The organism is Massilia sp. P1_C10, assembly GCF_056406475.1.
Genome location: NZ_JBFUAC010000009.1, coordinates 1 through 115,343 on the forward strand (window position 1 = coordinate 1; position 115,343 = coordinate 115,343).

A 115,343-nucleotide genomic window follows, 5' to 3' on the forward strand; every position below is an offset into this window, starting at 1 on the left:
GTCGCGCAAGGGCAACTGCCATGACAATGCAGTGATGGAGAACTTCTTTGGCATCCTCAAAAGCGAGATGTTTCATCGAACGAAATTCAGCAGCGTCGACCAGTTACAGCTCGCGATCACAAGCTACATCGAATACTATAATTGCAAGCGCATTAAATCGAGGCTGAAGGGCCTGAGTCCTGTGAAGTACAGGATTCGGTACGCGATCAGCTAGTTATCCTCGCTGTCCAACATTTGGGTGGCACTTCAAACCTGACCCCTTCTCCGTTTACGGGCGCCAGCAAAGGCCGGGGTCAGGTCCTGCGGACCTGACCCCATTTTCAGCTACACGATCTCTCACGTTATCGATTTTCTTCCACCCATCGCTTGATCGAATCGGCGGCTCCGTAGCGCATGTCATCGATCTTCCAGCATCCGGATTCCTTTATAAGGATGATGCGCGTCCGGCGCTGTTCGGTCGGTTCACTGGGATCGACCGAAAACCGGAATGTGTAGACGACCTCCGCTCGAGCGCCTTCTAGACCGGTCATTGCGAATGTCATTGGCGCACGCGCTTCCCCTTCCTGCGAGTTGGTCCAGAGGTCTCCTTTGCAGATCGCGCAAGGTTCGTCGGCTCGTTTCGCGCGTGCCGCATCGCGCCGGATCGATTCCCGCAAGTCTGCGGCGAGAAAACGATTCGCATCGGGCGTGTCGAGAGGCGGCCGGTTCTTCCACACCCAGCGGGCCACCGCGGTTGGCGACTGGCCGACGCATCCGGAAGGCGGGGAGGGGGCGGCACCGGCGCCCGCTGGCAAAGTTGCTACTGCCAGTAGAAGCCTTAAGCCACGCCGCTTATTCGACCACATAGTAGTTCCGGCCATCAGTCGCAGAGAACTGTCCTGCGACTTCGCCAGCCTAGGGGAGAAGCTAATTGATTGAGATGATGCCTCGCAATGTCCTTTACGGTGCCATCGCCAGCATCAATAGTACTTTGCGCACCGATGCGCGCACGGCCAGGAATTCGTCGCGCCGCGCATGTTTGTTCAGCCGGAACAGCATCAGCCCTTCGACCTGCGCCACCATCAGGATCGCGCGCTGCATGGTCTCGTCGTCGGAGATATCGGTGTTCAACGGGCGGATCAGGTTGAAGATCGCCTTGCGCTCGCGCGCCAGCATGCGGTCCATCAGCTTCGACGCAAACGGATTGCGCGACGCCAGCGCCCAGATTTCGAAGAAGATCGCGTGCGTCACCGGGTCGGTAATCTCTTCGAGGAACATGTCGATCGTCGACAGGAACTGCTCGACCCGCGTGGCGCTGTCCATCTCCGCCGAAATGCCGTCCATCTTGGCCTGGAATACGTCCATCGTGTACAGCAGCAGCGCTTCGATCAGCACGTCCTTGCTCTGGTAGTAGTGCTGCACGTTCGACAGGCTCATGCCCACTTCGGCCGCCACGCGCCGCATCGAAAGGCCGGCGTAGCCGTCCGCCGCCAGCAGCGCGCGCGCCGCATGCAGGATCTCGTGCGCGCGCCCCAGCCCTTTTTCGGTGGTGACCGAAGTCTTGGCTTTCGGGACGCTGGCGAGAGTCGATGGCATGATGTGATTATCGCATGAGCTGTACGGACTAGTACGACTGACCTATAATTGGCCGTCAACCTTCAAGGAGCGGGAATGAGGAAAGTATTCGTCACGGGCGTGGGCATGATCCCGTTCGCCAAGCCGGGCGCCAGCGCGCCCTACGACCAGATGGGCGCGATGGCCGCGCGCCAGGCGCTCGACGACGCCGGCGTTCCCTACGAGGACATCGAGCAGGCCTACGCCGGCTACGTCTACGGCGACTCGACCAGCGGCCAGAAGGCGCTGTACCAGGTCGGCATGACCGGCATCCCCATCATCAACGTCAACAACAACTGCTCGACCGGTTCGACCGCGCTGTTCCTGGCGCGCCAGGCGATTGCCAGCGGCGCCGCGGAATGCGTGCTGGTGCTCGGCTTCGAGCAAATGAGCCCGGGCGCGCTGGCCTCCGTGTTCGCCGACCGTCCAAGTCCGTTCGATCCATTCGACGCCGTCACCGACAAACTGGTCGGCAAGCCGGAGATCCCGCTGGCGCTGCGCTACTTCGGCGGCGCCGGCCTGGCCCACATGGAAAAATACGGGACGCCGCTGTCGGCCTTCGCCGAGATCCGCGCCAAGGCCAGCCGCCACGCCGTGAACAATCCGCTGGCCCTGTTCCGCAAGGAAGTCACGACTCAGGATGTGCTGGACGCCCCGATGATCTGGCCCGGCGTGATGACGCGCCTGATGGCCTGCGCGCCGACCTGCGGCGCGGCCGCCGCGGTGCTGGTGTCGGAAGACTTCGCGCGCAAGCGCGGCCTGCGCACCGACGTCTACATCGCCGGCCAGGCCATGACCACCGACCGACCCGGCACCTTCGACAGCAACGACATGATGCGCGTGGTCGGCTACGATATGAGCCGCGAGGCGGCAGCCAAGGTTTACGCCGAAGCCGGCGTAGGCCCGGAAGACCTCGACGTCGTCGAGCTGCACGACTGCTTCGCCCACAACGAGTTGATCACCTACGAAGCCCTGGGCCTGTGCCCCGAAGGGGGCGCCGACAAATTCATCCGCGAGGGCGACAACACCTACGGCGGCAAGGTGGTGACCAATCCGTCCGGCGGCCTGCTGTCGAAAGGCCACCCGCTCGGCGCCACCGGATTGGCGCAGTGCTACGAGCTGACCCACCAGCTGCGCGGCGACGCGGCGGCGCGCCAGGTCCACGGCGCCCGCGTCGCGCTGCAGCACAACCTGGGCCTCGGCGGCGCCTGTGTCGTGACGATGTACCGGGCCGCATGATGGAACTGACCTCACCCTGGATGACGCCGGAGCTGGAGGGCTTTCGCGACGCCGTGCGGCGCTTCGTCGACAGCGAGATCGTCCCGAACCAGGAGCGCTACCGCAAGCAGCAGCACGTCGACCGCGAGCTGTGGCGCAAGGGCGGCGCGATGGGCATCCTGCTGGCCGACATCCCCGACGAATACGGCGGCTCGGGCGGCAGCTTCGCCCACCAGTGCGTGGTGTTCGAGGAGCTGGCCTACGCCGGCGACATGGCGTTCGGCATCCACGTGCACGCGATCGTCGCCCACTACATCCTGAACCAGGGCACCGAGGCGCAGAAACGCAAGTACCTCCCGCTGCTTGCCACCGGGGAGATGGTCGGCGCCATCGCGATGTCGGAACCGGGCGCCGGCTCCGACCTGAAAGGCATCCGCACCACCGCCGTGGCGGGGCCGGACGGCTATCGGGTCAACGGCTCGAAGACCTTTATCTCGAACGGCTACCTGGCCGACCTGATCCTGGTCGTGGTCAAGACCGATCCCGCGGCCGGCGCGCGCGGCGTGTCGCTGCTGCTGCTCGAGACCAAGGACAATCCCGGCTTCCGGGTCGGCCGCATCCTCGAAAAAGTCGGCCAGAAGGGCCAGGACACCTGCGAGCTGTTCTTCGACGACGCCCACGCGCCGCTGGAGAATGTGCTGGGCGGCGTGGAAGGGCAGGGCTTTGCGCAGCTGATGACCGAGCTGCCTTATGAGCGCACCATTCTCGGCGTCTCCGGCGTGGCCGCGATCGAGCGCGCGCTGCAGCTGACCATCGAGCACACGCGCGAGCGCAAGGCTTTCGGCCAGGCGCTGATCGAAATGCAGAACACCCGTTTCGTGCTGGCCGAGATCAAGACCGAGGCGACCATCGCGCGCATCTTCATCGACCGCTGCATCGACGACATGATCGCCGGCCGCATGGACGCGGTGCAGGCGTCGATGGCGAAGTACTGGATCTCCGACCTGCAGTGCAAGGTGATCGACCAGTGCGTGCAGCTGTTCGGCGGCTACGGCTACATGCTCGAATACCCGATCGCCCAGATGTACGTGGACGCGCGCGTGCAGCGCATCTACGGCGGCGCCAACGAGATCATGAAAGAAATCATCGCCCGTTCACTGTAAGGAGAGCAGCAGATGGCTGGACCGCTGGCAGGAGTTCGCGTGGTCGAAATGGTGGGGCTCGGCCCATGCCCGTTCGCCGCCATGATGTTGGCCGACATGGGCGCGGAAGTGATCCGCATCGACAGGAAAAGCGCGTCCGGCGCCGCCAACCCGTTCCCGATGCTGGGCACGAAGTTCGACGTGATGGCGCGCGGGCGCCGCTCGCTGGCGCTGGACCTCAAGCAGCCGGCGGCCAAAGAGGTGGTGTTGGCGCTGCTGGACCAGGCCGACGTGGTGATCGAGGGCTTCCGGCCCGGCGTGATGGAGCGGCTCGGATTCGGGCCCGAAGCCTGCCATGCGCGCAACCCGAAGCTGGTGTACGGCCGCGTGACCGGCTGGGGCCAGCAAGGCCCGCTGGCGCAGTCGGCAGGCCATGACCTCAATTACATCGCGCTGACCGGCATGCTGCATGCCATGGGCCGCGCCGATACGCCGCCGGCGCCGCCATTGAACCTGGTGGGCGACTTCGGCGGCGGCGGCATGATGCTGGCGTTCGGCGTGGTGTGCGCGGTGCTGGAAGCGCGCGCCTCCGGCAAGGGCCAGGTGGTGGACGCGGCGATGACCGACGGCGCCGCGCTGCTGGGCGCAATGATGTACGGGATGCGCGCCTTAGGCCAGTGGAACGATGCGCGAGAATCGAACCTGCTCGATGGCGGCGCGCCGTTCTACGACAGCTACGCCTGCGCCGACGGCAAGTTCATCACCATCGCTTCGCTCGAGCCGCAGTTCTACGCCTTGCTGCTCGAGCTCACCGGCGCCGGACAGGGGCCGCAGATGGACCACGCGGCATGGCCGGAAATGAAACGCCGTTTCGAAATTCTGTTCCGCACCCGCAGCCGCGACGACTGGTGCGCGCTGCTCGAGGGGACCGACGTGTGCTTCGCGCCGGTGCTGGACATGACGGAGGCGCCGGCGCATCCGCACAACCAGGCGCGCGGCACATTCATCGAGGTCGACGGCGTGGTGCAGCCGGCGCCGGCGCCGCGCTTCTCGCGCACCGCGCCGCGGGTCGACAATGCCGCCTCGAAGCCGGGCGCCGACAGCGCCGCCATCCTCGCCGACTGGGGCTGGGCGCCCGACGCCATCGCGGCGCTACAGGACGCGCATGTGATCTGAGGCGGTAGTAAGATGACATGACTTTACCCGCTTAGGAGTCGCGATGGAACACCTGCTGCATCCCGCCGATGTGACGATGGAAGCCGAAGCCTTGCCCGGCCGCGACCTGTTCGTGGTCGCCAAGTGCATGGTGCCGACCGACGCCTGGCTGCTGCAGGGCTGCCTGGTGGCCGGCGGCGTGCCCGCGGTGGTGGCCGACGCCAACCACGTGCAGGCCGACCTGCTGATCGCGCCGGCGCTGGGCGGCGTGCGCATCCTGACGCCCGCGAGCTACCTGGTGCAAGCCGGACAAATCATCGCCGCCTACGAGCGCGGCGAATACGCGCTGGACGACGACGCCGACGTGGGGGAGCCGATTTGAGCGGCGCCGCGCTCGCCGCCAAGCAGGACGAGCTGCGCGACTCGAAGCGGCTGGCGCTGATGTTCTTCGTGGGCGCCGGCGTCCTGTTCGTCATCACCCTGTTCCTGCGGCCGGTATGGTGGGTCGAGCTGCTCAAGGCGTTTTCCGAAGCGGCGATGGTGGGCGCGCTGGCCGACTGGTTCGCCGTCGCCGCCCTGTTCAAGCGCATTCCTATTCCGCTGGTGTCGCGCCACACCGAGATCATCCCCAAGAACAAGGACAAGATCGCCGACAACCTGGCGGTGTTCGTGCGCGACAAATTCCTCGACACCGAATCGGTGGTCGCGCTGATCCGGCGCCACGACCCGGCGCGGACGGTTGCGAACTGGCTGCTGAAACCCGAGAACTCGCGCCAGCTGGGCGACTACCTGGTCAAGCTGGCGGCCGGGGTGCTCGACTTCATCGAGGACGCGCCGGTCCAGAAATTCATCAGCAAGGCGGTGCACACCCTGATCGGCAGCGTCGACCTGTCGCAGTCGGCCGGGACCATCCTCGAATCGATGACGCAGAACGGGCGCCATCAGCAGCTGCTCGACGAAGGCATCAACCAGCTGGCCAAACTGCTGCACAACGAGGACACCCAGGCCTTCATCGCGCAGGGCATCGTCGACTGGCTGAAGGAAGAATATTCGATGTTCGAAAAGGTGATCCCGAAGGAGGCGATCGGCCGCAAGGGCGCCGACATCGCGGTGCGGCTGGCGGCCGGCATCCTGGCGCGCATCGACGCCGACCCCGAACACCCGATCCGCAAGAACTTCGACGCGTTCACCGCGGACTTCGTCGCGCGCCTGAAGCACGATCCGGATTTCCAGCAGAAGGGCGAGGAGATCAAGCAGTACCTGATCGGCGACGAGACCCTCAACGCCTACCTGAAAACGCTGTGGGACGACCTGAAGGCGTGGCTGAAGAAGGACCTGCACAGCGACGACTCGGTGCTGCACAAGCGCGTGGTGGCCACCGGCGCCTGGATCGGCAAGACGCTGGCCGAGGATGCGCGCCTGCGCCAGTCGCTCAACGACCACCTGGAATCGGCCGCGCGCAGCGCCGCGCCGGAGTTCGCGCAGTTCCTCACCAAGCATATCTCGGACACGGTGAAGAACTGGGACAGCCGCGAAATGTCGCAGCAGATCGAGCTCAATATCGGCAAGGACCTGCAGTTCATCCGCATCAACGGCACCATCGTGGGCGGCCTGATCGGCGTGGCGCTGTATGTACTGTCGCACGTGCCGGCCTGGCTCGGCCTGGCCGGATAGGGCGCGCACTGTTACAAAGCGTGCACTTGTTGGCCCTCGTTTCCGTTAATATCCCCAATATATTGCCCAACTATAATAGTTTGCGGCTTCGGGAGGATGTTTGGGGGCAGAGGTCATCGCGCGGGGTTGGATATCCACCAGGGTCTGGCGATTGCTCGTCTGCGTCCTGGTGGCGCTGACCTCCGTGCTGATGGTTAGCGAGTTCAGCCATGCCGTCAAGCCGCTGCTGATCGACGGCCAGCAGGGCAGCCTGGGCGTGACCCTGGCCGACACGATCGGCAACACGGCCGATGGCCAGGGCACCTATCGCCTGCGCATCCGGTCGGCCGAACCAGGCCTGCCGATGGCGATGGCGGGCGGACGGCCCGGCGACTATCTGACGTTCGACGATTACGAGAATCGCTGGCGCAAGTTCATGCCCGGCGAGCGGGTCGGGGTGACCTTGTCCCAGGGAGGGCAGGAGCGCCGCTTGTCCCTGCTGGCCGTGCCCGAGCCGGTCAGCAACGGCGATTACTTCGATTACGGCGGCCGCTTCTTCATGTCGATTCCCGCGCTGCTGTTCGCCTTGATGGTCGCGTTCAGACGCGACGGGCCGGCCTACCGCGCGCTGTCGATCACTTTCGTCACGCTCAGCCTGATCTACTTCCACAACTTCAATTATTCGCCTGCCGGCCCCACGCTGGAATTGAGCAAGTTCGTCAATATCGCCAGCTATAACCTGATCTGGTATGGCTGCGTGGTGTTCGCGCTGCAGTTCCAGCCCTATCCGCCGGGCCCGGTGCGCAACGCGCTGCGGCGGCTGTTTCCGTGGTACCGGGCGCTGGTGGCAGGTACCACGGCGTATGCGATCGGCTTCGCACTCGGACGCGAAACGCCGTGGCTGTGGCTGCCCGCCCTGATGATCGTGGTGTTCGGCCTCGCGCTGGTGTTCGTCAGCCTGGCCGACGGCTGGCGCCATACCGGCGGCGAAGTGCGCCAGCGCCATTTGTGGCTGCTGATGTCGTTCGCGGTGGGAGCGGTGCCGGGCTTCCTCAACATGGTGCCGGCGTTCGACGCCACCGTGCTGGGCGACCTGCGCGTCACGGTGGTGATGTACTTCGTCGGACAATTCCTGATGTTCGGCGGGCTCGCCTACGCGGTACTGCGCTACCGGGTGTTCGATTTTGATTTTGCCGCCAGTCGCGCGCTGGTGTTTGCGGTCGCCAGCGTGCTGCTGCTGTGCTTGTTCGGCATGGTCGAATGGATCTATTCGAGCGTGCTGCCGGGCGACGGCGGCGTGCGGCGCGCGGTGGAAAAGAGCAGTCTGGTAGTCGACGCGATCGTGATCGCGCTGGTCGCGTACGCCGTGCGCAAGGTGCATCGCCGGCTCGCGCTGTGGGTGCAGCGCTTCCTGTTCGGCAGCGGGCCCATGGCGCGACCTGCGCAGACCGATGCGCCGGAGGGCGGCCGGCCGCTGCCGGAAGGGGACGCGCCCGCGACCGGCGCGGCGCCGGCCGAGGCCTAGCCGCCGCGCCGATCCGCCGGTCCCGGTGTGGCGCGAACGCCTACCAAAAAAACAAATCAATTGACAAAAAACCGAGCCAGCAGCACTATCGGCGGTGAAGGTGTGGGAACGATTCCAATTTGGAGACAATGGGCCATCTCACTAGACTTTCTAACAACAATTGAACCTACTTATCAAAAGGAAGGCTGCACTACATGAACAAGCCAGCGACCACGCATTCTCCCCAGCCCGCACTCGTATTCCAGCGTTTTCCGATCACCCCGATTGCCGCGGCCTGCACCCTGCTGCTGATCTCCGGGGCCGCCTATGCGCAGGAAGTCGCCACCAGCAACGTGGTGGTGGTGTCGGGTATTCGCCGCGGGATTGAAAGCGCGATCGCGGCCAAGAAAAATTCCGACCAGATCATCGAAGCGGTGTCGGCCGAGGACATCGGCAAGCTGCCCGACGCCAGTATCGCCGACTCGATCGCCCGCCTGCCGGGCCTGACGGCGGTACGCGTCGACGGCCGCGCCTCCGGCATCTCGATCCGCGGCCTGGGCGGCGATTTCTCCGGCTCGACCATCAACGGCCGCGAAGTGGTCAGCTCCGGCGACGGCCGCGCCGCCGAGTACGACCAGTACCCGTCCGAACTGGTGAACCAGGTGCTGGTCTACAAGACCCCCGACGCCGCGCTGGTCGGCCAGGGCCTGTCCGGCACGATCGACATCCGTCCGGCCATGCCGCTCGACTTCCAGACGCGCCAGATTTACCTCAATGCGCGCGGCGAGAAAAACTCCTACGGCAAACTGAACTCCAACGGCAAGGGCGCCCTGGGCAACCGCGTCAGCGCCGCCTACATCGACCAGTTCCTCGACCGCACGGTCGGCTTCTCGCTCGGCTTCGCCCACCTCGATTCGCCAGGCCAGGCGAAGAATTACGAGTCGTGGACCTATGGCGACTACGTCGGTCAATGGGGCGCCGGCGCCACCGGCATCCCGGCCGGCGCGGTTGCCTCGCAAGGCTTCACCGCCAGTAACGTGTCGAGCAAGCAGGTGCGCGATGGCCTGATGAGCGTGATCGAGTACCGTCCGAACAAGACCTTCCGCACCGCGGTCGACCTGTACTATTCGAAGTTCACCCAGGACCGCGTGACGAACCAGTGGACCGGCGACCTCGGCCTGTGGTCCGACCCCGCCTCGGCCTATTCGAACGTCAAGACCCAGAGCGTCCATGGCAACACCGTGGTGGCCAGCGGCACCGTGGCCAACGGCACCAACATCATCGACGACAAGAACTTCAACCGCACCGACGATATCCGTTCGGCCGGCTGGAAGAGCGAGCTCAAGCTCGACGACAAGTGGACCGCCACCATGGACGTCGGCCTGTCCAAGGCCAAGCGCCACGAGAGCCTGATCGAGTCGATCGCCACCGGGCCGCGCGGCGCCGCGACCTTCATGTTCAGCGGCCTGGACAGCAATTCCAATCCGGGCTGGTCGACCAACCAGGACCTGAGCAATCCGGCGGTCATGCGGCTGACCAACAACCCGTCGTGGGCGCAGCTGGTCACGCCGAACTACACCGATGAGCTCAAGTCGCTGCGCCTCGGCGGGGAGCGCAGCCTGGACGGCATGTTCAGCAAGCTCAGCTTCGGCATGAATTACACCAAGCGCGACAAGGTGGTCAACAATTCCGAGTACCAGCTGACGCTGGCGCAGGACAATATGCCGATCCCCGCGGCTGCCCTGCGCGGCACCACCAACCTGAACATGGGCAACATCAACGCGAATATCCTGGCGTGGGACGTGCCGAGCATCCTCGGGCTGTATACCCAGACCGCCAAGAATCCGTGGAACGCCCAGTCCCAGAAGTATTCGATCCACGAAAAGATCAGCACCGCTTACGCCAAGCTGAACATCGATACCGACGTGGGCAGCGTTCCAGTGCGCGGCAACGTCGGCGTGCAGGCGGTCCACACCGATCAGCTCTCGAATGGCTTTGCCTGGAACGACGGCGGCGGTTCGCCGGGCGCGCCGGGCGCCGGCTCGGTGATACCGGTCACCGGCGGCTCGACCTACACCGACTACCTGCCGAGCCTGAACCTGAATTTTGAAATCGTGCCGGATCTGATCGCCCGCTTCGGCATGGCCAAGGCAATGGCCCGCCCGCGGATGGATGACATGCGTGCCGGCGCCGACCAGCCGAAGCTGACCGCCATCGCCCTGGGCTCGAACATCGGCACCTGGTCGGCCGGCGCCGGCGGCAAGCCGGACCTGCAGCCGTGGCGCGCCCAGTCGGTCGACTTCTCGCTGGAGAAATACTTCGGCAAGAAGAGCTACCTGGCCGCCGCCCTGTTCTACAAGAAGCTCCAGAGCTTTATCTACAACCAGACGGTGACGCGCGACTTCACCGGTTTCCCGAACTACTCGGGCCTGACCCCGGGCTGCAGCGTGGCGAACAAGGACTGCAATCCGAACCTCGGCACCATCTCGGCCATGGCGAACGGCGAGGGCGGCAAGGTATGGGGCGCGGAGCTGAGCGCATCGCTCGACGGTTCGCTGCTGACGCCGATGCTGAGCAATTTCGGCGTGACCGCCACCTTGTCGGGCACCAAGAACAGCCTGCCGCTCGACAACAACGGCCAGAAGATCAACCTGGACGGCTTCTCCGGCGTGGTCAACGGCGTGACGGCCTATTACGAGAATGCCGGCTTCTCCACCCGGATCAGCCGCCGCTACCGTTCCGCTTTCACCTCGACCACCCGCAGCATAATCCTGGGAACGGAGTCGTCTTCGCACATCGAGGCCGAAGCCGTGGTCGATTTCCAGATCGGCTACTCGTTCGAGACGGGGCAGTACAAGGGCTTGTCGCTGCTGCTGCAGGTCAACAACCTGACCGATACGCCGTATGTGCAGACCAAGGGACCCGAGGTCGGCGGCAACGGCACCGGCCAGCTGCCGTGGAAGTACAACACCTACGGCAAGCAGATCCTGCTGGGCGCCACCTACAAGTTCTGATCGTGGCTTGACGCGAGCCCCTGCCGATATACTGGCAGGGGCTTTTTTTTTACTTTGTTGGGCAGGAACGCAGATGCAAAATAATCACATCCGGGATATCGTCATCGTCGGCGGCGGCACCGCGGGCTGGATGACGGCGGCCGCCATGGTGCGCATCCTCAAGGGCGACTACCGCATCCGGCTGGTCGAATCGGACGACATCGGCATCATCGGCGTCGGCGAGGCCAGCATCCCGCACATCGCCACCTTCAATTCGATCCTGCGCATCGACGAGGACGAATTCCTGCGCGCGACCCAGGGCACGTTCAAGCTGGGCATCGAGTTCGTCAACTGGGGCGGCATCGGCGACCGCTACGTACACGGCTTCGGCAAGCTGGGGCCTCAGCTCGACGGCCTGCCGTTCCACCATTTCTGGCTGCGCCAGTTCCAGGACGGGAAGGCCGCCCCGCTGGAAAAATATTCGATCAACACGGCGGCGGCGCAGCAGGCGAAGTTCATGAAGGCGCCGTCCGACATGCCAGGCTCGCCGCTGAGCGAGATCGTCCCGGCCTACCATTTCGACGCCAGCCTGTATTCGCGCTTCCTGCGCGGACTGGCCGAGAAGGACGGCGTGGTGCGCACCGAAGGCAAGGTCGCGCAGGTGATCCAGCGTCCCGAGGACGGCTTCATCGAGGCGGTGGTGATGGAAAGCGGCGAGAAGATCGGCGGCGACCTGTTCGTCGACTGCTCCGGCCTGCGCGGCCTGCTGATCGAGCAGACCCTCAAGGCCGGCTACCAGGACTGGTCGCACTGGATGCCGTGCGACCGCGCGATCGCGGTGCCATGCAGCTCGGTCGAGCCCTTGATTCCGATGACGCGCGCGACCGCCCATTCGGCCGGCTGGCAGTGGCGCATCCCGCTGCAGCACCGGATCGGCAATGGCCACGTCTACTCCAGCCGCTTCATGGAGTCCGACGAAGCCGCTTCCATCCTCCTGAATAACCTGGACGGCAAGCAGCTGGCCGACCCGCGCCACATCTCCTACGTGCCGGGACGGCGCAACAAGGTCTGGGTCAAGAACTGCGTGGCCATCGGATTGGCCGCGGGCTTCTTCGAGCCGATCGAGTCGACGAACATCCACCTGATCCAGACCGGCATCCTGCGCATGCTGACGATGTTCCCGCGCGCCGGCTTCGACGAGGCCGACATCGCGGAAGCGAACGCGCAGGCGCAGACCGAGTACGAACGCATCCGCGACTTCATCATCCTGCATTACAAGGCCACCGAGCGCGACGACTCGCCGTTCTGGAACTACTGCCGCACCATGGCCATCCCGGACAGCCTGCAGCACAAGATGGACCTGTACCGCAGCAATGGCCGCCTGTCGCGCGCCGAACTGGACCTGTTCGGCGAAGTGAGCTGGCTGCAGGTGATGCACGGCCAGCGCATCCGCGCGAGAAGCCATCATCCGTTCGCCGACGTGCGTCCCGCCAGCGAAGTCGCCGAGTTCCTCGGCAATGTCGAAACGGTGGTGCGGAAGTGCGTCGACTTCATGCCGACCCACGCTGACTTCATCCGCAAGTATTGCGCCGCTTCCTGAACACATAAAAAGAAAGACCTCGCATGAGTATCGAAATCCGCGGGCTGTTGCGCATTGCAGCGGCCTGCTTCATGACTGCCGCCTTCGCCGGCGCAGCCCAAGGCGCACCAGGGCCCGCCGTCGCCGCCGTCGATGCGGTCATCCCGCAACCGTCCCAGTCCAAAGCCGGCCAGGGCGTGTTTGTCCTCACCCCCGACACGCCGGTGATCGGCCGCGGCGCGGCTGCCGCGACGGCGGCGCAGCTGGCGTCATCGCTTCATTTGCCGAACGGCGCCGGCAAGGGCCGCGAGATCGTGCTCGAGATGGTGCCGTCCGCGCCGAAGGAAGGCTACACGCTGTCGCTGACGCCGGAACGGATCCGCATCCAGGCGGCCGACAGCGCGGGGCTGTTCTACGGGGCCCAGAGCCTGCGCCAGCTGGTCGTCGCCGCCCGCGGCGCGCCGCTGCCGGCGCTGGAGATCAGCGATGCGCCGCGCTTCGCCTGGCGCGGCCTGCTGGTCGACGTGGCCAACCATTTCTTCCCCAAGTCGGCGCTGATGTCGATCATGGACCAGATGGCCTACTACAAACTCAATGTGCTGCACCTGCACCTGACCGACAACGCCGGCTGGCGCATCGCCATTCCGGCCTATCCGAAACTGACGGACGACCAGAACGGCGAGTTCTATTCCGAGGCAGATGTCAGGGAGCTGGTCGCCTACGCAGCGGCGCGTCATATCACGGTCGTGCCGACCGTCGAGATGCCGAGCCATGCCGGCCGGTCGGCGCGCGCCTATCCGCAGTTCTTCGATGGCGGCAACAGCATCAACCCGGCCAATCCCGAGACGTACGGCTTCGTCGAAGCGGTGTTCAAGGAAGTGGCCCGCCTGTTCCCGTCGCCGCAGCTGCACTTCGGCGGCGACGAGCTGGCGTTGGGCAGCAACTGGGGCACCCGGCCCGACATCCAGGCGCTGCGCCAGAAACTGGGCGGCAAGGACATTCGCGCGGTCGAGGGGCACTTCGACCGCCGGGTGACGGAGATCATCCGCGGCATCGGCCGCCAGCCGATGGCTTGGGACGAGGCGTTCAGCGCCGGCGTCGATCGCAGCGCGGTGATCCAATGGTGGCGCAAGGACCATCCGGAGGCGCGCGACCTGGCCGTCAAGGCCGGATACGACGTGGTGCTGTCGCCGGTGGACCAGGTCTACTTCGATTATCCGCAAGGACTCGGCGAGCCGGGCGCGCCGTGGGAGGGCAACGATAACGGCCCGACGTCGATGGCCAAGGTGCTGGCGTGGGAGCCGATTCCGGCGAGTTATTCCGCAGCGGCACGCTCGCGCGTGCGGGGCATCGAAGCCTGCCTCTGGACGGGATTCATCCGCACCGAGAGCTTCCTGCAGTTCATGCTGTATCCGCGCATGATGGCGTTCGCCGAAGTGGCGTGGTCGCCGGCGGCCAGGCGCGACCTGCAAAAGTTCGAAGCGCGCCTGAAGCCGCAGATCGAATTGCTCGACGCCGCCGGCATCAACTCGCGGCACGGCCCGGACGACGCGTCGAAGTACATGACACACTGAGCGAACCCGGCGCGGTTCGCAGGAATAGGGTCAGGTCCGGCGGACCTGACCCCTGGCTTAATGCGTCATGTATTTGACCGCGTCTTCGGGGCCGCCGCGCACGCTGCGCCCTAACGCCCGCCAGCGCGCCACATGCGGCGCCACCCGCGCGGCGAATGCCGCCGGCATGGAGTTGGGCTTCTGGCGCCACGCCACCTCGGCCACCGCGGCCAGCCGCGGATACAGCATGAATTCGAAGTACGCTTCGCTGCGCACCAGCTCCGTCCACAACGCCGCCTCCACGCCCAGGATGCGGCTCTGCGCCTCGGCCGGGAGGCCGGCCGGCATCGGCTCCCAGGCGACGATCTTCTCCACCGACATCGGGCCGCCTTCATTGCCGCCCCACGGCGCGCCCGGCTCGCCGAGGGCCTGCGGATAATCGAGGTACATGGTGTCGGCCGGCGACAGCACCACCGACTGCCCCTGGGCCAGCGCGGTGCGCATGACCTCCGGTTTGTCCATGCGCCACCACTGCACCAGCGTGTCGGCGTTCAGCCCCGCCGAGATGATCTCGTCCCAGCCCATTGGCGTGCGCCCGTGCTTGCGGATCAGCTGCACGACGCGGCGCGCGAATTCGGCTTCGACCGGTTTGAAATTCGGCTTGTCGGATGCGGGATCCAGCGCGCGCGCCATCGCCACCACCGCCGGCCTCCGGCTCCAGCCGGTCTCGCTGGCGTCGACCTCGTCGCCGCCGAAGTGGATGTAGCGGCCGGGGAACAGCTGCGCCACTTCGGCCAGCACGGTATCGATGAATCGATACGTGCCGGGATGCGCCGGGTTGAAGGTGTGGGCGCCGTCGAAGAACTCGGGATAGGCGCGCGCCGCGGCGCCGGCGTGGCCAGGCATCTCGATCTCCGGCACGATCTCGATCTGGCGCTCGGCCGCGTAGCGCACGATGGCGCGGATGTCGGCGGCCGTGTAGAACCGCGCCGGACCGCGCGGATTGCTCATGTCGCCGCGCGCGCCGATCGTCGTCAGCTTCGGATAGGAGCGGATTGCGACGCGCCAGCCGTTGTCGTCGGTGAGGTGCAGATGCAGGACGTTGAGCTTGTACGCGGCCATGCTGTCGATGACGCGCTTGATCGTCGCCACGCCGAAGAAGTGGCGCGCCACGTCCAGCGTCAGGCCGCGCCACGCGAAGCGGGGGGCGTCGGCGATATCCAGCGCCGCAACGGCGTTCCCGGTTCGCTTCGCCGCATCGCCGGCAGGCAGCATCTGCAGCAGGGTCTGCGCACCGTTGAAGGCGCCCGCCGCATCGGCCGCGGAGATCGTGATCGCCGATTCGCGCACCTGCAATCGGTAGGCGCCCGCGACCGCGCCCGGTATGGGTTCGAGCTTGAAGCGAATCTCGCGGCCGCCGTGCGCCGCATTCTCGCGCAGGTTCAGCGTGGCGGCCAGCAGGTGGGCCGGCTGCGCCAGCGAGGCGGGCGCGGCGACGCTGACGCTGCGGTCAAGCACGAACGGTGGTTCTGGCGCCAGCGTCAGCGACTGCGGTTGCGGCACCAGCTGGGCCGGCGGCACCCCCTGCGCGGAGGCTGACAAGCCAAACGCCAGGTAGAGGAGGAACGCGCTAGCGATTTGTCGAGTCATTTAATTTGGTGGAGAAGAACAGCATCTGGTATTTGATGGCGTTGGCCCAGTAGTCCCAGCTATGGCCGCCGGGGCGCTCGGTGTAGTCGTGCGGGATCTTCAGTTCGAGCATGCGCTGGTGCAGCGCGCGGTTGCCGGGTGCGAAGAAATCGTCCCCGCCGCAATCGATCGCCACGTCGATGCCGCCATCGGCAATGCGGTGCACGTTGTTGATGATCGCCACACTGCTCCAGTAAGCGGCATTGTTGACCGGGTCGCCGAAGGCCCCTGCGAGGTTCCAGTTCTTTGGGAAAGGACGCGGATCGACACCGCCGCTGATGCTGCCGGCCGCGCCGAACGTGGACGGATGGTTGAGCGCGATGTGGAGCGCGCCGAAGCCGCCCATGCTCAGGCCCGTGATCGCGCGCGCGTTCCTCTGCGCCACTGTGCGGAAGCGCTGATCGATGAACGTCACGACTTCCTCGCCGATGTAGGTCTCGTATTTGTCCGTGGGTGACACCGGGCTGTCCACATACCACTTGTCGTAACCGCCGTCGGGCATGACGACGATCAGGCCGTAAGTGTCGGCCAGCTTGCCGATGCTCGTCTTCGACGCCCAGTCGGCATCGCTGCCGCCATGACCGTGCAGCAGGTAGACCGTCGGGAAGCGGCTCGCGTCCTTGCCGTAACCGTCGGGAAGGATCACGGTGGCGCGCGGCGCCTTCTGCATCGACGGGCTGGGAATCGCCAACGCGACCGTCTCGAATGCCCATGCCGGCGCCAGCATGGCGAGCGCGCAGGCCAGAAGTCCTGCTTTGAAAATGGACATCTTCACACTCCTTTTTCGCGCGCCGCGCCGAACGACGGATCGCTGCGGCTCGGCAGGCCATCGTCGAGATGGCCGCACAGGCGCCGGTAGAACACTGAATCCTGGTCCACCGCCACCTCGAGGTCGTACCAGCCGTGGCTTGCCGCGACCGGCCATGGCAGCGTCATTTGCTGGCCCGCGTCCACCTTCAAGGCGAGCGTGCCGGCGCCATAGGCTCCGTCCTTCAGGGTGAACGTGCAGTCGCGCGCGAAGCGATTCGCCAGCACCAGCACGACCTCTTTGCGCGCCGCATCGTGGCGCAGGGCGACTTCCGCATTGCTGTCGGCGCTGCCGCGGAAAACGCGGACGAAGCCGTTCGGACCGTATGCGCGCAAATCGTATTGCCGGTCCGCGAATCCGCGCAGCGGCCACGATTCCGTGAAGGCGTCGCCGGGCGGCAGCGTGTAGTACCAGGGACCGTTGTTGTGCCGCAGCGAATACACGGTGAAGACGGCGCCCGCCTTGCCATTGTTGGCGAAAGCGATCGTGAAAGCGTCGTTCTTGCGCGCGCCGTCGGCGGCCAGCCGGTAAGGAAGGGCGCGGGCGGGACGCGTCGCCGCGCTCTCCGCCGCAGGCAGGCTCTGATTGACCGGCAGCGGCACGACCTTGCGGTTGCGGCACAGGACGTCGGCCCGGTCGAGGTAGGTGCGGTGACCGGTGGCCAGCAGGCTGTCGGGGCGTTGCGCGTCCAGTTTCGCGAAGTCGAACATCGACGTCAGGTCGCCGCAGACGGCGCGGCGCCACGGCGAGATGTTCGGCTCTGCCACGCCGAAGCGCTTTTCGAGGAAGCGCAGGATCGAGGTGTGGTCGAACACTTCGGAACACACCCAGCCGCCGCGGGTCCACGGCGACACCACCAGCAGCGGCACGCGCGGGCCGAGGCCGACCGGCTCGCCACCGGAGACTTCGCCGTCGGTCGGCACGCCGCTGTAGCCGTCGCTGCGCGAGGCCGGCGGCACCGGCGGCGGCACATGGTCGAAGAAGCCGCCTTCCTCGTCGTAGCAGATGATGAAAGCGGTCTTCGCCCACACGGCCGGATTGGCGGTCAGCGCGTCGAGGATGCGCGCGACCAGCGATTCGCCGTAGCCCGGCGGATTGACGTCGGGGTGCTCGCAGAACTTCGCCGGCGAGACGATCCACGATACCGCCGGCAAGGCGCCGTTGCGCACGTCCAGCGCGATCTGGTCGACCAGCGCCTGCGCATCGGGCGGGTTGGGGTTCACGGCCTGTCCGGCGGAGGTTTCGCCGGCCCAGGCGCGGCCACGCCGGTAGCGGTCGCGCTGCGCCGGATCGTTCAGGTCCAGGTTGCGAAACTGCGGGAAGTAGGCCAGCGCGTTGCAGCCGTAGTTATCGTATTCCTGGTACACCTTCCAGCTGATTTGCTTCGCGCTCAGGCGCTCGGCGTAAGTGGTCCAGGTGTAGGGCGAGACCCAGCCAGCCTTGTCCAGCGCCATCGGCGCCGTGTAATTGAGGTCGTCGACGTTCTCCAGCGCCTGGAAGCCGTCCTGGTTCACCGACAGGCCGTTGGTGCCGCTGAACAGGTACATCCGGTTCGGATTGGTCGGCCCGAACAGCGACGCGTGATAGGCGTCGCCGATGGTGAAGGCGTCGGCCAGCGCGTAATAGAACGGGATGTCCTGGCGCGTCAGGTAGCCCATCGAGGTGTGCTGCTTGTGGTGGACCCAGGCGTCGTGAAACGCCCAGGCGCGCTGGCTGCCTTTCCACACGTGCGGCAAATCGGTCTCTACGCATTGCGTGCGGTTTTCCGATTCGTCGCCGCCGCGCAGGGCGAACGGCAGCACGTGGCGGTAGTCGTCGGCGGGCTGGTACCACACGGGCTTGCCGTTGCGCAGGGTGATGGGACGCGGATCGCCGAAGCCGCGCACGCCGTTGAGGGTGCCGAAGTAGTGGTCGAACGAGCGATTCTCCTGCATCAGGATGACAACGTGCTCGACGTCGGCGATGGTGCCGGTGACCCGTGCGGCGGGTATCGACAGCGCGCGCGCGATGCTCGCCGGGATGGCGGAGACGGCCGCCGCGGCGGCGCCCATGCGCAGGAAACGCCGACGCGGTCCCGACGTCATGGCTTCTTCAGCGCCGGAGTGATGACGATATTGCGATACGTGACCACGCCGTCCTCGCTGCCCTGCAGGACCAGCGGACCGTCCGCGCCTTCGCGGCTATCGAGCGCGCCGCCGGTGATGCCCGGGATTTCCTTCCGGTCGATCACCACCTTGCCATCGAGGGCGACCGTGACGTAGCGGCCGACCAGCGTGATGTCGTAGCTGTGCCAGACGCCTGGCTTGCGCGGCGCGGCGACCGTGGGCGCCAGGTAGCCGTAGATGCCGGCGGTGCGCATGTTGGGCGCCTCGGGCTTCAGGTCGTTCTCGATCTGCAGTTCGTAGCGGCCGCGCAGGTACACGCCGCTGTTGGCGCCGGGCGCGCAGTTGAATTCCAGGTGCAGCTTGAAGTCGCCGAATTCGGCGACGCTGCGCAGGTCGGTGCCGGCGCCGGGACTGACCAGCGTGCCGTCGGCGACGCGCCACGGCTTGGCGGCCGCGTCGAGAGGCTTCCATGCGCTCAGGTCATTCAGCGGCACCGGCGCGCCCCACTGCGGCGCCTTCGCGGCGGGTAGCGCAGGCGCGCGCTCGGCGCGCCAGGTCCACGCGGCGCCGTCCGGCCCCCTCGTGGTTCCGTGCAGCTCGGCGCCGGCGCGCACGGCGTCGAACACCATGTCGTCGGGGCGTCCTTCTTCTTCCTTCGGCGAGACGAAGCGCAGGTGGCCGCCGACGATGCCGGCCTTCGGCAGCCAGCGCGCATGGCCCCAGCGCCCCACCATGCGCACGCGCACGCGGCCCTTTTCTTCACGCACGTCGATCCAGGACGAATACGCGCGCTCCGGCGTTTGCAGCGTGACGTCCCAGCGGCCGAGGTAGGGCTGTGAAGGCGTGGCGGCGCACAATTGCAGCGGCGCTACGGAAAGCGTAGCAAGCGCCAGCAGGCGCCAGTTCATCATGCCCACGATGCTTCTCCCTTTTTGTAAGGGACGACGCCCTTGTATTTTCCCGGGACGGGCCGGTAGCGCAACACGCGAGTGGCGCCAGGTTCGGAGGTGAAAAAGCCAAGCAGCGTCAGTTGCTTCATCAGCGTGAAGTAATGCGGCGTGGCCTGGTTCGGTTCCTTCGCGTGCTTCCTCGCCTGCAGGTCGATGTCGATCAGCAGCGACTGCCGCTGCGCCGGCGACGCGTGCAGGAAGTCGGCGCCAGACTTCGCGCGGATCAGCCCATCGAGCGTGGCTATGCCTTGCTTCAGGATGAGCAGGTGCCCGGGCTCGTAGCAGGCCGCCGAATAACGAGCGATGAAGGCGCCGACGGCGGCATCCTTGGCGCCGGGCGTCCGGGTGCGCGGGATGATGGTCTCCGAAATCTCGTCGAACATGGCGTGATCGCGCGCCGAGAATGGCGAGCGGACGGCTGGCTTGGCGAGCGCGCCCTCCATGCCGATCAGCGCGCAGCCGGTGGAAGCGGCAATGGCCTTGAGCAGGTCGCGACGGTTCATTTCTTTAACTCCCTGACCGCATGGTCGACGGCGCGCGCGGTGAGCGCCATGTACAGGATCGACGGGCTCTGGTTGCCGGTGCTGGTCATGCAGGCGCCGTCGGTGACGTACACGTTCTTGCACAAGTGGAGCTGATTGTGTTCGTTCAGCAGCGAGGTCTTCGGATCCTTGCCCATGCGGACGCCGCCCATCTCATGGATGTCGAGGCCCGGCGCCTGGTGGTTGTCGGTGGCCTGGATGTTCTTGAAGCCGGCCGCCTCCATCATCTTGCGTCCCTCGGTGAGGAAGTCCTTGACCATCCGGTCGTCGTTGTCGTCGTAGCCGACAGACGTCACCAGCAGCGGTATCCCCCACTGGTCGGTCTTGTCGGTGCTGAGGCGGACATGGTTGCTTTTCTTCGGGATGGTCTCGCCCTGCATGTACATGTAGGCGTTCCACTTGCCGGGCTTGCCCATCGCCTCCTTGAATGCGGGGCCGACGCCCGGATCGATGCCGGGATCGTCCCAGCCCGGGCGGCCGGCGCCGGAGAAGATCACGTAGCCGCCGACGAAATCGGTGTCCTGCTTGTTTACGTTGCGGAAGTTCGGGATGATGCATTCGGCCGGCTTGCGCACTTCGTAGTAGCTGTCCTCGAAGCCGTCGATCTCGCCGCTCATGCCGGCACGGTAGTTGTGGAAGCCGATGTGGGTGCCGAGCAGGCCGTTGTCGTTGCCGAGGCCATTCGGGAAGCGCTTCGACTTCGAATTGAGCAGGATCAGGTTGGTGTTCAGCGCCGAGGCGTTGACGAAAATGATCTTCGCCTTGAACACGTGCGTCTCTTTGGTTTTCGCGTCGATCACCTTGACGCCGGTGGCCACGCCAAGCTTCTCGTCGTAGATGACCGAATGGACGACCGAGTGCGGGCGCATGGTCAGGTTGCCGGTGCGCGCGGCCCAGGGCAGGGTGCCGCTGTTGGCGCTGAAGTAGCCGCCGAACGGGCAGCCGCGCATGCACAGGTTGCGGTTCTGGCACTGGCCGCGGCCTTGTTCGAGGTGCAGCGCGGTCGGGTCGGTCAACTGCGCCCAGCGGCCCGAGACGTAGTGGCGCCCGAACTTCTCTGCGATCACCGTGCGCAGGTGCTGCTCGACGCTATTGAGTTCGTACGCCGGCAGGAATTCGCCATCCGGCATGCTGGGAATGCCTTCCTTGCTGCCGCAGACGCCGACGAACTTCTCGACATGGCTGTACCAGGGCGCGATGTCCTGGTACGAGATCGGCCAGGCGATGCCGTAGCCGTAGCGCTCCGGCGCGGTGAAATCGGTTTCGGCCCAGCGCGCGCAGGCGCGGCCCCAGGTCAGCGACTTGCCGCCGACCTGGTAGCCGCGGATCCACTGGAACGGTTTCTCCTGCACGTAGGGGTGGTCCGCGTCCTTGACGAAGAAGTGCGCGGTGGTCGCGTCGTAGCCGGCGGCCTTCGAGATGAGCGGATTCTCGGCGGCCTGCTGGCGGCTGATGGCGCCGCGCAGCGGGAAGTCCCAGCTCGGGTTGCTCATGGTCGGATAATCCGTGATGTGCTTGACGTCGCGCCCGCGTTCGAGCACCAGGGTCTTCATGCCCTTGTCGCACAGTTCCTTTGCCGCCCAGCCGCCGCTGATGCCGCTGCCGATGACGATTGCATCGTATTCCGTATTGATCTTCATTTTCCGAGCGCTTTCGACAGTGGCAGGTTGCGCGATGAGCCGCCGATGTAGACGACGCGGCCGTTGCGCGCGTCGCGCCACGCCTGGTCGCGCTCCGACCAGTAGCGCATGCGCTCCGGCGGGATGTGCAGTTCGACGCGGCGCTGCTCGCCCGCAGCCAGGGTGATGCGGTCGAACGAGGCGAGGGCGCGCTTGGCGAACGCCGCGCCGCCTGGTGCCGGACGCGGCGCGCCAACGTAGGCCTGGACCACTTCGTCGCCGTCGCGGGCGCCGATATTCTTGATCATCACGCTGGCGTCCACGCCGCCATCGGCCGCCGGCGCGAGCTTGAGGTCGGAGTAGCTGAAGCTGGTGTACGACAGGCCGTGGCCGAACGGGAACAGCGGCGCGATGTTTTTCTGGTCGTACCAGCGGTAGCCGACGAAGATGCCTTCGGCGTAGACGGTCTTCCCTTTTACGCCCTTCGACGAACGCTCCGGATGCGCCGGATCGTTGGCCGGTCCGTCGGAGATGCGCCGCGGCCAGGTGATCGGCAGGCGGCCGGCCGGATTGGCGCGGCCCGTCAGCAGGTTGGCCGCGGCCCAGCCGCCTTCGTCGCCGGTGTACCACATCTCCATCACGGCGCGCACCTTGCCCAGCCACGGCATCGCGACCGCCTGGCCGGTGTTCAGGATGACGATGGTGTTTTTGTTGACGGCGGCCACCGCTTCGATCAGGCGGTCCTGCTCGCCCGGCAGGCCGAACGACGGCCGGTTGCGGCTCCATGCGAACACCACCGCGGTTTTTGCGTTGCGCGCGGCGTCGACGGCGGCGTCGAACGCCGCCTTCCTCATCTGCGGCGTCACCCACGCCAGGCGCACCTGGACCGGCACGCTGCTGCTGTCGGCGGTCGCTTCGACCTGGATCTTGTGCGCGCCGGCCTTCAGCTTGACCAGGCGGCGCACGTTGTCGAGTCCATCGGTGGTCGGCACCACGTTGTCGCGGTTGGCGAACACGATGTCGCCGTGGCCGCCCCACCAGCCCATGTTGCCGACCTTGCGGCCGTCGATCATGAAGCGGCCGGTGGCGCCGATCAGCTGCAGGTCGATGTCGTAGTCGCCGTCGGCGTCCACCGCCAGCGTGCCTTCCCACTTGGCGTTGGCGCCGGCCGGCAGCGGCTGGCCGGAGCGCAGCGTGTTGTCGATGTCGGCGGCCGGCGCGCCATCGCGGGTCAGGCCGCTGAAGGCCGCTTTCGGGATCGGCGCGCCGGTCATGTCGGCGCCGACGGCCAGGCGCATGCCAGGGCTGGCGGTCATGGTGCGCAGGGCGTGATACGCGCCGACCTGGCGCTCGGCGCGGCCGAACGATTGTTCCTCGCCCGCGACGATGGCGAAGGTCTGCTGCGCGCCGGGGCCGATCAGGGCCAGCGAATCGAGGTCCGCGGGCCTGAGCGGCAGCACGCCGTCGTTCTTGAGCAGGACCGCGCCGCGTTCGGCCAGCCGCTGCACGGCGCGCGCGTTGTCGTCGATCGGCTGCGCCTTGATCGCGTGGCTCGGGGCCCGGTCCAGCCAGCCGAAGGCTTCCATCTGGCCGAGGATGCGGCCTGCGGCGCGATCCAGATCCGCGTCGGCGACGCTGCCCCTGGCGAACGCTTCGGCCAGGCTCTTCGACACGCCCGCCGGTTCCGGCTGCGGCGTTTCAGGGCGAGGGCGAGTGATGTACTTCTGTTCTTCCGGTACGCCGGCGGCCAGCGTTTCCAGCAGGTCGGCCTTGTCGTCGGCCGTCATGGCCGGCGCCGGCGCCTCCTTCGTCACGGCGAAAAACGCGCCGGGACCGATGCCCGGCTGCTCCATGTCCAGGCCATTGACGAGGAATTCGGCGCCGTGGGTCGCGCCCCAGTCGGAAGTGATGAAGCCCTTGAAGCCGGACTCCTTGCGCAGGATGCCGTTGAGGATGGAGCGGTTGCCGCAGGCGTGCACGCCGTTGACGCGGTTGTACGAGCACATGACCGAGGCGACGCCGGCCTGGGCGACGTCGCGGAACGGCGCCACGTAAATTTCGCGCAGCGCCTGGCCGCCGATCTTCACGTCGGCCGACGCGCCGTCATAGCCGACGAAGTGCTTGGCCTGCGCCATCACGTTCTGCGCCTGCGCGCCGCGCACGAAGCGCGCGCCCAGCGTGCCGGTCAGGACCGGATCTTCGCCGAAGGTGTTGTAGGCGCGCTCGAAGGTCGGGTCGCGGTAGATGTTGATGAAGGGCTGGAGGATGACGTCGACGCCGAGCGCGCGCGCGTCGCGGCCGATGATCGCGCCGGTCGCTTCCGCGTCCGCCGGGCTGAAGGTCGCCGCCATCGACAGCGTGGACGGCATGCCGGTCGAGGCGTGGCGCACCAGAACGCCGGGCGGGCCGTCGGCGAAGCGCAGGTCGGGGATGCCAAGGCGCTTCACCCCGGCGGTCCATCCGGCCTGGCCCAGGGTGGCGTCGGCCGGTTCCTGGGCGCCGCGAATCACGGCCATCTTTTCGGCGCGCGACATCTGCGACAGCAGGCGCTGCACGCGCGCGCTGGTCGGCTCGGCGGCATGGAGGCCGGCGGTCAGCAGCAGGCCGGCGAGGATGGTGAGTTTCGGTACAGTGGACGGCACGGCAACCTCTTTGTTCTAGTTGTTCGGATCAGCGCTGGTAGACGCGCACGTAGTCGACTTCCATCGTGGCCGGGAAGATCCTGTCGTCCACCGGGCCGCCCATCATGCCGCCGATCGCCAGGTTGAGGATCAGGTATTGCGGATCGCTGAACGGCCATTTGTGGTGGTCGCCGTCTTTCGGATTGGCGAACTGCAGGTAGTTCTTGTCGTCGACGCCGATGAAGATATGGTCGGCGTCCCACGTCAGCTGGTAGTTGTGAAAGGCGTCGCACACACTCTCGACCCGCGTCGGCGCGGAGATCTGGGTGTTGTTCGGCCAGTTGAAGGCGCCCGTGTGCAGGCTGGCGAGGACCTCGCCCTTCTTCATGCCGGAGTGTTCCATGATGTCGATCTCGCCGTGCTCGGGCCAGCCGGCGCCGGTGCCGAGCATCCAGATCGCCGGCCAGGTGCCCGGGCCGCACGGCAGCTTGGCGCGCACCTCGACGAAGCCATAGGTGAATTCGAATTTGCCCTTGGTGTACAGGCGCCCCGACGTGTAGGCCTGGCCGCCGAAGTCGGCCTCGCCGGCCAGCTTCTCCTTGCGCGCGGTGATCAGGAGTTTGCCGTTCGCGACGCGGGTGTTTTCAAGCCGGCCCTTGGCGTAGTACTGCAGTTCCTTGTTGTGCCAGCCCTTCTTGTTCATGCCGATGTCGTAGTCCCACTTCGCCGCGTCGGGCAGGCCGGGCTGGTCGAATTCGTCGGCCCATGCGAGCTTATAGCCGGCCGGCTTGCCGCCGGGCGGCATCGGCGCGGCGGGCGCGGCGCCGGCGCTGAAGGCGGCCAGCGCGCAGAGGGCGAAGAGGATGCGCTTGGTGTGGACGTTCACTGAGTCTCCTGTGGCTTATTCTGGAATCGTTTCCATTTTTCCCGAATATATCATTCCTGGACGCCGCTGGCGATCAATTTTCAGGTGGCGACAGCCAGACTCGACAGCATACTCGGCAAGCCTCGCCAAACCCCGTAAAATGGCGCACCCGCAGGGCCGGGCGCGGCCGGTAAATCGTTGACACTCAAAAACGATGGGTGTTATATTCAGGCAATTGCGATGGGAACGTTTCCAATTTGGAATTGGCGATGCGCCTGTCAGCAAGCGGACCCCAGATCCGCACTCAAGGAGATCAGATGGTCACAGCACACAAGCTGGCGCTCGCAATGGCGCTGGCGTTCGGCGCCGGCAGCGCGGCACACGCGGGCGGCCCCAGGGCCGAAGTCATCCACTGGTGGACCTCGGGCGGCGAATCGGCCGCAGTCAGGAAGGTGGCCGACGCCTATCGCGCCGCCGGCGGGGTCTGGGTGGACACCCCGATCGCGGGCAGTGAGCAGGCGCGCGCCGTGGCGATCAACCGGGTGGTCGGCGGCAAGCCGCCCACCGCCGCGCAGTTCAACACCTCCAAGCAGTTCCTCGACGTGATCGAAGAGGGCATGCTGAATAACGTCGACGACGTGGCCAAGGCGCAGAACTGGGACGCCACCTTGCCGGAACCGATCCGCAGCGTCATCAAGGTCAAGGGCCACTACTACGCGGTGCCGATCGATATCCACATGCCGACCTGGATCTGGTACTCGAAGGCCGCATTCAAGAAGGCCGGCATCGCCAGGGAGCCGGCCACGATGGACGAACTGTTCGCCGCGCTCGACAAGCTGAAGGCGGCCGGCGTGATCCCGCTGGCGCACGGCGGCCAGTCGTGGCAGGAAAACATCGTGTTCATGGCGGTGCTGGCGAACGTCGGCGGCAAGGACCTGTACCTGTCGGTGTTCCGCGACCGCGATCCGAAGGCGATCAATTCCGAGGCTTTCAAAAAGGTGCTGGTTGCGTTCAAGCGCCTGCACTCCTATGTCGACGCCGGTTCGCCGGGCCGCAACTGGAACGACGCGACCGCGATGCTCATCTCCGGCAAGGCCGGCGTGCAGATCATGGGCGACTGGGCCAAGGGCGAATTCGGCGCCGCGCACCAGACTGCCGGCAAGGAGTACGGCTGCATTCCCGGCTTCGGTCCGAAGTCGCCGTACCTGATCCAGGGCGACGCCTTCATCTTCCCGAAGACCAGCGACCCCGAAGCGCTCAAGGCGCAAAAGCTGCTGGCAAACGTGATGGTCGCGCCGGCCACTCAGGTCGAATTCAACCGCCTCAAAGGCTCGGTGCCGATTCGCGGCGACGTCGACGCTTCCAAAATGGACGTCTGCGCGCAGGCCGGCCTGGCGATCATGAAGGACCGCACGCGCCACGTCGGCAACGGCGAGGTGTACCTGACGCCGGCCCAGAACGGCGACCTGGTCGACGTGCTGACCGCATTCTGGAACACCAATATGCCGGTCGAAAAGGCGCAGCAGCGCATCGCCGCGGCGCTGAAGAACTAGCCTGATGCGCGCTTCGCATCGACTTCGCGGCATCGTCCCCTTCGCCGCGCTGCTGCCGATGGCGCTGACGGTGATCGTCGGCTACCTCGGCTCGGTGCTGTGGTCGCTGCGCATTTCCTTCACCAGTTCGCGCAGCTTCCCGTCCGATCATTTCGTCGGCCTGATGCAGTACGCGCGCCTGTTCGACAACGAGCGCTGGATGCTGTCGCTGCATAACCTGGCCATCTACGGCGTGCTGTTCGTCGGCGCATGCATGCTGATCGGCTTCCTGCTGGCGGTGTTCATCGACCAGAACGTCACCGGCGAGGGCGTGCTGCGCACCGTCTTCCTGTATCCCTACGCGATGTCGTTCGTCGCCACCGGCCTGGTCTGGCAGTGGATGCTGACGCCAGGCGGCGGCATCGGCAAGGTGCTCGCGCAGCTGGGATTTTCCGGCGACTTCGACTGGATCATCGACCAGGACATGGTGATCTACACGATCGTCATCGCCACCGTGTGGCAGGCGTCCGGCCTGGTGATGGCGATGATGCTGGCCGGCCTGCGCGGCATCGACGGCGACATCTGGAAGGCCGCGCGCCTGGACGGCATCCCGGCCTGGCGCGTCTACACCTCGATCGTGCTGCCGATGATGGGGCCGACCATCGCCACCGTGTTCCTGCTGCTGTCGACCGCGGTCGTCAAGCTGTTCGACGCGGTGGTGGCGATGACCCAGGGCGGCCCCGGCACGGCCAGCGAAGTGCCGGCCAAGTTCATCATGGATAACCTGTTCGGGCGCGCCAACATCGGCCTGGCCTCGGCCGGCGCCGTGATGCTGCTGGTGCCGGTGCTGGCGGTGCTGGCGCCTTACGCCTACGCGCGCAGCCGCAAGGACCGCGCATGAGCCGCCGCGCATTCACGCCGGCGCGCATCGGCATCTACGTATTCCTGCTGACCGCGGCGCTGTTCTTCCTGCTGCCGCTGTACGTCATGCTGGTCACCTCGGTCAAGCCGATGGACGAGATCGGACTCGGCAACATCTTCGCGCTTCCTGTCAAAATGACGCTGGCGCCGTGGAGCGAAGCCTGGAGCGGCGCGTGCACCGGCGAGTCCTGCGAGGGCATCCGCGCCGGCTTCTGGAATTCGGTGGCGATCACGGTGCCGAGCACGATCCTGCCGATGCTGGTCGGCGCGCTCAATGGCTACGCGCTGTCGTTCTGGAAGCCGCGCGGCTCTTCGCTGCTGTTCGGCGCGCTGATGCTGGGCGCCTTCATTCCCGGCCAGGTGATGATGTACCCGCTGGTGCGCATGGCCGCCGGCCTCGGGATCTTCGGCTCGCTGCCGGGCGTCGTGCTGGTCCACCTGGTCTTCGGCATGCCGTTCATGACGCTGTTGTTCCGCAATTACTACGCGGCGATCCCGCAGGAGCTGTTCCACGCCGCGCGCATCGACGGCGGCGGCTTCTGGCGCATCTTCGCGCAGCTGATGCTGCCGATGTCGCTGCCGATCATCGTCGTCGCCGCGATCATCCAGGTCACCGGCGTGTGGAACGACTACATCCTCGGGCTGGTGTTCGCCGGGCGCGATTTCATGCCGATGACGGTGCAGCTCAATAACGTGATCAACACGACCACCGGCACGCGCCTGTACAACGTCAACATGGCGGCCACCATCCTCACGTCGCTGGTGCCGCTGGCGATCTATTTCATTTCAGGCCGCTGGTTCGTGCGCGGCATCGCCGCCGGCGCGGTAAAGGGTTAACAATGTCGAATGTGCGTCTTCGGAATCTGGGCATCAACCTTGGCGGGGTCGAGATCATCAAGGACCTGGACCTGGCGGTGGAGGAGGGCGAGTTCCTGGTGCTGCTCGGGCCTTCCGGCTGCGGCAAGTCGACCCTGCTGCACAGCATCGCCGGCCTGATCGACGTCACCGCCGGCAGCGTGGAGATCGGCGGGACCGACATGACGCAGATGGACCCGAGCCGGCGCGGCATCGGCATGGTGTTCCAGTCGTATGCGCTGTACCCGACCATGACGGTCGAGAAGAACATGTCGTTCGGCCTGCGCGTGGCCGGCACGCCGAAAGCGGAGATCGCGCGCCGCGTCGCGCGCGCCGCCGAGATGCTGCAGCTCGGCGCGCTGCTGGACCGCAAACCGGCGCACCTGTCGGGCGGCCAGCGGCAGCGCGTGGCGATCGGCCGCGCGCTGGTGCGCGAGGCGGGCGTGTTCCTGTTCGACGAGCCGCTGTCGAACCTCGACGCCAAGCTGCGCGCCGAACTGCGGCGCGAGCTCAAGCTGCTGCACCAGACCTTGCGCTCCACCATGATCTACGTGACGCACGACCAGGTCGAGGCGATGACGCTGGCCACCCGCATCGTCGTCATGCGGGCGGGGCGCGTCCAGCAGGTCGGCGCCCCGGCCGAAGTGTACGAGCGGCCGGCCAACCTGTTCGTCGCCGGCTTTCTCGGCGCGCCGGCCATGAACTTCATCCACGGCGCGCTGGACGAGCGCGGGCGGTTCTGCGCCGGCCAGCTGTCGGTCGACATGCCGGCCGCGGGCGCGCGCGCGGCGGTGCTGGGCGTGCGTCCCGAGCACATCGCCATCGCGCACGGCGCGCCGCTGGCCGGCACGGTCACGCTGGTCGAGCCGATGGGCAATCACCAGATCGTGTGGATCGACGCCGGCGGGCAGCTGCTGTCGGCGATGGTTCACGACAACCGCGCATTCGCGCCCGGCGACGCGGTGACATTCGCGGTCGACGCGGCGCGCGCCTCGCTGTTCGACCCACAAACCGAACAACGTTTATGAAGTCCACCCGAGGAGAACCACGCATGGCACCGACACTGAACCGATTCATGCTGCCGCTGCTGGCCGGCGTCGCAATGCATGCCGCTGCGGCGCCCGCGCCGGTCCAGGCGTGGGTCACCACGGGCGACCAGTCCAAGCTGCTGTCGCGCGAGAAGGATGCCGCGTTCGATGGCGCCAAGCGCGCCGGCGTGGTGATCGAGGTCGATCCCGCCAGGCGCTACCAGGAAATCGCCGGCTTCGGAGCGGCGATCACCGACGCGTCGGCGGAGCTGATCCAGGGCCGGCTGACGGCGCCGGCGCGCGACGCGCTGATGCAGGAGCTGTTCGGCCGCAAGGGAGACGGCATCGGCCTGTCGTTCACGCGCCTGACCATCGGCGCCTCGGACTTCTCGAGCCAGCATTACACCTTCGACGACATGCCGAAGGGGCAGACCGACCCGCAGCTGAAGCACTTCTCGATCGAGCCGAACCGCAAGACGGTGCTGCCGACCGTGAAGGCCGCGCTGGCGATCAACCCGCAGCTGAAAGTGATGGCGTCGCCATGGAGCGCGCCGGCCTGGATGAAGACCAACGACCACCTGTACCAGGGCGCCCTGAAGCCGGAAGCGTTCGCGCCGTTCGCCCAGTACCTGAGCCGCTACGTTTCGGCCTACAAGGCCGAAGGCGTGCCGATCTTCGCGCTGACCCTGCAGAACGAGCCGCACTTCGAGCCGGCCGACTACCCCGGCATGCGGGTCGATCCGGCCAGGCGCGCCGCCTTCATCGGCGGCCATCTCGGCCCGGTGCTGGCGAAGCAGAATCCCGGCACCCAGATCTTCGACTGGGACCACAACTGGTCGCAGCCGAATTCGCCGCGCGAAGTGCTGGCCGATAAGGCCGCGTCCCGGTACATCAGCGGGGTGGCGTGGCACTGCTACGAAGGCGACGTCAAGGTGCAGGCGGAAGTGCATGACGAGTTTCCCGGCAAGGACACCTGGTTCACCGAATGCTCGGGCGGCCAGTGGGACCACGACTTCGCCCACACGCTGCAGTACTTCACGCGCACGCTGGTCATCGGCGCCACGCGCGGCTGGGCCAGGGGCGTCTCGCTGTGGAACCTGGCGCTCGACGAAAACTACGGCCCGCACAAGGGCGGCTGCGGCGACTGCCGCGGCGTGGTGACGATCAATTCGAAGACCGGCGCGGTGACCCGCAACGTCGAGTACTACGCGCTGGCGCATGCCAGCCGCTTCGTGCGGCCGGGCGCGCGCCGGATCGCCTCGACCAGCGGCGTCGGCGGCCTCGACACGGTGGCGTTCCGCAACACCGACGGCGCGATCGCGCTGGTGGTGGCCAACCCGGAAAAGACCGCGCGCGAGTTCTCCGTGAAAGTGGGCGCCAGCAGCTTCGGCTACACGATGCCGGCCAGTAGCGTGGCGACCTTTACCTGGAGCGGCGCCCGTTAAAGCCCGGGCCGTGCCGGGCCTGGCCTGGCCGGGTGGTTCTGGCGGCGCAAATGCAGTATGCTTTTCCAATGCGCGAATAGCGAATAATCGAAGGAAGCCGTGGCAACTATCAAAGACGTAGCGCGCCTGGCCGGCGTGGGACTGGGAACCGCTTCCCGCGTGGTGAGCGGCAAAGGTTCGGTCTCGCCGGCCACGCTGGAACGGGTCAGGAAGGCGATCGAGGAGCTCGACTTTCGGCCGTCGCACGCGGCGCGCGCGCTGCTGTCGGGGACCTCGAGCATGATCGGGGTCTACATCCCGATCCTGAAGGGCACTTTCTACACCCCGATCCTGCAGCTGATCGACACCGAACTGCGCGCCGCGGGCCTGCACATGGTGGTGGCCTTCGGCACCGGCACCGGCGACGCGCGGCGCCAGGCGATCGAGGGCATCGAGTTCCTGATGGAGCGCGGCTGCGACGGCCTGCTGGCGATGACCAATCACCTGAGCGACGCCGACATCGCCGCGCTCGGGCCGAAGCAGTCGTGCGTGGTGCTGCTGAACCACAGCTCCGACAAGCTGCCCGGCCAGTGCTTCTCCGCCGACCACCGAGCCGGCGGCGTGCTGGCCGCGCGCACCCTGCTCGAGCGGGGCCACCGCCAGATCGCCGTGATCGCCGGCCCGTCGGCGTCGCCCGACAACGTCGACCGCATCGACGGCTTCCTCGGCGAGCTGGCCGGCGCCGGCATCGACACCGGCAAGCTGTGGATCGCCGAAAGCGACTTTTCGCCGGAAGGCGGATGGGCGGCGGCGGCCGAACTGGTGGCGTCGAAGCAGCCGTTCACGGCGCTGTTCTGCGCCAACGACGAGATGGCGGTGGGCGCGCTGTCGTACTTCCAGCAGGCCGGCATCGCGGTGCCGGCGCAGGTGTCCGTGCTCGGCTACGACGACACCCCGAGCGCCGAATTTTCGGCGCCGCGCCTGAGCACCGTGCACATTCCGTGGCGCGACGTCACCCTCAGCGGCCTGAATACCCTGCTCAACCGCTGCTACGGCGGGGCGCGTCCGGCGGCGCGCGAGTTCCCGATCAGCCTGACCGAACGCGCGTCGCTGGCGGACGTGCCCGAGGCGGCGCGGCGGGCCGCGTAAACATCGAAAAATCGTCCCCGCGGGTGCGCACACGCGGCGATTCTTTGCTACACTTGGAAACCTTTCCATGCCTGACCTCGACGCCGGGCGGTGGCAGCTTGCACGATCAATAACCGATGACTAAAAAAATTCACGACAACGCGCCGCCTGCCATCGCGCGCTCCGATTTCGCTTCCGACTTCCTGTGGGGCTGCTCGACCTCGTCGTACCAGATCGAAGGCGGCGCGCACGAGGGCGGGCGGGTCGAGTCGATCTGGGACCGCTTCTGCGAGCGGCCCGGCGCGATCCGCGACGGCTCGAACGGCGCGGTCGCCTGCGACCACTATCACCGCTGGCCGGAAGACCTCGACATCGGGCGCGACCTGGGCCTGAACGCCTACCGCTTCTCGGTGGCGTGGCCGCGCATTTTCTCCGGACCCGGCGCGAAGCCGAACCCGGAAGGCCTGGCGTTCTATTCGCGCCTGGTCGACGGCATGCTCGAACGCGGCCTGGAACCCTGGCTGACGCTGTACCACTGGGACCTGCCGCAGTACCTGCAGGAACAGGGCGGCTGGAACGAGCGCACCACCGCCTATGCCTTCGCCGAATTCGCCGACGTGATGAGCGCGCACCTGGGCGACCGCGTCAAGCACTGGATCACCCACAACGAGCCGTGGTGCACCGCCATTCACGGCCACTTCGAAGGCGTGCACGCGCCCGGCATCGCCGACTTCCGCACCGCGCTGCAGGTGTCGCACCACGTGATGCTGTCGCACGGGCTGGCGCTGCCGGCGATCCGCGCCAACGTGCCCGACGCGAAGGTCGGCATCGCCCTCAGCCTGCATCCGCTTTCCGCCGCTTCCGACAAGCCGGAAGACGTCGCCGCCTGCGCGCGCCACGACGGCCTGCGCAACCGATGGTTCCTCGATCCCCTCCATGGACGCGGCTACCCGGCCGACATCCTCGAACTGTGCGCGGCCGATGCGCCGGTGGTGCTGGCGGGCGACCTCGAAGCGATCGCCGCGCCGACCGATTTCCTCGGCGTGAACTACTACTTCCCCGAGATCATCGCGCATGCGCCGGGTGTGGCGCCGCTCGAGGCGCGCGTGGTGGCGCGCGACGACGCCGTGCGCACGGCGTTCGGCTGGGAAGTGTCACCCGAAGGAATGGGCACCCTGATCCGCCGCATCGAAGCCGATTACGATCCCGCGCCGATCTACATCACCGAGAACGGCTCGACCTGGGAAGACGTGGTCGGCGCCGACGGCGAGATCGACGACGTCGAGCGGCGCGACTACCTGGCCAGCCACCTGGCGGCGCTGCGCGACACCATCGCCCAGGGCAGCCGGGTCAAGGGCTACTTCGCCTGGAGCCTGCTGGATAACTTCGAATGGGCCGAAGGCTACACGCGCCGCTTCGGCCTGACCTACGTCGACTTCACGACGCAGCAGCGGCGCCTCAAGCGCAGCGGGAAATGGTATCGCGCATTCCTCAAACAAGACGCCGAATAACAACAGCACCGGAGACCATCACCATGCATAAGAATATCTATCTCATCGCAGCCGCCGCACTGTTCAACGCCGGGGCCGCGGGCGCCGCGGCCCCGGCGCCGCTGGCCGACTGGCCGCACGTGCGCAGCGCGATCCGCCCGGACGCCGCGCTGGAAGCGAAGGTCGCGAAGATCGTCGCCGGCATGACGCTCGCGCAGAAGATCGGCCAGATGACCCAGCCCGAGATCAAGACCGCAACGCCGGAGCAGGTGCGCCAGTACTACCTCGGCTCGGTGCTGAACGGCGGCGGCAGCTGGCCGAACAACAACAAGCAGGCCAGCGCCGCCGAATGGGTCGCGCTGGCCGACAAGTACTACGACGCTTCGATGTCGACCGACATGGCGACCAGGGTGCCGGTCATCTGGGGCATCGACGCGATCCACGGCAACAGCAACGTGATCGGCGCGACGCTGTTCCCGCACAATATCGGCCTGGGCGCCGCGCACGACGTCAAACTGATCGGGCGCATCGGCGCCGCGGTCGGCCAGGCGGTGCGCGCCACCGGCATCAACTGGGTGTTCGCGCCGACGCTGGCCGTGGTGCGCGACGATCGCTGGGGCCGCACCTACGAGAGCTTCTCGGAGAATCCTGCGCTGGTGAGCGAATACGGCGGCGCCTACGTGCGCGGCCTGCAGGGCAGCTTCCGCTCGGACGCCAACGTGGTCGCCACCGCCAAGCACTTCATCGGCGACGGCGGCACCGACCAGGGCAAGGACCAGGGCGTGAACAAGGCCACGACGGCGCAGATGATCAACATCCACGGCGCCGGCTACTACAGCGCGCTGGCGGCGGGCGCCCAGACCGTGATGGTCTCGTACAACAGCTGGAACGACGTCGAGCATGGCGTCGATCACGGCAAGCTGCACGGCGACAAAGCGATGGTGACGGACGTCCTGAAGACGAAGATCGGCTTCGACGGCTTCGTGGTCTCGGACTGGAACGGCATCGGCCAGGTGGCTGGCTGCAGCAACGACAGCTGCGCGCGCGCGATCAACGCCGGCGTCGACATGGTGATGGTGCCGGACGACTGGAAGGCCTTCATCGCCAACACGATCAAGCAAGTGCAGAAGGGCGAGATCCCGATGTCGCGCATCGACGATGCCGTTACCCGCATCGTGCGCGTGAAGCTGCGCGCAGGCCTGCGCAAGCCGTCCGACAACAAGTTCGCCGGCAAGCAGGACGCGCTGCAGGCGCGCGCGCTGGCACGCCAGGCGGTGCGCGAATCGCTGGTGCTGCTGAAGAACGACAGCGCCGCGCTGCCGCTCAAGCACGGCAAGCGCATCCTCGTGGTCGGCAAGAACGCCGAGAACATGCCGAACCAGACCGGCGGCTGGAGCTTGACCTGGCAGGGTACCGACAACAAGAACAGCGACTTCCCGAACGGCGACACGATCCTGGCCGGCATCGTCGCGCAGGCCGGCGCCGCCAACGTGACCTACAGCGCCAACGCGCAGGATGTCGACGTGTCGAAGTTCGACGCGGTGATCGCGGTGATCGGCGAGACGCCGTACGCGGAAGGCATGGGCGACATCGGCCCGTCCGGCACGCTGCGCCACAGCGGCCGCTATCCTGAAGACCTGGCCGTGCTCGAGAAGGTAGCGGGCAAGGGCAAGCCGGTGATCACCGTGCTGGTGGCGGGCCGTCCGGTCTACGCCAACGATTTGATGAACCTGTCCGACAGCTTCGTCATGGCCTGGCTGCCGGGCACCGAAGGCAAGGGCGTGGCCGACGTGCTGTTCAACGACAAGGCGGCCTTCACCGGAACGCTGTCGTTCTCGTGGCCCAAGTCGGTCTGCCAGGCCGAGCTCAATTACGGCGACAAGGATTACGCGCCGCTGTTCGCCACCGGCTATGGCCTGAAGTACGGCCGCAAGTCGAACGTCGGCAAGCTCGATGCGGCCTACCCGGCCGGCGGCTGCGGCGTGACCACGTCGTACCCCGTATTCAACCAGGCCGACCGCGCCACCTGGCCGCTGTACGTCGTCAGCGGCGCGCAGCGGGAGGCACTCGGCGCGGACCTGAATCGCGTCGTCACGCTGCCCGCAGTGAAGGTGGAGACCAGCCAGGTCAACACCCAGCAGGACGGCAAGCTGGTGACCTGGACCGGCGCCGCGCGGCTCGAGGCGCACGGCGCCAAGGCGGCGCTGCCGGCGTTCGCCACCAAGGACGGGGCGCTGCAATTCGACACCATCGTCACGGCCGCGCCAGGCGCAGGCGTGACGCTGGCGGTGGGCGCAGGCGCGGTCGATGCGACGGCGCTGTTCCGTTCGATGGCCGGCAAGGGCAAGCAGACGGTGAAGATTCCGCTGGCCTGCTTCGTCGCCAAGGGCGCCGACCTGGCGCAGGTGGACACCCCGTTCAGCGTGGCCAGCCAGGGCGCTTTCACGGCCGCATTCGCCGACATCCACATCGTCGGCGGCGCTGCAAAGGACGCAGACGCGCAAGCTTGCGCTATGCTGAAGTAAGCATCAAAAAATAAACCAACTGGAGACATCCGCATGGAACACACTTCGCAGCCATCCACGCTGCAGCCATCACGCTCAGGCGCCAGCAACACCGGGCCGCTGATCATCGTCACGATCCTGTTCTTCATGTGGGGCCTGCTCACGGCGCTCAACGACGTGCTGATCCCGCACCTGAAGGCGCTGTACACGCTGACCTATGTGCAGGCGATGCTGGTGCAGTTCTGCTTCTTCGGCGCCTACTTCATCGTATCGGTGCCGGCGGGGATGCTGATCAAGAAGATCGGCTACCAGAACGGCGCCGTTACCGGCCTGGCCATCGCGGCCGCCGGCTGCGCGCTGTTCTATCCGGCGTCGACCAGCGGCTATGCGCTGTTCCTGCTCGGCTTCTTCGTGCTGGCTGCCGGCATCACGGTCCTGCAGGTGGCGGCCAATCCATACGTGACGGTGCTGGGCGACCCGCAGACGGCATCGAGCCGCCTGACGCTGACCCAGGCCTTCAACTCGCTCGGCACCACCGTGGCGCCGACCTTGGGCGGCATCCTGATCCTGTCGGGCAGCGTGTTGAGCGTGAGCGAACTGGCTGCGCTGCCGGCGGCGCAACAGCTTGCGTACCGCGCGACCCAGGCCGCGAGCGTGCAGGGGCCTTACCTTGCGCTGGCCGGCGCTCTGCTGGTGCTGGCGCTGCTGTTCGCGTTTGCCCGCCTGCCGAAGATCAGCCACGAGGAAGACACGGTGCTGCACCTGGACGCCAACGCCAAGCACTCGGCGCTGGCCCACCCGCACCTGTTCATGGGCGCGATCGGCATCTTCCTGTACGTCGGCGGCGAAGTCAGTATCGGCAGCTTCCTGATCAACTTCCTGGGCGAGCCGGGCATCGCCGCGCTGACGCCGGCGGCCGCGGCGCACTACGTCAGCTACTACTGGGGCGGCGCGATGGTCGGCCGCTTCATCGGCTTTGCCGTCATGCGTTACGTCAGCCCGGGCAAGGCGCTCGCGTTCAATGCGGCCTGTTCGATCGCGCTGATCATGGTCGCCATCTTCGGCCACGGCCAGGTCGCGATGTGGTCGATCCTGGCGGTCGGCCTGTGCAACTCGATCATGTTCCCGACCATTTTCAGCATGGCGCTGCACCAGCTGGGCAAGTTCACCGGCCAGGCATCGGGCATCCTGTGCATGGCCATCGTCGGCGGCGCCCTGGTGCCGTTCGCGCAGGGCCTGTTGGCCGATACCATGGGCTTGCAGTGGTCGTTCATCGTGCCGGCCGCGTGCTACACCTTCATCCTGTATTTCGGCCTGCGCTTCGCGGGGCTGTACAAGACGGCCGCGTAACTCACCAATGTTGGTGCGTCCGAAAGCCTGGCTCGTATCGAGCCAGGCTTTTTTTATTCCGATACCGGCGGCGGATCATGGCCACATGCAGGGCGATGAGTGCCTGCGCCAGCTAGCGCAGGCAATGGACGCGGCGGCGTCGCGTTCTCGCTCAGCGTCGACGGCGGCGCAGGCTGAGAGCGCAGCCAGCCAGTCCGAGGGCAAGCAGCGCAATACTCGATGGCTCGGGAACGCGGCCCACCGGCTCTGCAAACAGAAAATCGTCCATGACCACGATGTCGTCGTTCGGGTTGCCCAGCACCCCGTTCGAAACGATGGTATTCCGGCCCGACGTGAGCCTGACCCGGCTGATCCTCTCGCCGGCGCCGGCAACTCCGCCGACGAAGCTCAAGCCCTGGTTCCCTGCGACCAGTGCGTTGCGCGAAAAAATTTCCACGTTGTTCTGGTCGAAGAATTGGATCATCGTCTGGCCGGCCACTTCCACGTCGACGAAAATCGCGGCGAATGCACTGGTGGTGGCGGCGTTCGTCGTGCCTGGTTCGAAGAAGGAGACATCCGTGATGTTGCTGTTGACCGCGGTGAACAAGCGCTGCGGACTGAAGGTCTGGAAGTCGTTGGGAAAGCCGAACAGGACGGGCGTGCTCTCTCCGGCATTGGCACTCACGAGAAAGCCCGTGCCGGGGGTAGCCAATACCGCGCCGCGCGGCGAATTGACGTTGAAAAAGTTGCCAGGCAAGGGATTCGGATCCGCAAACGCGCCGGGCACGCCGTCCCAGTTGATTTCACGGCGCAGTCCACCGAAGGAGCCGTTAGCGCCGGCAAACGTGCCCCCGCCCACCGCGGCACGAAAGGCGTCGCGCGTCGGGGTGATCGCCGCGGCATTGCTGCCGGCGGACTCGAAGGTGATAAATCCTGCCCAGGCCGACGGGACCGTCAACAATATCGACAGGAATGCGGAAGCAATGGGTAGTTTCATAAGAGTTCCCGGTTCAAAAATCGTGGAAGAATTCTCCCAATTTTCTACTTGTCACTTTGGGAGGAAGTGAAGGAGGACCGGCCGTTTGGCGTGCATCCTGTCCCCGGATTCGGCACGCAATGATCGGAGCATCAATCGTGCCACTGGGGGCCAATCTTCCTAACTCGCTGTATTCGTTGCGGATTTTTTCCGGGGCCCGAAGTTGCGGAGGCGATCGCGCGAGTGCCTGTAAGGTTTTTCGACAGCGCAGGCTCGCAATCCGGCCTACTGCAAAGGCGGCAACGCCCGTTGACGCGACGCCAGCATCGCTCCCGCTGCCAGGGCCAGCGCGGAGAATATCAGCCCCCGCTGAAGGCCGCCGGGGCCGTCCGCGATCCATCCGATTACCGATGGGCCGATGATCTGGCCCAGCGCGAACACGACAGTGAAGGCGCCGATTCCGGCCGACCACGCATGCTGGGGCAGGTTGTGGCGTACCAGCGCGGTGGTGGAGGCGACCACCGATAGAAAAATCGCGCCGAACATCACGCCGGACGCGAACACCAGCGCTGGCGCGGCCGTCAATGCGGGCAGGATCGTCGCCGCGCCCAGCAAGGCATTCAGGATCGCGAGCGACTGGCCGCCCTGGAAGCGGTCCAGCATGCGGGCCCAGATCCGGGACGAGGCGATCACCGCCAATCCCAGCACCGAGTAGAACCAGGTGATGGTGGCGGCTCCCATTCCCTGCTCCTTCAGCAGGGCGATGACGAAGGTCATATAGCCGATATAGCCGACGCCGAACATGAAGTATCCGCCCAGCGCGAATCCGAAGGGCCGCCATCGAAACTGCCCGTGCGCGCCGGGCGGCGCGGCGGCGCCGTCGATGTGGCGTGCCGGCAGCGCCATCGCCAGCGTTGCCACCAGGCAGGCGGCGCCGAGCGCGACCCAGGCCCACTGCCACGCATGGGCCGCTCCGTGGGCGGTGGCGGCCGACAGCGCGCTGGGCACGAGCAGGGCCGACGCGACGATGCCGACCCCGGTGCCACCGTAGTAAATGCCGAGCAGCAGGCCGGCCTGGGCCGGATGCAGCGAACTCAGGCGCGCGGCCAGCACGCCGCCGGAGACGAAGATGAAGGCGCTGGCGATGCCGGCCAGGATACGTTGCAGGATCAGCAGGTCGGCGGCGACGACGAAGCCGGACAGCATCATGAACAAGCCGGCGAGGACCGCGCCGCCGATCAGCGCCGTGTGTGCGCCGCAGCGCCGCATCAGCGCCGGGGTGATCAGCGCGCCGAGAAAATAGCCGAAGGCGTTTCCGGTGTTCATCGCGCCGGACAGCAGGTAGCTCCAGTCGAGGTCGGCGCGCATCGGCGGCAGCAATAGCGCGTAGGAAAAACGCGACAGTCCGAGCGAAATCGCCGCGCCCAGCGACAAGGCCAGGGCGGTCAGGAACGGCCTGCGCAACGCTAGGGAGCGCGCGGGGGCGGAAGGCTGCAGCGGGGGCATCAAGTTCGCGGTCATGGGGTTCCGGCGCGTGATTTACCATTTGCCAATAAATGGGCTGACCTTGATTCTATAGCTTATTGATATCCACAACTTTCCGGCGACGCGCCCGGCCCGCGTCGCTCTCCGATTGCACGCGGTTTTACAAATGCTTTCGATTGAAACACTTATCACCTTTCGCGTGCGCGCCTCAGCAAGTAGCCTAACGGACTCGGCTATAGCCAGCATCGCCTGACTGTGTTTGCGGGAGCCGTCGCGTTTCGCGCGATGGCGCCACCTGTGCGCATGGCGGCCCGGCGAAGGCGCGCCGCGCGACAGCCCGCCCGCCACTATTCATCAAAAGGAGTCTCCCTTGTCCGACCTAAAAAATGTCCAGCCCGAGACGGTCATCAAAGTCATCGGCGTTGGCGGCGCCGGCGGCAATGCCGTCAACCACATGGCGTCCGCAGGACTGTCCAACATCGAATTTATTTGCGCCAATACGGATGCCCAGGCGCTGTCGAATACCCGCGCCGAAAAACGCATCCAGCTCGGCGAGAGCGGCCTTGGCGCGGGCAGCGACCCCGTGGTGGGCCGCGAGAACGCGATTCGGGAGCGCGGCGCCATCGCCGACGCGCTGCAGGGCGCGCACATGGTGTTCCTCACGGCGGGCATGGGCGGCGGCACCGGCACCGGCGCCGCGCCGATCGTCGCCGAAGTGGCGCGCGAACTGGGCATCCTGACCGTCGGCGTGGTGTCGAAGCCCTTCGAATTCGAAGGCGCGCGGCGCATGCGCGTGGCCGAGGAGGGCATCGCGATGCTCGCCAAATGCGTCGACTCGCTCGTCATCGTCCTGAACAGCCGCCTCGAGGAAGTGCTGGGCGACGACATCACGCAAAAGCAGGCGTTCGCCGCGGCCGACGAGGTGCTGAGCAAGGCGGTGTCCGGCATTGCGGAGATCATCACCGTGCCCGGCATGGTCAATGTCGACTTCGAGGACGTGCGCACGGTGATGCGCCAGACCGGAACGGCGATGATGGGCTCCGCGCAGCACAGCGGCGACGACCGTGCGGTCAAGGCGGCCGAAGAGGCGATCTCCTGCCCGCTGCTCGACGGCTCGAACCTGCACGCCGCGCGCGGCCTGCTGGTGAATATCGCGGCGTCCGAGGAGACGCTGAAACTGCGCGAGACCAAGCAGGTGATGAACGTGATCTGCGCGCAGACCGGCGACGACGCCATCATCAAGTTTGGCGCGGTGTTCGACGATACGCTGGGCGACGCCATGCGGGTGACGGTGGTGGCCACCGGCTTGAACCGGCCGCCGGAGGTTGCTGCCAGCCCGGAGCTATCGCCGATGGCGCGCTCGGCGCCGGGCGCGGGCTATGGGCCGGGCGCGCCAAACCCGGTTCGCGGTGGCGGGCAGAGGGAGGCGCCGCCACAGTCGATGCTGCGGCAAAGTGCGTTCCAGGCGGCTGTCCAGGCGGCGTCGGCCCAGCAAGCGCTACGGGCAGGGATGGCGCCGCGCCAGGCTGCATCGAACGCCGGCGAAGATGCACAACGGGCACCGGCGGTGGAGGTCAGAGGGCAGCGGGCGTGAGCATTCAGCGTCGAAGCGTGCGCGGGCTCATTCACGGGCCACGCGATGCGCCGCGCCGCGAACCGGCGGCGCCGCCGCAGTCCGCTACTTGGGCCGGATTTGCCCGCGAATCTCCCCGGCGGGATACGCCGCGCTGTGAACGTTGAAGTAGTAGTCGCCCGCGCGCAGCGACGCCAGTTGGGCGTCGGTCAGCGTGGCCGTCGTGCTCCAGACGCCGCTGCCAGGCGCCGTTTGCGTCAACGGGAAAATAATCGGTCCGCTTACCCCGACGGCGCCCATGTGGATGTGCGCATCCGTGCCGGCGATGCCGGCGGTCGTCACCGTGGCGGTCATGGCCCGCGTGGCGGTGTCGACCGATAGCGTGCCGGTCCCGGTGGCGCCGCTGGGGTTGGGCGGCACCTCGCTGCTGCCGACCAGGGTGGCGCTGTACTGCTCGGTCGTCGCCGATGGCGGCGTGGTCGCGGCCGGCGGCATGTATGTCGAGTCCGAACCGCCGTAACCGCCGCCGCAGGAAGCGAGCAGCGCGAGTGTCGCTATCGGAAGAACATGCGTGATAGTGAAGCGATGAAGTTTCATGACGAACCTCTCGATCTGATTGAAGAAGGGTGCGTGCTGCTCGGCGTTTGAGCTCCGAACGGTCGCCGCACACCCTGTTAATCCTCGTTCGATCGCAGTCGGTTCACTTTCAGTGGCTATTTCGATACCTGGTTACTCGAAGCAATTTGCTCTTCTCCCGGGGAAATGACGAGCAAGCAGCGTCGGAACGTCCGGCAAACAAACAGGCCGCAGTCCTTTTCGAAATTGTTCGCCGAACGAGCCTCAGGTTCGGCCATCCGGGTTTGGGCTGCGCATCTGTCCCAACAGGACTTTGGTCATCGCGCCAAGTACGAGGACTCCAATTCCGAGCACGCCCCAGAGGATCATCTGGCGTTTCTGCGCCGATGTGCCTGCCAGCGCCGCGGTGCTGGGCGCGCTTGCGGCCACGCGTTGCTGCGTGACGGGACCGACGCTCGCTTGCTCCAACGCGGCCAGTTCCTGACCGGAGAAACCCGGCGCCACTTTCGCGATGTCGACCTCGACCGGCGGTGCGCCGGCGCGGCCCACCGCCAGGGTATATGGACCGTTGCCGTTGGCGAGAAACACCAGCGTTGCCGGCTGCCACGATACGCGCAGCGATGGCGGCGATGCGAGGGGAGTTTGCGGTCGAAGCACCCACTCGGCCGCGTGCGCGTCGTTGAGATCGAGGTCGCCCGACCGGCGCGTCCGGCCCGACTGGGTGATCTGGTAGAAAGTGGCGCCGAACGCCGGTTGGAATTGCCAACTGTTGGGCTGGCCTTTTTTGATGGCCGGCATTTCGACGTAGTGTCCAACCACGGCGGGCATGACCACGTTCTGCTGCGCGAACTGCAGCGCGAACGAGCGCACCGGCATCGCGATCGCCACGGGATAGAGCAGGTCGCCGACAAATTTCCCCGGCTGCGGCGCCACCGTCATGGATTCGAGCGGCGCCGTCACCGCGGTGCGCGACCGGACTTCGGCCTCGATGGCGGCAAATGCGACGGGCGCGCCGTCGCGCCAGCTCAGGCGGGCATAGCGGAATGCCCGCGGCTCGAATTCGATGCGGTCGTTGGCCAGCGCCTTGGTGTCGGCATTGGTCAGCCAGCTGACCACCGACTCGCCCAGGCTGTCCCATTGCTTCAGGTCGTCGCTCACTTCCAGCTCCACGCGCGCCGTGTAGTTCGACACGTCCTTCGGCAAGGCCAGGCGCAGTGCCGACAGTTGCGCGGGGGGCTGGCCGGCGCCGGCCGCCGCGCCCATGTCCAGCACCAGCGCCGCCAGCTCGCTGCTGGCCGGCGCGGCGCCGGTGACGCGCGTATGGACTGACACCAGAGCGCCGTCGGCCGAGGTGCGGATGTCGAGGCCCGCATTGGCGGCGCCGGCGCGACGCTCGGCCATCAGCGGGAAGATCGTCGCCGGCACCGTGCGCACGCTCACCTTGGCCTCCGATTCGGGCATGATCAGCGCGTAAGGCACCTTGGCGCCGCGCCCGTCGAACAGGCGCAGGTCCGCGAGTCGGGCGGAGCGCGCGCCAAGATAAACATCCTTGGGCAGCCGCAGCTGCACCAGCGCGTCCTTGCCGTTGACGGTCACCGGCATCGCGTGCGAATACTGTTGCGCGCTGTCCGCAGTGGTGTCCGCGGCGAAGGCGGACGGCGCAATCAACAGGCCGGTGAGAAGCCACAGTGGTCGAATCTGATTCATCGGGAGCCTCCAGGTTGGTACAGGGCGGTTCATGCCGGTGTGGGTTCAGCTTGCGGCGCCGGTGCCGCGGGCCGCGACGGATACGGCGCCAGATAGCCGATGGCAACCATCAGCGCTCCTACGCCGACAAACGAGACGATGCGCGCCATGCTGCCGACATTGGCCAGGTCGGCGATGAAAAGTTTCGCCACCACCAGGCCGAGCAGGACTGCCCCGAGTATCCACAGGCGCGGACGCGGCGCCACCGTGCGGGCGCGCCGCATCAGCACCAGCGAGGTGATGCACCAGGCCAGCGACAGCATCGCCTGCACAAACTGCGACGCGGCCAGCGCGTCGACCGTGTAATCGATGTCGAGGTAGCGCGCCGCGGTGCGCAGCAGCATCAGGTTGAACCAGCCGTAGGCGGCGAAGCAGGCGGCAAGCGGCAATCGATCGAGCGCGCGCCGCGCCGCGGACGGCGAGCCGGCGAGTTCAACACTGACCATGCGGTAGCAAAGGACCGCCTGCATGGCGGCGAACCCGGTTGTCAGGTCGAGCGGATTGAGGATTGGCAGATAGGGCAGTGGCGCCATCGCGCCGTTCTGCATCACGTTCCATCCCGCCACCAGTAGCAACGCCCAGGCCGTGCCCAAGGGGATCAGGATGGTCCGGTACCATGTCGCCAGCGGCTGCACGGGCCAGACGTCGCGGCGGCTGCGCACGGTCAGCCAGCTGAGCACTGCCATCATGACCCAGACCGGCAAGTAAATCGTCCAGCCTGCGCTGATCTGCCAGCCTGCGCTCGCGAGCAATGCGGCCTGCTCGCCGCCAGGCCCATACAGCCATCTGCCGACCCACTCGGATCCGGCCGGCCAGATCATGGCCCAGGGCCCAGCGCTGCGCACCACGTGCACCAATTTCCATCCAAGGCCGGCGCGCATCCAGCCCGAGGCTCGCCAGAAGTGGAGCAGATACTCGCTGGCGAGCCACAGTGACAGCCAGGCCGCCCATTCGGTCGCAGCGGGGATGTAGCGACCGTTCATCAAGTACAGCATCCCGGCGGTGATGATGAGCAAGACGAGCCAACAAAACGCGCTGAGCCAACGCAGTTGCGGCCAAGCCAGGCGCGATGCCAGCCGGGTGAACAAGATCGCCGCAAGCGCTACCTCGAACAGATAGTTGTCGATTTGCGATGCCAGCCCGATCCGGTCGGTTGCCCATCTGGCCAGGATGGTGAGCATCGGGCCGAAGCACCACCAACCGGCCCACGCCATCAACAGGTTCGACAGCAGTCGATAACTCCTGCCTTCGATGAAGTGGAAGCGTCGGCTCGAGAAGAGTGCGCCGGCGGCAATCAGCGCCGCGCCGGAGAAGATCTGATAGAACTCGGCCTGAGAGGTGAAATTGAACATCACCATATACAACAACGACAGCCCGCCGGCCAATTGCGCAGTCAACGCAAATGCTTTGGCGACTAGCCACTGCATGCTGGCCGCAATCAGGTAGAGAATGACCGCGGTGGCCATTGCGCTGTACACCAGCAAGTTGGCGGCGTTGTCGTCCAAGGCGTCGAAGCGGACGAAAATTTCAGCCCATGCCCCGCCCAGCAGCCATAGTGCCGCGATGGCCAGGAACACGTTTGCCGCCGCGCCGAATTGGCGAGTCAGCGCGGTCTCGCCCGCGGTGGAGCGGAAATTGATCGCCATTGCAAATGCCGATCCGGTGAGCAGCAGGAAGCCGAGCCAGATGTTGGCCTTCGCAGCTTGCGCTGGGTCCAGGCCCGACAGAGCCGCGATGAACGAGGCCCACGCGCCGGCCTGCACGAGCAATCCGAACGACCAAGTCAGCGTATTTTTCTGGCGCAATCCGATCCACACCAGGGCCGCGCCTTCGAGGGCCCAGGCGCCCGAAGTCCAGCGCGAGTCCAGCGCGAAGGGCAGGGCCAGGGTGCCGAACACCACGCCCATGGCGAGGAAGGCGTCGATCAGCATCCGCAGGTTGGAGCCGCGGCGGCGCCACAGCAGCATCGCCAGGCTGGTGTAGAACAGCCCGAGCACCATCGACGAGATGGCCAGGCCGAATTGCATGTGCTGGACCAGCCCGAACTGCAGGCCGAAGCCGAGGATGGGTGCGCCGAACACCAGCGTCGCATCGACGTAATGCTTCAGCCGCGGCGCCTCGCGATTGGCGTACGCAACGGCGATGCCGACGTAAAACAAGAAGAACAGGGTCAAAAATACTTGCGCACTCAAGTAATTTTCCGGTTCGTATTTCAGTTCCGCCCAAGCCGTACCGATCACAAATGTGAATGCGAACCCCAGCAGGTTAAGCAGGCGCCAGGACTTCTTGAGCGCGATCGCGAAGATGCCGGTGTTGAGGATGGCGTAATAGGAAAACAGTCCGATGTGATTGCCTGAGCCGCTCGCCGTCAGCACGGGAGCGGCGAAGCCGCCGGCGATGCCGAACACGGCCAGCCACACTGCATCCTGCAGCACCGCCAGCAGGCAGGTGAAGACGGTCAACGTCAGCAGCAGCCCGAAAGCCAGGCCGGACGGGATGAGGTGGAAACGCGAGTAAGCGCCGAAGGTGGTCAGCATCAGGATGCCCAGCGCGGCGCCCTGGACAGGCAGGCCGATGCCGCGGCGCGAGGTGCGGATCCGCCAGCCCCACGCCAGCAGCCCGATATCGGCCAGCACCACGGCGGCAAAGCGCAATTCGATCGGCACGGTGATGCGCTCGGCCGCATATTTGAGCAGGAAGCTGACGCCGATGAACAAGATCAGCAGGCCAAATTTGGCCACCAGGTTGCCGGTAAATAGCCATTTCCTGGCCGCCAGCAGCCATGCGGGCGGCTGGTAGGGCGCGGCGGGCTCGACGCTCGGCGTGTATTCAGGGGGGAGCCATGACTGATCGGCCGGGGCGCGTTTTTGCGTGGCGGGTGCCGGCGTGATGGCCGGCGCTGCTGGCGGCGCTTGCTGCGGCGCGCCGGTGGTCGCGGCTGTCTGCTTCGCGGCTGTCGGCATCGCCGGCGTGATAGCGGGAAGCGGCGCCACGACAGCGTCCTTCGCAGGAGCTGTGTCAGCGTCCGCCGGCGCTTTTTTCTGCATCGCTTCGAGCCGAGCGATTCGCGCCATGAGCGTTTCCACAACGCGTTCGAGTGGCGGAATCATGGCCGCCAGGTCGTCACATCGCCGCTTGCTTCGCTCCTTGGTGCGGATGCCGTCGACGAGTAAGTAAACAACCAAGCAAAGTAGGATGAAATAGTTCATCGCGCCCCCGGAGTCAACGTGGAGAGATATCCGTCCGGCAAATTTTGCCGAGCTCACAGATATATCGGCTATGGAGGGCGACGGTATTGCGAAACCGCATCAAACTGAAATCGAATGAAAATTCGAGGGAAAAACAAAAAGCCCGCAGTCTCGTGAGAGGCATGCGGGCTCTTTGATGAATCTTGGTGGTGATAGGTGGACTTGAACCACCGACCCCAGCATTATGAATGCTGTGCTCTAACCAACTGAGCTATATCACCGAACAGGCCAGAACTATACGGTCTTTGCGGAGACCTGTCAAGGAACCTCCGGAAGATTATTCGCTCAAGGCGTGCGCGCAGCGACTTGGGCCAGTAATTCCCCCGTCGGATCGGCGCCGAGGCAATCGATGACAATGCGCTCCGGCATCGACCGCAGCCAAGTCAATTGTCGCTTCGCCAACTGGCGCGTGGCGATGATGCCGGTCTCGCGCAGCGCGGCGCGGTCGATCCTGCCATCGAGGTAATCCCAGGTCTGCCGGTAGCCGACGCAGCGCATCGACGGCAGGTTCGGATGCAGGTCGCCGCGCGCGCGCAGGCCCGCCACTTCGGCCACGATACCGCTGTCGTCGCTGGCGCCCAGCATCTGGTCAAAGCGGGCGGCGATGCGCGCATGGAGCACCGCGCGGTCCGACGGCTCGAGCGCGAACGAGAGCAGCTCGAACGGCAGCTCCAGCTTTTCGCGGCCTGACAACAGCTCCGACATCGGCCGTCCGGTCAATTTGCAGATTTCAAGCGCGCGGTTGATCCGCTGGGCGTCGTTCGGCGCCAGCCGCGCCGCCGTGACTGGATCGAGCACGCGCAGCTGCTCGTGCATTCCGGGCCAGCCGATGCGCGCCGCTTCGGCGTCGAGTTCTGCGCGCAGTTCGGCATTCGCCGTCGGCAGGTCGTCCAGGCCGTCGGTCAGACCCTTGAAGTACATCATCGTGCCGCCGACCAGCAGCGGCAGCTTGCCGCGCGCGCTGATCTCGCCAGCCAGCCGCAGCGTATCGGCGCGAAACTGCGCCACCGAGTACGCCTCGGTCGGCTCGATGATGTCGATCAGGTGGTGCGGCACGCTGGCCAGTTCTTCCGCGTTTGGCTTGGCGGTGCCGATGTCCATGCCGCGGTATACCAGCGCCGAATCGACCGAGATGATCTCGCTGGGGATCTCGCGCGCGATCGCCAATGCGGCGGCGGTTTTGCCGGACGCGGTCGGCCCCATGATGGCGACGACGAGCGGCTTCACGGAGTGACCTCCGCGTGACGCGCGCCCAGCACGCGCACCGAGGCGAAGATGCAGGCGCCGAGCGCGCATTCGGTCAGCGCAAGCGGATACAGCGTGCCGTCGAAGGTTGCGCCGACGATCGAGCCGACGACGAAGGCCACCGCCATCGCCAGCGCACCCATCAAGCCGGCTGCCGTGCCGGCCTGCTGCGGGAACGGCGTGACCGAGCCCGATTGCGCAATCGGGAAGTTGACGCCGTGCGCGCACATGGTCATGAACATGGCGATGACGACCAGCGACCAGTGCACCGCGCCCAGCGCCAGCGCGGCGAGGAACAGCGCACCGGCGCCGAACGACGCGGCGCTGCCGATGCGCTGGGTCGCGGCCTGGCCGAACCGCGGCAGCAGGCGCCGGCAGATGATGGTGCCGATCAGGTAGCCCGAGACGCCGAACGCGAAGCAGTAGCCGAACCACGCGGTCGGCACGTGCAGCACGCGGATCAGCACCAGCGACGAGCCCGAGATGAAGGCGAAGATCGAGCCGTACGACAGGGCGCCCGGCAGCGCATTGGCCCAGAACTCGCGCGCGCCCAGCACCCGCTTGAAATTTTCGATCAGGCCGGCCACTTCGGTCGCGCGCGGATTCTTGTGGACGTTGGTTTCGGGCAGCCGGAGGAAGACCGCCGCCAGCAGGATGAGGCCCAGGATCGAGTGCGCGACGAAGGCGGCGCGCCAGCCGAACGTCACCTGCAGGTAGGAGCCGAGAATCGGGCCGAGCAGCGGCGCCAGCGACAGCCAGCTCGATGCGCGCGCGATCACGCGGGCGCTGTCGGCCGGCGCGTAGGCGTCGCGCACGATGGCGCGGGCGATGATGATGGCAGAGCAGCAGCCCAGCGCCTGCAGGAAGCGCGCGACGATCAAGAGGTCGATGCCCGGCGCCGCGGCGCACAGCAGGCTGGCGATTACGTACAGCGCGAGGCCAACCAGCAGCACCGGGCGCCGGCCGTAGCGGTCCGACAGCGGGCCGATGACCAGCTGGGCGCCGCCGAAGCCGAGCACGAACATCGACAGCGTCAGTTGCACCGTCGATGCGGGCACGCCGAACACGGTCGCCAGGCTTGGCAGCGAGGCGAGGTACAGGTCGGTCGACAGTGGCTGCAGCATCAAGAAGCCGATGATCAGCAGCAGCACCGGCGCGTGCGCATACGCGGCTATGGGGTGGATGACGTCGCTCTTGGTGCTCATCACTGGCCGCGCAGGAAAAGCTTGTCGAGCGCGGAAATTTCGAGCTGCACCCAGGTCGGGCGGCCGTGGTTGCACTGGTCGGCGCGCTCGGTGCTCTCCATCTGGCGCAGCAGTGCGTTCATCTCAGGCACAGACAGGATGCGGTTGGCGCGCACCGCGGTGTGGCAGGCGAGGGTGCCGAGCAGCTCGTTGCGCCGCTCGATCAGCACGCGCGAGCCGCCGTATTCGCGCACGTCGCGCAGCACGTCGCGCGCCAGCGTCTGGGCGTCGGCATTCTTCAGCAGGGTCGGCACCGAACGCACCGCCAGCGTCGTCGGCGACAGCGCGCCGATGTCGAAGCCAAGCGACTTCAAGGTGTCCTGGTTTTCGTGCGCGGTGCTCACTTCAACCGCGTCGGCGAAGAAGGTCACGGGAATCAGCAGCGACTGCACCTGCATGTCCTGGCCGTCGACCTGGGCGTCGAGCGCGTTCTTCAGCTGCTCGTACAGGATGCGCTCGTGCGCGGCGTGCATGTCGACCAGCACCATGCCCTTGGCGTTCTGCGCCAGGATGTAGATACCGTGCAGCTGCGCCAGGGCGAAGCCGAGCGGATACTCGTCGTTCGACATCGTCTGCGGTAGCGGTGTGAAAGGCGTCACCGGCGCGCTGGCGGCGGCGCTGTCGGACGCGAACAGGGCGCCATAGCTGGCGGTGTTCTGCGCGACGCCGGGCGCATCGTAGCGGCTGCCGGGCGCATAGGGCGACGGCGAGAACGTGGCCGACAGCTGCGTGCCGAACGACTGCTGCTCGTGCTCGCGCCGCCAGGTCGACGTGCCGCCGCCGACGTCGCCGGCCGGCAGCGGCGCCGGGACCGAGCCGTAGGCGGTGGCGGATGTCTGCGACAGGGCGCGCTGCACCGCATGGAACACGAACTGGTGCACCGAGCGGCTGTCGCGGAAGCGCACTTCGATCTTCGATGGATGGACGTTGACGTCGACCAGCGCCGGATCGAGGTCGAGGCCGAGCACGTACGACGGGAAACGGTCGCCGTGCAGCACGTCCTGGTAGGCGGCGCGCACCGCGTGCACCAGCAGCTTGTCTCGCACGAAGCGGCCGTTCACGTAGAAGAACTGGCCGTCGGCGCGCGCCTTCGACGCGGTCGGCAGGCCGGCGAAGCCGTGCAGGCGCAGCGGGCCGGCGGTTTCATCGATCGGCAGGCGCGCCTGGGCGAACTCGTTGCCGAGGATGTGCGCGCTGCGCTTGGCCATCTCGCTCACGTTCCAGTGGTCGATGGTGCGGCCGTTGTGGGTCAGGCTGAACGCGACGTCGGGGCGGGCCAGCGCGATGCGGCGCACCACTTCGGCGCAGTGGCCGTATTCGGTCTGCTCGGATTTCAGGAACTTGCGGCGCGCGGGCGTGTTGAAGTACAGGTCCTGCACGTCGATCGTCGTGCCGAGCGGTCCGGAAGATGGCGCGACGGTGCCCAGGTGCGAGCCGACCAGTTCCCAGGCGTGCGGGGCGTCGGCCGTGCGCGTGGTCACCGAAACGGCGGCCACCGCGGCGATCGACGCCAGCGCTTCGCCTCGGAAGCCGAGGGTGGCGACGTTTTCGAGGTCGGTCAGCGACGCGATTTTCGATGTCGCGTGGCGCGACAGGGCGAGCGGCAGCTGGTCGGGCGGGATCCCGCGGCCGTTGTCGGTGATCGCGATGCGCTTGACGCCGCCTTCCTCGAGCCGGACGGTGATCTGGGTGGCGCCGGCGTCGAGCGCGTTTTCCAGCAGCTCCTTGACGACTGCCGAGGGGCGCTCGACCACCTCGCCGGCGGCGATTTGCGAAATGAGCTGGTCGGGGAGGGCCTGGATCGGGCGGTGGGCGGGCAGGGGAGCGTTCATGGCGGGATTATATCCTGCGCTGAAACCCAGGCCTGAGCGTGATGCGGCCGTTTGCGATCTCTTCGGACCGCGGCGTCAACCGCGGGGGCAGGTCCGGCGGACCTGACCCCATTTTTTGGCGCTGCCGCGTGAATCGCCGTGCAGTGCGCCTTGAAGTTATTTGGCTTCGCGGACCGGGATCGGGGCGTTGCACAGGTCGATGTAGCCGGCCGCGACCTTGGTCCACGGCCCGCCGCGGTTGCGCTGCGCCTCGACCGCTTTCTCGTACGTCGCTGTCTCGGTGCGCATCACTTCGAACTTGCTGCGCTGCGCTTCCGGCACGTCGGCCGCCATCTTCACCGAGGCGATCGGCACGTTCATCTCGGGCTTGTCGTAAAAGCCCATCGGCCCAGGCCCGCGCGCGATCGTCGACAGCAGCGGCATGCCGGAGATGACGCGCCCGACCACGGTGATGTTGCGGTCCAGGTGGCGCGGCCCGTGCCCGATCACCACGTACAGCGAGGAGCCGCTGCCGCTGTCGGCGCCCGTGTCGCGCCCCACGCCGACCATGCCGTAGCAGTGCGCCAGCCACGCGCGTCCGCTCTTCGGGTCGCGCGCCGACGGGAAGCCGTTCGAATGGCCGATCTGCGGCGCATAGCCGTCGCGGTCCGGCATGCGCGCGAAGGCGCCGTCGTTCTTCATCGGGATCGTGAATTCGCCCTTCAGGCTGGGCTTCGCGCTTTTCATCGGGCGCGGATTCTTTTCGTCCGGGTCGCCCCACTGCACCACCCAGTTGTCCTGCGAACGAATCACCGCCAGCCCGTCGAAGTAGTGCTCGCGCACCAGCGTGCGGATGTTGTCGACGTGCTCGGGCGCGAACACCGGCGCCATCTCGATCACCACGCGGCCCGCCGGCAGTTCCATGTACATGGTGCTGGCCGGATCGAGCGGGCGCCAGTCGGACGGCCTGGAGGCCTTGATGACGTCGGCCAGCGTCGCTTTCGGCGCCAGTTCCGCCGCGCCCGCAGCGGCTATCGCCGCCGCCAGCGCGCCCGCCAATACCGTCAACTTGTTGATTCGACTGAAACCTTGCATTGCTGATCTCCCGAAAGTGGTGTGCGCGAATTGTAATACCGGAAACTTGTGCAGACATAAAAAAGTGTTGCGCAGGACTGTGGCCATCGGTCAATACCGCCGCACCAGATGGTATGATGCGGCGCTACCTTTTAGGAAAATTATGGATCTGATGCAATTTTTCGACATGATTGTCCATGTCGATAAAACCCTGGGGAAACTGCTTCTCCAGTATGGTGTCTATATTTACGCGGTCTTGTTTGCGATTGTCTTTTGCGAAACCGGCCTCGTGGTGCTGTTCTTTTTTCCTGGGGATACCCTGCTGTTCATCGCCGGGGCTTTCTGCGCCACCGGCGAGATGAGCTACCCGATCCTGGTGCTCCTGCTGATCACCGCCGCGGTCACCGGCAACACGCTCAATTACTGGATCGGCGAGGCCATCGGCCAGCGCGTATTCACCCACGACTACCGCTGGATCAACAAGGATGCGCTGCACCGCACCCACAACTTCTTCGAAAAGCACGGCGGCAAGACCATCATCCTGGCGCGCTTCGTGCCGGTGGTGCGCACCTTCGCGCCCTTCGTCGCCGGCGTGTCGGACATGACGCACGCGCGGTTCCAGCTGTTTAACTTCACCGGCGCCGTGCTGTGGGTGGTCTCGCTGGTCACCGGCGGCTACTTCTTCGGCAACCTGCCGTGGGTGCGCGACCACCTGACCGCGATCGTGCTGGTCGGCGTCGGCGCCGCCGTCGTGCCGCTGGCGCTGGGCGGCCTGTGGAAGTTCAGCCGCAAGATGTTGAAGCGATAACCCGAAAAGATTTTCTCGCCCCGCGGCGCCGGCGCGGCTCAAGTATGGGCCCGCGGCGCCGATATCCAGAAGGTACTGCCACTATTCTGGAATTCCATGCGTAAGTTCATCACCCTGTTCGTTTGCAGCTTTGCCATCGCTTCGGCGAGCGCGAACGACGCCCCCGCGGCCGCCAAGCCCGCGCCCGAAGCGGCCAAGCCCGCCCCGGTCGTGATCAAGCCGACCGGCACCGCGGCCATGTCCGCGGCCGCCGCCCAGCGCATCAAGGAAGAAGAAGCCGAAGTCGAACTGTCGCAGAAGATCGCCGCGCGCCTGGCCGCCATGCGCGCCAACCAGGTCGCCCGCGCCGCGGCCGCCGCCAAGGCGCGCAAGGCCGCCGAATCGCGCCAGAAAGAAGTCGTGGTGGCCTCGGCGGCGATGAACCCGAAGCCGCTGCAAAGCGATCACTGGTCGTACGACGGCGAAACCGGCCCGGCCAACTGGGGCAAGATCAACGCCAACTGGGCCAAGTGCGGCACCGGCACGCGCCAGTCGCCGATCGACCTGCGCGACGGCATCAAGGTCGACCTCGAGCAGATCGCGTTCGAGTATCAGCCATCGGGCTTCAACGTGACCGACAACGGCCACACCGTGCAGGTGGCGGTCGGCCTTGGCAATTACATCACGGTGCAGAACCGCACCTACGAACTGGTGCAGTTCCATTTCCACCGGCCGTCGGAAGAGCGCATCAACGGCCGCGGCACCGAGATGGTGGTGCACCTGGTGCACAAGGATTCCGAGGGGCGGCTGGCCGTGGTCGCGGTGCTGCTCGAGCGCGGCGCCGCCAATCCGATGATCCAGACCGTGTGGAACAACCTGCCGCTGGAGAAGCACGACACGACGACGCCGGCCGTCACGCTCGACGTCAACGAGATCCTGCCGGCGAAGCGCGACTACTTCACCTTCATGGGATCGCTGACCACGCCGCCGTGCACCGAAGGCGTGCTGTGGCTGGTGATGAAGACGCCGATGCCGGCCTCGCCGGCGCAGATGGCGCTGTTCTCGCGCCTGTATCCGCTCAATGCGCGTCCGACCCAGCCGGGCGGCGGCCGCATGGTCAAGGAATCGTTCTAAGCAGTGGTCTTGGGGTCAGGTCCGCCGGACCTGAGCCCGTAGTTTCCGCGCCACTGCGCGCCGCCTGGTAATGTCACCGGCTCGATGCAGGCCGGCTCGATGCACACGAAGCGCTGGTATTCTTCGTCTTCCAGGTCCGGCATCGCCGCGGCATTCGCCGCGCCCGGATTCCACACCACCGCATCGGTGAACCCATCCTGGTCCAGTTCGACGTCGCGCGCGCCCGCGTGCAAGGTCACGCACCCCTTCACGCCATAGAAAATCTCGTCGAGCATGTCGCCGATCGCCAGCGGCGCTTCCTGCAGCCCGTCGATGCGCACCGCGCCTATTGCGTCCACCAGGTGGTAGGTGTGCAGCGCGCACGAGAACGCGAACGCCTGGGCGCCGCGGTTTTCCACTTCCAGCGCCATCGCCAGCTGGTCGCCGCCGACCGTCACGCGCAGGCGCAGCCGGAAGTCGTGCGGCCAGGCCGCGGCGCGTTCCGGCGCCAGGTCGTTGGGCGCCAGCTCGAACACGGCAAACGACCTGTCGCCGTCGGCGCCGTTGTCGCCCAGCGCCCACGTGGAGACGCGCGCGAAGCCGTGGCGCATGCCGGGGCCGCGCTCGTTAAACTGCGGGAAAATCACCGGCACGCCGCCGCGGATCGCGCGGCTGCCGTCGAGCGCCGATTTCGCGCTGCAGAAAATATGTTCGTCGCCATCGGCGCTTTTCCACGACACCAGATGGGCGCCGTACAGCGTGACGGTCGCCTGCGCGCCGTCGGCGGCGGTAATGCAAACGGCAGGAAGCAGGCCAAAGGTGGCCGGGGTGATGACCATCATGCGGAAGTCCTCAAGTCATGCGGCTCTTGGCCAGCGGTGGATTCTTGGCGAAATAGCGGCGGATGCCCTTGGTGATCGCGTCGGCGATCTGGTCCTGGTAGCCGTTGTCCTTCAGCTTCGCTTCTTCCTCGGGGTTCGAAATGAACGCGGTCTCGATCAGGATCGACGGGATGTCGGGCGCCTTCAGCACCGCGAAGCCGGCCTGTTCGACCGAGCCGCGGTGCAGGCGCGCGATGCCGCCGATCTCGCCCAGCACCGCCTTGCCCAGTTTGAGGCTGTCGCTGATCTGCGCGGTGGTCGACAGGTCGAGCAGCACGCTGGCCAGCTGCTTGTCGTGGGTGCCCAGGTTGACGCCGCCGATCGCATCGGCCAGGTTTTCCTTGTTGGCGAGCCAGCGTGCGGCGGTCGAGCTGGCGCCTTTCTCGGACAGCACGAACACCGACGATCCGCGCGCGCTCGGCTCGACGAAGGCGTCGGCGTGCAGCGAGACGAACAGGTCGGCCTGTACCTTGCGCGCTTTTTCGACGCGCTGGCCGAGCGGAACGAAGAAGTCGCCGTCGCGCGTGAGCATCACGCGCATGTTCGGAATTTCTTCAAGCTTGAACTTGAGGCGCTTGGCAATCGACAGCACGATGTCCTTCTCGCGCGTGCCCGAGGCTCCCAGCGCGCCGGGATCCTCGCCGCCGTGGCCCGGGTCGAGCGCGATCGTGATCAGGCGCGCGACTTTCTGCTCGGCCTTCGGCGCTTCCCTGGGCTTGACGACTGCCATCGCCGGCATCTCGGATTCCTGCTTCGCCACCGGATCGGGCGGCAGCGCCGGCACCGCGGTGGCGCCGACCGGCGCCTCGGGTTCGCGGGTCCATTCGCCTTTTTCGATCATGACCGCGATCGGGTCGACCGGACGGACCGGGTAGAGGTCGAAGATCAGGCGGTGTTTGTATCCGCCCACCGGCGCCAGCGTAAATACCTGCGGCTTGATTTCTTCCTTCAGGTCGAACACCAGGCGCACCACGTTCGGGAGGTTCTGGCCAACCCGCACCCGCTTGATGTACGGGTCGTTCGACTGGATCTTGGCGACCAGGCTTTTGAGCGTCGGGTTCAGTTCCAGCCCTTCGATGTCGACCACCAGCCGCTGCGGATCGGGGACGACGAAGTGGGTGGCTTTGAGGGCACTGTCGTTTTCCAGCGTGACGCGGGTGTAGTCGGCCGCCGGCCAGACGCGCACCGCGAGGATCTGCGCGGCCATCGCCTTCATCGGCGCGAACACCGCCAGCAGCAGGGTGCCGCCGGCCTTGAGCACGGTGCGGCGCTTGACTGCGCCGCTGGTTACAGGTTGGGTGCGAAGGTGAGGCGGTCGAGGCATAGCAAACCCAGTTGGGACAACGGTTGCAATTCTACCTCACGGCCTTGGCCGGAAACACGCAGGAATACATTGATGTCAGGCGGCGGCAACACCGGCTCGCCTTTTTCGGGCCATTCGACGATGCAGATGTTCTCGTGATTGAAGTCCTCGCGAAAGCCGGCGTCGAGAAATTCCTCGGGGCTGGACATGCGGTACAGGTCGAAGTGGATCACCTGCACCGGGCCGCCGGCCAGCTCGATTCGATAGGGCTCCGACAAGGTGTAGGTCGGGCTCTTGACCTTGCCGACGTGGCCGGCGGCGTGCAGCAGTGCGCGGGTGAGGGCGGTCTTGCCGGCGCCAAGATCGCCGTGCAGGTAGATCACCAGGCCCGGCGCGAGCGTGCGCGCCAGCGCCGCGCCAAGGGCGGCGGTCGCGTCTTCGTCGGGCAAGTAGGCTGTAAAGTGCTGCATCGAATAAAATGGTATGTTGATCGTTGACGGCGCCATGCGCCGAATTTTTCTTGTCCAGTATGACTTCGCCCCCACTCGACCTGCCCGAACTCGCGCGCGCCATCAAGCAATGGGGCGTCGAGCTGGGCTTCGCCGACCTGCGCATCACCGACATCGACCTGGCGCACGCGGAGCCCGGCCTGCAGGCGTGGCTGGACGAGGGGCACCACGGCGAGATGGATTATATGGCAAGCCACGGCATGAAGCGCGCCCGCCCGGACGAGCTGGTGCCCGGCACGGTGCGCGTGATCAGCGCGCGCATGGATTACCTGCCGGCGGCCACGCCCGAAGACTGGCGCGAGCGCGAGACGGCGCGGCTGGACGACCCGAACGCCGCGGTGGTGTCGATGTATGCGCGCGGCCGCGATTATCACAAGGTGCTGCGCGCGCGTTTGCAGCAGCTGGCGGCGCGCATCGAGGCGGCGGCGGGGCCGTTCGGCTATCGCGTGTTCACCGATTCGGCGCCGGTCATGGAGCTGCCGCTGGCGGAGAAGGCCGGCCTCGGCTGGCGCGGCAAGCACACGCTGATGCTCAGTCGCGAGGCCGGCTCGATGTTCTTCCTCGGCGAGATCCTGGTCGATTTGCCGCTGCCGGTCGACGCGCCGGCATCAAGCCACTGCGGCCAGTGCAGCGCGTGCATCGACGTGTGCCCGACCCAGGCCATCCTCGGGCCGGGCCGGCTCGACGCGCGGCGCTGCATCTCCTACCTGACCATCGAACTGAAAAGCAGCATCCCGGCCGAACTGCGGCCGCTGATCGGCAACCGCATCTACGGGTGCGACGATTGCCAGACCGTCTGCCCGTGGAACAAGTTCGCGCAGCGCGCGACGGTGCCCGATTTCGACCAGCGCAATGGGCTGGGCGAGGCGTCGCTGATCGAGCTGTTCGGCTGGAGCGAGGAGGAGTTCGAGCGCCGCATGGAGGGCAGTCCGATTCGCCGCATCGGCCATGAGCGCTGGCTGCGCAACCTGGCGGTCGGCCTGGGCAACGCGGCCGAAAAACGAAAGGGCGATGCGGCGATCGTCGCGGCGCTGAGGGCGCGCGCCGACCATCCGTCGGCGATGGTGCGCGAGCACGTCGAGTGGGCGCTGGCGCGCCACGCGTGAGCGTCAAAAATGGGGTCAGGTCCGCCGGACCTGACCCCGGGTTTGTCGCCGCCGCATGAAAAATCTATAAACGCTTCAGGCGCAGCGCCGACCAGTCGGCATCGACCGAAATGATGGCCACCGCCGTGATGCCGTGCTGCTGCGCGGTGGCGTTGATCGTGTCGCGATTGATGTCGGTCGCTTTCGGCGCGCTCTGCTTGAGGTAGGCGATCCACAGCGAACCCTTTTCGCCCAGCCGCTCCTTGGCCTGCGGCAGGTACTGGTCGAGCTCTTTCTGGTTCAGCGCCATCATCACCACCACGTCGGCCGGGCCGCCGCTGTCGTCGATCAGCTGCGCCGGCAACTGCGCCACCATGCCCGGATGCGCCGCGCCGTTGAGCACCGCGATCGACTTGGCGTTCTTCAGGAACATCTTGTCTGCAACAGTCTTTTCGTTCATCGGAATTCCCTCAGCTCGATTAGTGAAACCATGTGTTTTATTCTACAAGCTAACGCCGCCGAGCACGTTTGCCGGCGTGACGTGTGCGCGCGCCGGCAGTACTGTTGGTATCGTGACACTGTCCTTTTGACGAACTCGTAGCCGCTGCAATTCCAATGTGCAAGAATCGTTACCAGTTAGCTCATCAGGAGTTCGCCATGCCATCCATCGTTCGAGTGTTTTTTGCCGCACTGGTTCTGTACAGCGTCACCGCAACCGCGCAGGAACGGCCCGACGATCCGCTCAGGCCGCTGACCACTTGTCCGTTCGGAAAGGATTTGCAGGCGCAGAGCGTGTCGCGCTGGACCGCGGGCGCCTCGCGCATGGTGCAGACCGCCAGCGGGCCGATGAGCGTGTCGGTGGCCGACGGCTACCGCATGCTGCTGGCGTTTCCCGGCGGCGCGCCCTTCGTCAACCTCAAGCTCGAGCGCTCGCAGCCGGGCAAGCTGGCCGCCGACCGCACCGCGATCCTGGCCCAGATGACCAGCTTCGCCGCCGCGCCGGGCGCCAAGGTGGCGCCGTTTAAGGTCATCGAGCGCAACGGCGTCGAGATCATGGCGCTCAACAATGCCGAGCTGACGCCCGGCGTGATCAGCGTCTACACGCTGATCTCCGAGAAAACCAATGTGATCGCCACCGCCTACCTGCTGAACCAGAAGCCGGAGCAGCGCAAGTTCCAGACCTTCGAGCAGTACCAGGCGCTGCGCGACGAATTCATCTACTCGCTGGCCGTTTGCATGGCGGAGCGCTAGTGCGGCGCTGGCTGGCGCTGGGCGCGCTGCTGCTGGCGCAGGGCGCGTCGGCCACCCAGATGCTCGAACTGGCCAGGCGCGAAGCTGGCAAGGCCGACAAGGCGCTGCGCGAAGAGGACAAGGAACAGCGCAAGGACGAGAAGGAAGACAAGCCCGCGAACCGCATCGCCAACTTCGGCATGGCGGGCGAGACGCAGAACCAGAAAGTGGCGCGGCTGTTCGAGGAAGCGCACGCCGCGGCGCCGAACAAGTGGTACCAGGCGGCCAAGGTCGAGGACATCACGCCGCCGGGCGACGATGCGCGCAAGATCTACAAGATTACCGGGCTGCTGGGCACCTACTGCGTGCGCTACGCGGACAAGAATCGGGGCGACCAGGGCAAGGCGAACCTGGGCGAGCCGCTGGTCGGCGCCTGCCCGCACATGTTCAAGGGCCTGTGAACAAGATGGGGTCAGGTCCGCCGGACCTGACCGCGTCGTTGACGCCGCAGTCCGCAGTACCTACTTCAGCAGCCCCGCCAATTCCACCGCCGTCTTCACCTGCATCTTGTCGAAGATATGCGCGCGGTGCACTTCCACCGTGCGCATGCTGATCCCCAGTTCGTCCGCCACCACCTTATTCAGTTTGCCGGCCAGGATCAGGTCGAGCACTTCGCGTTCGCGCGCCGACAGCGTCGCCAGCCGCGACTGCACCGCGGCGCCCACGCCGGCCTGGCGCGACTGCGCCAGCGCTTCCTCCACCCGGTCCATCAGCTGGTTGTCGTTGAAGGGCTTCTCGAAAAAATCGAAGGCGCCGCGCTTGAGCGTGTCGACTGCCATCGGGACGTCGCCATGCCCGGTCAGGAAAATCACCGGCAGCCGCCCCGTCAATCCGCGCGCGCTCAGCTGGTCGAACACGGCGACGCCGTTCATGTCGGGCATGCGCACATCGAGCAGCACGCAGTCGCCGCCGGCGTCGAAGCGCGCGCCAGCCTGGTCGAGGAAGGCCTGTGCGCTGGCGTAGCCGCAGGCGTCGATCCCGCGCGACCGGGCCAGCCACGCGAGCGAGTCGCGAATGACGTCCTCGTCGTCAACGATATGCAGCATGCATGTCTCCGTCTATTTTTATGGGGATGCGATGCGGCAGATTTTATCTCAAGCCTGGCCTGGCAAGGAAAACCGGAAGATGGTGCCGCCGCCCGGATTGTCGGCGTGGGTCAGGGTGCCGCCGTGGAACTCGATCGCCGTGCGGCAGATCGACAGGCCCATGCCCATCCCTTCGGCCTTGGTCGAGAAGAACGGCGAGAACAATCGCTCGGCCACTTCGGGCGCGATGCCGTGGCCCTGGTCGATCACCGACACCGTCACCTGTCCCGCGTCGTGGGCCGCAAGGATGCGCAGCACGCGGCGCTCGGGCGCGACGTCCTGCATCGCTTCGATCGCGTTGCGCGTCAGGTTCAGCAGCACCTGCTCGAGCATCATGCGGTCGGCGCTGACGGCCGGCAGGTCGTGCGGGATCGCGGTCTGGATCGCGACGAAGTGCTTGTTGGCCTGCAGTTCGATCAGGGTGCGGATGCCGTCCACCAGATCGGCGATGTCGACCTGCTGGCGCTCCGGTTCGCGCTTCTTGACGAATTCGTGCACGCTGCGGATGATCTGGCCGGCGCGCCGCGCCTGCACGCTGGCCTGTTCCAGCGCCGGCTTGAGCACCGCCGGATCGAGCGCGGCGCCCGTCTCGGACGCGCGCCCGACCATGTTCAGCGCGCCCGTGGTGTAGCTGGAGATGGCCGCCAGCGGCTGGTTCAGTTCATGCGCCAGCATCGACGAGATCTCGCCCATCGTCGCCAGGCGCGCGCTCGCGTGCAGCTTTTCCTGCTGCTGGCGCGCCAGCTCCTCGGCGTTCTTGCGGTCGGAGATGTCGAGGATCGATCCCATCCAGCCGGTCTGCCTGCCTTCGCTGTCGACCAGCGGCGCCTCGAAGATCAGCACCGGCACGCGCACGCCGTCCGAGCGCTGGAAGATGGTTTCGAACTGCGGCGTGACGTTCCCCGCCAGCACCTCGGCGAAGCGCTGCTGGTAGTCGGCCATCGCTTCCGGCGCCCAGTAGGCCATTGGCGGCAGCTTGCCCACCAGTTCTTCAGGCGGCAGGCCGACCAGCTGGCAGAACGCCGGGTTGACGTAGGTGACGCGGCCTTCGAGGTCGCGCGCGCGCAGTCCCGTCAACAGCGAGTTTTCCATCGCGGTGCGAAACGCCATCTGCTGGCGCAGCGCGCCTTCCGCGGCAAGGCGGCGCGAAATGTGGCGCCACAGCGCGGCCAGGCTGACCAGCAGGCCGAGCGCCAGCGCGATCACCGAGCCGACCAGCAAATTGGGCAGCAGCCGCGGCGGACCCTTGACGCTGTCGGTGGCCAGCTGCATCGTCGCGCCGGGCAGGTCGAGCGGCCGCTTGTGGGTGTAGACGCCGCGTCCGGGTCCGGCGGCGGCGCGCGTGGCCAGTGTCGCGTCGTCGCGGTCGATCAGCGAGATCGCGTTGTCCTGCGCGAACCACCAGGGCACGGTCTCGTCGAGCAGCACCTTCAAATCGTAGGTGGCGGACAGGCTGCCGGCGAACACGCCGTTTCGAAACAGCGGCAGGTGATAGTCGACCAGCGAGGCGCGCCCGGCGGCGTCGGGGAAGGGCTCGCTGTAGCGCGCCTTGCGGGTGTCGCGCGCCAGCTCCCACGCGTTGCGCGAAGGCCCCGTCACCGCGCCGGCCGGCGGCCCGTTGCCGCGCTCGGCCAGCGTTGCGGCGCGCGCATCGAGCCAGCGCAAGGTGCGCAGTTCGTGGCCGTTGTTGAGCATCTGGGCGAAGCGCGCCTGCACCGTCGCGGCCGATGCGGCGCCGATCTCGTTGCCGAGCGTCGCCAGCGCCTCTTCGCTGCGACTCAGTTCGAAGCGCACTGCCTGTTCGACCCACAGGGTGTCGGCGATCAGCTGCTCCTGGCGCTCGTTGCTTTCCATTTCGCGCGCCTGCCACGGCAGCCACAGCAGTACCGCCAGGAACAGCAGCACCAGCACGGCTGGCAGCAAAAAACGCAACGGCCAGCGCAGATGTTGCGGCGCAGCATGTATGAACGGAATTCTCATGGCATAAAAGTGTTACATTTATTGCTGAATAGCTATTGTGGTTAACCACAATAGGAATGCCGGATGAACCCGCTCAGACTGGGGAAGTAGCTTTAATAATAATAGATTTCACATCAACGAGGAGACAAGCATGAAGTTCAAGTCACTGGTCGTCGCACTGGCCGCCACCGTCAGCATGGGCGCCGCATTCGCCCAGGCGCCGATCGTCATCAAGTTCAGCCACGTGGTCGCGACCGATACGCCGAAGGGGCAGGCCGCCGAGCGCTTCAAGCAGCTGGCCGAGAAGAACACCAAGGGCCGCGTGAAGGTCGAGGTGTATCCGAACAGCCAGCTGTACAAGGACAAGGAAGAACTCGAGGCGCTGCAGCTGGGCGCCGTGCAGATGCTGGCGCCGTCGCTGGCCAAGTTCGGCCCGCTGGGCGCCAAGGAATTCGAAGTGTTCGACCTGCCGTACATTTTCCCGAACAAGCAGGCGCTGTACAACGTCACCGAAGGCCCGATCGGCAAGGGCCTGCTCGCCAAGCTGGAACCGAAGGGCATCACCGGCCTGGCGTTCTGGGACAACGGCTTCAAGGTGATGTCGGCGAATAAGCCGATGCACATGCCGGCCGATTTCAAGGGCATGAAGATGCGCATCCAGGCATCGAAGGTGCTCGACGCGCAGATGCGCGCGCTGGGCGCGAACCCGCAGGTGCTGGCGTTCTCCGAGGTGTACCAGGCGCTGCAGACCGGCGTGGTGGACGGCACCGAGAATCCGCCATCGAACATCTACACCCAGAAGATGCATGAGGTACAGAAGTACATCACGATGTCGAACCACGGCTACCTGGGCTACGCGGTCATCGTCAACAAGAAGTTCTGGGATGGCCTGCCGGCCGACATCCGCACTGGCCTGGAAGCGGCCATGCGCGACGCCACCACGTACGAGAAGGCGATCGCCCAGCGCGACAACGACATGGCAATGGACGCCATCAAGAAGACCGGCAAGACCGAAATCTACAACCTGACTCCGGCCGAACAAGCCGCATGGCGCAAGGCCCTGCTGCCGGTGCACAAGGAAATGGAAGGCCGCATCGGCAAGGACCTGATCACCGCGATCAGCAAGGAAGCGGCCAAGTAGGCCAGCGCTGGAAAATGGGGCCAGGTCCGCCGGACCTGACCCCGCGTTTGCACGTCCTCCTGAAAGACAACCATGAAATACCTCGATCACCTCGAAGAGTGGATCATCGCGAGCCTGATGGCCGCGGCGACCTTGATCATCTTCGTCGCGGTGGCGCACCGCTACGCGTCCGGCCTGCCGATTCCCGGCGTCCAGGACGCCCTCATCAAGATCAACACCAGCTGGGCCCAGGAAGTGTGCATCTACATGTTCGTGTGGATGGCGAAATTCGGTGCGGCCTACGGCGTGCGCACCGGCATCCACGTCGGCGTCGACGTGCTGGTCAACCGCCTGTCCGACTACTGGCGCGCCAAGATGGTGACGTTCGCGCTGCTGGCCGGCGCCACGTTCACCGGCATCGTCGGCACGCTCGGCGCCATCTTCGTGGTCCGCATGGCCGGCACCGAGCAAACCTCGGCCGACCTCGAAATCCCGATGTGGATCGTGTACCTGGCGGTGCCGCTCGGCTCCTACCTGATGTGCTTCCGCTTCCTGCAGGTGCTGGTGCACTTCCTGCGCACCGGCGAACTGCCCAAGCATGACCACACCTACGTCGAAGGTCTCGACGACGAGATCGCCGCCGCGAAAGGAGGTGCCGCATGAACGCCGCCATTATCTTCGTGCTGCTGCTGTTGCTGATGTTGACCGGCATGCCGATCTCCATCGCGCTCGGCCTGACGGTGCTGACCTTCCTGTTCACGATGACCAGCGTGCCGATCGAATCGGTGGCGCTCAAGCTGTTCACCGGCATCGAGAAGTTCGAGATCATGGCGATCCCGTTCTTTATCCTGGCGGGTAACTTCCTCACGCACGGCGGGGTGGCCAAGAGGATGATCAACTTCGCCACCTCGATGGTCGGCCACTTCCACGGCGGGCTGGCGCTGGCCGGCGTGTTCGCCTGCGCACTGTTCGCCGCGGTGTCCGGTTCCAGCCCGGCGACGGTGGTGGCGATCGGCTCGATCATCCTGCCGGCCATGGTCAAGCAGGGCTATCCGAAGCGCTTCGGCGCCGGCGTCATCACTACCTCGGGCGCGCTCGGCATCCTGATTCCGCCGTCGATCGTGATGGTGATGTATTCGGTCACCACCAATACCTCGGTCGGCCAGCTGTTCATGGCCGGCGTGGTGCCGGGCATCATGCTGGCGTTCTTCCTCGGCCTGACGACCTGGTTCCTGGCGCGCAAGCACAACTATCCGCGCATGCCGAAGGCCAGCTGGGCCGAGCGCTTCGTCGCGTTCCGCCGCAGCGCCTGGGGCCTGCTGCTGATCGTCATCGTGATGGGCGGCATCTACACCGGCGCCTTCACGCCGACCGAGGCGGCCGCGATGGCGGCGGTGTACGCCTTCGTCATTGCCGTGTTCGTCTACAAGGACCTCAAGCTCAAGCAAGTGGGCAAGGTGCTGCTGGACTCGGCGGCGATGTCGGCGATGCTGCTCTACATCATCACCAACGCGGTGCTGTTCTCGTTCCTGATGACCAGCGAAAACATTCCGCAGTCGATGGCCGAGTGGATTACCGGGCAGGGCCTGGGCGTGGTCGGTTTCCTGCTGGTCGTGAACATCCTGCTGCTGTTGGCCGGCAACGTGATGGAGCCGTCGTCGATCGTGCTGATCATGGCGCCGATCCTGTTCCCGGTGGCGATGAAGCTGGGCATCGATCCGGTGCACTTCGGTATCCTGATCGTGGTGAACATGGAAGTGGGCATGTGCCATCCACCGGTGGGGCTCAATTTGTATGTGGCATCGGGCATCACCAAGATGGGCATTTCGGAGCTGACGGTGGCGGTGTGGCCGTGGCTGCTGACCATGCTGGCCTTCCTTGTCCTGGTCACCTACGTACCACAGATTTCCCTGTGGCTGCCCAATTTGATTTACAAGTAAAATTTTTTCAACAGGCGTGCATAAAAAACCACGCCGCCCAAAATTAGATGCGTTATGATTGGCACCGTTCCAGGGCCCCAGGTTGGTGCGGCGCCCGGTCAAAGGATCTAAGGTTTGGGGAGTAGTGATAAAAATACGGTAGTCCATACCGCAGAAATATCGAGGAGACACACGTTTTACAGAATGCCGTTGGCACTGACCAAACGGCCGGAAACGTGAACGAATTTAAAACGCGCCTTCGGGTGCGTTTTTTTTCGTCTGCTCGATGCGCTACACTACGCGTCATGGAAAACATCACCCAGCAAGGCAGCGACATTTTCAGCGCCATCGTGCATGCACCGTTCGGCGCCATCGGCATCCGCACCGATGCGGGCCTGGTGCGTGAGATTGTTTATCTGCCGCCCCATTTTAGTGAAAAGGACGCCACCGACGGTGCGGCCGACGTCGCCGCGCAGCAGGTCCAGCGTTACCTGGCCGATCCCGACTTCACCTTCACGCTGCCGTTATGCGATGCCGGCAGCGAGTTCCAGCAGCGCGTGTGGGCGGCCATTTCCAGCATCCCGCGCGGCAGCGTGCGCACCTACGGGCAGGTCGCCAAGCACATCGGCTCGGCGCCGCGCGCGGTCGGCCAGGCCTGCGGCGCCAACTGGTTTCCGCTGGTGATCCCGTGCCACCGCGTCACCGCGGCCGGCGGCCTCGGCGGCTTCTCCAACCATGACGACGAAAACGGTTTCCACCTGAGCGTCAAGCGCTGGCTGCTGACCCACGAAGGCGCCGCCCTGTCCGGCACCCCATGGCAGCAACAGTCGATCTTCTCGTAACAGCCGAGCCGTCCGCCGCCAACCTCGCGTTGATCGACGAGTTCGTCGACCACCTGTGGCTGGAGCAGGGCCTGGCGAAGAATTCGCTGGAAGCCTACCGGCGCGACATGCGCCTGTTCGCGCGGTGGCTGCAGGTGCGCCGGCCCCACTGCGCCACCTTGCACCAGGTCGAGGGCCATGACCTGTCCGCCTATTTCGCCGAGCGCCACGACCAGACCAAGCCGAGTTCGGCCAATCGCCGGCTGTCGGTGCTCAAACGCTTCTACCAGTTGGCGCTGCGCCAGAAGCAGGTCGCCGCCGATCCCTGCCTCCAGATGGCCTCGGCGAAGCAGCCCGACCGCTTCGTGCATACGCTGACCGAGGCGCAGGTCGAGTCGCTGCTGGGCGCGCCGGACGTATCAACGCCGCTGGGCCTGCGCGAACGCACGATGCTCGAACTGATGTATGCCAGCGGCCTGCGGGTGTCCGAGCTGGTGGCGCTGAAGATGGTGGAGCTGAGCCTGAACGACGGCGTGCTGCGCGTGACCGGCAAGGGCAGCAAGACGCGGCTGGTGCCGTTCGGCCAGGAAGCGCGCTTATGGATCGAGCGCTACCTGGCGGAGGCGCGCGGCGTGATCCTCAACGGTCAGGTCGACGACGCGCTGTTCGTCACCGCGCGCGGCGGGCCGATGACGCGCCAGATGTTCTGGGTGCTGATCAAGAAGCATGCGGCGCGCGCCGGCGTGCAGGGACCGCTGTCGCCGCACACCCTGCGCCACGCCTTCGCCACCCACCTGCTGAACCACGGCGCCGACCTGCGCGTGGTTCAACTTTTGTTGGGTCACTCGGACATTTCTACAACCCAGATCTACACCCATGTGGCGCGAGAACGCCTGAAACACCTGCACGCACAACACCACCCACGTGGTTAATTCAAATGCTGTTTGCATAACTGCGTCATAATGCGGGTCAGGCATTCCGACAATACAAGAGGTGATCATGGCTAAGACGAATTTTTCGTACGAGAAACGTCAACGGGAATTAGAGAAAAAGAAGAAGGCGGAAGAGAAGGCCAAGCGCAAGGCAGAGGCGAAAGCCAATCCTGGCATGGCGGTGCATCCGGACGATGCGGATGACGCCGTTGAGACGGATACCGATATCGAACGGGCTTCGCCGCAGGAAGAAAGTCCGATCTAATCGAGTTGCGGCGACAAAACCGGGGTCAGGTCCGACGGACCTGACCCCATTTTTCACGCGACTTCCGCCAATTCGTCGGCCGGTTCGTCGTGTTTCTCTTCCCCGCGTTTGAACCAGCGCACCGCGCGCTTGCCAAGGTTGTCGAGGTAGGAGTAGGCGACCGGCACCACCACCAATGTCAGCAGGGTCGAGGTGATCACGCCGCCGATCACCGCGCGGCCCATCGGCGCCTGCTGCTCGCCGCCGTCGCCCAGGCCGATCGCCATCGGCAGCATCCCGAAAATCATCGCCAGCGTCGTCATCAGGATCGGCCGCAGGCGCACCTGGCCCGCTTCCAGGATCGCAGCGTACTGCGGCTTGCCTTCGCGCTGGCCGTGGTTGGTGAAGTCGACCAGCAAAATCGCGTTCTTGGTCACCAGGCCCATCAGCATGACGATGCCGATCACCGAGAAGATGTTCAAGGTGCTGCCGGTCACCAGCAGCGCCACCAGCACGCCGATCATCGACAGCGGCAGCGACATCATGATCGCGATCGGCTGCAGGAAGCTGCCGAACTGCGAGGCCAGCACGAGGTAGATGAAGATGATGGCGATCGCCACCGCGGCCAGGAAGCCGGCCATGGTCTCGGCCATCCGCTCGGCCTCGCCGCCGATGTCGAAGCGCACGCCGTCGGGCAGGGCGATCGACTTGATGGCCTTCTGCACGTCGTTGTTGACGTCGCCGTTCGGCCGGCCCTCGATGCCGGCGTAGATCGCCACGCGGCGTTCCAGCGCCTGGCGCTTGAGCACTTGCGGGCTGGTCGACGGCACGAACTCGACCACCTGGCGCAGCGGCACCATCACCGGATTGCCCTGGGCGTCGCGCTTGCTCGACGCCACCGACAGCTCGGCCAGGTCGGCGATCTTCTGGCGGCCGGTCTTCGGCAGCTGCACGTTGACGTCGTAGTTCTGGCCGTCCGGCGCCAGCCAGCGGCTGATCTGGTCGCCGGCGACGAACGGACGCAGCGCCGCGCCGATCTGCTGCACCGACAGGCCCAGGTCGCTGGCCAGTTCGTTGTTGATCTTCACCACGGTTGCCGGATTGGCGCCTTCCTGGCTGTATTCGATGTCGGCCACGCCCTTGATGGTGCGCATCTTGTCCATCAGCTTGTGCGCCACCGCGTCGAGCTTCGATTCGTCCTGGCCGAGGATCGCGATGAAGATCGGCCGGTTACCCACCGACATGGTGATGCCTGCAATCGATTGCAGCCGCGCGCGAATCAGCTTTTCAAGGTCGCGCTGCGAGCGGCGCTTGACTTTCTTCAGGTCGGCCAGCTTCAGGTTGACCATCGCCGTGTTGCGGCCGTCGAAGGTGCCCGCGGTGGTGGAGACGCTGTCGATCTCCTTGTCGAAATCCTTCAGCACCGCGGTCAGCTGCTCGACCTTCTGCGCGGTGTAGTCCAGGCTCGAGCCGACCGGGGTCTTGAAGCGCAGCTGGATGTAGCCGTTGTCGGTTTCCGGGAACATTTCGCCGCCGACCAGCGGCATCAGCGCCAGGCTGCCGACGAACAGCACCAGCGCGGTGGCCAGCGTGGTCTTGCGCCAGCCCAGCGCGACGCCCAGGATCTTGCCGTACCAGACGTGCACGCGCTCGATGCCGCGCTCGATCTTTTCCATCATGCGGCCCAGCCACGGCACGTACTTGAAGCGGTCCTTGACCGGATCCGGCCACACCGACGACAGCATCGGGTCGAGCGTGAAGCTGACGAACAGCGACACCAGCACGGCAACCGCGACGGTGATGCCGAACTGCAGGAAGAAGCGGCCGATGATGCCCTGCATGAAGGCGATCGGCACGAACACGGCCACGATCGCGAAGGTGGTCGCCATCACCGCCAGGCCGATCTCGTTGGTGCCGTCGTAGGCGGCGCGCAGGTGGCTCTTGCCCATCGCGAGGTGGCGCACGATGTTCTCGCGCACCACGATGGCGTCGTCGATCAGCAGGCCGATGCACAGCGACAGCGCCATCAGGGTCAGGAAGTTCAGCGTGAAACCGAAATACTTCATCGCGATGAAGCTGGCCATCACCGAGATCGGCAAGGTCAGGCCGGTGATGATGGTGCTGCGCCACGAGTGCAGGAACAGGAACACGATCAGCATCGTCAGCAGCGCGCCTTCGATGATGGTTTCCTTGACGTTGTCGAGCTGGCTCTGCACGCGGTCGGCCTGGTTTTCCATGACCTTCAGCTTGATGTCCGAGCCGAGCTCCTTCTGCAGCTGCGTGACGACCCTGGTCAGGCCGTTGCCGACCTCGACCACGTTGGCGCCTTGCACCTTGGTGATCTCCATCGAGATGGCGCGGGCGCCGTTCACGCGCGAGATCGAGGTCTCTTCCTGCTCGCCATCGACGATCTCGGCCACCTGGTCGAGGTACACCGGGCCGCTGGCGCGGCGCGCGACGATGATGCGGTTGAAGTCGCGGGCGCTCTTCATCTTGCCCTCGATGCGCACCAGGCGTTCGGCGGCGCCGTAGCTGATGTTACCGGCCGGAAGGTTGGCGTTGGTGGTCTGGATTGCGCGCAGCACCTCGTCGACGCCGATGTTCTGGCTGAGCAGCTGCTCGGGCTTGAGGTTGACCAGGATCTGGCGGTTGGTCTTGCCGTTGACGCGCACCTGGCCGACCCCGGCCACGCCCTGCAGGCGCTTGGTGATCACCTGCTCGGTCAGCGTGGACAATTCGCGCAGGCTGCGCGAATCCGACATCAGGGTCAGCTCGACGATCGGCTGCGAATTGTCGCCTTCGGCGCGGATGATGAACGGCTCCTTGGCTTCTTTCGGGAAGCCGGGGCGCACGCGCGCGATGTTGTCGCGCACTTCCTGCATCGCCTTGTCCATGTTGGTGGACAGCTGGAATTCCAGCGAGATGCCGGCGCGGCCTTCCCACGAATTGCTGCGGATGGTCTTGATGCCGCTGACGGTGTTGATCGCGTCCTCCATCGGGCGCGTGATGTCGTTTTCGACCTGCTCGGGCGAGGCGCCCGGATACTGCACCTCGACCCAGGCGAACGGGATCTCGACGTTGGGCATGCTCTCGAGCGACAACTGCTTGTACGAGAACAGGCCGAGCACCATCAGGCCCACCATCACCATGGTGGCGAAGACCGGGTTCTTGATACTGGTTTTAGTAATCCACATGGCTTACCCCTTGGCAGGAGCAGGGGCCGACGCGACCGGCGCGACGCCGATGCGCACCTTGCTGCCGGGCTTGACGCCGTCGAGCTTGGCGACGATCACGCTGGCGCCCTGGGCGAGCCCGCTGGTGACCTGCGCCATGCCCTCATCCTCGTTGCGCATGCCCACGGTGACAGGCTGCGCCAGCACCTTGTTGCCTTCGATCTTGTAGACCACCTGCTGGCCCTTGTCGGTGCGCAGCGCGGACAGCGGCACCAGCGGCGATGCGGCCGATTTCTCGGTGGTGATGGCGCCCTTGGCGAACATGCCGCCGCGCAGGGCGGCGTCGCTGTTGTCGACGGCGATGTAGACCACCATCGAACGCGAGCCGGCTTCGGCGGTCGGGCTGATGCGCGCCACCTTGCCGGCGAAATCGCGCTGCGCGTAGCCGTCGACCTTGAAGCGCACCTCCTGGCCGACCTTAATGCGCGGCACCTCGGACGCCGGCACCTGCGCGTCGAGCGTGAGGTGGCGCAGGTTGACGATGGTGAAGGCCGGCATGTCCGGCGCCAGCTTCTCGCCGGCCTGCACGTGGCGCTTGCTGACCACGCCGGCCATCGGCGCGCGGATCACGGTGTCGGCAAGCGCGATGCGCGCCAGGTCCAGCTGCGCCTTGGCGGCGTTCAGCGACGCCTGCGCCAGCTCGACGCTGTTCTGCGTGGTGTCGTAGGAATTCTGCGAGATGTAGTTCTGCTTGAGCAGCGCCTGGCTGTTGGCGTTGTTTTTCTTCGCCAGCGACAGGCGCGCGCTGGCTTCGTCGTAGGCGGCCTGCTGCTGCGCCACGCGGGCGCGCTGGTCGGCCGCGTCGAGGCGGGCGATCACCTGGCCGGCGGCAACATTCATGCCTTCCTGCACCGACGTTTCCAGCACCACGCCCGACACCTTGGACTTGACGGTGGCCTGGTCGACCGGGGCGAGCGAGCCCGACAGCGGCAGGTTCACGCGGAGTTCGCGCGCCTCGACCTGGGCCACGTCGGCCTTCGACAGCTCGTAGACGTCGACCTTCGGCTCGCCCTTGTCGCCGCCGGCCTGGGCCGTCTTGGCGGGCGCGGCGCCGGCCTTCGATTTCTGCATGTAGGCCCAGCCGCCGCCGGCCAGCAACAGGATCAGCAGGGCGGCGACCGGCTTTTTCCAGCGCCGTGGACGGGTGGTGGGATGGGGTTGCGCCAGCGGCAGGGTTTCGATTTTCATGGCGGGTTCTTCGCTTGTGGAGTTGTTGTTAGCGCGTTGCGGGGAATCGGGGGCGCTTGTGCTCCGCCTTGTCGGATGAGGTGGAGCCCCTTGCGCATGTTGGCACTATAGAAAAACACAAGTGGCTCTGCCATCGGAATGCGACAGGTGGTGCATTCCGCGCGCTGAAGTGCAGATAACACCGATGAAGCGCTGAATTTCCTTAGCGAAATGACTATGCATATGCCGGCGTCAAAACCGGGGACCAGGCGTCCCCGTCGCTCCGCCGGAGCTGACCCCCTTTGCGCATGCACAAGGGCCAACTGTCGAGTCGGTCCCAGAATGGGGGGCGGATATTTTTTGGGGGCGTTCAGTGGATGACGAAATGCATGCGCCGGAGCGGGACGACGCTTTCGGGAGTCAGGACCACGCCGCGCTCGAGCTGTTGTTCCGCTTCGTCGCCGCGGTCGAGAAATCCCCCAATTTCGGCGACAAGCTGCGTGCCCGCACCAGTTTCCGCGAACTGTTCGAGCGCTCGACCGACGCCATCGTGATGCTGCGCGGGAACGACATCGTCGACGCCAACCCGGCCGCGCTGTCGATGTTCGATTGCGCCGCGCGCGGCGACATGGTGGGCCGCACCTTGCTGGAGTTCTCGCCGCCCGACCAGCATTCCGGCGAGCCGTCGGCCCGGCGCGCGGCCGACCTCGTGGCGCGCGCATTCGACGACGGCAACCAGCGCTTCGAATGGCTGTACCGCACCGCCAGCGGCCAGGAGTTCTGGGCCGAAGTGGTACTGACGTCGGTGTCGCTCGACCACGAGCGGCTGGCCTACGCGGTGATCCGCGACATCTCGCAGCGCAAGTCGAGCGAGCGCTCGCTGGCGATGGCCGCGCAGGTGTTCGAGAACTGCCGCGACGCGATCCTGATCCTCGACGCGGCCAGCTGCGTGGTGGCGGTCAACCAAGCCTATTCCGACATCAGCGGCTTCGCGCCGGCCGCGGTGATCGGCCGCCACGTGCCCAGCCTGCGCGCCGGCGTGCACGAGCCGGCGTTCTACCAGCACATCTGGGACTACGTGGAGGACCACGACCACTGGGAAGGCGAGATGTTCGCCGCGCGCGCCAACGGCGAGGTGTATCCAGTGCGGGTGGCGCTGACGGCGATCCGCAACGCCGACGGCGCCATCACCAGCTACATGGCGATCCTCTCCGACATCACCGGCCGCAAGCAGGTCGAGGAGCACACGCGCCACCTGGCCGAACACGATTTCCTGACCGACCTGCCGAACCGCGTGCTGTTCCTCGACCGCCTGCAGCAGGCCATCGCCACGGCGCGGCGCCAGCACACCAAGGCCGCCGTGATGTTCCTCGACCTGGACCGCTTCAAGGTGATCAACGACACCCACGGCCACCAGACCGGCGACCTGGTGCTCAAGGAAGTGGCGGGGCGGCTGGTGCGCTGCGTGCGCGGCGTCGACACGGTCAGCCGCCAGGGCGGCGACGAGTTCGTCGTGATCCTGGCCGACATCCGCGGCGCCGAGCAGGCCGCGCACGTGGCGGGCAGCGTGATGCACGCGGTGGCGCAGCCGATGGCGGTCGGCGGGCACGAGGTCACGCTGTCGGTCTCGATCGGCATCAGCATCTGCCCCAGCGACGGCGACGACGTCGAGACCCTGCTCAAGCACGCCGACGTGGCGATGTACCACGCCAAGCAGAACGGCCGGAACGCCTTCCAGTTCTTCAGCCCCGAGATGAACGCGCACGTGGTCGAACGGGTGGAGATGGAGAACCAGCTGCGCCACGCGCTGGCGCACGACGAATTCCTGCTCGAGTACCAGCCCGAGATCGACATCGCCAGCGGCCGCACCATCGGCGTCGAGGCGCTGATCCGCTGGGTCCATCCCCAGCGCGGCCTGCTCGCGCCCGACCAGTTCATTCCGATCGCCGAGGCGTCCGGCCTGATCGTGCCGATCGGCGAATGGGTGCTGCGCGAGGCCTGCGCCCGAGCGCGCGCATGGCGCGACCAGGGACATCCGGTGGTGGTCGCGGTGAACCTGTCGAACGTTCAGTTCATCCACCACAAGCTGCTCGATTTTGTCGACAGCGCGCTGGCGGCGTCGGGACTGGAAGCGCGCTTCCTCGACCTGGAAATCACCGAGAGCATGATCATGAACGGCGACGGCGCCACCATCGCCACCGTCGAAGCGCTGAACCAGAGGGGCGTGCAGCTGACCGTCGACGACTTCGGCACCGGCTGCTCAGGACTGTCGACCTTGCGCCGCTACCGGCTGTCGCGCCTGAAGATCGACCGCTCGTTCATCGACGACATCATGGGCGAGCCGGACGACGCGGCGATCGTCCCGGCCATCATCGCCGTGGCGCGCAGCCTGAAGCTGCGGGTGGCGGCGGAGGGCGTCGAAACCGAGGAGCAGCTGCGCTTCCTGCGCCAGCACGGCTGCGACGAGTACCAGGGCTTCTATGCCAGCGAAGCCAGCAGCGACCCGGACCTCACGCGCCGGCGTCCATGAGGCGGTCGGCGACGTCGAACAGGCGGATGCGCGCCAGCACCTGGCCGTGGTCCGACGCCTCCGGCAATCCCAGCACCAGGTGGTCGTTCAGGTAGGTCACGTCGACCACTTCGCCGATCGCGTTCGGCAGCGCCGGGTTGAATTCCTCCGACACTAATATATGGTCGATCGTGGTGTACAGGCCGTCGTGCATGCTGGAGAAGCCGACGTGGCGCGCGCCGTTGCCGCTGCGCTGCAGCTGGCAGGCGTCGAACAGGCGCTCGCCGAGCGGGGCGCCGGCGCCGATCACGATGCCGGTGGTGACCGCCTCGGCCACGTCGTTGAAGTCGCCCAGCACGATGCGCGGACGGCGCGTCTCGTGCGCCAGGTTGCTCAGCAAGACCCGCAGCGCCACCGCCTCGGTGCCGCGCCGGATCAGCGAGCGCAGGCAGGCCAGCGCGTACAGCTGCGCGTCCTCGCTGCTGTCGCCGGTGCGGTAGTCCGGGCGCTTCGATTTCAGGTGCACCACCACCACGTCGATCGTCACGTCGGGCGAGGCGATCACCTGCGCGTGCACCACGGGCCGCGCGAAGCGGTCGGCGTCGCGGCTGCCAGGCGGCATGGCGACGCCGTCGGGGAAGTGCGGATACTCGACGCCGGCGCTGGCCAGCGGCAGGCGCGACACCAGCGCCACGCTCGGCGTCAGGCGCTCGGCCTCCGGATCGGGATCGAAGCCGACGTGGATCGCGTCGCGGTATTTGGTGGTGCGCGACAGGGCCAGCTTCAGGGCCGCCTGCGAGAAGATCTCCTGGAAGCCGATCACGTCGGCGTCGAGCAGGTCGATCTGGCGCGCGGTCCAGTTGATCTTGGCCTCGAATTCCTGCTCGGAATGCGGCACCAGGTTGTCGTACAGTTTGGCGCCGGCCGGGGCCAGGTTCAGGAGGTTAAAGGTGGCAAAGCGTATTTCCTGCTGCATAATAAGAAACTCCACATTGAACGAACAGCGTATCACGCATGGCCAGGAAAGAGCATATCTCAGAAACTCCCGCGACCCAGTTCCTGCGCAAGCAGCAGGTCGCGTTCAGCGAACATCCGTACGCCTATGAGGAGAAGGGTGGCACGTCGGTGTCGGCGCGCGAGCTCGGCGTCGACGAGCACGCTGTCGTCAAGACGCTGGTGATGCAGGACGAGGCGGCGCGCCCGCTGATCGTGCTGATGCATGGCGACCGCAAGGTGTCGACCAAGAACCTGGCACGTGCGATTCCCTGCAAATCGGTCGAGCCGTGCAAGCCCGACGTGGCGCAGCGCCATTCCGGCTACCAGATCGGCGGCACCTCGCCGTTCGGCACGCGCAAGCCGCTGCCGGTGTACGTCGAGGAAAGCATCCTGGCGCTGCCGACCATCTATATCAACGGCGGCCGGCGCGGCTATCTGGTCGGGCTGGACCCGAAGCTGCTGCCGGCGCTGCTGGGCGCGAAAAGCGTCAACTGCGCGCTGGAAGACTGATTTCGCCGGCCGGCGCCGATGGTGTATATTCACGAGCCGGCGCCTGATTGCCGGCTTGATAACAATAGAGAGAAACGATGAACACCCTGATTTTTGTGATTGCCGCCTACCTGATCGGCTCGATTTCGTTCGCGGTGGTGATGAGCCGCGTGTTCGGCCTGTCCGACCCGCGCACCTACGGCTCGAAGAACCCGGGCGCCACCAACGTGCTGCGCAGCGGGAACAAGAAGGCGGCGATCGCCACCCTGATCGGCGACGCGCTCAAGGGCTGGTTCGCGGTGTGGCTGGCCGAGCGGCTGGCGGACCAATATGGCGTGACCGACGCCGGCATCGCGATGGTGGCGCTGGCCGTGTTCATCGGGCACCTGTGGCCGGTGTTCTTCCGCTTCGTCGGCGGCAAGGGCGTGGCGACGGCGCTGGGCGTGCTGTTCGGGCTGAATCCGTGGCTGGGGCTGGCGACCCTGGTGACCTGGCTGGTGATCGCGTATGCGTTCCGCTATTCGTCGCTGGCGGCGCTGATCGCGGCCTTGTTCGCGCCGTTCTACTATGGGCTGCTGTTCGGCGTGGACGAGAAGCTGTTTGCGGTGGTGATCATGAGCGGGATGCTGATTTGGCGTCACAGCAAGAACATCTCGAACCTGATTGCGGGCAAGGAAAGCAAGATCGGCGGCAGCAAGACGGCTCCTGCGCCTAAGAAGAAGTAGCTGGCGACAAGCCCGGGGTCAGGTCCGGCGGACCTGACCCCGGAAGCTGGGCCGCGGCTTGAAATCCACCACCTCGCTCCCATATAGCCTCCTTATTCATAGAAGGGGTGCATCATGAGCAAGGAAATGAGGATTGATTTTGTGTCGGACGTGTCGTGCCCCTGGTGCGTCATCGGCCTCAAGGCCCTCGAGCAGGCGATCGATAACGTTAGCACCCTGACCAACGCCACCATCCACTTCCAACCCTTCGAACTGAATCCGGCCATGCCGCCGGAGGGCCAGGACATCGGCGAGCACCTGGCCCAGAAGTATGGCGCCAGCGCCGAGCAGCGCGCCCAGACCAGCGAAATGATCCGCGCGCGCGGCGAGGAGCTCGGTTTCGAGTTCGGCGCCCGCGACCGCATCTACAACACCTTCGACGCGCACCGCCTGCTGCACTGGGCCGAGGCGCAGGGCAAGCAGCGCGACCTCAAGATGGCGCTGTTCTCGGCCTACTTCACCGCCGGCGAAAACCCAGGCTCGCACCAGGTGCTGGTGCGCCTGGCCGAACAGGTCGGCCTCGACCCGGTCGAAGCGTCGCGCATCCTGGCCACCGACACCTTCGCCGCAGAAGTGCGCGAAGCCGAGCAGTTCTTCCAGCGCGCCGGCATCAATTCGGTCCCGGCCATCATCATCAACCAGAAGCACCTGATCTCGGGCGGGCAGCCGCCGGAAGTGTTCGAGCGCGCTTTGCGCGACATCGCCGCGCAGGACTGAGCGCAATCAAGCGCGTTTTTGGTGCGCCGCACAACAACGGTGCCTGAAATACGCGCAATTCCCTGATATTCCCTCGTTGCGAGGCTGGCACGCCAATTGCTGAAGCATTGGTAACAACAGCCGACCACAACGAGGGAACGATGACCAACGACACCACCACCAGCCGGATCCGCCGCACCATCCTCAAGGCGGGCGCCGGCGCCACGCTGACCGGACTCGCCAGCGGCGGCGTCTGGGCCGCCGGCTCCGACAAGCCCGAAAAAGAAGAAGTGAAGATCGGCTTCATCCCGCTGACCGACTGCGCGTCGGTGGTGATGGCGTCGGTGCTCGGCTTCGACAAGAAGTACGGCATCAAGATCATCCCCAGCAAGGAATCGTCCTGGGCCAGCGTGCGCGACAAGCTGGTCAACGGCGAACTGGACGCCGCGCATGTGCTCTACGGCCTGATCTACGGCGTCCAGATGGGCATCGGCGGCGCCAGGAAGGACATGGCGATCCTGATGAACCTGAACCAGAACGGCCAGGCCATCACGCTGGCGAAGAAGGTGTCGGACAAGGGCGGGGTCGATGGCCCTTCGCTGGCCAAGCTGATGCAGACCGACAAGCGCGAATACTCGTTCGCCCAGACCTTCCCGACCGGCACCCACGCGATGTGGCTGTACTACTGGCTGGCGACCTACGGCATCAATCCGATGAAGGACGCCAAGGTGATCACGGTGCCGCCGCCGCAGATGGTGGCCAATATGCGGGTCGGGAACATGGACGGCTTCTGCGTCGGCGAGCCGTGGAACCACCGCGCCATCGTCGACAACGTCGGCATCACCGCGGCCACCACCCAGGACATCTGGCGCGACCATCCTGAGAAGACGCTGGGCACCACGGCCGACTGGGTCAAGGCGCATCCGAACACCGCGCGCGCCCTGGTCGCGGCGATCCTCGACGCCAGCAAGTGGATCGACGCGTCGCTGTCGAACAAGACCAAGATGGCCGAAACCATCGCCGACAAATCGTACGTGAACACCTCGGTGGACGTGATCAACCAGCGCATCCTCGGGCGCTACCAGAACGGCATGGGCAAGACCTGGGACGACCCGAACCACATGAAGTTCTACAACGACGGCGCGGTCAACTTCCCCTACCTGTCGGACGGGATGTGGTTCATGACCCAGCACAAGCGCTGGGGCCTGCTCAAGGGCGAGCCGGACTACCTGGCCACCGCCACCGCGGTCAACCAGGTCGCGCTGTACAAGGAGGCGGCCACGCTGGCCAAGGTCAGCGTGCCGAAGTCGCCGATGCGCAGCGCGAAGCTGATCGATGGGACGGTCTGGGACGGCAAGAACCCCAAGGCCTACGCCGATTCATTCAAGATCAAGGCCTGAGGAGAATCGCATGAGCGCAGTACTCGAATCCGTGGCGGCCCCCTTGCTGGCGGCCGTTCCCGACAAGCCTCGGCGCAGCGAGCGCCTGGCCAACCAGGGCGTGAAAATCGGCGGGCGCCCGCGCAGCGGAGCGTTCCTGCTGGCGGCGCTGCCGCCGGTGCTCGGGCTGGCGCTGCTGGTGCTGGTCTGGCAGATCATCTCGGTCAAGAACAGCACCTTCCCGTCGCCGGCCGTGACGTGGGACGAGGCGGTGAAGCTGTTCTCCGATCCGTTCTACAGCAAGGGGCCGAACGACCAGGGCATCGGCTGGAACATCCTGGCCTCGCTCAAGCGCGTGGCGATCGGTTTCGGCATGGCCGCGGCGGTCGGCATCCCGCTCGGCTTCGCGGTCGGGCGCTTCAAGTTCCTGGCGGGGATGTTCAATCCGATCATCAGCCTGCTGAAGCCTGTGTCGCCGCTGGCCTGGCTGCCGATCGGCCTGCTGGTGTTCAAGGCGGCGCATCCGGCGGCGATCTGGTCGATCTTCATTTGCTCGATCTGGCCGATGATCATCAACACCGCGGCCGGCGTGCAGCGCGTGCCGCAGGACTACCTAAACGTGGCGCGCGTGCTGAACCTGTCGGAGTGGAAGGTGTTCACCAGGATCCTGCTGCCGTCGGTGCTGCCGCACATGCTCACCGGCGTGCGCCTGGCGATCGGCACCGCGTGGCTGGTGATCGTCGCGGCCGAGATGCTGACCGGCGGCGTGGGCATCGGCTTCTGGGTGTGGGACGAGTGGAACAACCTGAACGTCCCGCACATCATCATCGCGATCGTCGTCATCGGCGTGGTCGGGCTGATCCTCGAGCAGGCGCTGGTGGCGCTGGCGAAGTCGTTCACTTATGAAGAAGCGAAGGCCTGACATGAAAACGCAAAAATTCATCGAAGTACAGCACGCGGAGATGCGCTTCGAAACGAAGAAGGGCAGCTTCCATGCGCTCGCCGACGTCAACCTGACGGTGGAGCAGGGCGAGTTCGTCACCTTGATCGGGCACTCGGGCTGCGGCAAGTCGACCTTGCTGAACCTGATCGCGGGACTGACCACCGCCACGGAGGGCGCCCTGATTTGCAACGGGCGCGAGATCGCCGGGCCGTCGCCGGAGCGCGGCGTGGTGTTCCAGAATCACTCGCTGCTGCCCTGGCTGACCTGCTTCGAGAACGTGTACCTGGCGGTGGAGCGGGTGTTCGGGACGAAGGAGACGACGGCGCAGCTGAAGGCGCGCACGCTCGATGCGCTGGCGCTGGTCGGGCTAGTGGCGGCGGCGACCAAGCGGCCGAACGAAATCTCGGGCGGCATGAAGCAGCGCGTGGGCATCGCGCGTGCGTTGTCGATGGAACCGAAGGTGTTGCTGATGGACGAGCCGTTCGGCGCCTTGGATGCGCTGACGCGCGCGCATTTGCAGGACGAGCTGCTTCGCATCGTCGCGCAGACCGGGTCGACGGTGGTGATGGTCACGCACGACGTGGATGAAGCGGTGCTGCTGTCGGACCGGATCGTGATGATGACGAACGGGCCGGCGGCGACGATCGGCGACATCGTGCAGGTGCGGCTGGCGCGGCCGCGCGACCGGGTGGCGCTGGCGCACGATCCGCTGTATATCGAGTATCGGACGCGGGTGCTGGAGTTCCTGTATCACCGCCAGGCGCGGCCTGCTAAGGAAGCCGCGTAGGTTTTTTTCCGGCGGCGGCGACAACCTCGGGGACTAGGCGTCCCCGTCGCTCCGCCGGACCTGACCCCAGACCTTGGTCCGCGGCGCTGAATCAGGTGAGGTCGAGCACGATCGGCTGGTGGTCAGACGCCGCCGTCTCCGACATCACTTCCATCGATGTGACGCGCGGCGCCAGGTCGTCCGTCACGAAGAAATAGTCGTAGGTATCGGGTTTCTCGGGCCAGTCGAAGCCGTGCAGTCCCGCCGTCGGCGCGTGCTTGGCGTTCGGATGCGTGGCGCTCCATGCATCGACCAGCGGCAGCGACGCGCCGCCGCCCGGCGCCAGCATGTCCTGGTACTCCGGCGAGCCGGGCGTCATGTTGAAGTCGCCGCAGTAGATGGCGGACCCGGGCCGGAAACCAAACTGGAACGGCGCGTCCAGGCTCGGGTCGGGCTGGAAGATATTCGCGCGCTCGCACGCTTCCCAATGCAGGTACTTGAGCTGGCTGACCTGCGCTGCGCGCTGCAGCTGCGAATAGTATTCGAGGTGGGTGGTCAGCACGCGTACCTTGCCGCCGGGCGCGTCGAGCACGGTTTCGATCAGGCCGCGCGGCATGCCGGCCGGGCTGCCGGGATCCGGCGGCCATGGCAGAAGATGGCGGTGCACCTGAGTCATGCGGTATTTGGAAAGCAGCAGGTTGCCGAACTGGCGCGGCAGGTTGTTCTGGTAAAGCTCACTGGTCGGCTCGATAACCGCGTGGTAGCCGCCGAAGGCGCCGGCCAGCTGGCGGAACTGGTTCGCGCTGGCGCTGCCTTGCAGTTCCGGGTGGTTCGACGCGACTTCCTGCAGGCAAATCACGTCGGCGTTCAGCTTGCGCAGCACGTCGATGATCGCGTGGATCCGGATCCGGCCATCCCTGCCGCATCCCCAGTGAATATTCCAGCTTACAACCCGCATTGTGCCCACCATCGGAAAACCTCAACCCGAAGATCTTGCCATTTTTTGGCGGGCGACGAGAACACCGTAGGATATCGTTACACTTTGTAAGTGTTTGATTGGAAAGACAACTTCGCAACACCAGCCGGTCGTCCTGGGCATGCAGGAACCCATGCCGACTATGCTCAGACTGAGTATGGGCTCCTGCCTTCGCAGGAGCGACGGTCAGATCTCGCGGATCTCGTCGAGGGCCCAGCGCGGGCGGACGTTGAACGAGTAGTCCTTCTTCGCCGCGTCCGGATTGATCTGCAGGCGCATCGCGCCGGCGAACGCGATCATCGCGCCGTTATCGGTGCAGAACTCGAGCTCCGGGTAGAACACCTTGAACTTCTTCTTGTCGGCCGCCGCATTGAGCGAGGCACGCAGCTGCGAGTTGGCGCCGACGCCGCCGGCGATCACCAGGCGCTTGAGGCCCGTGTGCTTGATCGCGCTGACGCATTTCGCGGTCAGCACGTCGACGATCGCATCGACGAAGCCGCGCGCGATGTCGGCCTTGTCCTGTTCGCAGATGTTGGCGATGACTTTCTCTTCGTGGTTCTTCACCACCGTCAGCACCGCGGTCTTCAGGCCGGAAAAGCTGAAGTTGAAGTCCTTCGAGTGCAGCATCGGGCGCGGAAGCTTGTAGGCAGTGGGGTCGCCGAATTCGGCCAGGCGCGAAATCGCCGGGCCGCCGGGATAGCCGAGGCCGAGCAGCTTGGCAGATTTGTCGAACGCTTCGCCGGCCGCGTCGTCGAGCGTTTCGCCGAGCAGCGTGTACTGGCCGACGCCGTCGACGCGCATCAGCTGCGTGTGGCCGCCCGAGACCAGCAGCGCGATGAACGGGAAGGCCGGTGGCTCGGACGCGAGCAGCGGCGAGAGCAGGTGGCCTTCGAGGTGATGCACGCCGATCACCGGCTTGTCGGTGGCAAGGCCAAGCGCACAGGCGATCGAAGAGCCGACCAGCAGCGCGCCGGCCAGGCCGGGGCCCTGGGTGTACGCGATGGCGTCGATGTCGTTCAGGGTGATGCCGGCGCCGTCGAGCGTGCGCTGCAGCAGCGGGATGGCGCGGCGGATGTGGTCGCGCGAGGCCAGTTCGGGCACCACGCCGCCGTATTCTTCGTGCATCGCCACCTGCGAGTGGAGCGCGTGGGACAGCAGGCCGCGTTGCGTGTCGTACAACGCAAGGCCGGTTTCATCGCAGGAGGATTCGACGCCGAGAACAATCATGGGAGCTGCTGACAGAGGGGGAATCCGCCATTGTAAAGCAGATGGGGTCAGGTCCGCCGGACCAGACCCCGTTGTTTCACGGCCGCTGGAGCAGTTCGGCGTGGGCGGCGCGCAGCATCGCTTCCGTCGAGTCCCAGTCGATGCAGCCGTCCGTGACCGAGCAGCCGTACTTCAGCTGCGACAGGTCGGCCGGGATCTTCTGGTTGCCGCCGACGATGTTCGATTCGATCATCACGCCGACCAGCGACTTGTTCCCGTGGCGGATCTGCTGCACCACGTCGGACATCACCAGCGGCTGCAGCTCGGGCTTCTTGTAGCTGTTGGCGTGCGAGCAGTCGACCACCAGGTTGGCCGGCAACCCGGCCTTGGCCAGCGCCTGCTCGGCGATCGCCACCGACACCGAGTCGTAATTCGGCCGGCCGTCGCCGCCGCGCAGCACCACGTGGCCGTAGGCGTTGCCGCTGGTGCGCACGATCGAAACGTTGCCTTCGCCGTTGATACCGAGGAAGGAGTGCGGATGCGCCGACGACAGAATGGCGTTGACGGCGATGCTGATGTCGCCGTCGGTGCCGTTCTTGAAGCCGACCGGCGTCGACAGGCCCGAGGACATTTCGCGGTGCGTCTGCGATTCTGTGGTGCGCGCGCCGATCGCGGTCCAGGCGATCAGGTCGCCCAGGTACTGCGGCGAGATCGGGTCGAGCGCCTCGGTGGCGGTGGGCAGGCCCATTTCGCACACGTCCAGCAGGAACTGGCGCGCCTTCTCCATGCCGACATTGACGCGGAACGAGTCGTCCATGTCCGGGTCGTTGATGTAGCCCTTCCAGCCGGTGGTGGTGCGCGGTTTTTCGAAGTACACGCGCATCACCAGCAGCATGGTGTCGGCCACTTCGGCCTGGAGCTTTTTCAGGCGCGCGGCGTAATCGAGGCCGGCCACCGGATCGTGGATCGAGCACGGGCCGACCACCACGAACAGGCGCTTGTCCTTGCGGTCGATGATGTTGCGCAGCGCCTCGCGGCCCTGCATGACGGTGGTGCGCGCCTTGTCGGTGAGCGGGAGTTTGCCGTGCAGCTCGACCGGCGATGGCATCCGCGCGAACGAGCTGACGTTGGTATTTTCGATATCCGGGAGAGGGAGGGTCATGACGCTGCTTTTCTGCTGATTTGGGTTGCAAGCAGTGTAGCGTCATTTTCGCGCGGTTGCAGGCGGCACTTCAAAATGGGATCTGGTCCTGCGGACCTGACACCATCGTTCATGCGGCGGCGACCACGACGGGGTCAGGTTCGCAGGACCAGACCCCAGCCCCGGCTTCGTTACATCGTTTCGGGATCGCTGGCGTCGGGCGACGTCGGCGTCACCTGATCGACCTCATTGGCGTCCGACTCTTCCGAGCTGGTAGAAACCACGCCGCTGACAAGCGCGAAGAAGGCGTCGATTTGCGGCTCGGCCGGCGCCGGCGGCAGTTCCACGCGGCCGCTTCCGCTGCCGCCGCAGCCCGCCAGCAGCACGGCGATGATCAAGCTGAGTTTTTTCATGATGCTCTCCTTTACTGTTGCGGCGACCCCGGCAGCGGCGTGCGCAGGTAGGGGAAGGCGCCGTCGAACGAGCTCTGGTCGAGGAAGGCGCCGTCGGTGAAGCGGATCATCCCCGCCGGCGCATCGGCCGGCCCGCAGCCGATGTTGAGTGTGCACAGTTTGCCCATCACCACGCGCAGCGAGATGTCGACCACGTCGTCGCCCGGCCGCCGGCCGTTCGGGTAGCCGGCATTGTCGCCGCCGATCACGCCGAGCCGCCCCTGCTGGCCCGCCGCGGTCGGCTCGATCGATGTGTTCAGCCGCAGCATCTCGGCCGGCGTCACCGACTTCGGCTGGTTCAGGCCCGGGATGCCGGTGAGGAAGGTGGCGACCAGGTCGGCGCGCGGGAAGTTGGTCGGCGCCTTCGCCCCCGCCGCGCCGAACAGGACTTCGACCAGCGCCGGCAAGGTCGGGTTGGTGACGTAGTCGGCAAACTGGGCGTCGTTCCGCGGCTTGCTGGCGTTGAAGCGGTCCTTGTCCTTCAGGCCGATGACGACTTCGTTCACCAGCGGCATGCCGAGGCGCGACACCTGCACCCACGCGCCGCCTTCGAGCGAGACGTCGGTGTTCGAGCGCGGGAAGGGGTTGAGCAGGCGCCCCTGGCGCAGGCTGGAGGTGGTCCAGCCGCCGATCACCGGCTCGCCGGCCGTGGCCAGGCAGTCGGTCGGGATTTCCATTTCGATCGAGGTGATGTTCTTGTCGGCCAGGTCGTCCTTGGTGGCGCGTTCGGCGTTGGGGTCGAACTCGACCGCGGGGGCCTTGATGTTGATGAGGTCGAACGTCTCGCCGAGGTTGACGGCGAACGATTCCTTGCGCTGGCCAATGAACAGCCGCGCCGGCGCCGCGCAGCCGGGGATGTTGACGTTGTAGATGTGCTTGGCGGCGTAGCCGGCGTAGTCGGGAATCGACTTGTTGCCGATGTTGTCGATCGGCTTGTCGAAAGTGGCGCCGCCGCCGTCGGCATTGGTGACGGCCGCGCGCGTGCCCCGGCGGCGGTCGCCGCGCACCACGGTGACGGTGTAGGTTTCGCGCACATTGATGCCGGCCGGGTTGACGCTGTCGATCGGGCCGCCGTTGTTGACCAGCGGGATCGACACCTGCTTGCCGCTCACGGCGAACCTGGCGTCCTTGTTGGTGTTCCTGAAGCGGAATTGGAAGGTCAGGTCTTCCCTGGCGTCGCCGTTGTTGTCGAAGTGGATTTCGTACAGCGCCTCCGGATCCAGCGCGAAGAAGTTCGGGCCGCCGTAGACGTCCTGCAGCGGCACGTAGTTGGCGATGACCGTGGTGTAGGCGCCGCGCCCCGGGGCGTAGCTGCGGAACAGGTAGAAATCGGTGGCGTCCGACTTTGGCGCGCGCGTGATGAAGGGCGCCTCGCGGTGGCTGGACGCCGTCGCCGACGGCGCCAGGCCGAGCGCGAGCAGGTTGCCGACCACTAGTGCGCCGATGCATGCCCGTCGTCTGATGTGTTTCATGTTGGTCTCCTCGAGTTGGATGGGGCGTATGTGGTTAGATTCGGGTTTCGGCAAAAGATTTTCTCGTCTCGGTGTAAGCTTGGGCCTATGAATACATCGCAAGAAAATCTCGCCGCGGCGCGCTTCATCAAGGAAATCGGCCGTGGCCGGAAGGGTGCGCGCAGCATGACGCGCGAGGACGCGAAGATGCTGTACGGCGCCATGCTCGATGGCCGCGTGTCCGACCTGGAGATGGGCGGCATCATGCTGGCGATGCGCATCAAGGGCGAGTCGGTCGAGGAGATCGCCGGCTTCCTCGATGCGGCCGAGGAGTCGTTCGCGCTGCTGCCGGCGCCGCCGGGCGCGTACGCGCCGGTGCTGATCCCAAGCTACAACGGCGCGCGCAAGATGGCGAACCTGACGCCGCTGCTGGCGATGCTGCTGGCGCGCGAGGGCGTGCCGGTGCTGGTGCACGGCGTCACGCGCGATCCGGGCCGCGTCACCACCGCCGAAATCATGCAGGCGATGGGCTTGCCGCTGGCCGCCAGCCTGGCCGACGCGCAGGCGGCGCGGGCGCTGGGTCAGCCGGCCTTCATGCCGATCGAGACGCTGGCGCCGAAGATGGCGCACCTGCTGTCGCTGCGCCGCATCCTCGGCGTGCGCAATTCGACCCACACGCTGGTGAAGGTCCTGCAGCCCTACCAGGGGCCGGCGCTGCGGCTGGTGTCGTACACGCACCCCGAATACCTGGAGATGTTGGGCGAGTACTTCTCAACGGCGGCGCCGGTCGCGCGCGGTGACGCTTTCCTGATGCGCGGCACCGAGGGCGAGACGGTGGCCAATGCGAATCGCGCGAATCAGATCGACTGGTTCCATGGCGAGAAACGCACCATTTTGGTGCAAAAAGACGCGCCGACGGACGATTTGGCGCAGATGCCGCCCGAACGCGATGCGGCCACCACGGCCGCATGGATCGCCCGTGCCCTGCGCGGCGAGGAGTCGGTGCCGCCGTCGATCCTCGAGCAAGTGGCACAGTGTTTGCTAGTTTCAAACGCATTACAGGCGAACACGGGCGGCGGCGATCATGGAGAACTCGACAGGTAAGGTGTGGCTGGTGGGGGCGGGGCCGGGCGATCCGGAATTGCTGACCCTCAAGGCGGTGCGCGCGATCGCAAGCGCCGACGTGCTGCTGGTGGACGACCTGGTCAATCCGGCGATCCTCGAACATGCTCGCGCCGCGGCGCGCATCGTCCATGTCGGCAAGCGCGGCGGCTGCAAATCGACGCCGCAGGAATTCATCGAGCGCCTGATGGTGGCCGAAGCGAAGGCCGGCAAGAACGTGGTGCGGCTCAAGGGCGGCGACCCGTTCGTGTTCGGGCGCGGTGGCGAGGAGCGCGCGACGCTTGTTGAGGCCGGTGTGCAGGTGGAGGTGGTCAACGGCATCAGCAGCGGGTTGGCGGCGCCGTCGGCGATCGGCGTGCCGCTGACGCACCGCGACTGGAGTTCGGGCGCGATTTTTGTGACCGGGCACGAACGGCAGGATGAAGCCGGCGCCGCGCGCACGCCGGACTGGGCGCTGCTGGCGCAGACCGGGCTGACGCTGGTGATATATATGGGCGTGGCGCGCTGCCGGCAGATCCAGGCGGCGCTGCTGGCGGGCGGCAAGGCGGCGTCGACGCCGGTGGCGGTGATTCAGTCGGCGACCGGGGACGGACAGGCGCATCTGCTGACCACATTGGGCGCGCTGGCGGGCGACCTGGCGCTGTCCGGGCTGGGCAGCCCCAGCATCATCGTCGTCGGCGATGTGGTCCGCTGCGCCGATATTCCACCTCAGCACGGGTTCCAGCCTTCGCTGGAACGACAGGCGTAATGGTTGTCGTTCCAGCGCAGGCTGGAACCCTTGCTGAGCAAGCATTTGCCATCGAATTACGCCCCCGCGGTTTACAATGCCGGTTTAGTTCTAAGCGGAATCGGCAGCAACCATGGCAAAACAATATGATGTAGCAGTGATCGGCGCCGGCGCCGCCGGCATGATGTGCGCGGCGGTCGCCGCCAGCAACGGCAAGCGCGTGGTGCTGATCGACCACGCCGCCAAGCTGGCCGAGAAAATCCGCATCTCCGGCGGCGGCCGCTGCAACTTCACCAACGTCAACGCCGGCCCGGCCAATTTCCTGTCCGCCAATCCGCACTTCGCGAAAAGCGCCTTGTCGCGCTACACGCCGTCCGATTTCCTCGCGCTGGTCAAGAAGCATCGCATCGCTTTCCACGAGAAGCACCGCGGCCAGCTGTTCTGCAACGACTCCGCCGAGCAGATCATCGAGATGCTGAAAACCGAGTGCGCCGACGGCGGCGTCACCTGGCGCATGCCGACCAAGGTCGAGTCGCTGGAGAAAATGGACGACGGCTTCCTGCTCGCCACCGACACCGGCGACATCCTGGCCGACGCCGTGGTCATCGCCACCGGCGGCCTGTCGATCCCAAAGATTGGCGCGAGCGATTTCGGCTACCGCATCGCCGAGCAGTTCGGCCTGGCGGTGGTCGAGACGCGTCCAGGCCTGGTGCCGCTGACCTTCGACGGCCCGGCCTGGGAGGCGTTCGCGCCGCTGGCCGGCATCGCGCTGGAAGTCGAAGTGGAAACCGGCTCCGGCAAGGGCAAGGGCGCGGTGAAAGGCAAGTTCCGCGAAGACCTGCTGTTCACCCACCGCGGCCTGTCCGGCCCGGCCATCCTGCAGATTTCCAGTTACTGGCAGCCGGGCACGCCGATCGTGCTGAACCTGCTGCCGGACGTCGACGTCGCCGCGGAACTCATCGAAGGCAAGGGCACTCTAAAGAAACAGATGGGCAACCTGGTGTCGCAGTGGCTGCCGGCGCGCCTGGCCGACAGCCTGCTGGCGGCGTGCGACATCGCGGCCGACGCGCGCCTGGCCGACATGCAGGACGCCAAGCTGCGCAAGCTGGGCGACGCGATCAACCGCTGGGCGATCGTGCCGACCGGCTCGGAAGGCTACCGCAAGGCCGAGGTGACGCTGGGCGGCATCGACACGCGCGAGCTGTCGCAGCAGACCATGATGGCGAACAAGGTGCCGGGCCTGTATTTCATCGGCGAAGCGGTCGACGTGACGGGCTGGCTGGGCGGCTACAACTTCCAGTGGGCATGGGCCTCCGCCCAGGCGGCCGGACTGGCGCTGGCGTAGGGAAACGCTGTGGCGATCTCGAAACAGGATGGTGAAAAGCTTCCATTGCTCGGCAAACGATGCTAGAATCTCGTTCTTCCCCTAACATCTAACGGTTTGATTTTTACATGACCACTATTCGCCTTAAAGAAAACGAGCCGTTTGAAGTCGCAATGCGTCGCTTCAAGCGCACCATTGAAAAAACTGGTCTGCTGACCGAACTGCGCGCACGCGAGTTCTACGAAAAGCCAACGGCTGAGCGCAAGCGCAAGCTGGCAGCTGCTGTGAAGCGCCACTACAAGCGCATCCGCAGCCAGCAACTGCCTAAGAAATTATTCTAAGATTGCTAGTCCAGTGATCCGCGACGGCAAGTCTGTCGGGGTCATGGCCTGATGCATCGCAGACCCGCTCCGGTTCTACCGCAGCGGGTTTTGCCTTTTATATTCACCAAAAAGAGGACGCCATGGGCTTGAAAGACCAAATCACCGAAGACATGAAAACGGCGATGCGCGCGAAAGACGCGGGCAAGCTGGGCACGATCCGCCTGATCATCGCCGAAATCAAGCGCAAGGAAGTCGACGAGCGCATCGAGGTGAGCGACGAGCAGACGCTGGCGATCATCGAAAAGATGATCAAGCAGCGCAAGGATTCGATCAGCCAGTTCGAAGCGGGCGGCCGCGCCGACCTGGCCGATATCGAGAAGGCCGAGCTGGTCGTGCTGGCGGCGTACATGCCGGCCGGGCTGTCGGAAGAAGAGATCAGCGCGGCCGTGGCGGAGGCGGTGGCTGCCTCGGGCGCGGCCGGTCCGCAGGACATGGGCAAAGTAATGGCCATCATCAAGCCGAAGATGCCGAAGGGCACCGACATGGGCCTCGTGTCGACCTTGATCAAGAAGGCGCTCACCGGCGCGTAAACGGGCATGGGTCAGGTCCGCCGGACCTGACCCAGGGTTTGTCGCCGGCGTGTGGGTCTTGTCGAAAATCAACCTGACCCGGCGTTGGCGGTATAGTCTGACCTTAGACAAAGACTGCTCGCTCATCCAACGTGATTCCACAAACATTCATCACCGATTTGCTGAACCGTGTCGACATCGTCGACGTGGTGGGCCGTTACGTCCAGCTGAAAAAGGGCGGCGCCAATTACATGGGCCTGTGCCCGTTCCACAACGAAAAGTCCCCCAGCTTCACGGTCAGCCCGACCAAGCAGTTCTACCACTGCTTCGGCTGCGGCGCGCACGGCACCTCGATCGGCTTCATGATCGAGTACTCGGGCATGGGCTTCATCGACGCGGTGAAGGACTTGGCCCAGGGCGTCGGCATGGTGGTGCCGGACAACGACGACAAGATCCCGCCGGCCCAGCGCGCGGCCGCCGCGGCGCAGTCGCTGGCGCTGACCGACGCGATGACCCAGGCCTGCGACTTCTACCGCGCCCAGCTGCGCGGCGCCGACAACGCCATCGCCTATTTAAAGAACCGCGGCCTGACCGGCGAAGTGGCGGCGCGCTTCGGCATGGGCTACGCGCCTTCCGGCTGGGACAACCTGAAAGCCGTGTTCCCCGACTACGACGCGCTGGCGCTGGTGGAATCTGGCCTGGTGATCGACAAGGTCGACGAGGACGGCGGCAACAAGAAGCGCTACGACCGTTTCCGCGAGCGCATCATGTTCCCGATCCGCAACACCAAAGGCCAGGTGATCGGCTTCGGCGGCCGCGTGCTCGACCAGGGCGAGCCGAAATATCTGAATTCGCCTGAAACGCCGCTGTTCCAGAAGGGCCTCGAGCTGTACGGCCTATTCGAGGCGCGCCAGGCGATCCGCGACGCCGGCTATGTGCTGGTGACGGAGGGCTACATGGACGTCGTCGCGCTGGCCCAACTCGGCTTCCCGCAAGCGGTCGCCACGCTCGGCACCGCCTGCACCTCGACGCACGTGCAGAAACTGTTGCGCCAAACCGACACCGTGATCTTCAGTTTCGACGGCGACCGGGCCGGCCGCAAAGCCGCGCGACGCGCGCTCGAGGCCTGCCTGCCGCAGGTGACCGACAACAAGACCATCAAGTTCCTGTTCCTGCCGCAAGAACACGATCCTGACAGCTTCGTGCGCGAGCGCGGCTTCGAGGCGTTCGAGCAGGAGATCCACGAAGCGATGCCATTGTCGCAATTCCTGATCCGCGAGGCGTCGGGCGATCACGACCTGAACACGCCGGAAGGGCGGGCGCGGGCGCAGTTCGACGCCAAGCCGCTGCTGCAGGCGATGACGCCGTCCTCGCTGCGCCTGCAGATCGTGCGCGGCCTCGCCAGCATCACGCAGTCAACCCCGGCGGAGATCGAAGCGTTGTTCGAACTGGCAAAGCCGGTGTCGGTGGCCAGGCGGGCGCCGCCGAAGCAGGGCCGGCCGCAGCCGGTCGGGCTGGAGTTGCAGATACTGCGCATTTTGGTGGCGCATCCGCCGCTGTGCCTGGAGCTGGACGAGTCCGCGCTGCAATGTTTCGATCACTTCGGCGCCGAATCGGCCGAGCGGCTGCGCCAGCTGGTCGAGGCGGGCCGGGCGCTGGGGCCGAACGGCGGATTCGCCGCGTTGTCGCAGCATTTGCATGAAACGAGCGTCGAGTACGACAGCCTGATCGCCGAGATTGCATCGGAGCCGGAATCGGATGTCGACGCGGTGAAATTGTGGCTTGCGGGCGCCGTGCGCCAGATCAAGATGGATGCATTAAAACAGGAGCTTAGCCAGTTGTTTTCTTCCGGCCTGACCTCAGATCAGATGGGCGTGCGCTACCGGGAAATCACGGCGATGCAGGACCAGCTGATGCGCGAAGATGTCGCGGATAAGACACCACGGTAAACGCTTAAAGTTGCTACAGTACAAGGGGCGGCGGTCACTGGAAAAAGTTGGGGTGCGTGCTATAATAAAACGATAAGTATTGTGTCTTAGGAAACGATTTCATCGACCTCAAGGCGGCAAGCTTATTGGACATGAGGCTCTTGATCGGCGCGCAAGCGGACGCCGGCGGCAGGGCCAGCTATGGCGGCAGACGCAGTCTGCCGGCGCCATAGGTCTACGCCCCCAACCGTCGGTGCTTCAATGACATGCCGCAAACCAGGCGGCGCCGGTCGTGCCTGCAGATGATGTAAAGGTGTAAGAGTGCAGTAGTGCCAGGTTGGCCTGCGGGGCTGGCCGGGAGACGGAGGCCCGCAAGGGCGGCAACAAACTTTATCTTAGTCGTTGTGACATCGAAAGCGCCTGTGCCAACCAAGAAACCCGAACCCAAAGTGGCTGAAAAGCCAGCGAAAACGTCCGCCAAGGCGGACAAAGCGCAAGACAAGGCCGAAGCCCGAGTCCCGAGCACCACGCCTGTCGTCAGCCAGACCACCGACGCCGCCGCGCTGGCCGCGATCGACACGTCCGGCTATGTCCTGCCGTCGGTCAAGGTGCCGGGCCGGCGCGGGCGCAAGCCGAAGGAATTCCAGCCGGAAAACGACGAAGTCGCCGCCCTCAACGCGGTCGAGCGCGCCGAACTGAAGGCGGTCGACAAGGCCAAGGCCAAGGACCGCAAGGCCAAGGAAAAGGCGCTGCTGAAGGATGCCTTCTCGTCGGACACCGAAGCGTCCGAGGAAGAGCTCGAGAAGCGCCGCAACAAGCTCAAGACGCTGATCAAGTTCGGCAAGGAGCGCGGCTTCCTCACTTACGCCGAGATCAACGACCATCTCCCCGAGAACATCGTCGATCCGGAAGCAATTGAAGGCATCATCGGCACCTTCAACGACATGGGCATCGCCGTCTACGAGCACGCGCCGGACGCCGAGTCCCTGCTGCTGACCGACAACGTTGCAACCGTCACCAGCGACGACGAAGCCGAAGCGGCCGCCGAAGCGGCGCTGTCGACCGTCGACTCCGACTTCGGCCGCACCACCGACCCCGTGCGCATGTACATGCGCGAGATGGGCTCGGTCGAGCTGCTGACGCGCGAGGGCGAGATCGAAATCGCCAAGCGCATCGAAGACGGCCTGAAAGACATGATCCAGGCGATTTCGGCCTGTCCGGTGACCATTGCCGAGATCATTTCGGCCGCGATTCGCATCCAGAACGACGAGACCAAGATCGACGAGATCGTCGACGGCATGGTCGACGAAAACGAAGGCGTGGCCCCGCCGCCGGCGCCTGCCGCGTCGTCCGATGACGACGAGGAAGAGGAAGAAGGCGAAGAGGGCGAAGCGGAGGAAGAAGAAGACAACAGCGCCGGTGGCGCCGCGGGCTTCTCGGCCGAGCAGCTGGAAGCGCTGAAAGCGTCGGCGATGGAGAAGTTCGAGACCATCTCGGTGCAGTTCGACAAGATGCGCAAAGCATTCGAAAAGGACGGCTACAACTCGAAGGCCTACGTCAAGGCGCAGGAAACCATTTCCAACGAGCTGCTGGGCATCCGTTTCACGGCGAAGGTCGTCGAGAAGCTGTGCGACACCTTGCGCGGCCAGGTGGACGAAGTGCGCCACATCGAAAAGCAGATCCTCGACGTCGCGGTGAACAAGTGCGGCATGCCGCGCGCTCACTTCATCAAGGTCTTCCCGGGCAACGAAACCAACCTGGAATGGGTGGACGGCGAAGTCAACGCGGGGCATGCGTACAGCGCCATCCTGGGCCGCAACATCCCGACCATCAAGGAACTGCAGCAGCGCCTGATCGACCTGCAGGCGCGCGTGGTGCTGCCGCTGCCGGACCTGCGCAACATCAACCGCCAGATGGCGGCCGGCGAAATGAAGGCGCGCAAGGCCAAGCGCGAAATGACCGAGGCCAACTTGCGCCTGGTGATTTCGATCGCCAAGAAGTACACCAACCGCGGCCTGCAATTCCTCGACCTGATCCAGGAAGGCAACATCGGCCTGATGAAGGCGGTGGACAAGTTCGAGTATCGCCGCGGCTACAAGTTCTCGACCTATGCGACGTGGTGGATTCGCCAGGCGATCACGCGTTCGATCGCCGACCAGGCGCGCACCATCCGGATTCCGGTGCACATGATCGAGACGATCAACAAGATGAATCGGATCTCGCGTCAGATCCTGCAGGAGACCGGCGCCGAGCCGGATCCGGCGACGCTGGCGATCAAGATGGAAATGCCGGAAGATAAGATCCGGAAGATCATGAAGATCGCGAAAGAGCCGATCTCGATGGAAACGCCGATTGGCGACGATGACGACTCCCACCTGGGCGACTTCATCGAAGACAACAACACGCTGGCGCCGTCGGATGCCGCCTTGCATGCGTCGATGCGCGGGGTGGTTAAGGATGTGCTCGATTCGCTGACGCCGCGCGAGGCCAAGGTGCTGCGCATGCGCTTCGGCATCGAGATGTCGACCGACCACACGCTGGAAGAAGTGGGCAAGCAGTTCGACGTCACGCGCGAGCGCATCCGCCAGATCGAGGCGAAAGCGCTGCGCAAGCTGCGTCATCCGTCGCGTTCCGACAAGCTGAAGAGCTTCCTCGAAGGAAACTAAGGCTTGACGGGCCGAGGGCAAAAGCAATATCCTCTCGCCACTTCGTTCCGGCGCTGTCCGGACGGTGGCGAGTTCTCAGCAACTCCCGCCGCACCGATTTAGGGCCTCTAGCTCATGCTTGGTTAGAGCAGCGGACTCATAATCCGTTGGTGCCGTGTTCGACTCACGGGAGGCCCACCATATAAAATAAGGGCTTGGCTCGATTCAGCAAGTCCGAACAAGTAGGCTGAAGGGTCGAACTGTCCGTCAAGCCGGCGCGCCTGCCTGCCGGCTCGGCGCAGCCGCAGCGAACGCCGGATGGGCGTCGCAGGCCGCCATGATGCGGTCGATCGTCGGCGTATCCGAAATCGTAATCTTAAAAATCCTCACCATTTCCACAATACTGGACAGACAGATGTCGGCCATCGTCGGCGTGTCGCCATGACAAAACATGCCTGTCTGCGGCTCGGCGGCCAGACGTTGCTCGAGGGCGGCCAAGCCGGTCCCGAACCACTGGATTTGCCATGCGCGCCAAGCCGTGTCGTCCATTCCAGCAGCGGCAGTCAAGTATTTCTTGACGCGCGGCGTGATCAGCGGGTGCGTATCCGCAGCGAGCATCGAGGCGATCGAGCGGACGCGGGCACGTCCATGCAAGTCGTGAGGCAGCAATGGCGGCGCTGGCTGGAATTCGTCCAGAAATTCCAGGATTGCCAGCGACTGTGTCAGCGGCGCATGTCCGGTCTCAACTAAGGCCGGAATCGCGCCAAGTGGATTGATCTTCAAAAATTGCTCGTCGCGCTGCTCGCCGGCATCGAGATTGACGATCCGTTCGTTCGCCGTCAGCCCCTTTAGATTGAGGGCGACGCGAACCCGGTAGGTAGCCGACGTGCGCCAGTAAGCATACAGTTCGAACGTGGATTGCGTGGTCATGGCTGATTCCCTTTGAGGTCAAACGTACATGTGGACTAATTGATCTATAATTATAACCATGTCCAGACTTATACGCCAATCAGCACACAGCACCACGCCACCGAGCTCTCCAGTGATGGGGCGGCCACGTCAATTCGTGCCTGCCGAAGCACTCAGGGATGCGCTGGAGGTGTTTTGGGAAAAAGGGTACCAGGCAACCTCGCTCGACGATCTGACCGCTGCCATGCACTTGAGCCGGTCGAGTTTTTATGCCTGCTTCGGTTCCAAACACGCCGTGATGATGGCTGCTGTCGAGCTCTACGCCGACGAGTTATTTGCCAGGCTCGAGACCATGGCGTCGTCCATGCCCGTCGTCGAGGCCGTCCACGCCGTACTGGCGGCGATTGCCGAAGTCGATGCCGGCCACCGTGGCTGTTTCTTTGTCAATAGCGTGACGGAACTTGCACCGCACGACGAGGCACTGGCGGCCTTCGCTCTGCGCCACGTCGCCCGCACCGGCGCGCTGGTCGTCGGCTTGCTCGAGCGGGCCGGATTTACCCCGGCGCTGGCGCAATCGCGCGCCGCTGCGTTGCTGGCGCTGGCGATCGGCACCATCACGCTGCGCAAAGCCGGCCTGCCGGTACCGGAGCTACTGACCATATTGCGCCAGGCGCAACTGCTGCTTGCCGATACCACGTCTTCTACTTAACGGAGCCACCCATGTCACTACGCCTGCCTACTGTGTTCATTCCCGCCTTGCTGTGCGACGAAATGCTGTACCGAGATGTGATCGCCGCGCTCGGCGACGTGATCGAACCACAAGTCTTGATGTCGCCACAAGCGAATTTGGCCGACAGCGCCGCCGATATTCTTGCGCGCGCGCCGAATACGTTTGCGCTGGTCGGCACCTCATACGGCGCCAACTTAGCGCTTGCAATTGCCCTCGCCGCGCCGGAACGTGTTTCCTCGCTCTGGCTGTTGGGCTGCGACGCCAGCGCCCCGGCCGCCGGCGGGCCCGATCTTGCCGCCGGACTCGAAGCGACGCCAGACGCGATCGTCGAATTCTTGGCAGGAATCGTCGTACGCCCGGCTGATCACGCAGCAAGTGCCGCCTTCAAAGCCATGGCGCACCGCGTCGGCGCGCCGGCTGGCGCGGCGCAGGCGCGTGCGCTGGCCAGCCGGGACGATATCTGGTCCAGGCTGGGCGAGTTGCGCATGCCGGCGCTGATCCTGACGGGTGACGAAGATCCGATAGCGCCACCGGGGTGCGGGCAGCAGCTGGCGCAAGCGATGCCGCATGCGCGCTTTGAACTGATGTCGCAATGCGGTCACTTGCCGACGCTGGAGCAGCCGGCGCGGGCGGCCGCGCTGTTCCACGCTTTTCTCGGCGAGGACGAACCGCATCCGCATCCCGCCAGATAGGCGAAAGCGGAACCCGGATTCGCAATTCGTTACCTGTTCGATTCACGCTGCAAAGCACAAGCGGAATACGCCATGAATACAATCACGACCCAGGACGGCACGCCCAGCTTCTTCATCGAGCGCGGCGCCGCCACCATCATGATTGGTAGATTGTCTGCTGTACGTGCGCGCTGCACGTTTTTCGTGCATCATTGACCAGTTTGGTGGCTCTGTTTTTTGCGAATTGCATTAATACGCCGCCGTCGCGAATAAAAATGCATAGCCACAAGAGCGCGCCACGGCCCGGACCCGATCCGACGCCGCATGGCCGTCACCGCCAGGAGACAGGCATGTCAGCAGCCGTACGAGTATTACAAGGAAAGTTCGGGCGGGTATGCCTTCTCGACATGGATCGCCCGCTGGTCACCCATGGCCATTCGCAGTGCCACGTGCTGATCAAGGTCAGCGGCGAGGACACCTCGTTCACCGTCCGCGACAAGTCTTATCCGCTGACGGACCAGACCGCGGTGCTGATCAACTCGTGGGAGCCGCACGCCTACACCCACCATAATCCGGATGCGCCGGGCACCATCATCCTGGCGCTGTACATCGAGCCGCTGTGGCTGGGCGAGATCGAAAGAGTGTTCATCTCCAGCGGCCAGCCGGGCTTCTTCCCGCAGCCATGCGTCGAAATCTCCAAACCGATCCGCAACCTGTCGAACCAGCTGGCGATGCAGATGCTGTATGGCGACCAGCTCAGCGCCCCGCAACTGGAAATCCAGTTGTCGAATTTGATGATCGCGGTGATCGACGCGTTTTCGGAGTGGCGCAACATGAACGACTTGCGCAAGGCCGACCTGCCGCGCATTGCCGACCCGCGCATCCGCCGCGCCATCACTTATATGCGCGCCAACGTCGGCGCCGAACTCGATATCGACAAGATGGCGTCGGAGGCGTGCCTGTCGCGCGCTCATTTCTTTAAGCTGTTCCAGCAGGACACCAGTCTGACGCCTAACCTGTACGTCAATGTGCTGCGCATGGAAAAAGCGATTGTGGGCCTGACCCAAACGCGCCTGCCGCTGGTCACCCTGTCCGACAGCCTCGGCTTCAGCGCGCAGAGCCACTTCACGCGTTTTTTTCAGCAGCACATGGGCGCGATGCCCAGCCAGTACCGCAAAGTAGTCGATCTGTACGACCACCACTGACCGCCCTGTCCAGTAAAAAAAGCGACTGTACGGTAAATCCAAATACCCACGGGTAACAGCTTTCGCACCACCCAGGAATACACTTTTTGCATCAGCCATGCTGCAAGAAGGGTATCCAAGTGAATCAGATTTCCTCAGTGCCAGTCGAAGGTTTCGCCGCGGCGGCCGATGCCGCGCCAGGCGGATACGTCGGCAAGGCGCTGCCCCGCGTTGAAGACGCCGCCCTGCTGACAGGGCGTGGCAGCTACGCCGACGACATCGGTGTCAAGCCGGGCACGCTGCACGCTGCCATCCTGCGTTCCCCGCACGGCCACGCCGAGATCGTGGCGATCGACAGCAGCGCCGCGCTGGCGCTGCCCGGTGTGCGTGCGGTGCTGACCGGCGCCGACGTCGCCGCCTGGTCGACACCGTTCGCGGTCGGCGTCAAGCAGCCGATGGAGCACTGGTCGATGGCAATCGAGCGCGCCCGCTACGTCGGCGAGCCGGTTGCGGTGGTGATGGCCGAAAGCCGCTACATCGCTGAAGATGCGCTGGAACTGATCAAGGTCGAGTACCGTCAGCTGCAGGCGGTGGTCGATCCCGAGGCCGCGCTGGAGCTTTCCGCGCCGGTGCTGCACGCTGCGGTCGGCACGAATCTGGTCAACGAGCGCCATTTCTCGTACGGCGAGCCAGCCGCCGCCTTCGCCGATGCCGCGCGCACGGTCAGCATCAAGGTGCATTACCCGCGCAACTCCTGCACGCCGATCGAATGCTTCGCCGTCGTTGCCGAATATCTGTCGGGCGACGAGGGCTACGACGTCATGTCGAATTTCCAGGGACCGTTTGCGCTGCAGCCGGTGATGGCGCGCTCGCTGAAGGTCGGCGGCACCCGGCTACGGCTGCGCGCGCCGCGCGACTCCGGCGGCAGCTTCGGCACCAAGCAGGCCGTGTCGACCTACATCGTGCTGCTGTGCCTCGCCTCGCGCAAGGCGGGCGCGCCTGTCAAGTGGATCGAAGACCGCCTCGAGCACCTGCAGGCATCGGTCGCCTCGACCAACCGCGTCACCACCATTGAGGCGGCGGTCACGCCCGAGGGCGAAGTCACCGCGCTGCGCTACCACCAGATCGACGACTGCGGTGCCTACCTGCGCGCGCCCGAGCCGGCCACCTTCTACCGCATGCACGGCATGCTGACCGGCGCCTACAAGGTGCAAAACCTGGAAGTGCATAACAAGGTCGTGCTGACCAATAAAACCCCGTCCGGCCTGGTGCGAGGCTTCGGCGGGCCGCAAGTGTATTTCGCGCTGGAGCGCCTGATGCAGCGCATCGCGGTGGAACTTGGCCTCGACCCGCTCGACGTCATCAGCCGCAACATGATCGGCGCCGACGCTTTCCCTTACCGCGCGCCGGCCGGCTCGCTCTACGACTCGGGCAACTACCAGCTGTCGTTGGCGATGGCGGTCGAGCGGGGCGGCCTGGAAGAACTGAAAGCGCGGCGCGATCAGGCGCGCGGCGAGGGACGCTTGTACGGCATCGGCTACGCCGCCGTGGTCGAGCCATCGATCTCCAACATGGGCTACATCACCACCGCGCTGACGCCGGCCGAACGCGCCAAGGCGGGCCCGAAGAACGGCGCCAACACCAGCGCCACCGTCGCCGTCGACGCGCTCGGCAGCGTCAGCGTGATGATCGATTCGGTGCCGCAGGGGCAGGGCCACCGCACGGTCGTCGCGCAGGTGGTCGCCGACGTGCTCGGCCTCGAACCATCGGATGTGCTGGTGAACGCCGAACTCGATACCCAAAAGGACGGCTGGTCTATCGCCGCCGGCAATTACTCGAGCCGCTTCGCCGGCGCCGTTGCCGGCACGGTGCACCTGACCGCGATCCAGGTGCGCGCCAAGCTGGCGCAGATCGCGGCCTCGATCCTCAGCGTGCCGGCGGCCGACATCGTGTTCGAAGGCCGCAAGGTGTTCTCGCGCGCCGATCCCGGCACCAAGCTGCCGTTCCACCGCGTCGCCGGTGCGGCGCACTGGTCGCCGGCCAGTCTGCCTGAAGGGATGGCGCCTGGCATTCGCGAAACCGTGTTCTGGACGCCGGTCCAGCTGCAGGCGCCCGATGACAACGACGTCATCAACAGCTCGGCCGCATACGGCTTCGTGTTCGACATCTGCGCGGTCGAAGTCGACAAGGTCACCGGCCAGGTGCGCATCGACCGCTATGTCACGTCGCACGACGCCGGCCGCATCCTGAATCCGGCGCTGGCCGACGGCCAGATCCGCGGCGCCTTTGCCCAAGGCCTGGGCGCGGCGCTGATGGAGCACTTCGACTACGGCAGCGATGGCAGCTTCAAGTCCGGCACCTTCGCCGACTACCTGGTGCCGACCGCCTGCGAAGTGCCGGAGCCCGTCATCGTCCACATCGAAACGCTGTCGCCGTTCACGCCTCTGGGCGCCAAGGGCCTCGGCGAAGGCAACAACATGAGTACGCCCGTCTGCATCGCCAACGCGGTTGCCGATGCTCTGGGCGTGGCCGACCTGCGCCTGCCGCTGACGCCGTCGAAGATCCACGCGCTGCTCGGCGCCGGCGATCCGCCGCCGAGCAAGCCGCGCGCGGCGGCGCCAGTGAAAGCGCCACAAGGCGGCCACGCGCTGTCGATGTCCGGCTCGGTCGAACTGCCCGCCACGCCGGAGCAGGTGTACGCGGTGCTGCTTGACCCGGACGCGCTGGTCAAGGTCATCCCCGGCTGCCACGCACTGGAGAAAGTCGGCGAGAACCACTACCGCGCCGACGTCACCATCGGCATTGGCCTGGTCAAGGCGCGCTACGCCGCCGAGATTCGCTTGTCCGACCTCGATCCGCCGCATGGACTGGCGCTGGGCGGCAAAGGCGTCAGCTCCCTCGGCGCGGCCGAAGGCGCGGGCCGCATCCAGCTCCAGCCGGCAGGATCCGGCACGCTGCTCAGCTATGACTACAGCGCCGCCGTCAGCGGCAAGGTCGCTGCGGTGGGCGGACGCATGCTGGAGGGCGCCGCCAAGATCGTTCTGCGCCAGCTGTTCGAACAACTGGGGCGCCAGGCCGGCGGCGGCGTCGCCGCGCCGAAGCGCTCGCTGTGGCAGCGCATCCTGCATGCGCTGGGAGTGTCCAAATGAAGCCGGCCGCATTCGATTACATCCGTGCCGACAGCGCGCAAGAGACGGTGAGCCTGCTGGCCCGCCACGGCGAGGACGCCAAGATCCTGGCTGGCGGCCAGTCGCTGATGGCGATGCTAAACATTCGCCTGGCGCAGCCGGCCATGCTGGTAGATATCTCGCGCTGCCAGGACCTCGATTACGTACGCGTCGAGAACGGCCATCTGGCCGTCGGCGCCGCGGCCACCCAGGCCAGCGTCGAAACGCGCGCCACGCTGGCCTCCGAGGTGCCGTTGCTAGCGCTGGCGCTGCCATGGATCTCGCACTTCCAGATCCGCAACCGCGGCACCGTCTGCGGCTCGGTCGCACATGCCGACCCGAGCGCCGAGCTGCCGCTGTGCCTGACCGCGCTGCAGGGCGAAGTGGTGCTGCGCTCGCAGTCCGGCCGCCGCGTGCTGAAAGCCGACGACTTCTTCCAGGGGATGCTGATGACGGCCGTTCGCCCCGGCGAAATCGTCGAAGAAGTGCGCTTCCCGCTGCAGCAGCAGGGCGCGCGCTACGCATTCCAGGAAGTGTCGATGCGCCACGGCGACTTCGCCATCGTCGCGCTGGCCGCGGTGGTCAGCGAAACCGCCATCGAGCTCACTGTCGGCGGCGTTGCCGACCGCCCGGCCCGCAAGCGCTGGGCGCGCATCGCCGGCGATGACCTCGACACGGCGCTCAACGATTTCGCATGGGAACTCGAAGCCCAGAGCGACGGCCACGCCAGCGCCGAATACCGGCGCCACCTGGTGCGCCAGCTCGGACGTCAACTGATCGGGAAGGCAAGCACATGAAACACTACGAAAAAAACATGGAATACCAGGTGACCATCACGCTCAATGGCATGACGCGCAGCGCGCCGGCCGAAGCGCGCATGCTGCTGTCGGACTTCCTGCGCCACAAGCTGGGCGCCACCGGCACCCACGTCGGCTGTGAACACGGCATCTGCGGCGCCTGCACCGTGCGCGTCGACGGCGTCGCCCAGCGCTCCTGCATGCAGCTGGCGGTGCAGGCGGACGGCCGCCGCGTCGACACCGTCGAAGGCCTGAACCAGGGTGCCGCCGCCGAGCTGGGCGACCTGCAGGCAGCCTTCAGGCGCCATCACGCGCTGCAGTGCGGCTTTTGTACCGCCGGCATCCTGATGTCGTGCAGCCATTTCCTCGAGCGCGTGCCGGCGCCGAGCGAGCAGCAGGTGCGCGACATGCTGTCGGGCCACCTGTGCCGCTGCACCGGCTACACCAATATTGTCAACGCCGTGCTCGACGTCGCAGCGCAACGCCAGGCGGCCATCATCGGGAGTACACGACATGCTTGATTTGGGCCGCAGTTTTCTCGCATCGGTAGAACGCAGTCCCGGCCAGCTGGCGCTGGTGGACGGCGACCTGCGCCTGACCTACGGTGAATGGTTCGAGCGCGTCGCCGCAGTGGCGACTGGCCTGCAAGGGATCGGACTACAGCGCGGCGATCACCTGGTGGCGCTGCTGCAGAACCGCTGGGAGATGGCCACGCTGCACTGGGCATGCCAGTTCGCCGGCATCATCGTCACCCCGCTCAACTGGCGCGCCAAGCCGGACGAAATCGACTACTGCGCCGGCGACGCCGACGCACGCGCCGTCGTGTTCCAGGACGTCTCGGCCGACGCGGTGCGCGATTCCGCCGTCGCCCAGGGCCTGCCGCGCATCGCGGTCGGCGCCGCCGAAGGCGCCACGCTGGCGTTCGACCAGCTGCTGGCGGCGCGACCCGGCGCCCAGATGCTGAACGCGGGCGCCGACGACTGGTCGCTGATGCTGTACACCTCCGGCACCACCGGCAAGCCAAAAGGCGTGCCGCGCCGCCATCGCCACGAACGCGCCGCCGCGCTGGCCCATGTCGCCCAAAACCAGTACGGCCGCTTCGAGCGCACCCTTGGCGTGATGCCGCTGTATCACACCATGGGCGTGCGTTCGCTGCTGGCGATGGCGCTGGTCGACGGCTGCTTTGTCTGCGTGCCCAAATTCGACCCGGTGGCGGTGCTGGCGGCGATCGAGGCCGAGCGCATCACCAACCTGTACCTGGTGCCGACGCTGTACCACGACGTCATCGCCCATCCCAACTGCGCCAGCGCCGATCTGTCGTCGGTGCGCAAGCTGGGGTTCGCCGGCGCCTCGATGAACGAAGCGCTGCTGAAAAAACTCGACGCGCTGTTCAAGCCCGAACTGTTCGTCAACCACTATGGCTCGTCCGAGGTGTACACCTTCAGCATCGACCCGGACGCCGTCAAGAAGCCGGGCAGCGCCGGGCGCGCCGGCATCAACCAGCGCCTGCGCGTGGTGCGGCTCGACAGCGGCAACCCGGACCTGCCGGCCGACCGCTACGAAGAGGGCGAGATCATCGCCGACCTGGCCGGCGACGAATCCTTCGAAGGCTACTGGAACCGGCCCGACGCCAACGCCAAGGCGCTGCGCGGCGGCTGGTACTTCACAGGCGACACCGGCTACCTGGACCGCGACGGCGACCTGTTCGTCTCCGGCCGCACCGACGACATGATCATCAGCGGCGGCGAGAACATCTCGCCGGTGGAGATCGAAAGCCTGTTGTCGCTGCATCCGGCGGTCGACGAAGTGGCGGTGGTGGGCCTGCCGGATGCGCGCTGGGGTCAGTGCGTCACCGCTTTCGTCAAGCGCCGCGCCGCGGTCACCGAGGCCGAACTCGATGCGCACTTCCGCACCTCGGGCCTGGCGAACTTCAAGCGCCCGCGCGCCTACGTCTTCGTGGTGGAAGTACCGCGTTCCCCGGTCGGCAAACTGCTGCGTCGAAAATTAGTCGCCAACGAATACGAAGCCGAAGCACCGAAGTGATTTTTTCCAGTCTAGACAATAAAGGAGACACCATGAAAACCGTATTCGCACACAAGCTGTTGGCCGCCTCGATTTTGACCGGTCTTGCCGCCGCTGCTTCCGCGCAGGAAGCCCCGATCCGGATCGGCGTCGTCACGCCGCTGTCGGGCACTTATTCGGCGCTGGGCCAGCAGGTCAAGTGGGGCATCGAGCTGGCGACCAAGGAAATCAACGCCGCCGGCGGCATCATGGGCCGCAAGGTCGAACTGCTGTTCGAGGACGAGGAAGCCAATCCGTCGGTCGCCGTCCCGAAAGCGGAAAAGCTGTTCCAGGTGTCGAAGGTCGACTTCCTGACCGGCACCGTCAATTCGGCCTCGACGCTGGCGGTTGGCCAGCTCGCCGAGCGTAACAACCGCCTGATCGCGACCACGGTGTCGTTCTCAGACGCGATCACTGGCGACAAGTGCTCGCCCAACGTATTCCGCGTCAACGCCAAGGCCGGTCAGCAATCGGCCGCGCTGGCCGAGTGGCTCAGCAAGTCCAAACCGAACGCCAAACTGTTCTACCTCGGCCCGGATTATGAAATGGGCCGCAGCACCGTCGCCGCGTTCAAGAGCGCGGCCGAGAAGAAGGGCGCCAAGACCGTCGGGGAGGTGTTCGCCCCACTCGAAAACAAGGACTATTCGCCATTTTTCGGCCAGGTGCGCGCCGCGCGCCCAGATGTGATGTACACCTCGGTGGCCGGCAACGACGCGGTGCGCCTGTTTAACCAGATGTCCCAGTATGGCCTGCTGAAGAACATGACCGTGGTGGGCGCCTCCGGCACGCTGACGTCGCAGAACCTGGCGGCGGTCGGCAAGGCCGGCGAGGGTTTCGTCACCGGCGTCGGCTACTCGGTCGAGATCGACCTGCCGGAGAACCAGAAATTCGTCAAGGCGTTCACCGAGTTCGCCAAGGCAGCGCCCGACTTGTACGGCGCCGACTCGTACGGCGTGATGTTCTTCTACAAGGCGGCGGTCGAGAAGGCCAAGAGCACCGATACCGACAAGGTCCGCACGGCGATGCGCGGACTCGAATGGATGACCCCGCAGGGTAAGAAAACCATGCGCGCGGGCGACCACCAGGCGATCCAGGACATGTACGCGACGCAGATGACCAACGGGAAGTTCAAGATCCTGAGTAAAGTCGCCGGCGACGCCGCGATCGGTCCCGATACCTGCACCAAGTTCTGATCGGCTGAGAGGAAATCATGGGTGGCTTTATCGACACACTGCAATTCGTGCTCGCGCCGCAGGTCGTCAATGGTCTGTCGATCGGCGTGGCCGTGATCCTGATGGCGCTCGGGCTGACGATCATCTTCGGCCTGCTCGACGTCATCAACATGGCGCACGGCGAGTTTTACGCGCTCGGCGCCTACCTGGGCGTGAGCCTGGCCGCGGCCGGCGTCAACTTCTGGCTGATGCTGCTGCTGGTGCCGCTAATCATGGCGCCGATCGGCTACCTGTTCGAACGCACGCTGATCCAGCGCGTGTTCCACCACAAGGACCGCCACATCCTGACGCTGCTGCTGACGTTCGGCCTGGCGATCATCCTGGAAGACCTGTTCAAGGTATTCTACGGCCCGCAGGCGCTGACCGCCGCCACGCCGATCGAGGGCGCCAGCGAAATCGCCGGCATGTTCTTCCCCAACTACCGCCTGTTCCTGATGGCGATCGGTACTGCCATCATCCTGGTCGTCTGGCTGGTGGTCTACCGCACCAGCCTGGGCGCGATGGTGCGCGCCGCCGCCTTCGACAAGAACATGGCGTCGTCGCTTGGCGTGCCGGTCTCGCACGTCTACGCCGGCACCTTCGCCTTCGGCGTCGCGCTGGCCGCCTTGTCGGGCGTGCTGCTCGCCCCGGTGTACTCGGTGTTCCCAACCATGGGCAAGGACTTCATCCTGATGGCGTTCAGCGTCGTCATCGTCGGCGGCCTTGGCAGCATCAAGGGTGCGGTGATCGCGGGCCTGGTGCTGACCCAGATCCAGGCCATCGCCAGCTTGTACATTTCGCCGTCGTGGACCGACCCGCTGGTGTTCGCCATCATGGTGGCGGTGTTGATGGTGCGTCCGCAAGGACTGTTCGGGAGGCTCGGTCATGCTTGATAACGTCGCTCCAATCGGCCGTCATGCCAAACCCGCGCCAGTGCTCGGCGCGGTCGCCCGCCGCGAGCGCACCGCCCGCAACGCGGTGCGTTATTTCGCCTTCCTGTTCATCGCGCTGGCGCTGGTGTTCGCCGTCGTCGCCGCCGCGCTCAAGGATGTGTTCTTCTTCCGCCTCGCCACCGAGGCGCTGATCTACGGCGGCTTCGCGATGGGGGTGGACCTGTTGCTCGGGTTCGCCGGCCTGCTGTCGCTCGGCCACGCGCTGTTCTTCGGGCTCGGCGCCTACGTCTCCGGGCTGGTGCTGAAGGAATGGACTGCCTCGTTCTGGCTGGCGCTCGGAACCGTACTGGTGGCAGCGACCGTCGTCGGCAGCATCGCCGGCATCATCGCCATCCGCGCCCGTGGCGTCTACTTCGCGCTGATCACCTTCGGTCTCGCCGAGGTGGCATCGAAAGTGGTGTTCAACACGCGTCAACTGGGCGGCTCGGACGGTATTATCGGCATCCCTGTGGTGCAGGCCAACTTCCTGCTGTTCACGGTCGACAGCAGCAACGCCGGCAGCTTCTTCCTGCTGGTGTTGGTGCTGATCATGGCAATGTACTTCGCTCTGGAAGCGTTGCTGCAAACACCCGCCGGGCGCCTGGTGGTGGCGATCAAGGCCAACGAACACCGCGTGCCTTTCCTTGGCTTTTCGGCGCAGCGCTACAAACTGCTCGCCTTCATCCTGGCCGCCAACGTCACCGCCATGTCCGGCGCCCTGTATCCGATGCTGCGCGGGTTCGTCTCGCCCGAGCTGATGTTCTTCCAGGCTTCCGGCAACGCCGTCATCACCGTCATCCTCGGCGGCGTCGGCACCCTGATCGGGCCGCTGTATGGCAGCGTGATCCTGTCCGCGCTGAAATCGATTGTCGGGTCGTACACCGAACACCATCTGATCGTCATCGGCGTGCTGTTCATGATTTCGGTGATCTTCTTCCCCAAGGGCCTGATCGGCTACCTGCGCCCGCGCCTCGAAGCGTGGCTGTCGCAAAAGGAGCGTCCATGAACCACCAGATCGTGCTGTCGGTACGCGACCTGACGGTGCGCTTCGGCGCCCTGACCGCCGTGAACAACGTCAGCTTTGACGCCAGGCGCGGCCACATCACCTCGGTGATCGGGCCGAACGGCGCCGGCAAAAGCACCTTGTTCAACCTGATCAGCGGCGCCATACGCCCCAGCAGCGGCAAGGTCACTTTCAATGGCCAGGACGTCACCGCGCGCGGGCCGGACCGTCTGATGAAGGCTGGGCTGGCGCGCTCGTTCCAGATCACCAACCTGTTCTTCGAATTGTCGGTGTTCGAAAACCTGCGCCTGGCCGCGCAGGCACTGGAAGCGCCGACGCGCGCGCTGCTGCCGGTGCGCCGCAGCGTCATCGCGCTGCAGCGCGCCGAAGAACTGATCGCACAGTTCGGCCTGTCGGCCAAGGCGCACGAACTGGCCGGCTACCTGTCGCACGGCGAACAGCGCCGGCTCGAGATCGCGGTGGCGCTGGCCTGCCGGCCAAGCATGCTGCTGCTCGACGAACCGACCCAGGGCATGTCGCATGCCGACACCGAGGAAACCGGCGCGATGATCAAGTCGCTGGCAGGCGACCTGTCGATCCTGCTGGTCGAGCACGACGTCGGCTTGGTGATGAATCTGTCCGACCATGTCGTCGTCATGACGCAGGGCGCCAAGCTGGCCGAGGGCATGCCGGCCGCGGTGCGGGCCAACCCGGCGGTGCAGGCCGCCTATTTTGGACAGGGGAGCCACCATGCTTGAACTCGACAACGTCCATACCCACTACGGCCTCTCCCACGTGCTGCAAGGCGTGTCGCTGACGGTCGGCGCCGGCGAAGTGGTCGTGCTGTGCGGCCGCAACGGGGTCGGCAAGACCACCGTCATGAAAACCGTCGCCGGCTGGGTCAAGCCGAGCTCCGGCATCGTCCGCTTCGACGGCGCCGATATCGGCCCGCTGGCACCGGACCGCATCTGCCGCCTGGGCCTCGGCCTGGTGCCGGAAGACCGCCGCATCTTTCCCGGCCTGACGGTCGAAGAGAACCTCAAGCTCGGTTTCCTGCAGTGCCCGGGCCGCAGCAAGGCCGAATCGCGCGTGGTGCTCGAACAGGCCTACGAGCGCTTTCCGCGCCTGAAGGAACGCCGGCAGCAGCTCGGCACGTCGCTGTCCGGCGGCGAGCAGCAGATGCTGGCGATCGCGCGCGTGCTGGTCGGCGCGCCGCGGCTGCTGCTGATCGACGAACCGACCGAAGGCCTGGCCCCGATCATCGTCGACGAAATTTTCGCCATCATCTCCGGCCTGCGCGATGACGGCATGCCGATCCTGCTGGTCGAGCAGAATGTCCAGCGCGCGCTAGATGTCGCTGACCGCTTCTATGCGCTCGAACGCGGCCAGGTGATCCTGTCCGGCGACGCCGCATCGAGCAGTGACCGCAGCACCCTGCAAGAAGCCATCGCCGTTTAATCAGCCTCATACACAAAAAGGAACCTGACATGTCGCAACTCTCCCATCCCGCGCAAACCCTGCTCGAAAAGCTCGACGGCTTTGCCGTCATCATCGACGCCGCGCGCCAACGCGCCGACATTGTGCTCGAACGGCCTCCCTTCAACATCATCTCCATGGCCCAACGCGACCAGCTGCGCCTGGTGTTTGAATCGCTCGACGAGAACCCGGCGGTGCGCGTGATCGTGCTGCGCTCGATCGGCGAGCATTTCTCCAGCGGCGGCGACATCCGCGGCTTCCTCGACGCCACGCCGGAGCACGTGTCGAAGCTGGCGTGGAACATCGCCGCGCCGGCGCGCTGCAGCAAGCCGGTGATCGCCGCCAACCGCGGCTTTTGCTTCGGTGTCGGCTTTGAAATCTCGCTGGCGTGCGACTTCCGCATCGTCTCCGAAACGTCGCAGTACGCGCTGCCGGAGCAGAAGCTGGGCCAGATCCCCGGCTCGGGCGGTTCCGCGCGCCTGCAGAAAATGGTCGGCATCACCCGCACCAAGGATGTCGTCATGCGTTCGCGCCGCGTGCCGGGCCAGCAGGCGTACGATTGGGGCATCGCCACCATGTGCGTGCCGGATGCCGAGCTGGAAAAGGCCACCGACGCCTTGGTCGATGAGCTGCGGGCGTTCTCGCCGATCGCGCAGCGCACCGCCAAGAAGCTCCTCAACGACACCGAAGACTCGACCTTGGGCATCGCCATCGAACTGGAAGGCCATTGCTACAGCCGCCTGCGGGGGTCCGACGACTTCCGCGAAGGCGTAGAGGCATTCCACCAGAAGCGCAAGCCTGATTTCAAAGGCAGCTGATCCGCGCGACATCAAGCATCAAGGTCGTCGCCGGCAAGGGATCGACTGCGCCGCAATATGACTACATGCCGATCCTGGCGCGCAAGGCGCAGACATCGGCTTCATGATCCGGGATGCTCACGCTGATCCCGAATGAAATCGAAGGATCGATACTCTCATGGAAGCAGGAGCGCCAGCAGGCGCGGTACCCCGGCTGCGCGCACTCAACCTGATCGGCGGCCATTGGCAGGCGGCCGACGCAGCGCGCGAGGGCGACAGCATCAATCCGGCCAACGGCCGCGAGATCGGCAGTTTCGCCGCCGGCGAGGCTGCCGATGCGCGGCAGGCGATTGAGGCGGCGCGGCGCGCGTTCGAACGCGGCAGCCTGTCGCGTGACCCGGCGCAGCGCGCAGCAATGCTGCTGCGCTGGGCCGACCGGCTGGCAAGGCGCGGCGACCTGGCGTACTTGCTGACGCTTGAAAACGGCAAGGTGCTAGCGCAGTCGCGCCAGGAGATTGCCGCTGCGATCGCCCGCCTGCGGCACGAGGCCGGAAAGCTGCTGCAGGCGGCAAGTGCTGGCACCATCTCGGCGTCAGTATCGCAGCCTGCAGGTGTGGTTGCGATCCTGGTTCCCTGGCATGCTCCTGTGGCGCTGCTGGTGGCGTCGCTGGCGCCGGCGCTGGCTGCCGGCTGCAGTGCCGTCGTCAAGCCTGCCCGGCAATGCGCGCAGGTCATCGCGGCGGTCATCGGTGAACTGGCGGCAGTGGAGGGATTGCCCCAGGGCGTGGTGAACGTCGTGTCGGAGACGGGGCAACAGGTGGCGTGCGAACTGGTCGCCTCGCGTGGCGTTGACATCTTGTGCTTCACAGGGGGGCGCGAGACCGGCCGCAGGATGGCGCAGGCTGCCGCTCCCAGCGCCAAGCGGCTGCTGTTTGACCTGGCCGGCAAGTCGTGCAGCCTGGTGTTTTCGGACGTCGACATGCACGTCATGGCAGGGAAATTGGCGACCGCGGGGCTGATCGCCGCCGGCCAGCACAGCGCCGCACCGAGTCGCATCCTGGTGCACGCGTCCTGCTTCGACCAGGCCAAGGCGGCGCTGAAACGAGCACTGGGGCAGGTCATCGTCGGGGCCGGTGACGACCGCGGCTGCGGTATGGGGCCGCTGATCGATGCCTCGGCACTCGTTGCAGTCGGCGTACGCACCGAACGCGCATTGGAGCGCTGCGGCGAAGTGGTGCTGCAGGGCCGTCGTGCGGGCGGCGAGTTGTCCGACGGCTATTTCCTGTCGCCGACGCTGGTGGTCGAACGAGCTGGCGCTGACGCGTCCTCCGCCGAGGAAATTTACGGGCCATTTATCTCGATTGGCCGGTTCGAGGAAGACAATGAAGCGGTCGCCTGCGCCAATGCGATGCGCATGGCGCGCTCCGTCAGCGTATGGACCGGCGACCCGGCACGGGCGCAGCGGCTGGTGCGCGCGCTGCGCAACGACGGCATCCTCATCAACCGGCATGACTGGCTGGCGGCGAATGGCTCAGCGGGTGGTGGTAGCATTGCCCCTCGCGGCACGCTGTCCGATTTCCTGGCCAGTCCGCGCCAATAGCAAAGGAGCCGACTTGCAGCATATTGCGATCGCGCTTGATGATCGGACCGTCACACTTGAATATGAATTGATCAGCGGCCAGCGCGCCAATGCGCCATTGATTGTATTCCTGCATGAAGGACTCGGTTCGGCCGCGACGTGGGGGCGGTGGCCGCGCGCCTTGTGTGCTGCTAGCGGCTGCCGCGGCCTGGTCTTTTCGCGGTACGGCTACGGGCACTCGACGGCGCGCCCTGCATCTGGACAGGGCTGGCCAGTGGATTACATGGAGCGGGAAGCGCGCGAGCATCTGCCTGCGTTGTTTGTCGCACTCGGCATCGATGCCGCACGCGAGCCTCCGATAATTCTCGGGCATAGCGATGGCGCCACAATCGCGCTGCTGTATGCCGCAGCATTCCCCGGGCATGCGGGTGCTGTGGTGGTGCTGGCCCCGCATGTGTTTGTCGAACAGTTGGCGCGCGAGCGCATCGCGCGGCTGCAGGCAAGCTGGCCCGACGGGCGGTTGGCGGCTCATCTTGCATGCCTGCACGACGACCCTGCCGGCGTATTCCAGGGTTGGAGTGATTGTTGGCTGTCTGCCGCGTTCAGCCGCTGGAGCATCGCCGAGATAATTCAAAGCATCGCGAGCCCGCTGCTAGCGATACAGGGCAAGCAAGACCAATTTGGAACGCTGGAGCAGTTATATGAAATACAGGGCCGCGTCCCCCACGCCGAACTGCTCGTTCTCGATGACTGCCGTCATGTACCGCACGAGGAACACCCTCACACCGCTTTGTCGGCGGTGACTGTCTTTTTGACAAAGTGTCGCGCTCAAGGCCACTGAGCGAGGCCGTTTTATTTGGGCGACGCTCGCCATCGAACTGATAGCAGAGAGCCGCCTTGAAATGGGTACCGAATTACGAGTCGCCGATTGCGAGGATTGATGGGTAGACTCAGTCGATTTCCATCGAGCCAACATCCCAGTAGAGGTTTTCAAATTTCATCTCAAACCCCAGCAAAAAGATGGGAAGGGCAATCGCTATGCTCTGCTGCGAAGCTATTGCACGAGGCGCGACAAGGGACGGGCGCCCGGATGTCGCTGCTGTTTCAGGACTCGCATCCGCCTCGACCTTGCCTCTGCGATAGCATGTTCGGCTGAAGCCCACAACGCCACCATCCGCAAGTCCACCACTGCGCTGGCTATCCTCCCCACTTGGGCCGAATCCGGTACAGCAGCGGTACACTCGTAACGATCCGTAGATTGATCTATATTTCGTTAACCCATTGATTCGTTGTATACTATTGCCTTCACCAACCTTCGCTTACTTTACCTCGATTTCCCTACGGACATGCTTTCGCTGGCAAACTCATAATCCGTTGGTGCCGTGTTCGACTCACGGGAGGCCCACCAAATTCCCCCAACCGTAGTAATGTGCAGATCGCTCTGTCTGTTCTAGGGCGACCGTAACAATCTACTTGGCCGGCGATCGGTGAGATCGCTGTGACTGTTGTTGCGAAAACACACTATGAGACGGCTTCGAACTTACGTAGCACTCCATCCCGACTCTTCACCCTTTTCGAATCCTGCAAATGTGTTGAGATAACCGTTGCGGCCCCTCCACGCGAGATCAGTCGTAATCGTTGAAGAATTCGGACGAACCCATTTGTTCCTTTTCCTCATCGCTGTACGGGTCGGTTTCGTCGAAATCGTCCGGTTCTTCGTCATCATCCAGCTCTTCCACATCATTCTCATCATTACCATTCGCTGCCATTTTTTCTCTCCTGTAAGTTGCGGCTAGTTGACCAACAAACCGTCTCGCTCTATTTCCGAAACATCGCTTATGTGAGAACCCCATGCCGAATTTGCAAGGAGGGAGTGTCTTGAAAACGGCCAGCTGCATGGCTGAGCCTAGCCTTGGCCGAAAGGAGCAATAGGGTTAGGAATGAGGGACTATGGGGTCAAAGGAACTTTGGGAATTATTGGGTCAAGTCTGCCGGCCTCGCGCCGTAAGCCCATGGCAAATTTTTCACATCAAGTCAGAGTCTGATCCGCCATTGTGATACGACCTCATCCGGGGAGAGCCATTTTTGATGGAAGGGTTGCGCGAGCAACAACGCGGACACACCAGGCCGAGTTAAGGTAACGGCGCGGGAGCCGGGGTCCGGAGCCGGGGTCAGAGCCGACATTGAGACACGAGCTCATCGGAGTTCAGCTAAGGGGAGCCGGATTAGAGCCGACCTTGCACATGGTCTCAGCAATGAGTGATCCCGGCCCAGCTCTTCCTACGAGCCGGGCGAGTTGGACCTCTGGTGGTCGAGGTGAGCGCGCACAAGGCGACGCTGAAAGCCAAAATAGGAAAAGAGCGGGCCGTTCGACGAACTCGCAACCGATGCTTCATCGCTCGTCGAAGGCTCGCTCTTGGCGCGTCAAAGGTCCTACACTTTCGTGCGGCGGCGCAACGCCAGCCCGGCCAACCCCAGTCCCAACAACGCGAGCGAGCCCGGCTCCGGCACCGCTGCGCCATTGATGTCCGCGATCGCGTTAATGCTGAAGAGCGTCAGGTTGCGGTCAGCGAACGGGGGAAAGGTATCGACAACAAAGCCAAGACGTAGCACGTCAGCGCCACCGAATGCCGCTAACGCCGCGGCATAGTTGGTGAATGGGCTGCCGCCGAGAGCGCCCGACAAATCATAACGCCCCGCGTCATTGTTTCCGATCACGTTGAATCCGCTGTAGCCGTTCAGTACTGCATCGGAATCGGTATAGCTGGGCGAATTGCCCAGATAAATCGAAAATGATCCGTCGGCAACCGTGTCATGGTTGGTGTCCAGCTGCACCCGCAGCCTTGGCGCACCGCCGCCCGAACCGCCCGAATTGCTCTGGAACATTGCGTTCAAATTCGTCAGCTGACCGAAGGTGAATGCCTGGTCAGGATGGAATAGCACGTAGCCGCTGGTCGACGATGTGGCTGTGATCGTGTACGGCGGCGTGGAGCCCGCCGGCGCGGCGGTATTGGTCGGATCGCTGTTCGTATCGTAAGTGCCGGTGATCACAGTGGGCGCCGCGTTAGCGGATGCTGCAAACATCACCAGTGCGGTGGCGAGAATCGAACCGGCGAGTCTGCCGGATTTAATAAGGTTGAGGTTGAACATGACGCTCCCTTTTTATAATGGACATGAGTTGACTTCAGGAACCGAACTTAATTTCCACGAGACAATGCTCACCAACGATCGTGGCATTGGCTAAAAGCATAATTCATGCCTTTTTCGTCAGGAAAGGAATTTTTTCTTTTGAAAACAATGCGTTGCGGATAGATTGCTGCTCGTCACACTGTCCATTGCTGCATTTGTGCAAAGGTAAATGTAAGATTTCTCGACACTCGCGGTCCTACGAGGCGCTGCAGGAAACATGGCGCTAGTACGCGTTCTAGTGATGGGGAATGGTAAATAGAGAACGGCAAATTTCGTCCCGCCCAGGATTTCTTCGCCGGCTTCGATGAAGAAAATTCGCTGTGAGAGTTCGAGTGGTCTTTCTCGCCTCGGCGGAGGAAGATCTCAAGGATCTTAAGGCGTATATGGTCAAAAAATTCAGCGCAAAGGCTTGGCTGAGCAGTTACGGCCGCATCAAAGTTTCTTCCCCTGTCGCGATTGCATCATCTAACCCGCGTGACTATTCTGATCTTGATATCGCACCGAACGGGAGAAGATCGTGAACACTAAATTTGCTGCTCTGGCAGCGACGTTTCTGCTGATAACTGGCTGCGCTAACGGCCTGATTAGTCCTTCGCAGTTGCCGAGTGACAGTGCGCCCGTGGCGGGGGCGACCACCAGCGGCTCGTCGGTCGCCGGGGTTCAGACCGCGTCGGCCGGCCCGGCAGGCAGGACGCGCGCCGAAGTGTACGCAGAGGCCGTGGAGGCGGTGAAGCATTACAAATCGACGCAGTCTGAAGAGCGGGACTATTTCAATCCGTATGCCCACTGATGCCGCCAACGCAGCGTTGCGCGGTGGCGACTGGGTGACATGCCAGTTTCCGGCGTGTAGTCAAAGCTCACCCAAAATGGGGGCAGTCCGCGGCCGGCGCCGCGCGGCGAACAACGCGGCACTGCCGAGCGCCAGCAGCGCGAAGCCGCCCGGTTCCGGCACCGCCCTGGCAACCAGAAAGCCGCGGATTTCGCCGCCTCCAAACGTGCTGGTGT

The 115,343-nt window shown here is 65.5% G+C and carries 100 protein-coding genes and 2 tRNA genes (1 of these 102 running past the window's edge); 64 read left to right on the forward strand and 38 right to left on the reverse strand.

The genetic code is table 11. The features are described 5' to 3' along the window. The coding region (locus AC1D02_RS18130) for an IS3 family transposase (RefSeq protein ID WP_477319401.1) at nt 1-214 on the forward strand (214 nt) is incomplete at its 5' end. 127 nt (nt 215-341) lie between these two features. Here the strand turns inward: AC1D02_RS18130 and AC1D02_RS18135 are convergent. Together AC1D02_RS18135 and AC1D02_RS18140 are read right to left on the reverse strand one after the other, a co-directional pair. Next, the gene (locus AC1D02_RS18135; protein WP_477319403.1) at nt 342-845 is read right to left on the reverse strand and encodes a hypothetical protein; all 504 of its coding nucleotides are present in this window, start codon (nt 843-845) and stop codon (nt 342-344) included. A gap of 94 nt (nt 846-939) precedes the next feature. After that, nucleotides 940-1,575: a TetR/AcrR family transcriptional regulator gene (locus AC1D02_RS18140; RefSeq protein ID WP_477319405.1), complete on the reverse strand. Its 636-nt coding sequence runs from the start codon at nt 1,573-1,575 to the stop codon at nt 940-942. 75 nt (nt 1,576-1,650) lie between these two features. Here AC1D02_RS18140 and AC1D02_RS18145 point away from each other — a divergent pair, with 75 nt between their 5' ends. The 9 genes from AC1D02_RS18145 to AC1D02_RS18185 all read left to right on the forward strand — a co-directional run bounded on the left by AC1D02_RS18145 (nt 1,651) and on the right by AC1D02_RS18185 (nt 14,411). After that, nucleotides 1,651-2,832 (forward strand): lipid-transfer protein, encoded by a 1,182-nt coding sequence (locus AC1D02_RS18145; protein ID WP_477319407.1) that lies wholly within the window; start codon nt 1,651-1,653, stop codon nt 2,830-2,832. Continuing rightward, nucleotides 2,829-3,974, forward strand: coding sequence for an acyl-CoA dehydrogenase family protein (locus AC1D02_RS18150; protein ID WP_477319409.1), 1,146 nt, complete (start codon nt 2,829-2,831; stop codon nt 3,972-3,974). Before AC1D02_RS18145 ends, AC1D02_RS18150 begins: the two co-directional genes overlap by 4 nt. Before the next feature lie 12 nt (nt 3,975-3,986). Further along, nucleotides 3,987-5,129, forward strand: coding sequence for a CaiB/BaiF CoA transferase family protein (locus AC1D02_RS18155; protein WP_477319411.1), 1,143 nt, complete (start codon nt 3,987-3,989; stop codon nt 5,127-5,129). Between the two features lie 43 nt (nt 5,130-5,172). Then, nucleotides 5,173-5,490 (forward strand): hypothetical protein, encoded by a 318-nt coding sequence (locus AC1D02_RS18160; RefSeq protein ID WP_477319413.1) that lies wholly within the window; start codon nt 5,173-5,175, stop codon nt 5,488-5,490. Nucleotides 5,491-5,549: 59 nt separating this feature from the next. After that, on the forward strand, nt 5,550-6,782 hold the full coding sequence (locus AC1D02_RS18165) for a DUF445 domain-containing protein (RefSeq protein ID WP_477319750.1): 1,233 nt from the start codon (nt 5,550-5,552) through the stop codon (nt 6,780-6,782). 151 nt (nt 6,783-6,933) lie between these two features. Then, nucleotides 6,934-8,286 (forward strand): hypothetical protein, encoded by a 1,353-nt coding sequence (locus AC1D02_RS18170; RefSeq protein WP_477319415.1) that lies wholly within the window; start codon nt 6,934-6,936, stop codon nt 8,284-8,286. Nucleotides 8,287-8,480: 194 nt separating this feature from the next. After that, nucleotides 8,481-11,279: a TonB-dependent receptor gene (locus AC1D02_RS18175; protein ID WP_477319417.1), complete on the forward strand. Its 2,799-nt coding sequence runs from the start codon at nt 8,481-8,483 to the stop codon at nt 11,277-11,279. Nucleotides 11,280-11,352: 73 nt separating this feature from the next. Next, nucleotides 11,353-12,858: a tryptophan halogenase family protein gene (locus AC1D02_RS18180; protein WP_477319419.1), complete on the forward strand. Its 1,506-nt coding sequence runs from the start codon at nt 11,353-11,355 to the stop codon at nt 12,856-12,858. 23 nt (nt 12,859-12,881) lie between these two features. Next, a complete protein-coding gene (locus AC1D02_RS18185; protein WP_477319421.1) occupies nt 12,882-14,411 on the forward strand; it encodes a beta-N-acetylhexosaminidase in 1,530 nt (509 codons plus the stop codon). 57 nt (nt 14,412-14,468) lie between these two features. On the opposite strand, the gene AC1D02_RS18190 is transcribed toward AC1D02_RS18185, so the two are convergent. Genes AC1D02_RS18190 through AC1D02_RS18225 form a run of 8 tightly spaced genes read right to left on the reverse strand, consistent with a single transcriptional unit; the run spans nt 14,469 to nt 25,610 of the window. Next, nucleotides 14,469-15,992: a beta-N-acetylhexosaminidase gene (locus tag AC1D02_RS18190; RefSeq protein WP_477319423.1), complete on the reverse strand. Its 1,524-nt coding sequence runs from the start codon at nt 15,990-15,992 to the stop codon at nt 14,469-14,471. A gap of 28 nt (nt 15,993-16,020) precedes the next feature. After that, nucleotides 16,021-16,848 (reverse strand): alpha/beta hydrolase, encoded by an 828-nt coding sequence (locus AC1D02_RS18195; protein ID WP_477319425.1) that lies wholly within the window; start codon nt 16,846-16,848, stop codon nt 16,021-16,023. Nucleotides 16,849-16,850: 2 nt separating this feature from the next. Beyond that, entirely contained in the window at nt 16,851-18,971 is a 2,121-nt protein-coding gene (locus tag AC1D02_RS18200; protein ID WP_477319427.1) for a phosphocholine-specific phospholipase C, read from the reverse strand. Continuing rightward, a complete protein-coding gene (locus AC1D02_RS18205) occupies nt 18,968-19,903 on the reverse strand; it encodes a 3-keto-disaccharide hydrolase (protein ID WP_477319429.1) in 936 nt (311 codons plus the stop codon). The genes AC1D02_RS18200 and AC1D02_RS18205 overlap by 4 nt, the downstream gene beginning before the upstream one ends. Continuing rightward, complete coding sequence (locus tag AC1D02_RS18210) at nt 19,900-20,445, reverse strand: gluconate 2-dehydrogenase subunit 3 family protein (protein WP_477319431.1); 546 nt, start codon at nt 20,443-20,445, stop codon at nt 19,900-19,902. Before AC1D02_RS18210 ends, AC1D02_RS18205 begins: the two co-directional genes overlap by 4 nt. Further along, complete coding sequence (locus tag AC1D02_RS18215) at nt 20,442-22,124, reverse strand: GMC oxidoreductase (protein ID WP_477319433.1); 1,683 nt, start codon at nt 22,122-22,124, stop codon at nt 20,442-20,444. Before AC1D02_RS18215 ends, AC1D02_RS18210 begins: the two co-directional genes overlap by 4 nt. After that, nucleotides 22,121-24,745 (reverse strand): beta-glucosidase, encoded by a 2,625-nt coding sequence (locus tag AC1D02_RS18220; RefSeq protein ID WP_477319435.1) that lies wholly within the window; start codon nt 24,743-24,745, stop codon nt 22,121-22,123. Before AC1D02_RS18220 ends, AC1D02_RS18215 begins: the two co-directional genes overlap by 4 nt. Nucleotides 24,746-24,773: 28 nt before the next feature. After that, nucleotides 24,774-25,610 (reverse strand): glycoside hydrolase family 16 protein, encoded by an 837-nt coding sequence (locus AC1D02_RS18225; RefSeq protein ID WP_477319437.1) that lies wholly within the window; start codon nt 25,608-25,610, stop codon nt 24,774-24,776. A 296-nt stretch (nt 25,611-25,906) separates the two neighbouring features. On the opposite strand from AC1D02_RS18225, the gene AC1D02_RS18230 reads away from it, so the two are divergent. The 9 genes from AC1D02_RS18230 (at nt 25,907) to AC1D02_RS18270 (ending at nt 37,821) form a co-directional block, all read left to right on the forward strand. Next, entirely contained in the window at nt 25,907-27,142 is a 1,236-nt protein-coding gene (locus AC1D02_RS18230) for an ABC transporter substrate-binding protein (protein WP_477319439.1), read from the forward strand. A 4-nt stretch (nt 27,143-27,146) separates the two neighbouring features. Continuing rightward, on the forward strand, nt 27,147-28,022 hold the full coding sequence (locus AC1D02_RS18235; protein WP_477319441.1) for a carbohydrate ABC transporter permease: 876 nt from the start codon (nt 27,147-27,149) through the stop codon (nt 28,020-28,022). Beyond that, nucleotides 28,019-28,879: a carbohydrate ABC transporter permease gene (locus tag AC1D02_RS18240; RefSeq protein ID WP_477319443.1), complete on the forward strand. Its 861-nt coding sequence runs from the start codon at nt 28,019-28,021 to the stop codon at nt 28,877-28,879. Before AC1D02_RS18235 ends, AC1D02_RS18240 begins: the two co-directional genes overlap by 4 nt. Nucleotides 28,880-28,881: 2 nt before the next feature. Continuing rightward, entirely contained in the window at nt 28,882-29,925 is a 1,044-nt protein-coding gene (locus tag AC1D02_RS18245; protein ID WP_477319445.1) for an ABC transporter ATP-binding protein, read from the forward strand. Between the two features lie 23 nt (nt 29,926-29,948). Next, complete coding sequence (locus AC1D02_RS18250; RefSeq protein WP_477319447.1) at nt 29,949-31,370, forward strand: glycoside hydrolase family 30 protein; 1,422 nt, start codon at nt 29,949-29,951, stop codon at nt 31,368-31,370. Nucleotides 31,371-31,469: 99 nt separating this feature from the next. Further along, nucleotides 31,470-32,498, forward strand: a complete 1,029-nt coding sequence (locus tag AC1D02_RS18255) for a LacI family DNA-binding transcriptional regulator (RefSeq protein WP_477319449.1) — start codon at nt 31,470-31,472, stop codon at nt 32,496-32,498. Between the two features lie 116 nt (nt 32,499-32,614). Next, a complete protein-coding gene (locus AC1D02_RS18260) occupies nt 32,615-33,988 on the forward strand; it encodes a GH1 family beta-glucosidase (protein WP_477319451.1) in 1,374 nt (457 codons plus the stop codon). 23 nt (nt 33,989-34,011) lie between these two features. Then, nucleotides 34,012-36,492, forward strand: a complete 2,481-nt coding sequence (locus AC1D02_RS18265; RefSeq protein WP_477319453.1) for a glycoside hydrolase family 3 protein — start codon at nt 34,012-34,014, stop codon at nt 36,490-36,492. A gap of 33 nt (nt 36,493-36,525) precedes the next feature. Beyond that, entirely contained in the window at nt 36,526-37,821 is a 1,296-nt protein-coding gene (locus tag AC1D02_RS18270; RefSeq protein ID WP_477319455.1) for a sugar MFS transporter, read from the forward strand. Nucleotides 37,822-37,972: 151 nt separating this feature from the next. On the opposite strand, the gene AC1D02_RS18275 is transcribed toward AC1D02_RS18270, so the two are convergent. Then, nucleotides 37,973-38,797, reverse strand: a complete 825-nt coding sequence (locus tag AC1D02_RS18275; protein ID WP_477319457.1) for a PEP-CTERM sorting domain-containing protein — start codon at nt 38,795-38,797, stop codon at nt 37,973-37,975. A 264-nt stretch (nt 38,798-39,061) separates the two neighbouring features. Beyond that, entirely contained in the window at nt 39,062-40,297 is a 1,236-nt protein-coding gene (locus tag AC1D02_RS18280; RefSeq protein ID WP_477319459.1) for a YbfB/YjiJ family MFS transporter, read from the reverse strand. A gap of 334 nt (nt 40,298-40,631) precedes the next feature. On the opposite strand from AC1D02_RS18280, the gene ftsZ reads away from it, so the two are divergent. Further along, nucleotides 40,632-41,855, forward strand: coding sequence for a cell division protein FtsZ (ftsZ, locus tag AC1D02_RS18285; RefSeq protein ID WP_477319461.1), 1,224 nt, complete (start codon nt 40,632-40,634; stop codon nt 41,853-41,855). An 84-nt stretch (nt 41,856-41,939) separates the two neighbouring features. Here ftsZ and AC1D02_RS18290 read toward each other — a convergent pair whose 3' ends face one another. Further along, the gene (locus AC1D02_RS18290) at nt 41,940-42,254 is read right to left on the reverse strand and encodes a CHRD domain-containing protein (RefSeq protein WP_477319752.1); all 315 of its coding nucleotides are present in this window, start codon (nt 42,252-42,254) and stop codon (nt 41,940-41,942) included. Here AC1D02_RS18290 and AC1D02_RS18295 point away from each other — a divergent pair. Next, entirely contained in the window at nt 42,187-42,354 is a 168-nt protein-coding gene (locus AC1D02_RS18295) for a hypothetical protein (RefSeq protein ID WP_477319766.1), read from the forward strand. The genes AC1D02_RS18290 and AC1D02_RS18295 overlap by 68 nt on opposite strands. Before the next feature lie 320 nt (nt 42,355-42,674). Here the strand turns inward: AC1D02_RS18295 and AC1D02_RS18300 are convergent, their stop codons facing one another. The 7 genes from AC1D02_RS18300 to AC1D02_RS18330 all read right to left on the reverse strand — a co-directional run bounded on the left by AC1D02_RS18300 (nt 42,675) and on the right by AC1D02_RS18330 (nt 52,799). Further along, nucleotides 42,675-44,117, reverse strand: coding sequence for a DUF3999 family protein (locus tag AC1D02_RS18300; protein ID WP_477319463.1), 1,443 nt, complete (start codon nt 44,115-44,117; stop codon nt 42,675-42,677). Nucleotides 44,118-44,146: 29 nt separating this feature from the next. Further along, complete coding sequence (locus AC1D02_RS18305; RefSeq protein ID WP_477319465.1) at nt 44,147-47,365, reverse strand: DUF2339 domain-containing protein; 3,219 nt, start codon at nt 47,363-47,365, stop codon at nt 44,147-44,149. Nucleotides 47,366-47,548: 183 nt separating this feature from the next. Then, nucleotides 47,549-47,625: transfer RNA gene (locus AC1D02_RS18310), tRNA-Met, on the reverse strand. A gap of 64 nt (nt 47,626-47,689) precedes the next feature. Continuing rightward, on the reverse strand, nt 47,690-48,607 hold the full coding sequence (gene miaA, locus AC1D02_RS18315) for a tRNA (adenosine(37)-N6)-dimethylallyltransferase MiaA (RefSeq protein ID WP_477319754.1): 918 nt from the start codon (nt 48,605-48,607) through the stop codon (nt 47,690-47,692). 20 nt (nt 48,608-48,627) lie between these two features. Next, nucleotides 48,628-49,854 carry a multidrug effflux MFS transporter gene (locus AC1D02_RS18320; protein ID WP_477319467.1) on the reverse strand — a complete coding sequence of 409 codons (1,227 nt, stop codon included), beginning with the start codon at nt 49,852-49,854 and terminating at the stop codon, nt 48,628-48,630. Further along, the gene (gene mutL, locus AC1D02_RS18325) at nt 49,854-51,725 is read right to left on the reverse strand and encodes a DNA mismatch repair endonuclease MutL (protein WP_477319469.1); all 1,872 of its coding nucleotides are present in this window, start codon (nt 51,723-51,725) and stop codon (nt 49,854-49,856) included. The genes AC1D02_RS18320 and mutL overlap by 1 nt, the downstream gene beginning before the upstream one ends. A gap of 156 nt (nt 51,726-51,881) precedes the next feature. Next, on the reverse strand, nt 51,882-52,799 hold the full coding sequence (locus tag AC1D02_RS18330) for a peptidylprolyl isomerase (protein WP_477319471.1): 918 nt from the start codon (nt 52,797-52,799) through the stop codon (nt 51,882-51,884). Nucleotides 52,800-52,941: 142 nt separating this feature from the next. Between AC1D02_RS18330 and AC1D02_RS18335 the strand changes: the two genes are divergently transcribed. Next, a complete protein-coding gene (locus tag AC1D02_RS18335) occupies nt 52,942-53,586 on the forward strand; it encodes a VTT domain-containing protein (protein ID WP_477319473.1) in 645 nt (214 codons plus the stop codon). A 96-nt stretch (nt 53,587-53,682) separates the two neighbouring features. Then, the gene (locus AC1D02_RS18340) at nt 53,683-54,699 is read left to right on the forward strand and encodes a carbonic anhydrase (protein WP_477319475.1); all 1,017 of its coding nucleotides are present in this window, start codon (nt 53,683-53,685) and stop codon (nt 54,697-54,699) included. Here the strand turns inward: AC1D02_RS18340 and AC1D02_RS18345 are convergent. Genes AC1D02_RS18345 through tsaE form a run of 3 tightly spaced genes read right to left on the reverse strand, consistent with a single transcriptional unit; the run spans nt 54,696 to nt 57,332 of the window. Further along, a complete protein-coding gene (locus AC1D02_RS18345; RefSeq protein WP_477319477.1) occupies nt 54,696-55,520 on the reverse strand; it encodes a D-hexose-6-phosphate mutarotase in 825 nt (274 codons plus the stop codon). The genes AC1D02_RS18340 and AC1D02_RS18345 overlap by 4 nt on opposite strands. A gap of 10 nt (nt 55,521-55,530) precedes the next feature. Further along, entirely contained in the window at nt 55,531-56,883 is a 1,353-nt protein-coding gene (locus tag AC1D02_RS18350; RefSeq protein WP_477319479.1) for an N-acetylmuramoyl-L-alanine amidase, read from the reverse strand. After that, nucleotides 56,847-57,332, reverse strand: coding sequence for a tRNA (adenosine(37)-N6)-threonylcarbamoyltransferase complex ATPase subunit type 1 TsaE (gene tsaE, locus AC1D02_RS18355; protein ID WP_477319481.1), 486 nt, complete (start codon nt 57,330-57,332; stop codon nt 56,847-56,849). Before tsaE ends, AC1D02_RS18350 begins: the two co-directional genes overlap by 37 nt. Nucleotides 57,333-57,391: 59 nt before the next feature. Between tsaE and queG the strand changes: the two genes are divergently transcribed. Beyond that, nucleotides 57,392-58,477 carry a tRNA epoxyqueuosine(34) reductase QueG gene (gene queG, locus AC1D02_RS18360; protein ID WP_477319483.1) on the forward strand — a complete coding sequence of 362 codons (1,086 nt, stop codon included), beginning with the start codon at nt 57,392-57,394 and terminating at the stop codon, nt 58,475-58,477. 64 nt (nt 58,478-58,541) lie between these two features. On the opposite strand, the gene AC1D02_RS18365 is transcribed toward queG, so the two are convergent. Continuing rightward, entirely contained in the window at nt 58,542-58,916 is a 375-nt protein-coding gene (locus tag AC1D02_RS18365) for a DUF3052 family protein (RefSeq protein WP_477319485.1), read from the reverse strand. A gap of 197 nt (nt 58,917-59,113) precedes the next feature. On the opposite strand from AC1D02_RS18365, the gene AC1D02_RS18370 reads away from it, so the two are divergent. Beyond that, the gene (locus AC1D02_RS18370; protein ID WP_477319487.1) at nt 59,114-59,707 is read left to right on the forward strand and encodes a hypothetical protein; all 594 of its coding nucleotides are present in this window, start codon (nt 59,114-59,116) and stop codon (nt 59,705-59,707) included. Then, nucleotides 59,707-60,147, forward strand: coding sequence for a hypothetical protein (locus tag AC1D02_RS18375; RefSeq protein WP_477319489.1), 441 nt, complete (start codon nt 59,707-59,709; stop codon nt 60,145-60,147). The genes AC1D02_RS18370 and AC1D02_RS18375 overlap by 1 nt, the downstream gene beginning before the upstream one ends. A 60-nt stretch (nt 60,148-60,207) precedes the next feature. On the opposite strand, the gene AC1D02_RS18380 is transcribed toward AC1D02_RS18375, so the two are convergent. Continuing rightward, the gene (locus AC1D02_RS18380) at nt 60,208-60,792 is read right to left on the reverse strand and encodes a response regulator transcription factor (RefSeq protein ID WP_477319491.1); all 585 of its coding nucleotides are present in this window, start codon (nt 60,790-60,792) and stop codon (nt 60,208-60,210) included. A 48-nt stretch (nt 60,793-60,840) separates the two neighbouring features. After that, nucleotides 60,841-62,811: a sensor histidine kinase gene (locus AC1D02_RS18385; protein ID WP_477319493.1), complete on the reverse strand. Its 1,971-nt coding sequence runs from the start codon at nt 62,809-62,811 to the stop codon at nt 60,841-60,843. A gap of 130 nt (nt 62,812-62,941) precedes the next feature. Here AC1D02_RS18385 and AC1D02_RS18390 point away from each other — a divergent pair, with 130 nt between their 5' ends. From AC1D02_RS18390 to AC1D02_RS18415, 6 genes are all read left to right on the forward strand, one after another. Beyond that, nucleotides 62,942-63,931, forward strand: a complete 990-nt coding sequence (locus AC1D02_RS18390) for a TRAP transporter substrate-binding protein (RefSeq protein WP_477319495.1) — start codon at nt 62,942-62,944, stop codon at nt 63,929-63,931. Nucleotides 63,932-64,003: 72 nt separating this feature from the next. Further along, a complete protein-coding gene (locus AC1D02_RS18395; RefSeq protein ID WP_477319497.1) occupies nt 64,004-64,573 on the forward strand; it encodes a TRAP transporter small permease in 570 nt (189 codons plus the stop codon). Beyond that, entirely contained in the window at nt 64,570-65,850 is a 1,281-nt protein-coding gene (locus AC1D02_RS18400; RefSeq protein WP_477319499.1) for a TRAP transporter large permease, read from the forward strand. Before AC1D02_RS18395 ends, AC1D02_RS18400 begins: the two co-directional genes overlap by 4 nt. Nucleotides 65,851-66,134: 284 nt before the next feature. After that, nucleotides 66,135-66,671, forward strand: a complete 537-nt coding sequence (locus AC1D02_RS18405) for a methylated-DNA--[protein]-cysteine S-methyltransferase (protein ID WP_477319501.1) — start codon at nt 66,135-66,137, stop codon at nt 66,669-66,671. Continuing rightward, nucleotides 66,644-67,582, forward strand: coding sequence for a site-specific tyrosine recombinase XerD (xerD, locus tag AC1D02_RS18410; protein WP_477319503.1), 939 nt, complete (start codon nt 66,644-66,646; stop codon nt 67,580-67,582). The genes AC1D02_RS18405 and xerD overlap by 28 nt, the downstream gene beginning before the upstream one ends. Nucleotides 67,583-67,649: 67 nt before the next feature. Next, complete coding sequence (locus AC1D02_RS18415) at nt 67,650-67,847, forward strand: hypothetical protein (protein ID WP_477319505.1); 198 nt, start codon at nt 67,650-67,652, stop codon at nt 67,845-67,847. Between the two features lie 53 nt (nt 67,848-67,900). Here AC1D02_RS18415 and AC1D02_RS18420 read toward each other — a convergent pair whose 3' ends face one another. Together AC1D02_RS18420 and AC1D02_RS18425 are read right to left on the reverse strand one after the other, a co-directional pair. After that, entirely contained in the window at nt 67,901-71,020 is a 3,120-nt protein-coding gene (locus tag AC1D02_RS18420; RefSeq protein ID WP_477319507.1) for an efflux RND transporter permease subunit, read from the reverse strand. A 3-nt stretch (nt 71,021-71,023) separates the two neighbouring features. Then, complete coding sequence (locus tag AC1D02_RS18425) at nt 71,024-72,247, reverse strand: efflux RND transporter periplasmic adaptor subunit (RefSeq protein WP_477319509.1); 1,224 nt, start codon at nt 72,245-72,247, stop codon at nt 71,024-71,026. 352 nt (nt 72,248-72,599) lie between these two features. Here AC1D02_RS18425 and AC1D02_RS18430 point away from each other — a divergent pair, with 352 nt between their 5' ends. Next, the gene (locus tag AC1D02_RS18430) at nt 72,600-74,756 is read left to right on the forward strand and encodes a putative bifunctional diguanylate cyclase/phosphodiesterase (RefSeq protein ID WP_477319511.1); all 2,157 of its coding nucleotides are present in this window, start codon (nt 72,600-72,602) and stop codon (nt 74,754-74,756) included. Here AC1D02_RS18430 and AC1D02_RS18435 read toward each other — a convergent pair. Then, entirely contained in the window at nt 74,737-75,711 is a 975-nt protein-coding gene (locus AC1D02_RS18435) for an endonuclease/exonuclease/phosphatase family protein (RefSeq protein ID WP_477319513.1), read from the reverse strand. The genes AC1D02_RS18430 and AC1D02_RS18435 overlap by 20 nt on opposite strands. A 38-nt stretch (nt 75,712-75,749) precedes the next feature. Between AC1D02_RS18435 and AC1D02_RS18440 the strand changes: the two genes are divergently transcribed. The 6 genes from AC1D02_RS18440 (at nt 75,750) to AC1D02_RS18465 (ending at nt 80,789) form a co-directional block, all read left to right on the forward strand. Further along, nucleotides 75,750-76,241: an aminoacyl-tRNA deacylase gene (locus AC1D02_RS18440; RefSeq protein WP_477319515.1), complete on the forward strand. Its 492-nt coding sequence runs from the start codon at nt 75,750-75,752 to the stop codon at nt 76,239-76,241. Between the two features lie 77 nt (nt 76,242-76,318). Further along, the gene (plsY, locus tag AC1D02_RS18445; RefSeq protein ID WP_477319517.1) at nt 76,319-76,945 is read left to right on the forward strand and encodes a glycerol-3-phosphate 1-O-acyltransferase PlsY; all 627 of its coding nucleotides are present in this window, start codon (nt 76,319-76,321) and stop codon (nt 76,943-76,945) included. A 114-nt stretch (nt 76,946-77,059) separates the two neighbouring features. Beyond that, nucleotides 77,060-77,701 (forward strand): DsbA family oxidoreductase, encoded by a 642-nt coding sequence (locus tag AC1D02_RS18450; protein WP_477319519.1) that lies wholly within the window; start codon nt 77,060-77,062, stop codon nt 77,699-77,701. 140 nt (nt 77,702-77,841) lie between these two features. After that, a complete protein-coding gene (locus AC1D02_RS18455) occupies nt 77,842-79,080 on the forward strand; it encodes a CmpA/NrtA family ABC transporter substrate-binding protein (RefSeq protein ID WP_477319521.1) in 1,239 nt (412 codons plus the stop codon). A gap of 10 nt (nt 79,081-79,090) precedes the next feature. Continuing rightward, a complete protein-coding gene (gene ntrB / locus AC1D02_RS18460) occupies nt 79,091-79,981 on the forward strand; it encodes a nitrate ABC transporter permease (protein WP_477319523.1) in 891 nt (296 codons plus the stop codon). A gap of 1 nt (nt 79,982) precedes the next feature. Beyond that, a complete protein-coding gene (locus tag AC1D02_RS18465) occupies nt 79,983-80,789 on the forward strand; it encodes an ABC transporter ATP-binding protein (protein WP_477319525.1) in 807 nt (268 codons plus the stop codon). Between the two features lie 91 nt (nt 80,790-80,880). On the opposite strand, the gene AC1D02_RS18470 is transcribed toward AC1D02_RS18465, so the two are convergent. From AC1D02_RS18470 to AC1D02_RS18490, 5 genes are all read right to left on the reverse strand, one after another. Beyond that, nucleotides 80,881-81,726, reverse strand: coding sequence for an endonuclease/exonuclease/phosphatase family protein (locus AC1D02_RS18470; RefSeq protein ID WP_477319527.1), 846 nt, complete (start codon nt 81,724-81,726; stop codon nt 80,881-80,883). Between the two features lie 204 nt (nt 81,727-81,930). Then, nucleotides 81,931-82,971: a tRNA (adenosine(37)-N6)-threonylcarbamoyltransferase complex transferase subunit TsaD gene (tsaD, locus tag AC1D02_RS18475; protein WP_477319529.1), complete on the reverse strand. Its 1,041-nt coding sequence runs from the start codon at nt 82,969-82,971 to the stop codon at nt 81,931-81,933. 76 nt (nt 82,972-83,047) lie between these two features. Next, a complete protein-coding gene (locus tag AC1D02_RS18480) occupies nt 83,048-84,112 on the reverse strand; it encodes a 3-deoxy-7-phosphoheptulonate synthase (protein ID WP_477319531.1) in 1,065 nt (354 codons plus the stop codon). A gap of 170 nt (nt 84,113-84,282) precedes the next feature. Beyond that, nucleotides 84,283-84,504: a hypothetical protein gene (locus AC1D02_RS18485; RefSeq protein ID WP_477319533.1), complete on the reverse strand. Its 222-nt coding sequence runs from the start codon at nt 84,502-84,504 to the stop codon at nt 84,283-84,285. Between the two features lie 11 nt (nt 84,505-84,515). Beyond that, nucleotides 84,516-86,015: a DUF4331 domain-containing protein gene (locus AC1D02_RS18490; protein ID WP_477319535.1), complete on the reverse strand. Its 1,500-nt coding sequence runs from the start codon at nt 86,013-86,015 to the stop codon at nt 84,516-84,518. 87 nt (nt 86,016-86,102) lie between these two features. On the opposite strand from AC1D02_RS18490, the gene ybiB reads away from it, so the two are divergent. From ybiB to AC1D02_RS18530, 8 genes are all read left to right on the forward strand, one after another. Beyond that, complete coding sequence (gene ybiB, locus AC1D02_RS18495; RefSeq protein ID WP_477319537.1) at nt 86,103-87,098, forward strand: DNA-binding protein YbiB; 996 nt, start codon at nt 86,103-86,105, stop codon at nt 87,096-87,098. Further along, on the forward strand, nt 87,079-87,864 hold the full coding sequence (gene cobA / locus AC1D02_RS18500; RefSeq protein WP_477319539.1) for a uroporphyrinogen-III C-methyltransferase: 786 nt from the start codon (nt 87,079-87,081) through the stop codon (nt 87,862-87,864). The genes ybiB and cobA overlap by 20 nt, the downstream gene beginning before the upstream one ends. A gap of 112 nt (nt 87,865-87,976) precedes the next feature. Then, entirely contained in the window at nt 87,977-89,188 is a 1,212-nt protein-coding gene (locus AC1D02_RS18505) for a BaiN/RdsA family NAD(P)/FAD-dependent oxidoreductase (protein WP_477319541.1), read from the forward strand. A 107-nt stretch (nt 89,189-89,295) separates the two neighbouring features. Continuing rightward, on the forward strand, nt 89,296-89,508 hold the full coding sequence (gene rpsU, locus AC1D02_RS18510) for a 30S ribosomal protein S21 (protein ID WP_008451879.1): 213 nt from the start codon (nt 89,296-89,298) through the stop codon (nt 89,506-89,508). Nucleotides 89,509-89,630: 122 nt separating this feature from the next. Then, on the forward strand, nt 89,631-90,080 hold the full coding sequence (locus AC1D02_RS18515; protein WP_477319545.1) for a GatB/YqeY domain-containing protein: 450 nt from the start codon (nt 89,631-89,633) through the stop codon (nt 90,078-90,080). Between the two features lie 131 nt (nt 90,081-90,211). Beyond that, nucleotides 90,212-92,008 (forward strand): DNA primase, encoded by a 1,797-nt coding sequence (dnaG, locus tag AC1D02_RS18520; protein WP_477319547.1) that lies wholly within the window; start codon nt 90,212-90,214, stop codon nt 92,006-92,008. A 428-nt stretch (nt 92,009-92,436) separates the two neighbouring features. Then, nucleotides 92,437-94,653 carry an RNA polymerase sigma factor RpoD gene (gene rpoD / locus AC1D02_RS18525; RefSeq protein ID WP_477319549.1) on the forward strand — a complete coding sequence of 739 codons (2,217 nt, stop codon included), beginning with the start codon at nt 92,437-92,439 and terminating at the stop codon, nt 94,651-94,653. A gap of 101 nt (nt 94,654-94,754) precedes the next feature. Next, nucleotides 94,755-94,833: transfer RNA gene (locus tag AC1D02_RS18530), tRNA-Ile, on the forward strand. Between the two features lie 66 nt (nt 94,834-94,899). Here the strand turns inward: AC1D02_RS18530 and maiA are convergent. Then, nucleotides 94,900-95,562 (reverse strand): maleylacetoacetate isomerase, encoded by a 663-nt coding sequence (gene maiA, locus AC1D02_RS18535; protein WP_477319551.1) that lies wholly within the window; start codon nt 95,560-95,562, stop codon nt 94,900-94,902. Between the two features lie 115 nt (nt 95,563-95,677). Here maiA and AC1D02_RS18540 point away from each other — a divergent pair, with 115 nt between their 5' ends. The 16 genes from AC1D02_RS18540 (at nt 95,678) to AC1D02_RS18615 (ending at nt 111,990) form a co-directional block, all read left to right on the forward strand. Then, a complete protein-coding gene (locus tag AC1D02_RS18540; RefSeq protein ID WP_477319756.1) occupies nt 95,678-96,250 on the forward strand; it encodes a TetR/AcrR family transcriptional regulator in 573 nt (190 codons plus the stop codon). An 11-nt stretch (nt 96,251-96,261) separates the two neighbouring features. Continuing rightward, nucleotides 96,262-96,963: an alpha/beta fold hydrolase gene (locus AC1D02_RS18545; RefSeq protein ID WP_477319553.1), complete on the forward strand. Its 702-nt coding sequence runs from the start codon at nt 96,262-96,264 to the stop codon at nt 96,961-96,963. Between the two features lie 72 nt (nt 96,964-97,035). Continuing rightward, nucleotides 97,036-97,158, forward strand: coding sequence for a hypothetical protein (locus AC1D02_RS18550; RefSeq protein WP_477319555.1), 123 nt, complete (start codon nt 97,036-97,038; stop codon nt 97,156-97,158). A gap of 191 nt (nt 97,159-97,349) precedes the next feature. Beyond that, a complete protein-coding gene (locus AC1D02_RS18555) occupies nt 97,350-98,147 on the forward strand; it encodes a helix-turn-helix domain-containing protein (protein WP_477319557.1) in 798 nt (265 codons plus the stop codon). Nucleotides 98,148-98,275: 128 nt separating this feature from the next. Further along, nucleotides 98,276-101,275 carry a xanthine dehydrogenase family protein molybdopterin-binding subunit gene (locus tag AC1D02_RS18560; protein ID WP_477319758.1) on the forward strand — a complete coding sequence of 1,000 codons (3,000 nt, stop codon included), beginning with the start codon at nt 98,276-98,278 and terminating at the stop codon, nt 101,273-101,275. Further along, entirely contained in the window at nt 101,272-102,090 is an 819-nt protein-coding gene (locus AC1D02_RS18565) for an FAD binding domain-containing protein (RefSeq protein WP_477319559.1), read from the forward strand. Before AC1D02_RS18560 ends, AC1D02_RS18565 begins: the two co-directional genes overlap by 4 nt. Further along, nucleotides 102,087-102,611, forward strand: coding sequence for a (2Fe-2S)-binding protein (locus tag AC1D02_RS18570; protein ID WP_477319561.1), 525 nt, complete (start codon nt 102,087-102,089; stop codon nt 102,609-102,611). Before AC1D02_RS18565 ends, AC1D02_RS18570 begins: the two co-directional genes overlap by 4 nt. After that, a complete protein-coding gene (locus AC1D02_RS18575; protein ID WP_477319563.1) occupies nt 102,604-104,133 on the forward strand; it encodes an AMP-binding protein in 1,530 nt (509 codons plus the stop codon). The genes AC1D02_RS18570 and AC1D02_RS18575 overlap by 8 nt, the downstream gene beginning before the upstream one ends. Nucleotides 104,134-104,165: 32 nt before the next feature. Further along, nucleotides 104,166-105,344: an ABC transporter substrate-binding protein gene (locus AC1D02_RS18580; protein WP_477319565.1), complete on the forward strand. Its 1,179-nt coding sequence runs from the start codon at nt 104,166-104,168 to the stop codon at nt 105,342-105,344. Between the two features lie 17 nt (nt 105,345-105,361). Continuing rightward, on the forward strand, nt 105,362-106,255 hold the full coding sequence (locus AC1D02_RS18585) for a branched-chain amino acid ABC transporter permease (protein WP_477319567.1): 894 nt from the start codon (nt 105,362-105,364) through the stop codon (nt 106,253-106,255). Further along, nucleotides 106,248-107,300, forward strand: a complete 1,053-nt coding sequence (locus tag AC1D02_RS18590) for a branched-chain amino acid ABC transporter permease (protein ID WP_477319569.1) — start codon at nt 106,248-106,250, stop codon at nt 107,298-107,300. Before AC1D02_RS18585 ends, AC1D02_RS18590 begins: the two co-directional genes overlap by 8 nt. Next, entirely contained in the window at nt 107,297-108,055 is a 759-nt protein-coding gene (locus AC1D02_RS18595; RefSeq protein ID WP_477319571.1) for an ABC transporter ATP-binding protein, read from the forward strand. The genes AC1D02_RS18590 and AC1D02_RS18595 overlap by 4 nt, the downstream gene beginning before the upstream one ends. Next, nucleotides 108,048-108,755 carry an ABC transporter ATP-binding protein gene (locus AC1D02_RS18600; RefSeq protein ID WP_477319573.1) on the forward strand — a complete coding sequence of 236 codons (708 nt, stop codon included), beginning with the start codon at nt 108,048-108,050 and terminating at the stop codon, nt 108,753-108,755. The genes AC1D02_RS18595 and AC1D02_RS18600 overlap by 8 nt, the downstream gene beginning before the upstream one ends. A gap of 29 nt (nt 108,756-108,784) precedes the next feature. Beyond that, entirely contained in the window at nt 108,785-109,591 is an 807-nt protein-coding gene (locus AC1D02_RS18605; RefSeq protein WP_477319575.1) for an enoyl-CoA hydratase/isomerase family protein, read from the forward strand. 157 nt (nt 109,592-109,748) lie between these two features. Next, nucleotides 109,749-111,170, forward strand: coding sequence for an aldehyde dehydrogenase family protein (locus AC1D02_RS18610; protein WP_477319577.1), 1,422 nt, complete (start codon nt 109,749-109,751; stop codon nt 111,168-111,170). A gap of 13 nt (nt 111,171-111,183) precedes the next feature. Continuing rightward, nucleotides 111,184-111,990 (forward strand): alpha/beta fold hydrolase, encoded by an 807-nt coding sequence (locus tag AC1D02_RS18615; protein WP_477319579.1) that lies wholly within the window; start codon nt 111,184-111,186, stop codon nt 111,988-111,990. Nucleotides 111,991-112,774: 784 nt separating this feature from the next. Here AC1D02_RS18615 and AC1D02_RS18620 read toward each other — a convergent pair. Then, a complete protein-coding gene (locus tag AC1D02_RS18620; RefSeq protein WP_477319581.1) occupies nt 112,775-112,918 on the reverse strand; it encodes a hypothetical protein in 144 nt (47 codons plus the stop codon). A 664-nt stretch (nt 112,919-113,582) separates the two neighbouring features. Further along, nucleotides 113,583-114,299: a PEP-CTERM sorting domain-containing protein gene (locus AC1D02_RS18625; RefSeq protein ID WP_477319583.1), complete on the reverse strand. Its 717-nt coding sequence runs from the start codon at nt 114,297-114,299 to the stop codon at nt 113,583-113,585. A gap of 556 nt (nt 114,300-114,855) precedes the next feature. On the opposite strand from AC1D02_RS18625, the gene AC1D02_RS18630 reads away from it, so the two are divergent. Continuing rightward, nucleotides 114,856-115,128 (forward strand): hypothetical protein, encoded by a 273-nt coding sequence (locus AC1D02_RS18630; protein WP_477319585.1) that lies wholly within the window; start codon nt 114,856-114,858, stop codon nt 115,126-115,128. Between the two features lie 60 nt (nt 115,129-115,188). Here the strand turns inward: AC1D02_RS18630 and AC1D02_RS18635 are convergent, their stop codons facing one another. Continuing rightward, on the reverse strand, nt 115,189-115,343 hold the 3' end of the coding sequence (locus AC1D02_RS18635) for a CHRD domain-containing protein (RefSeq protein WP_477319587.1). Its footprint extends 463 nt past the window's final position; the window shows 155 of its 618 coding nt (coding positions 464-618); the start codon falls outside the window, past its right edge — the gene reads right to left on this strand; the stop codon is at nt 115,189-115,191.

Coding starts and splice junctions, on each gene's coding strand:
- AC1D02_RS18610 (WP_477319577.1), top strand. CDS start 109,749: ATGGAAGCAGGAGCGCCAGCAGGCGCGGTACCCCGGCTGCGCGCACTC.
- AC1D02_RS18400 (WP_477319499.1), top strand. CDS start 64,570: ATGAACGCCGCCATTATCTTCGTGCTGCTGCTGTTGCTGATGTTGACC.
- rpsU (WP_008451879.1), top strand. CDS start 89,296: ATGACCACTATTCGCCTTAAAGAAAACGAGCCGTTTGAAGTCGCAATG.
- AC1D02_RS18620 (WP_477319581.1), bottom strand. CDS start 112,918: ATGGCAGCGAATGGTAATGATGAGAATGATGTGGAAGAGCTGGATGAT.
- queG (WP_477319483.1), top strand. CDS start 57,392: ATGACTTCGCCCCCACTCGACCTGCCCGAACTCGCGCGCGCCATCAAG.
- ntrB (WP_477319523.1), top strand. CDS start 79,091: ATGAGCGCAGTACTCGAATCCGTGGCGGCCCCCTTGCTGGCGGCCGTT.
- AC1D02_RS18300 (WP_477319463.1), bottom strand. CDS start 44,117: ATGAATCAGATTCGACCACTGTGGCTTCTCACCGGCCTGTTGATTGCG.
- AC1D02_RS18215 (WP_477319433.1), bottom strand. CDS start 22,124: ATGAAGATCAATACGGAATACGATGCAATCGTCATCGGCAGCGGCATC.
- AC1D02_RS18580 (WP_477319565.1), top strand. CDS start 104,166: ATGAAAACCGTATTCGCACACAAGCTGTTGGCCGCCTCGATTTTGACC.
- AC1D02_RS18235 (WP_477319441.1), top strand. CDS start 27,147: ATGCGCGCTTCGCATCGACTTCGCGGCATCGTCCCCTTCGCCGCGCTG.
- AC1D02_RS18280 (WP_477319459.1), bottom strand. CDS start 40,297: ATGACCGCGAACTTGATGCCCCCGCTGCAGCCTTCCGCCCCCGCGCGC.
- AC1D02_RS18245 (WP_477319445.1), top strand. CDS start 28,882: ATGTCGAATGTGCGTCTTCGGAATCTGGGCATCAACCTTGGCGGGGTC.
- AC1D02_RS18550 (WP_477319555.1), top strand. CDS start 97,036: ATGAATACAATCACGACCCAGGACGGCACGCCCAGCTTCTTCATCGAG.
- AC1D02_RS18505 (WP_477319541.1), top strand. CDS start 87,977: ATGGCAAAACAATATGATGTAGCAGTGATCGGCGCCGGCGCCGCCGGC.
- AC1D02_RS18155 (WP_477319411.1), top strand. CDS start 3,987: ATGGCTGGACCGCTGGCAGGAGTTCGCGTGGTCGAAATGGTGGGGCTC.
- AC1D02_RS18260 (WP_477319451.1), top strand. CDS start 32,615: ATGACTAAAAAAATTCACGACAACGCGCCGCCTGCCATCGCGCGCTCC.
- AC1D02_RS18515 (WP_477319545.1), top strand. CDS start 89,631: ATGGGCTTGAAAGACCAAATCACCGAAGACATGAAAACGGCGATGCGC.
- AC1D02_RS18145 (WP_477319407.1), top strand. CDS start 1,651: ATGAGGAAAGTATTCGTCACGGGCGTGGGCATGATCCCGTTCGCCAAG.
- AC1D02_RS18455 (WP_477319521.1), top strand. CDS start 77,842: ATGACCAACGACACCACCACCAGCCGGATCCGCCGCACCATCCTCAAG.
- AC1D02_RS18185 (WP_477319421.1), top strand. CDS start 12,882: ATGAGTATCGAAATCCGCGGGCTGTTGCGCATTGCAGCGGCCTGCTTC.
- AC1D02_RS18485 (WP_477319533.1), bottom strand. CDS start 84,504: ATGAAAAAACTCAGCTTGATCATCGCCGTGCTGCTGGCGGGCTGCGGC.
- AC1D02_RS18205 (WP_477319429.1), bottom strand. CDS start 19,903: ATGATGAACTGGCGCCTGCTGGCGCTTGCTACGCTTTCCGTAGCGCCG.
- AC1D02_RS18135 (WP_477319403.1), bottom strand. CDS start 845: ATGTGGTCGAATAAGCGGCGTGGCTTAAGGCTTCTACTGGCAGTAGCA.
- AC1D02_RS18555 (WP_477319557.1), top strand. CDS start 97,350: ATGGATCGCCCGCTGGTCACCCATGGCCATTCGCAGTGCCACGTGCTG.
- AC1D02_RS18330 (WP_477319471.1), bottom strand. CDS start 52,799: ATGCAAGGTTTCAGTCGAATCAACAAGTTGACGGTATTGGCGGGCGCG.
- AC1D02_RS18350 (WP_477319479.1), bottom strand. CDS start 56,883: ATGCCTCGACCGCCTCACCTTCGCACCCAACCTGTAACCAGCGGCGCA.
- AC1D02_RS18270 (WP_477319455.1), top strand. CDS start 36,526: ATGGAACACACTTCGCAGCCATCCACGCTGCAGCCATCACGCTCAGGC.
- AC1D02_RS18275 (WP_477319457.1), bottom strand. CDS start 38,797: ATGAAACTACCCATTGCTTCCGCATTCCTGTCGATATTGTTGACGGTC.
- mutL (WP_477319469.1), bottom strand. CDS start 51,725: ATGAACGCTCCCCTGCCCGCCCACCGCCCGATCCAGGCCCTCCCCGAC.
- xerD (WP_477319503.1), top strand. CDS start 66,644: ATGGCAGCAACAGTCGATCTTCTCGTAACAGCCGAGCCGTCCGCCGCC.
- AC1D02_RS18385 (WP_477319493.1), bottom strand. CDS start 62,811: ATGAGAATTCCGTTCATACATGCTGCGCCGCAACATCTGCGCTGGCCG.
- AC1D02_RS18540 (WP_477319756.1), top strand. CDS start 95,678: ATGGGGCGGCCACGTCAATTCGTGCCTGCCGAAGCACTCAGGGATGCG.
- AC1D02_RS18435 (WP_477319513.1), bottom strand. CDS start 75,711: ATGCAGCAGGAAATACGCTTTGCCACCTTTAACCTCCTGAACCTGGCC.
- AC1D02_RS18210 (WP_477319431.1), bottom strand. CDS start 20,445: ATGAACCGTCGCGACCTGCTCAAGGCCATTGCCGCTTCCACCGGCTGC.
- maiA (WP_477319551.1), bottom strand. CDS start 95,562: ATGACCACGCAATCCACGTTCGAACTGTATGCTTACTGGCGCACGTCG.
- AC1D02_RS18490 (WP_477319535.1), bottom strand. CDS start 86,015: ATGAAACACATCAGACGACGGGCATGCATCGGCGCACTAGTGGTCGGC.
- AC1D02_RS18450 (WP_477319519.1), top strand. CDS start 77,060: ATGAGCAAGGAAATGAGGATTGATTTTGTGTCGGACGTGTCGTGCCCC.
- AC1D02_RS18345 (WP_477319477.1), bottom strand. CDS start 55,520: ATGATGGTCATCACCCCGGCCACCTTTGGCCTGCTTCCTGCCGTTTGC.
- tsaD (WP_477319529.1), bottom strand. CDS start 82,971: ATGATTGTTCTCGGCGTCGAATCCTCCTGCGATGAAACCGGCCTTGCG.
- AC1D02_RS18150 (WP_477319409.1), top strand. CDS start 2,829: ATGATGGAACTGACCTCACCCTGGATGACGCCGGAGCTGGAGGGCTTT.
- AC1D02_RS18425 (WP_477319509.1), bottom strand. CDS start 72,247: ATGAAAATCGAAACCCTGCCGCTGGCGCAACCCCATCCCACCACCCGT.
- AC1D02_RS18160 (WP_477319413.1), top strand. CDS start 5,173: ATGGAACACCTGCTGCATCCCGCCGATGTGACGATGGAAGCCGAAGCC.
- tsaE (WP_477319481.1), bottom strand. CDS start 57,332: ATGCAGCACTTTACAGCCTACTTGCCCGACGAAGACGCGACCGCCGCC.
- AC1D02_RS18195 (WP_477319425.1), bottom strand. CDS start 16,848: ATGTCCATTTTCAAAGCAGGACTTCTGGCCTGCGCGCTCGCCATGCTG.
- AC1D02_RS18165 (WP_477319750.1), top strand. CDS start 5,550: ATGTTCTTCGTGGGCGCCGGCGTCCTGTTCGTCATCACCCTGTTCCTG.
- AC1D02_RS18230 (WP_477319439.1), top strand. CDS start 25,907: ATGGTCACAGCACACAAGCTGGCGCTCGCAATGGCGCTGGCGTTCGGC.
- AC1D02_RS18595 (WP_477319571.1), top strand. CDS start 107,297: ATGAACCACCAGATCGTGCTGTCGGTACGCGACCTGACGGTGCGCTTC.
- AC1D02_RS18465 (WP_477319525.1), top strand. CDS start 79,983: ATGAAAACGCAAAAATTCATCGAAGTACAGCACGCGGAGATGCGCTTC.
- AC1D02_RS18420 (WP_477319507.1), bottom strand. CDS start 71,020: ATGTGGATTACTAAAACCAGTATCAAGAACCCGGTCTTCGCCACCATG.
- AC1D02_RS18250 (WP_477319447.1), top strand. CDS start 29,949: ATGGCACCGACACTGAACCGATTCATGCTGCCGCTGCTGGCCGGCGTC.
- AC1D02_RS18480 (WP_477319531.1), bottom strand. CDS start 84,112: ATGACCCTCCCTCTCCCGGATATCGAAAATACCAACGTCAGCTCGTTC.
- AC1D02_RS18405 (WP_477319501.1), top strand. CDS start 66,135: ATGGAAAACATCACCCAGCAAGGCAGCGACATTTTCAGCGCCATCGTG.
- AC1D02_RS18240 (WP_477319443.1), top strand. CDS start 28,019: ATGAGCCGCCGCGCATTCACGCCGGCGCGCATCGGCATCTACGTATTC.
- AC1D02_RS18365 (WP_477319485.1), bottom strand. CDS start 58,916: ATGAACGAAAAGACTGTTGCAGACAAGATGTTCCTGAAGAACGCCAAG.
- AC1D02_RS18335 (WP_477319473.1), top strand. CDS start 52,942: ATGGATCTGATGCAATTTTTCGACATGATTGTCCATGTCGATAAAACC.
- AC1D02_RS18590 (WP_477319569.1), top strand. CDS start 106,248: ATGCTTGATAACGTCGCTCCAATCGGCCGTCATGCCAAACCCGCGCCA.
- AC1D02_RS18625 (WP_477319583.1), bottom strand. CDS start 114,299: ATGTTCAACCTCAACCTTATTAAATCCGGCAGACTCGCCGGTTCGATT.
- AC1D02_RS18565 (WP_477319559.1), top strand. CDS start 101,272: ATGAAGCCGGCCGCATTCGATTACATCCGTGCCGACAGCGCGCAAGAG.
- AC1D02_RS18180 (WP_477319419.1), top strand. CDS start 11,353: ATGCAAAATAATCACATCCGGGATATCGTCATCGTCGGCGGCGGCACC.
- AC1D02_RS18175 (WP_477319417.1), top strand. CDS start 8,481: ATGAACAAGCCAGCGACCACGCATTCTCCCCAGCCCGCACTCGTATTC.
- AC1D02_RS18570 (WP_477319561.1), top strand. CDS start 102,087: ATGAAACACTACGAAAAAAACATGGAATACCAGGTGACCATCACGCTC.
- AC1D02_RS18440 (WP_477319515.1), top strand. CDS start 75,750: ATGGCCAGGAAAGAGCATATCTCAGAAACTCCCGCGACCCAGTTCCTG.
- AC1D02_RS18320 (WP_477319467.1), bottom strand. CDS start 49,854: ATGAGCACCAAGAGCGACGTCATCCACCCCATAGCCGCGTATGCGCAC.
- AC1D02_RS18600 (WP_477319573.1), top strand. CDS start 108,048: ATGCTTGAACTCGACAACGTCCATACCCACTACGGCCTCTCCCACGTG.
- AC1D02_RS18395 (WP_477319497.1), top strand. CDS start 64,004: ATGAAATACCTCGATCACCTCGAAGAGTGGATCATCGCGAGCCTGATG.
- AC1D02_RS18200 (WP_477319427.1), bottom strand. CDS start 18,971: ATGACGTCGGGACCGCGTCGGCGTTTCCTGCGCATGGGCGCCGCCGCG.
- AC1D02_RS18380 (WP_477319491.1), bottom strand. CDS start 60,792: ATGCTGCATATCGTTGACGACGAGGACGTCATTCGCGACTCGCTCGCG.
- miaA (WP_477319754.1), bottom strand. CDS start 48,607: ATGGGGCCGACCGCGTCCGGCAAAACCGCCGCCGCATTGGCGATCGCG.
- cobA (WP_477319539.1), top strand. CDS start 87,079: ATGGAGAACTCGACAGGTAAGGTGTGGCTGGTGGGGGCGGGGCCGGGC.
- AC1D02_RS18585 (WP_477319567.1), top strand. CDS start 105,362: ATGGGTGGCTTTATCGACACACTGCAATTCGTGCTCGCGCCGCAGGTC.
- AC1D02_RS18605 (WP_477319575.1), top strand. CDS start 108,785: ATGTCGCAACTCTCCCATCCCGCGCAAACCCTGCTCGAAAAGCTCGAC.
- AC1D02_RS18340 (WP_477319475.1), top strand. CDS start 53,683: ATGCGTAAGTTCATCACCCTGTTCGTTTGCAGCTTTGCCATCGCTTCG.
- AC1D02_RS18305 (WP_477319465.1), bottom strand. CDS start 47,365: ATGAACTATTTCATCCTACTTTGCTTGGTTGTTTACTTACTCGTCGAC.
- ybiB (WP_477319537.1), top strand. CDS start 86,103: ATGAATACATCGCAAGAAAATCTCGCCGCGGCGCGCTTCATCAAGGAA.
- plsY (WP_477319517.1), top strand. CDS start 76,319: ATGAACACCCTGATTTTTGTGATTGCCGCCTACCTGATCGGCTCGATT.
- AC1D02_RS18470 (WP_477319527.1), bottom strand. CDS start 81,726: ATGCGGGTTGTAAGCTGGAATATTCACTGGGGATGCGGCAGGGATGGC.
- AC1D02_RS18575 (WP_477319563.1), top strand. CDS start 102,604: ATGCTTGATTTGGGCCGCAGTTTTCTCGCATCGGTAGAACGCAGTCCC.
- AC1D02_RS18140 (WP_477319405.1), bottom strand. CDS start 1,575: ATGCCATCGACTCTCGCCAGCGTCCCGAAAGCCAAGACTTCGGTCACC.
- AC1D02_RS18545 (WP_477319553.1), top strand. CDS start 96,262: ATGTCACTACGCCTGCCTACTGTGTTCATTCCCGCCTTGCTGTGCGAC.
- AC1D02_RS18265 (WP_477319453.1), top strand. CDS start 34,012: ATGCATAAGAATATCTATCTCATCGCAGCCGCCGCACTGTTCAACGCC.
- AC1D02_RS18370 (WP_477319487.1), top strand. CDS start 59,114: ATGCCATCCATCGTTCGAGTGTTTTTTGCCGCACTGGTTCTGTACAGC.
- AC1D02_RS18415 (WP_477319505.1), top strand. CDS start 67,650: ATGGCTAAGACGAATTTTTCGTACGAGAAACGTCAACGGGAATTAGAG.
- AC1D02_RS18390 (WP_477319495.1), top strand. CDS start 62,942: ATGAAGTTCAAGTCACTGGTCGTCGCACTGGCCGCCACCGTCAGCATG.
- AC1D02_RS18295 (WP_477319766.1), top strand. CDS start 42,187: ATGGCCCGCGTGGCGGTGTCGACCGATAGCGTGCCGGTCCCGGTGGCG.